117 protein-coding genes, 1 tRNA gene and 2 rRNA genes (2 of these 120 cut by a window edge) are annotated in these 106,173 nt (G+C 66.1%); 61 read left to right on the top strand and 59 right to left on the bottom strand.

Translation table 11 applies throughout. The annotated features are described in order from the left end of the window. The 3 genes from BDW16_RS05695 to BDW16_RS05685 all read left to right on the top strand — a co-directional run. Window positions 1-2,479 (top strand): 23S ribosomal RNA (locus BDW16_RS05695); it begins 314 nt to the left of the window's first position. A gap of 99 nt (window positions 2,480-2,578) precedes the next feature. Further along, window positions 2,579-2,693: ribosomal RNA gene (gene rrf / locus BDW16_RS05690) — 5S ribosomal RNA — on the top strand. Window positions 2,694-2,813: 120 nt separating this feature from the next. Next, window positions 2,814-2,890 (top strand) — tRNA-Met (locus BDW16_RS05685). Window positions 2,891-3,495: 605 nt separating this feature from the next. Here BDW16_RS05685 and BDW16_RS05680 read toward each other — a convergent pair. The 6 genes from BDW16_RS05680 to BDW16_RS05655 all read right to left on the bottom strand — a co-directional run bounded on the left by BDW16_RS05680 (window position 3,496) and on the right by BDW16_RS05655 (window position 9,396). Beyond that, on the bottom strand, window positions 3,496-5,340 hold the full coding sequence (locus BDW16_RS05680) for a methyl-accepting chemotaxis protein (RefSeq protein ID WP_066578757.1): 1,845 nt from the start codon (window positions 5,338-5,340) through the stop codon (window positions 3,496-3,498). A 204-nt stretch (window positions 5,341-5,544) separates the two neighbouring features. After that, window positions 5,545-6,372 carry a flagellin gene (locus tag BDW16_RS05675; RefSeq protein ID WP_066578830.1) on the bottom strand — a complete coding sequence of 276 codons (828 nt, stop codon included), beginning with the start codon at window positions 6,370-6,372 and terminating at the stop codon, window positions 5,545-5,547. A gap of 244 nt (window positions 6,373-6,616) precedes the next feature. Then, the gene (flgH, locus tag BDW16_RS05670) at window positions 6,617-7,375 is read right to left on the bottom strand and encodes a flagellar basal body L-ring protein FlgH (protein WP_066578755.1); all 759 of its coding nucleotides are present in this window, start codon (window positions 7,373-7,375) and stop codon (window positions 6,617-6,619) included. A gap of 14 nt (window positions 7,376-7,389) precedes the next feature. Beyond that, the gene (flgA, locus tag BDW16_RS05665) at window positions 7,390-7,830 is read right to left on the bottom strand and encodes a flagellar basal body P-ring formation chaperone FlgA (RefSeq protein WP_241910305.1); all 441 of its coding nucleotides are present in this window, start codon (window positions 7,828-7,830) and stop codon (window positions 7,390-7,392) included. Between the two features lie 2 nt (window positions 7,831-7,832). Beyond that, window positions 7,833-8,618, bottom strand: coding sequence for a flagellar basal-body rod protein FlgG (gene flgG, locus BDW16_RS05660; RefSeq protein ID WP_066578753.1), 786 nt, complete (start codon window positions 8,616-8,618; stop codon window positions 7,833-7,835). Between the two features lie 34 nt (window positions 8,619-8,652). Then, the gene (locus BDW16_RS05655) at window positions 8,653-9,396 is read right to left on the bottom strand and encodes a flagellar hook-basal body complex protein (RefSeq protein ID WP_066578813.1); all 744 of its coding nucleotides are present in this window, start codon (window positions 9,394-9,396) and stop codon (window positions 8,653-8,655) included. Window positions 9,397-9,543: 147 nt separating this feature from the next. Here BDW16_RS05655 and BDW16_RS05650 point away from each other — a divergent pair, with 147 nt between their 5' ends. The 4 genes from BDW16_RS05650 to BDW16_RS05635 are packed head-to-tail and all read left to right on the top strand — an operon-like array spanning window position 9,544 to window position 12,171. After that, window positions 9,544-10,050 carry a flagellar basal body-associated FliL family protein gene (locus BDW16_RS05650; protein WP_066578804.1) on the top strand — a complete coding sequence of 169 codons (507 nt, stop codon included), beginning with the start codon at window positions 9,544-9,546 and terminating at the stop codon, window positions 10,048-10,050. Beyond that, the gene (fliM, locus tag BDW16_RS05645) at window positions 10,047-11,066 is read left to right on the top strand and encodes a flagellar motor switch protein FliM (protein ID WP_066578743.1); all 1,020 of its coding nucleotides are present in this window, start codon (window positions 10,047-10,049) and stop codon (window positions 11,064-11,066) included. The genes BDW16_RS05650 and fliM overlap by 4 nt, the downstream gene beginning before the upstream one ends. Continuing rightward, the gene (locus tag BDW16_RS05640) at window positions 11,063-11,530 is read left to right on the top strand and encodes a hypothetical protein (protein ID WP_066578740.1); all 468 of its coding nucleotides are present in this window, start codon (window positions 11,063-11,065) and stop codon (window positions 11,528-11,530) included. Before fliM ends, BDW16_RS05640 begins: the two co-directional genes overlap by 4 nt. Then, complete coding sequence (locus BDW16_RS05635) at window positions 11,527-12,171, top strand: MotE family protein (protein ID WP_109790537.1); 645 nt, start codon at window positions 11,527-11,529, stop codon at window positions 12,169-12,171. The genes BDW16_RS05640 and BDW16_RS05635 overlap by 4 nt, the downstream gene beginning before the upstream one ends. 62 nt (window positions 12,172-12,233) lie before the next feature. Here BDW16_RS05635 and BDW16_RS05630 read toward each other — a convergent pair whose 3' ends face one another. Continuing rightward, complete coding sequence (locus BDW16_RS05630) at window positions 12,234-12,629, bottom strand: flagellar basal body-associated FliL family protein (protein ID WP_066578737.1); 396 nt, start codon at window positions 12,627-12,629, stop codon at window positions 12,234-12,236. Between the two features lie 105 nt (window positions 12,630-12,734). On the opposite strand from BDW16_RS05630, the gene BDW16_RS05625 reads away from it, so the two are divergent. Then, on the top strand, window positions 12,735-12,989 hold the full coding sequence (locus BDW16_RS05625) for a hypothetical protein (protein ID WP_066578734.1): 255 nt from the start codon (window positions 12,735-12,737) through the stop codon (window positions 12,987-12,989). Further along, window positions 12,986-14,746: a YbbN family protein gene (locus BDW16_RS05620; RefSeq protein WP_066578725.1), complete on the top strand. Its 1,761-nt coding sequence runs from the start codon at window positions 12,986-12,988 to the stop codon at window positions 14,744-14,746. The genes BDW16_RS05625 and BDW16_RS05620 overlap by 4 nt, the downstream gene beginning before the upstream one ends. A gap of 242 nt (window positions 14,747-14,988) precedes the next feature. Here BDW16_RS05620 and BDW16_RS05615 read toward each other — a convergent pair whose 3' ends face one another. The 3 genes from BDW16_RS05615 to flgE are packed head-to-tail and all read right to left on the bottom strand — an operon-like array spanning window position 14,989 to window position 19,386. Then, a complete protein-coding gene (locus tag BDW16_RS05615) occupies window positions 14,989-15,897 on the bottom strand; it encodes a flagellin (protein WP_066578723.1) in 909 nt (302 codons plus the stop codon). A gap of 30 nt (window positions 15,898-15,927) precedes the next feature. Next, window positions 15,928-18,024 (bottom strand): flagellar hook-associated protein FlgK, encoded by a 2,097-nt coding sequence (locus BDW16_RS05610; RefSeq protein ID WP_066578716.1) that lies wholly within the window; start codon window positions 18,022-18,024, stop codon window positions 15,928-15,930. Between the two features lie 51 nt (window positions 18,025-18,075). After that, complete coding sequence (gene flgE, locus BDW16_RS05605) at window positions 18,076-19,386, bottom strand: flagellar hook protein FlgE (RefSeq protein WP_066578712.1); 1,311 nt, start codon at window positions 19,384-19,386, stop codon at window positions 18,076-18,078. Window positions 19,387-19,560: 174 nt separating this feature from the next. On the opposite strand from flgE, the gene BDW16_RS05600 reads away from it, so the two are divergent. The 6 genes from BDW16_RS05600 (at window position 19,561) to BDW16_RS05575 (ending at window position 25,364) form a co-directional block, all read left to right on the top strand. After that, window positions 19,561-19,962, top strand: a complete 402-nt coding sequence (locus BDW16_RS05600) for a flagellar biosynthesis repressor FlbT (protein ID WP_066578709.1) — start codon at window positions 19,561-19,563, stop codon at window positions 19,960-19,962. Window positions 19,963-19,999: 37 nt separating this feature from the next. Beyond that, window positions 20,000-21,325, top strand: a complete 1,326-nt coding sequence (fliI, locus tag BDW16_RS05595) for a flagellar protein export ATPase FliI (protein WP_066578707.1) — start codon at window positions 20,000-20,002, stop codon at window positions 21,323-21,325. Then, window positions 21,322-21,759, top strand: a complete 438-nt coding sequence (locus tag BDW16_RS05590) for a hypothetical protein (RefSeq protein WP_066578704.1) — start codon at window positions 21,322-21,324, stop codon at window positions 21,757-21,759. Before fliI ends, BDW16_RS05590 begins: the two co-directional genes overlap by 4 nt. Continuing rightward, entirely contained in the window at window positions 21,756-22,745 is a 990-nt protein-coding gene (locus BDW16_RS05585; protein ID WP_066578702.1) for a peptidoglycan-binding protein, read from the top strand. The genes BDW16_RS05590 and BDW16_RS05585 overlap by 4 nt, the downstream gene beginning before the upstream one ends. A 143-nt stretch (window positions 22,746-22,888) precedes the next feature. Further along, a complete protein-coding gene (locus tag BDW16_RS05580) occupies window positions 22,889-23,770 on the top strand; it encodes a sigma factor (protein WP_066578700.1) in 882 nt (293 codons plus the stop codon). Window positions 23,771-23,933: 163 nt separating this feature from the next. Continuing rightward, window positions 23,934-25,364: an alginate export family protein gene (locus tag BDW16_RS05575; protein ID WP_066578698.1), complete on the top strand. Its 1,431-nt coding sequence runs from the start codon at window positions 23,934-23,936 to the stop codon at window positions 25,362-25,364. Window positions 25,365-25,381: 17 nt separating this feature from the next. Here BDW16_RS05575 and BDW16_RS05570 read toward each other — a convergent pair whose 3' ends face one another. The 3 genes from BDW16_RS05570 to flaF all read right to left on the bottom strand — a co-directional run bounded on the left by BDW16_RS05570 (window position 25,382) and on the right by flaF (window position 29,271). Next, complete coding sequence (locus tag BDW16_RS05570) at window positions 25,382-26,002, bottom strand: response regulator transcription factor (RefSeq protein ID WP_066578696.1); 621 nt, start codon at window positions 26,000-26,002, stop codon at window positions 25,382-25,384. Next, window positions 25,999-28,731: a PAS domain-containing sensor histidine kinase gene (locus BDW16_RS05565; protein WP_066578694.1), complete on the bottom strand. Its 2,733-nt coding sequence runs from the start codon at window positions 28,729-28,731 to the stop codon at window positions 25,999-26,001. The genes BDW16_RS05570 and BDW16_RS05565 overlap by 4 nt, the downstream gene beginning before the upstream one ends. Window positions 28,732-28,908: 177 nt before the next feature. Next, on the bottom strand, window positions 28,909-29,271 hold the full coding sequence (gene flaF, locus BDW16_RS05560; protein ID WP_066578693.1) for a flagellar biosynthesis regulator FlaF: 363 nt from the start codon (window positions 29,269-29,271) through the stop codon (window positions 28,909-28,911). Between the two features lie 185 nt (window positions 29,272-29,456). Between flaF and motA the strand changes: the two genes are divergently transcribed. The 13 genes from motA (at window position 29,457) to BDW16_RS05495 (ending at window position 38,799) form a co-directional block, all read left to right on the top strand. Then, complete coding sequence (gene motA / locus BDW16_RS05555) at window positions 29,457-30,341, top strand: flagellar motor stator protein MotA (protein WP_066578692.1); 885 nt, start codon at window positions 29,457-29,459, stop codon at window positions 30,339-30,341. Then, window positions 30,325-30,675, top strand: coding sequence for an STAS domain-containing protein (locus BDW16_RS05550; RefSeq protein WP_066578690.1), 351 nt, complete (start codon window positions 30,325-30,327; stop codon window positions 30,673-30,675). Before motA ends, BDW16_RS05550 begins: the two co-directional genes overlap by 17 nt. Further along, window positions 30,672-31,037, top strand: coding sequence for a response regulator (locus tag BDW16_RS05545; RefSeq protein ID WP_066578684.1), 366 nt, complete (start codon window positions 30,672-30,674; stop codon window positions 31,035-31,037). Before BDW16_RS05550 ends, BDW16_RS05545 begins: the two co-directional genes overlap by 4 nt. Continuing rightward, complete coding sequence (locus tag BDW16_RS05540) at window positions 31,028-33,160, top strand: chemotaxis protein CheA (protein WP_066578681.1); 2,133 nt, start codon at window positions 31,028-31,030, stop codon at window positions 33,158-33,160. The genes BDW16_RS05545 and BDW16_RS05540 overlap by 10 nt, the downstream gene beginning before the upstream one ends. After that, window positions 33,157-33,651, top strand: a complete 495-nt coding sequence (locus BDW16_RS05535) for a chemotaxis protein CheW (RefSeq protein WP_066578679.1) — start codon at window positions 33,157-33,159, stop codon at window positions 33,649-33,651. Before BDW16_RS05540 ends, BDW16_RS05535 begins: the two co-directional genes overlap by 4 nt. Continuing rightward, the gene (locus BDW16_RS05530; protein ID WP_066578677.1) at window positions 33,648-34,541 is read left to right on the top strand and encodes a CheR family methyltransferase; all 894 of its coding nucleotides are present in this window, start codon (window positions 33,648-33,650) and stop codon (window positions 34,539-34,541) included. Before BDW16_RS05535 ends, BDW16_RS05530 begins: the two co-directional genes overlap by 4 nt. Beyond that, window positions 34,538-35,572 carry a protein-glutamate methylesterase/protein-glutamine glutaminase gene (locus tag BDW16_RS05525; protein WP_066578675.1) on the top strand — a complete coding sequence of 345 codons (1,035 nt, stop codon included), beginning with the start codon at window positions 34,538-34,540 and terminating at the stop codon, window positions 35,570-35,572. The genes BDW16_RS05530 and BDW16_RS05525 overlap by 4 nt, the downstream gene beginning before the upstream one ends. Before the next feature lie 15 nt (window positions 35,573-35,587). After that, window positions 35,588-35,977, top strand: a complete 390-nt coding sequence (locus tag BDW16_RS05520; protein WP_066578669.1) for a response regulator — start codon at window positions 35,588-35,590, stop codon at window positions 35,975-35,977. A 4-nt stretch (window positions 35,978-35,981) separates the two neighbouring features. After that, on the top strand, window positions 35,982-36,512 hold the full coding sequence (locus BDW16_RS05515; protein WP_066578665.1) for a chemotaxis protein CheD: 531 nt from the start codon (window positions 35,982-35,984) through the stop codon (window positions 36,510-36,512). Between the two features lie 41 nt (window positions 36,513-36,553). Next, window positions 36,554-36,829 (top strand): hypothetical protein, encoded by a 276-nt coding sequence (locus BDW16_RS05510; RefSeq protein WP_100362713.1) that lies wholly within the window; start codon window positions 36,554-36,556, stop codon window positions 36,827-36,829. 11 nt (window positions 36,830-36,840) lie between these two features. Beyond that, on the top strand, window positions 36,841-37,710 hold the full coding sequence (locus tag BDW16_RS05505; RefSeq protein WP_066578663.1) for a flagellar motor protein MotB: 870 nt from the start codon (window positions 36,841-36,843) through the stop codon (window positions 37,708-37,710). 15 nt (window positions 37,711-37,725) lie between these two features. Next, window positions 37,726-38,151: a hypothetical protein gene (locus BDW16_RS05500; RefSeq protein ID WP_066578661.1), complete on the top strand. Its 426-nt coding sequence runs from the start codon at window positions 37,726-37,728 to the stop codon at window positions 38,149-38,151. A gap of 63 nt (window positions 38,152-38,214) precedes the next feature. Then, complete coding sequence (locus BDW16_RS05495) at window positions 38,215-38,799, top strand: PilZ domain-containing protein (protein WP_066578659.1); 585 nt, start codon at window positions 38,215-38,217, stop codon at window positions 38,797-38,799. 57 nt (window positions 38,800-38,856) lie between these two features. On the opposite strand, the gene fliP is transcribed toward BDW16_RS05495, so the two are convergent. Genes fliP through BDW16_RS05480 form a run of 3 tightly spaced genes read right to left on the bottom strand, consistent with a single transcriptional unit; the run spans window position 38,857 to window position 40,132 of the window. Then, window positions 38,857-39,597 carry a flagellar type III secretion system pore protein FliP gene (gene fliP, locus BDW16_RS05490; RefSeq protein ID WP_066578658.1) on the bottom strand — a complete coding sequence of 247 codons (741 nt, stop codon included), beginning with the start codon at window positions 39,595-39,597 and terminating at the stop codon, window positions 38,857-38,859. Next, entirely contained in the window at window positions 39,590-39,892 is a 303-nt protein-coding gene (locus BDW16_RS05485) for a flagellar biosynthetic protein FliO (protein ID WP_066578655.1), read from the bottom strand. The genes fliP and BDW16_RS05485 overlap by 8 nt, the downstream gene beginning before the upstream one ends. A gap of 6 nt (window positions 39,893-39,898) precedes the next feature. Then, window positions 39,899-40,132 carry a FliM/FliN family flagellar motor switch protein gene (locus BDW16_RS05480; protein WP_066578798.1) on the bottom strand — a complete coding sequence of 78 codons (234 nt, stop codon included), beginning with the start codon at window positions 40,130-40,132 and terminating at the stop codon, window positions 39,899-39,901. Window positions 40,133-40,246: 114 nt separating this feature from the next. Here BDW16_RS05480 and flgC point away from each other — a divergent pair, with 114 nt between their 5' ends. The 8 genes from flgC to BDW16_RS05440 all read left to right on the top strand — a co-directional run bounded on the left by flgC (window position 40,247) and on the right by BDW16_RS05440 (window position 45,010). Continuing rightward, entirely contained in the window at window positions 40,247-40,654 is a 408-nt protein-coding gene (gene flgC / locus BDW16_RS05475; protein ID WP_066578653.1) for a flagellar basal body rod protein FlgC, read from the top strand. A 12-nt stretch (window positions 40,655-40,666) separates the two neighbouring features. Continuing rightward, window positions 40,667-40,993, top strand: coding sequence for a flagellar hook-basal body complex protein FliE (gene fliE, locus BDW16_RS05470; RefSeq protein WP_066578651.1), 327 nt, complete (start codon window positions 40,667-40,669; stop codon window positions 40,991-40,993). 22 nt (window positions 40,994-41,015) lie between these two features. After that, window positions 41,016-41,279: a flagellar biosynthetic protein FliQ gene (locus BDW16_RS05465; RefSeq protein WP_066578648.1), complete on the top strand. Its 264-nt coding sequence runs from the start codon at window positions 41,016-41,018 to the stop codon at window positions 41,277-41,279. A gap of 7 nt (window positions 41,280-41,286) precedes the next feature. Continuing rightward, entirely contained in the window at window positions 41,287-42,042 is a 756-nt protein-coding gene (fliR, locus tag BDW16_RS05460) for a flagellar biosynthetic protein FliR (RefSeq protein WP_066578646.1), read from the top strand. 2 nt (window positions 42,043-42,044) lie between these two features. After that, window positions 42,045-43,121 carry a flagellar biosynthesis protein FlhB gene (flhB, locus tag BDW16_RS05455; RefSeq protein WP_066578645.1) on the top strand — a complete coding sequence of 359 codons (1,077 nt, stop codon included), beginning with the start codon at window positions 42,045-42,047 and terminating at the stop codon, window positions 43,119-43,121. A gap of 62 nt (window positions 43,122-43,183) precedes the next feature. Next, window positions 43,184-44,308: a flagellar basal body P-ring protein FlgI gene (locus tag BDW16_RS05450; protein WP_066578643.1), complete on the top strand. Its 1,125-nt coding sequence runs from the start codon at window positions 43,184-43,186 to the stop codon at window positions 44,306-44,308. Further along, on the top strand, window positions 44,308-44,598 hold the full coding sequence (locus BDW16_RS05445; protein WP_066578640.1) for a rod-binding protein: 291 nt from the start codon (window positions 44,308-44,310) through the stop codon (window positions 44,596-44,598). The genes BDW16_RS05450 and BDW16_RS05445 overlap by 1 nt, the downstream gene beginning before the upstream one ends. Before the next feature lie 13 nt (window positions 44,599-44,611). Beyond that, window positions 44,612-45,010: a flagellar biosynthesis protein FlgN gene (locus tag BDW16_RS05440; protein ID WP_307695173.1), complete on the top strand. Its 399-nt coding sequence runs from the start codon at window positions 44,612-44,614 to the stop codon at window positions 45,008-45,010. A gap of 173 nt (window positions 45,011-45,183) precedes the next feature. Here the strand turns inward: BDW16_RS05440 and BDW16_RS05435 are convergent, their stop codons facing one another. The 4 genes from BDW16_RS05435 to BDW16_RS05420 form a co-directional block, all read right to left on the bottom strand. Beyond that, entirely contained in the window at window positions 45,184-46,515 is a 1,332-nt protein-coding gene (locus BDW16_RS05435; protein ID WP_066578636.1) for a putative bifunctional diguanylate cyclase/phosphodiesterase, read from the bottom strand. A gap of 86 nt (window positions 46,516-46,601) precedes the next feature. After that, window positions 46,602-47,798, bottom strand: a complete 1,197-nt coding sequence (locus tag BDW16_RS05430) for a helix-turn-helix domain-containing protein (RefSeq protein ID WP_066578635.1) — start codon at window positions 47,796-47,798, stop codon at window positions 46,602-46,604. Window positions 47,799-48,227: 429 nt separating this feature from the next. Beyond that, a complete protein-coding gene (locus tag BDW16_RS05425; RefSeq protein WP_066578629.1) occupies window positions 48,228-48,653 on the bottom strand; it encodes a flagellar basal body protein in 426 nt (141 codons plus the stop codon). Window positions 48,654-48,722: 69 nt separating this feature from the next. Continuing rightward, window positions 48,723-51,368: an NHL repeat-containing protein gene (locus tag BDW16_RS05420; RefSeq protein ID WP_100362837.1), complete on the bottom strand. Its 2,646-nt coding sequence runs from the start codon at window positions 51,366-51,368 to the stop codon at window positions 48,723-48,725. A 104-nt stretch (window positions 51,369-51,472) separates the two neighbouring features. On the opposite strand from BDW16_RS05420, the gene BDW16_RS05415 reads away from it, so the two are divergent. The 8 genes from BDW16_RS05415 (at window position 51,473) to BDW16_RS05380 (ending at window position 59,966) form a co-directional block, all read left to right on the top strand. Then, the gene (locus tag BDW16_RS05415; RefSeq protein WP_066578625.1) at window positions 51,473-52,510 is read left to right on the top strand and encodes a flagellar motor switch protein FliG; all 1,038 of its coding nucleotides are present in this window, start codon (window positions 51,473-51,475) and stop codon (window positions 52,508-52,510) included. Window positions 52,511-52,514: 4 nt separating this feature from the next. Further along, on the top strand, window positions 52,515-53,195 hold the full coding sequence (locus tag BDW16_RS05410; protein ID WP_066578624.1) for a FliH/SctL family protein: 681 nt from the start codon (window positions 52,515-52,517) through the stop codon (window positions 53,193-53,195). A 165-nt stretch (window positions 53,196-53,360) separates the two neighbouring features. Next, entirely contained in the window at window positions 53,361-54,917 is a 1,557-nt protein-coding gene (gene fliF / locus BDW16_RS05405; RefSeq protein WP_083954315.1) for a flagellar basal-body MS-ring/collar protein FliF, read from the top strand. A gap of 11 nt (window positions 54,918-54,928) precedes the next feature. Further along, on the top strand, window positions 54,929-55,291 hold the full coding sequence (gene fliN, locus BDW16_RS05400; RefSeq protein ID WP_075151405.1) for a flagellar motor switch protein FliN: 363 nt from the start codon (window positions 54,929-54,931) through the stop codon (window positions 55,289-55,291). Next, window positions 55,291-55,734, top strand: coding sequence for a helix-turn-helix domain-containing protein (locus BDW16_RS21775; RefSeq protein ID WP_066578621.1), 444 nt, complete (start codon window positions 55,291-55,293; stop codon window positions 55,732-55,734). The genes fliN and BDW16_RS21775 overlap by 1 nt, the downstream gene beginning before the upstream one ends. Window positions 55,735-55,752: 18 nt before the next feature. After that, complete coding sequence (flhA, locus tag BDW16_RS05390; protein WP_066578619.1) at window positions 55,753-57,846, top strand: flagellar biosynthesis protein FlhA; 2,094 nt, start codon at window positions 55,753-55,755, stop codon at window positions 57,844-57,846. A 77-nt stretch (window positions 57,847-57,923) separates the two neighbouring features. After that, window positions 57,924-59,294 carry a flagellar hook-length control protein FliK gene (locus BDW16_RS05385; RefSeq protein WP_083954309.1) on the top strand — a complete coding sequence of 457 codons (1,371 nt, stop codon included), beginning with the start codon at window positions 57,924-57,926 and terminating at the stop codon, window positions 59,292-59,294. Between the two features lie 12 nt (window positions 59,295-59,306). Then, window positions 59,307-59,966, top strand: a complete 660-nt coding sequence (locus BDW16_RS05380; RefSeq protein WP_066578611.1) for a flagellar hook assembly protein FlgD — start codon at window positions 59,307-59,309, stop codon at window positions 59,964-59,966. Window positions 59,967-60,005: 39 nt separating this feature from the next. Here BDW16_RS05380 and BDW16_RS05375 read toward each other — a convergent pair whose 3' ends face one another. After that, entirely contained in the window at window positions 60,006-60,305 is a 300-nt protein-coding gene (locus tag BDW16_RS05375; protein WP_066578608.1) for a hypothetical protein, read from the bottom strand. A 307-nt stretch (window positions 60,306-60,612) separates the two neighbouring features. Here BDW16_RS05375 and BDW16_RS05370 point away from each other — a divergent pair, with 307 nt between their 5' ends. After that, a complete protein-coding gene (locus BDW16_RS05370) occupies window positions 60,613-62,046 on the top strand; it encodes a globin-coupled sensor protein (protein WP_066578606.1) in 1,434 nt (477 codons plus the stop codon). A gap of 51 nt (window positions 62,047-62,097) precedes the next feature. Continuing rightward, a complete protein-coding gene (locus BDW16_RS05365) occupies window positions 62,098-63,840 on the top strand; it encodes a hypothetical protein (RefSeq protein ID WP_100362712.1) in 1,743 nt (580 codons plus the stop codon). 598 nt (window positions 63,841-64,438) lie between these two features. On the opposite strand, the gene BDW16_RS05355 is transcribed toward BDW16_RS05365, so the two are convergent. From BDW16_RS05355 to BDW16_RS05290, 15 genes are all read right to left on the bottom strand, one after another. After that, window positions 64,439-65,527: a protein-glutamate methylesterase/protein-glutamine glutaminase gene (locus BDW16_RS05355; protein WP_066578600.1), complete on the bottom strand. Its 1,089-nt coding sequence runs from the start codon at window positions 65,525-65,527 to the stop codon at window positions 64,439-64,441. Next, complete coding sequence (locus BDW16_RS05350) at window positions 65,527-66,384, bottom strand: CheR family methyltransferase (protein WP_066578598.1); 858 nt, start codon at window positions 66,382-66,384, stop codon at window positions 65,527-65,529. The genes BDW16_RS05355 and BDW16_RS05350 overlap by 1 nt, the downstream gene beginning before the upstream one ends. A gap of 78 nt (window positions 66,385-66,462) precedes the next feature. Then, on the bottom strand, window positions 66,463-66,939 hold the full coding sequence (locus BDW16_RS05345) for a chemotaxis protein CheW (protein ID WP_066578595.1): 477 nt from the start codon (window positions 66,937-66,939) through the stop codon (window positions 66,463-66,465). Further along, window positions 66,936-68,735 carry a methyl-accepting chemotaxis protein gene (locus tag BDW16_RS05340; protein WP_066578592.1) on the bottom strand — a complete coding sequence of 600 codons (1,800 nt, stop codon included), beginning with the start codon at window positions 68,733-68,735 and terminating at the stop codon, window positions 66,936-66,938. Before BDW16_RS05340 ends, BDW16_RS05345 begins: the two co-directional genes overlap by 4 nt. A 36-nt stretch (window positions 68,736-68,771) precedes the next feature. Further along, entirely contained in the window at window positions 68,772-69,293 is a 522-nt protein-coding gene (locus BDW16_RS05335) for a chemotaxis protein CheW (protein ID WP_066578590.1), read from the bottom strand. A gap of 3 nt (window positions 69,294-69,296) precedes the next feature. Further along, complete coding sequence (locus tag BDW16_RS05330; protein WP_066578582.1) at window positions 69,297-71,276, bottom strand: chemotaxis protein CheA; 1,980 nt, start codon at window positions 71,274-71,276, stop codon at window positions 69,297-69,299. Beyond that, on the bottom strand, window positions 71,273-71,641 hold the full coding sequence (locus tag BDW16_RS05325; RefSeq protein WP_066578581.1) for a response regulator: 369 nt from the start codon (window positions 71,639-71,641) through the stop codon (window positions 71,273-71,275). The genes BDW16_RS05330 and BDW16_RS05325 overlap by 4 nt, the downstream gene beginning before the upstream one ends. Then, window positions 71,638-71,964 (bottom strand): STAS domain-containing protein, encoded by a 327-nt coding sequence (locus BDW16_RS05320; protein ID WP_066578578.1) that lies wholly within the window; start codon window positions 71,962-71,964, stop codon window positions 71,638-71,640. The genes BDW16_RS05325 and BDW16_RS05320 overlap by 4 nt, the downstream gene beginning before the upstream one ends. A 211-nt stretch (window positions 71,965-72,175) precedes the next feature. Then, a complete protein-coding gene (locus tag BDW16_RS05315; protein ID WP_066578576.1) occupies window positions 72,176-72,814 on the bottom strand; it encodes an SCO family protein in 639 nt (212 codons plus the stop codon). Beyond that, entirely contained in the window at window positions 72,804-73,280 is a 477-nt protein-coding gene (locus tag BDW16_RS05310; RefSeq protein ID WP_198585769.1) for a copper chaperone PCu(A)C, read from the bottom strand. The genes BDW16_RS05315 and BDW16_RS05310 overlap by 11 nt, the downstream gene beginning before the upstream one ends. A gap of 14 nt (window positions 73,281-73,294) precedes the next feature. After that, the gene (locus BDW16_RS05305; protein ID WP_198585768.1) at window positions 73,295-75,439 is read right to left on the bottom strand and encodes a TonB-dependent receptor; all 2,145 of its coding nucleotides are present in this window, start codon (window positions 75,437-75,439) and stop codon (window positions 73,295-73,297) included. Next, a complete protein-coding gene (locus tag BDW16_RS05300) occupies window positions 75,436-76,584 on the bottom strand; it encodes a PepSY-associated TM helix domain-containing protein (protein ID WP_066578574.1) in 1,149 nt (382 codons plus the stop codon). Before BDW16_RS05300 ends, BDW16_RS05305 begins: the two co-directional genes overlap by 4 nt. After that, window positions 76,581-76,739, bottom strand: a complete 159-nt coding sequence (locus BDW16_RS21255; protein ID WP_157081405.1) for a hypothetical protein — start codon at window positions 76,737-76,739, stop codon at window positions 76,581-76,583. The genes BDW16_RS05300 and BDW16_RS21255 overlap by 4 nt, the downstream gene beginning before the upstream one ends. Window positions 76,740-76,852: 113 nt before the next feature. Next, window positions 76,853-77,248 (bottom strand): hypothetical protein, encoded by a 396-nt coding sequence (locus BDW16_RS05295; RefSeq protein WP_066578570.1) that lies wholly within the window; start codon window positions 77,246-77,248, stop codon window positions 76,853-76,855. Between the two features lie 85 nt (window positions 77,249-77,333). Then, a complete protein-coding gene (locus BDW16_RS05290; protein ID WP_066578568.1) occupies window positions 77,334-77,894 on the bottom strand; it encodes a pseudouridine synthase in 561 nt (186 codons plus the stop codon). Between the two features lie 314 nt (window positions 77,895-78,208). Here BDW16_RS05290 and BDW16_RS05285 point away from each other — a divergent pair, with 314 nt between their 5' ends. From BDW16_RS05285 to BDW16_RS05275, 3 genes are read left to right on the top strand one after another with little or no spacing between them, the layout of a single operon-like run. Beyond that, window positions 78,209-79,804 carry a DNA methyltransferase gene (locus BDW16_RS05285; RefSeq protein ID WP_066578566.1) on the top strand — a complete coding sequence of 532 codons (1,596 nt, stop codon included), beginning with the start codon at window positions 78,209-78,211 and terminating at the stop codon, window positions 79,802-79,804. 48 nt (window positions 79,805-79,852) lie between these two features. After that, a complete protein-coding gene (locus BDW16_RS05280; RefSeq protein ID WP_371836700.1) occupies window positions 79,853-80,602 on the top strand; it encodes an NUDIX hydrolase in 750 nt (249 codons plus the stop codon). Then, window positions 80,599-81,324 carry an extensin-like domain-containing protein gene (locus BDW16_RS05275; protein ID WP_066578561.1) on the top strand — a complete coding sequence of 242 codons (726 nt, stop codon included), beginning with the start codon at window positions 80,599-80,601 and terminating at the stop codon, window positions 81,322-81,324. The genes BDW16_RS05280 and BDW16_RS05275 overlap by 4 nt, the downstream gene beginning before the upstream one ends. A gap of 19 nt (window positions 81,325-81,343) precedes the next feature. Here the strand turns inward: BDW16_RS05275 and BDW16_RS05270 are convergent, their stop codons facing one another. Both BDW16_RS05270 and BDW16_RS21040 read right to left on the bottom strand, forming a co-directional pair. Then, window positions 81,344-81,895 carry a hypothetical protein gene (locus tag BDW16_RS05270; protein ID WP_066578558.1) on the bottom strand — a complete coding sequence of 184 codons (552 nt, stop codon included), beginning with the start codon at window positions 81,893-81,895 and terminating at the stop codon, window positions 81,344-81,346. 101 nt (window positions 81,896-81,996) lie between these two features. Next, window positions 81,997-82,191 carry a hypothetical protein gene (locus BDW16_RS21040; protein WP_125958851.1) on the bottom strand — a complete coding sequence of 65 codons (195 nt, stop codon included), beginning with the start codon at window positions 82,189-82,191 and terminating at the stop codon, window positions 81,997-81,999. An 86-nt stretch (window positions 82,192-82,277) separates the two neighbouring features. On the opposite strand from BDW16_RS21040, the gene BDW16_RS05260 reads away from it, so the two are divergent. Continuing rightward, the gene (locus BDW16_RS05260; RefSeq protein WP_066578552.1) at window positions 82,278-82,826 is read left to right on the top strand and encodes a CHAP domain-containing protein; all 549 of its coding nucleotides are present in this window, start codon (window positions 82,278-82,280) and stop codon (window positions 82,824-82,826) included. Between the two features lie 89 nt (window positions 82,827-82,915). Further along, entirely contained in the window at window positions 82,916-83,116 is a 201-nt protein-coding gene (locus BDW16_RS05255) for a dodecin family protein (protein ID WP_066578549.1), read from the top strand. 6 nt (window positions 83,117-83,122) lie between these two features. Here BDW16_RS05255 and msrB read toward each other — a convergent pair whose 3' ends face one another. After that, on the bottom strand, window positions 83,123-83,605 hold the full coding sequence (gene msrB / locus BDW16_RS05250; protein ID WP_066578548.1) for a peptide-methionine (R)-S-oxide reductase MsrB: 483 nt from the start codon (window positions 83,603-83,605) through the stop codon (window positions 83,123-83,125). A 212-nt stretch (window positions 83,606-83,817) separates the two neighbouring features. Here msrB and BDW16_RS05245 point away from each other — a divergent pair, with 212 nt between their 5' ends. Beyond that, a complete protein-coding gene (locus tag BDW16_RS05245) occupies window positions 83,818-84,492 on the top strand; it encodes a hypothetical protein (RefSeq protein WP_100362711.1) in 675 nt (224 codons plus the stop codon). Between the two features lie 10 nt (window positions 84,493-84,502). Here the strand turns inward: BDW16_RS05245 and BDW16_RS05240 are convergent, their stop codons facing one another. The 3 genes from BDW16_RS05240 to BDW16_RS05230 all read right to left on the bottom strand — a co-directional run bounded on the left by BDW16_RS05240 (window position 84,503) and on the right by BDW16_RS05230 (window position 87,977). Continuing rightward, window positions 84,503-85,726, bottom strand: a complete 1,224-nt coding sequence (locus tag BDW16_RS05240) for a cytochrome P450 (protein WP_066578546.1) — start codon at window positions 85,724-85,726, stop codon at window positions 84,503-84,505. 77 nt (window positions 85,727-85,803) lie between these two features. After that, a complete protein-coding gene (locus BDW16_RS05235; protein WP_066578545.1) occupies window positions 85,804-87,033 on the bottom strand; it encodes an ABC transporter permease in 1,230 nt (409 codons plus the stop codon). Beyond that, on the bottom strand, window positions 87,030-87,977 hold the full coding sequence (locus tag BDW16_RS05230; protein WP_066578788.1) for an ABC transporter ATP-binding protein: 948 nt from the start codon (window positions 87,975-87,977) through the stop codon (window positions 87,030-87,032). The genes BDW16_RS05235 and BDW16_RS05230 overlap by 4 nt, the downstream gene beginning before the upstream one ends. Window positions 87,978-88,013: 36 nt before the next feature. Here BDW16_RS05230 and queG point away from each other — a divergent pair, with 36 nt between their 5' ends. Continuing rightward, a complete protein-coding gene (gene queG, locus BDW16_RS05225) occupies window positions 88,014-89,069 on the top strand; it encodes a tRNA epoxyqueuosine(34) reductase QueG (RefSeq protein ID WP_066578542.1) in 1,056 nt (351 codons plus the stop codon). Here the strand turns inward: queG and BDW16_RS05220 are convergent. Beyond that, window positions 89,047-89,421, bottom strand: a complete 375-nt coding sequence (locus BDW16_RS05220) for a hypothetical protein (protein ID WP_066578539.1) — start codon at window positions 89,419-89,421, stop codon at window positions 89,047-89,049. The genes queG and BDW16_RS05220 overlap by 23 nt on opposite strands. Then, window positions 89,418-90,110, bottom strand: coding sequence for an EI24 domain-containing protein (locus BDW16_RS05215; protein WP_307695152.1), 693 nt, complete (start codon window positions 90,108-90,110; stop codon window positions 89,418-89,420). The genes BDW16_RS05220 and BDW16_RS05215 overlap by 4 nt, the downstream gene beginning before the upstream one ends. Window positions 90,111-90,200: 90 nt before the next feature. On the opposite strand from BDW16_RS05215, the gene BDW16_RS05210 reads away from it, so the two are divergent. Both BDW16_RS05210 and BDW16_RS05205 read left to right on the top strand, forming a co-directional pair. Continuing rightward, window positions 90,201-91,199, top strand: a complete 999-nt coding sequence (locus BDW16_RS05210; protein WP_066578534.1) for an adenosine kinase — start codon at window positions 90,201-90,203, stop codon at window positions 91,197-91,199. Between the two features lie 87 nt (window positions 91,200-91,286). After that, complete coding sequence (locus BDW16_RS05205; RefSeq protein WP_066578529.1) at window positions 91,287-92,480, top strand: GNAT family N-acetyltransferase; 1,194 nt, start codon at window positions 91,287-91,289, stop codon at window positions 92,478-92,480. Window positions 92,481-92,562: 82 nt separating this feature from the next. Here the strand turns inward: BDW16_RS05205 and BDW16_RS05200 are convergent, their stop codons facing one another. From BDW16_RS05200 to hisB, 10 genes are all read right to left on the bottom strand, one after another. Continuing rightward, window positions 92,563-94,101 (bottom strand): amino acid permease, encoded by a 1,539-nt coding sequence (locus tag BDW16_RS05200; RefSeq protein WP_066578519.1) that lies wholly within the window; start codon window positions 94,099-94,101, stop codon window positions 92,563-92,565. Between the two features lie 103 nt (window positions 94,102-94,204). Beyond that, window positions 94,205-94,582, bottom strand: coding sequence for a histidine triad nucleotide-binding protein (locus tag BDW16_RS05195; RefSeq protein WP_066578514.1), 378 nt, complete (start codon window positions 94,580-94,582; stop codon window positions 94,205-94,207). Then, window positions 94,572-94,895 (bottom strand): phosphoribosyl-ATP diphosphatase, encoded by a 324-nt coding sequence (locus tag BDW16_RS05190; RefSeq protein WP_066578508.1) that lies wholly within the window; start codon window positions 94,893-94,895, stop codon window positions 94,572-94,574. Before BDW16_RS05190 ends, BDW16_RS05195 begins: the two co-directional genes overlap by 11 nt. A 32-nt stretch (window positions 94,896-94,927) precedes the next feature. Then, window positions 94,928-95,110 carry a hypothetical protein gene (locus tag BDW16_RS05185; RefSeq protein WP_066578505.1) on the bottom strand — a complete coding sequence of 61 codons (183 nt, stop codon included), beginning with the start codon at window positions 95,108-95,110 and terminating at the stop codon, window positions 94,928-94,930. A gap of 41 nt (window positions 95,111-95,151) precedes the next feature. Next, window positions 95,152-95,415 carry a PEP-CTERM sorting domain-containing protein gene (locus BDW16_RS05180; RefSeq protein ID WP_066578501.1) on the bottom strand — a complete coding sequence of 88 codons (264 nt, stop codon included), beginning with the start codon at window positions 95,413-95,415 and terminating at the stop codon, window positions 95,152-95,154. A gap of 123 nt (window positions 95,416-95,538) precedes the next feature. Then, complete coding sequence (gene hisF / locus BDW16_RS05175; protein ID WP_066578495.1) at window positions 95,539-96,306, bottom strand: imidazole glycerol phosphate synthase subunit HisF; 768 nt, start codon at window positions 96,304-96,306, stop codon at window positions 95,539-95,541. Beyond that, window positions 96,303-97,031, bottom strand: a complete 729-nt coding sequence (gene hisA / locus BDW16_RS05170; RefSeq protein ID WP_066578774.1) for a 1-(5-phosphoribosyl)-5-[(5-phosphoribosylamino)methylideneamino]imidazole-4-carboxamide isomerase — start codon at window positions 97,029-97,031, stop codon at window positions 96,303-96,305. The genes hisF and hisA overlap by 4 nt, the downstream gene beginning before the upstream one ends. Beyond that, the gene (gene hisH, locus BDW16_RS05165; protein ID WP_066578493.1) at window positions 97,028-97,627 is read right to left on the bottom strand and encodes an imidazole glycerol phosphate synthase subunit HisH; all 600 of its coding nucleotides are present in this window, start codon (window positions 97,625-97,627) and stop codon (window positions 97,028-97,030) included. The genes hisA and hisH overlap by 4 nt, the downstream gene beginning before the upstream one ends. Next, window positions 97,624-97,908, bottom strand: a complete 285-nt coding sequence (locus BDW16_RS05160) for a YciI family protein (RefSeq protein ID WP_066578490.1) — start codon at window positions 97,906-97,908, stop codon at window positions 97,624-97,626. The genes hisH and BDW16_RS05160 overlap by 4 nt, the downstream gene beginning before the upstream one ends. After that, window positions 97,908-98,495: an imidazoleglycerol-phosphate dehydratase HisB gene (gene hisB / locus BDW16_RS05155; RefSeq protein ID WP_066578762.1), complete on the bottom strand. Its 588-nt coding sequence runs from the start codon at window positions 98,493-98,495 to the stop codon at window positions 97,908-97,910. The genes BDW16_RS05160 and hisB overlap by 1 nt, the downstream gene beginning before the upstream one ends. A 136-nt stretch (window positions 98,496-98,631) precedes the next feature. Here hisB and BDW16_RS05150 point away from each other — a divergent pair, with 136 nt between their 5' ends. After that, a complete protein-coding gene (locus BDW16_RS05150; RefSeq protein WP_066578487.1) occupies window positions 98,632-99,117 on the top strand; it encodes an SspB family protein in 486 nt (161 codons plus the stop codon). Window positions 99,118-99,147: 30 nt separating this feature from the next. Here the strand turns inward: BDW16_RS05150 and BDW16_RS05145 are convergent, their stop codons facing one another. Further along, on the bottom strand, window positions 99,148-99,921 hold the full coding sequence (locus BDW16_RS05145) for an SDR family oxidoreductase (RefSeq protein WP_066578484.1): 774 nt from the start codon (window positions 99,919-99,921) through the stop codon (window positions 99,148-99,150). A gap of 131 nt (window positions 99,922-100,052) precedes the next feature. Between BDW16_RS05145 and BDW16_RS05140 the strand changes: the two genes are divergently transcribed. From BDW16_RS05140 to BDW16_RS05120, 5 genes are all read left to right on the top strand, one after another. Then, window positions 100,053-100,952, top strand: a complete 900-nt coding sequence (locus BDW16_RS05140; protein ID WP_066578475.1) for a LysR family transcriptional regulator — start codon at window positions 100,053-100,055, stop codon at window positions 100,950-100,952. A gap of 57 nt (window positions 100,953-101,009) precedes the next feature. Then, window positions 101,010-102,401, top strand: a complete 1,392-nt coding sequence (gene fumC, locus BDW16_RS05135; RefSeq protein ID WP_066578472.1) for a class II fumarate hydratase — start codon at window positions 101,010-101,012, stop codon at window positions 102,399-102,401. A gap of 88 nt (window positions 102,402-102,489) precedes the next feature. Further along, the gene (locus tag BDW16_RS05130; RefSeq protein WP_066578470.1) at window positions 102,490-102,687 is read left to right on the top strand and encodes a hypothetical protein; all 198 of its coding nucleotides are present in this window, start codon (window positions 102,490-102,492) and stop codon (window positions 102,685-102,687) included. A gap of 44 nt (window positions 102,688-102,731) precedes the next feature. Next, window positions 102,732-103,406 carry a guanylate kinase gene (gene gmk, locus BDW16_RS05125; RefSeq protein WP_066578468.1) on the top strand — a complete coding sequence of 225 codons (675 nt, stop codon included), beginning with the start codon at window positions 102,732-102,734 and terminating at the stop codon, window positions 103,404-103,406. Window positions 103,407-103,432: 26 nt separating this feature from the next. Continuing rightward, window positions 103,433-104,026, top strand: coding sequence for a hypothetical protein (locus tag BDW16_RS05120; RefSeq protein WP_237241307.1), 594 nt, complete (start codon window positions 103,433-103,435; stop codon window positions 104,024-104,026). Window positions 104,027-104,082: 56 nt separating this feature from the next. Here BDW16_RS05120 and BDW16_RS05115 read toward each other — a convergent pair whose 3' ends face one another. The 4 genes in view from BDW16_RS05115 to BDW16_RS05100 are tightly spaced (at most 3 nt apart) and all read right to left on the bottom strand, a layout consistent with a single transcriptional unit that may run on beyond the window. Beyond that, the gene (locus BDW16_RS05115; RefSeq protein WP_066578462.1) at window positions 104,083-104,772 is read right to left on the bottom strand and encodes an ATP12 family chaperone protein; all 690 of its coding nucleotides are present in this window, start codon (window positions 104,770-104,772) and stop codon (window positions 104,083-104,085) included. A 3-nt stretch (window positions 104,773-104,775) separates the two neighbouring features. After that, complete coding sequence (locus BDW16_RS05110) at window positions 104,776-104,997, bottom strand: hypothetical protein (protein ID WP_066578461.1); 222 nt, start codon at window positions 104,995-104,997, stop codon at window positions 104,776-104,778. Then, a complete protein-coding gene (locus BDW16_RS05105; RefSeq protein WP_066578458.1) occupies window positions 104,994-105,653 on the bottom strand; it encodes an HAD-IA family hydrolase in 660 nt (219 codons plus the stop codon). The genes BDW16_RS05110 and BDW16_RS05105 overlap by 4 nt, the downstream gene beginning before the upstream one ends. After that, a protein-coding gene (locus BDW16_RS05100; RefSeq protein ID WP_066578454.1) for an RluA family pseudouridine synthase crosses the window boundary here: on the bottom strand, window positions 105,650-106,173 show its 3' end. Its footprint extends 622 nt past the window's final position; only the last 524 of its 1,146 coding nucleotides appear in the window; the start codon falls outside the window, past its right edge; it ends in the stop codon at window positions 105,650-105,652. Before BDW16_RS05100 ends, BDW16_RS05105 begins: the two co-directional genes overlap by 4 nt.

Raw genomic sequence — 106,173 nt, 5'->3', positions numbered from 1 at the left:
TGCCTTCTTTTCAACTAGCAGAACAGTCTGGAAAGGCTGACCATAGCGGGTGACAGTCCCGTATGCGAAAGTGATGAAGAAGGACTCGAGTAGGGCGGGGCACGTGAAACCCTGTCTGAACATGGGGGGACCACCCTCCAAGCCTAAATACTCGTACATGACCGATAGCGAACTAGTACCGTGAGGGAAAGGTGAAAAGCACCCCGATGAGGGGAGTGAAACAGTACCTGAAACCGAACGCCTACAAGCAGTGGGAGCATCTTTAGGGTGTGACCGCGTACCTCTTGCATAATGGGTCTGTGACTTAGTGTATCAAGCAAGCTTAAGCCGTTAGGTGTAGGCGCAGCGAAAGCGAGTCTGAATAGGGCGACTTAGTTTGATGCATTAGACCCGAAACCCGGCGATCTAGGCATGACCAGGTTGAAGGTGGGGTAACACTCACTGGAGGACCGAACCGTTTAATGTTGAAAAATTATCGGATGAGTTGTGTTTAGGGGTGAAAGGCCAATCAAGCCGGGAAATAGCTGGTTCTCCGCGAAATCTATTGAGGTAGAGCCTTGGACGAATACCCTAGGGGGTAGAGCACTGGATGGTTGCGGGCGGCGCGAGCTGTACCAATACTAACCAAACTCCGAATACCTAGGAGTACTATCCAGGAGACAGACGGCGGGTGCTAAGGTCCGTCGTCAAAAGGGAAACAGCCCTGACCTACAGCTAAGGTCCCCAAGTCATCACTAAGTGGGAAAGCATGTGGGAATCCCAAAACAGCCAGGAGGTTGGCTTAGAAGCAGCCATCCTTTAAAGAAAGCGTAACAGCTCACTGGTCTAAACAAGGGTTCCTGCGGCGAAAATGTAACGGGGCTAAAGTGATGCACCGAAGCTTAGGGTGTGTAGTTTACTACACGCGGTAGCGGAGCGTTCCGTAAGCCTGCGAAGCCGAAGGGTAACCGACGGTGGAGGTATCGGAAGTGCGAATGCAGACATGAGTAGCGATAAAGAGGGTGAGATGCCCTCTCGCCGAAAGACCAAGGGTTCCTGCTTAAAGCTAATCTGAGCAGGGTGAGCCGGCCCCTAAGACGAGCCCGAAGGGGGTAGTCGATGGGAACCACGTTAATATTCGTGGGCCTGGTGGTAGTGACGGATCCCGTGTGTTGTATGTCCTTATCGGATTGGACATGCTTCGAAGGGGTTCCAGGAAATAGCTCCACCGTATAGACCGTACCCGAAACCGACACAGGTGGTCAGGTAGAGTATACCAAGGCGCTTGAGAGAAGTGTCCTGAAGGAACTCGGCAAATTGCCTCCGTACCTTCGGAAGAAGGAGGCCCTGCTTCTGGGCAACCAGTAGCAGGGGGCACAGGCCAGGGGGTAGCGACTGTTTAGCAAAAACACAGGGCTCTGCTAAGTCGGCTTCAAGACGACGTATAGGGCCTGACGCCTGCCCGGTGCCTGAAGGTTAAGTGGAGGGGTGCAAGCTCCGAAACGAAGCCCAGGTAAACGGCGGCCGTAACTATAACGGTCCTAAGGTAGCGAAATTCCTTGTCGGGTAAGTTCCGACCTGCACGAATGGCGTAACGACTTCCCCACTGTCTCCAGGACATGCTCAGCGAAATTGAATTCTCCGTGAAGATGCGGAGTACCCGCGGTTAGACGGAAAGACCCCGTGCACCTTTACTGCAGCTTCAGAGTGGCATTAGGAATTAATTGTGTAGCATAGGTGGGAGGCTTTGAAGCACTGGCGCCAGCTGGTGTGGAGCCTACGGTGAAATACCACCCTGTTGATTTCTGATGTCTAACCTCGAACCGTTATCCGGTTCAGGGACCCTCTGTGGCGGGTAGTTTGACTGGGGCGGTCGCCTCCTAAAGAGTAACGGAGGCGTGCGAAGGTTGGCTCAGATCGGTTGGAAACCGATCGTTAGAGTGCAATGGCATAAGCCAGCCTGACTGCGAGACTGACGAGTCGAGCAGAGACGAAAGTCGGTCATAGTGATCCGGTGGTCCCTCGTGGAAGGGCCATCGCTCAACGGATAAAAGGTACGCCGGGGATAACAGGCTGATGATTCCCAAGAGCTCATATCGACGGAATCGTTTGGCACCTCGATGTCGGCTCATCACATCCTGGGGCTGGAGCAGGTCCCAAGGGTTTGGCTGTTCGCCAATTAAAGTGGTACGTGAGCTGGGTTCAGAACGTCGCGAGACAGTTTGGTCCCTATCTGCCGTGGGCGTCGAAATTTGAGAGGAGTTGACCCTAGTACGAGAGGACCGGGTTGAACATACCTCTGGTGTACCAGTCGTTCTGCCAAGAGCGCAGCTGGGTAGCTATGTATGGACGGGATAACCGCTGAAAGCATCTAAGCGGGAAGCCTCCCTCAAGATAAGATTTCTTAGGACGGTGGTAGACCACCACCTTGATAGACTGGATGTGGAAGCGCGGTAACGTGTGGAGCTAACCAGTACTAATTGTCCTATTCGCGCTTGATGAGTCCCACCATCAATGACAGCTCTGCTGATCATTGAGGTTGATCCTCAAAGCCTTGGTGCACGCATCGATTTGATACCCAATTACACCTGCTTCATTGCTTGGTGACCATAGCGTCAGTGACCCACCCGATCCCATCCCGAACTCGGCCGTGAAACCTGACTGCGCCGATGGTACTATTGCTCAAGCACTGGAAGAGTAGGTCGTCGCCAGGCATTGAAGCCGGTGTAATCGGAAAAACCCATTCACATTGTCAGATACGCAACACGCGTCGCGCTAAACCGGCGCGGCGCGTTTTTGCTTTCAAGGCACCCCACACGGTGCCCATCAGATGGCGCGGGGTGGAGCAGCCCGGTAGCTCGTCAGGCTCATAACCTGAAGGTCGTTGGTTCAAATCCAACCCCCGCAACCATCAACACACACACACAGCCGCCCCACAGGGCGGCTTTTTTGTTGAACACTCCACGTCAACACAACATTGCCACAACATCTCTCGGGCGCAGCGCCGATTGGAATTCGAGCGGTTCGGAACAAGCGGGCCTTGGTGTCATAGACCGACAGCAGCCGCGGATCGCAGCTGCCGAGCGTGGTGGCACGGCACCGCACGCATTGTTGAGTTGGTGGATCTCGTGTGCGCGTGGGAAGGTCGGATCGATCCTGGTGCTGCCGACACGGCAGCCTATCCGGTCGGCGATAGGATGATATCGTTGACGTAGAGCTTGTGGCCGAAAGGGGCGCGCCAGGCGGTATCGAGCCGGGGCGAGAACGGTCGGTCAGTTCGACATCGGTTCGGCGCCGGATGATGTGGCGATAGATCGCGAACCATGAAGATCCCATCGCGTGCAGCATCGCATCGCGCAGGTTCTCGCGATAGTTGATCCCGTCGGTGCCAGCGGTCTCGAACAGCCGGCCGGGGAACCGGACCACCTGAATCAGCAGGCTATCCTGTAGCGGCAACGCCCGGCATGCGGTTGTCCGCAGGCCGGGCGCTCCGTCGGCTTCTCAGGCGTGTTTCGTCTAGAATTCGAGCCAGTCGTCCGCGCCGGAAAGCGTGCTCATCGGCTTGGGCTCGCTGGACAGGGAAGGCGAGAAGCCGACCGGTGCGCTGCGAGCCGGAGCGGGTGCCCGGACCGGCTTATTGCCGATGCTGAACATGGCCGCACGATCGGCGAGGGCAGTGACCTCGCTGCTCAGATTGCGCGCCGCTGCCGAGGTTTCCTCCACCATCGCCGCATTCTGCTGCGTTGCCTGGTCCATCGTGCCGATCGCGGCGCTGATCTGCGTGATGGTCGAGGACTGTGCCTGATTGTCCGACGCGATCTCGCTCAGCAGCGTATGCACCTGCGATACATCGGTCGAGATGTTCTGCAACGCGCCATCGACATTCTGCACGGCCTCTACGGCGGTGCCGATATCGGCCTGGGTCGCGGTCAGCTGTTCACGGGCGCGCTTCGCTTCCTCTTCCGAGCGCATCGCAAGGGCGGAGACGAGGTCGGCGACGACCGCGAAACCACGGCCGGCATCGCCTGCGCGCCCGGCTTCGACCGCTGCGTTCATCGCGAGAACGCGGGTCTGGAACGCGATCTTGTCGAGCCCTTCGATCACGCTGTCGATGCCCTTGGCGCTCTCGCTCACCCGGCCCATTGCCTGCACAGCCTCGTCGGCGATGCTGCGGCCGGAATCGACCACCGCCATGGCGCCGTCGGCACGCCGCACGGTCCGGCCGGCCGCCTCCGCTGTGGCACGCAGGCGATCATCCATCTGGGTGATCGCGGCGGAGGTTTCCTCAAGGCTCGCGGCGTTGCTTTCGGTCCGCCGCGCAAGGTCTTCCGACGCCTGAGCGATCTCGCCCGAGCCGGTGCGGATGGCGACGGCGCTTTCTGCGACCGCTCCGATCAACTCACGCAGTGAATCGAGCGCGGCGTTGAAGTTGGTCTTGAGCTCGCCATAGGCCGGCGGAAACTCCGTGGTGATCGAGCGGCTGAGGTCGCCCTCGGTCATCGCCGACAGGCTGTCGCGCAGCGCGGTCGTGACGACACGCTGCTCAGCGGCTGCGCGCGCATCGGCCTCGGCACGGGCTTCGGCTGTGGCGCGGAAATGCTCGAGCGCGCCGGCGATCTCGCCGATTTCGTCCTGACGGTCGCGATAGGGCACATCGGCCTTGCCGCCTTCGGCCAGCGTCGTGGTGACCGAGGCGATGCGCGACATGGGCAGCGCCACCGAACGGTTGATGATGAACCAGATCGCGACGATGCCGGCGAGGCTTGCGAGCGCGAGGAGGATCGAGAGCGTGATCGCGAGACCGGCGGTTTGCGACCCTTCCTCGGCGGCCTTGCGCGAGCGCTCACGCGACATCTCGATCAGCTTGTTGGTCTGGTCGATAACGGCACGGGAGTGCGTCTTGCCGTCACCCTTGATCAGCGCCATTGCGCCGGCCAGATCCCGGTTGCCGCGCAGCGCGAAGATTTCCCGGTTGGTCCGGTTGAGTTCGGCGACCTTCTGGCGCAGCGAGGTGACCTCGCCTTGGAAGTCCTCCCCCGCGACCTTGCCATAGGCCTCGACCGCCTTGTCGAGCTTCTCGACCCCCTTGTCGAGGCGTTCGCGTAGGCTGGCTTCTTCCTTGGCGTCGATCGCATTGTAATAGCTGTAGATGACGATGCGCATTTCCTTGACGTCGCTCATCACGTCGCTGAGCCCTGACATGCCGGCGAGGCCGCGGGTGACGTGCCGTTGGGTCACCGCGTCCAGTGCGTGCGTCGAATAATAGCCGTTGAACCCGACCACGCAGAGTAGCAGGCCGAGAATGGAGAAGGCGGCAAACAGCTTCTTCGGCAGCCGCCAATTGTCGAGAAATGCGATCATATCCAGTCCATTTTCAGATGGTTGGTCAATCCCGCGACCGGCATGCCCCGGATTCCCGACAGAGTGCCGGAGCGGGTCGGTGGTGCGAGGCTAGGGAGATGCTGCCAACTGCGCCGCCGCAGGAAAAAGGCCGGGATGGCGAACCACCCCGGCCTTACCCGGACGACCGGCCCTTTCAGTGGGGGCGGAAGGGCCGATCGAACCTTAGCGGAACAGCGACAGGATCGTCTGCGGCGCCTGGTTGGCGATCGACAGAGCCTGAACGCCCAACTGCTGCTGGACCTGCAGGGCCTGAAGGTTCGCCGATTCCTTGGCCAGATCCGCATCGACGAGGTTGCCGATGCCGGTCGTGACCACGTCCGACAGCTTGCTGGTGAACTTCAGCTGGCCTTCGATCTTACGCGACGCAGCGCCGAGGTCGCTGAGGCTGGTGTTGACGGCCGTGATGACGGTGTCCAGCGTGCCGACCATCGTCTGAGCGGTCGCCTGGGTGGCGATGCCACCGGTGATCGCGCCATCGACCGCCGTGTCGAACGACTGGTTCGCCACGGCGAGCGTGCTGGTGACGTCCAGGGACTGGAGCGCCGCAACCGTCTTCGTACCGGTGAAGGTGTTGTCGAGCAGGTTGGTGTTGTTGAACTCCGACGACTTGATGATCGTGCCAATCTGGCCCTTCAGCGCCGTGAAGTCCTTGTCGATCGCGGTACGGCTGGCGGCGTCGAGGCCGGCATCCGCAGCTTCATAGGCCTTCGACTTCATCTGGTTCAGAAGGTCGGAGATCTGTTCAGCACCCGCGATCGCGGTGTCAGTGACGCTCTTCGCGTTGTTGAGCGACGAGCTCACCGCGTTCAGGCCACCCAGGTCACCCCGGAGAGACTGAGCCACCGTGTACTTTGCCGAGTCATCCTTGGTCGAGCTGACGGCCAGACCGGTGTTGATGCGGCTCTGCGTGACATCCATCTTCTTGTTGGTCGCGTTCAGGCTCTGGAGAGCTGCCATCGCGCCAGCATTGGTGTTAACCGAAAACGCCATTTTGTTCATTCCTTCTAGAATAGAAAGGCCGACTTCTGCAGCCTGTAGCAGGGGGACGCTGCCACCCGTATGGCCCATGTTCTGCGGGTCATAATCTATTCTAGGAAGTTATTTTCCTGTCCCGTTTTCGGGGCGAATTTTATTTTCCGGACTCAGTCGCGTCCCGGAAAGACGCATCCCGTGCCCGCCTGGGAGCATGGCGGGCACGGGATGGCTGGTGATCCCGCGCATCGGCGCGAGGAGGTCAGAAGGGGAAGAGCGCGTCGTAGATCTGCTGCCCCCAGCGCGCCTGCTGCGCGTCGGTCAGCTGACCGCGCCCGCCATAGCTGATGCGCGCATCGGCGATCTGGCTGTGACGGATGCTGTTGTCGCGGGCGATGTCTTCGGGGCGGATCACGCCGGTGACGACCAGTTCGCGCAGCTCGAAATTGACGCGCACCTCCTGGCGGCCACGGATCATGAGGTTGCCGTTGGGCAGCACGTCCATGATCAAGGCGGCGACCGTCATGTTGATCTGTTCGCTGCGCGAGGTGTTTCCGGCACCCGTCGCGCGCGAATCCGAACTGGTATCGACCAGCTTGGACGGATCGGGATTGCCGGGCAGGATCTTGCCGATCTGGCTTTCAAGGCCGAGCAACGCGGCGATGCCGCCACTCTCGCTGCCTGCACGGGTGCGGGTCGTGGCGTTGTCGACCCGGGCGTTGTCCGCAATGTTGATGCGGATGGTGACGATATCCCCGACGCGCGAGGCGCGCTGGTCGCGGAAGAAGGCACCCGCGCCGGTGCGGAACAGCGAGGCGCCGCCGGGCGCGGTCTCCGCAAGGCTCGCCGAGCCGCCACGGCCCTGCGCCGCAGCATTGCCGATCGAGGGTTCGACGCGGGGCGCGACCGGGGCTTCGGCTTCGCTCATGCGCGGCGGTTTGCCGATTGCCTTGAGTCGCCCGACCGCACCGCAGCCGGACAGCATCGACGCCGCGAGGATGGCGGGAAGAACATATTTCATGGTTGCCGGCTCACTTATGGGGCGATGAGGCGCACCTGGCCTGGCGTGTCGGCCACGGCGTTCAGCGTGCGGTTGGTACTGAGGTTTAGGACGCGGACCACTTCGCCCTTGCCGGCATCGGCGAGGGCGCGGCCGGTGGCGGTGATCCGCAGCCCGTCCGAGATCAGTGCGATGGTCACCGCCTCCCCGCGCCGGACGACGCGCGGCGCCGCGATGTCGGTGGCGCGCACGGGGCTTCCTGCGGCGAGGCGGCGCGTGGCCTCCTGTCCCTCGGCATCGCGGGGCTGGGTGGCCCCGCGCGCGGCGGCCGGCGCAAGCGGGGCGGTGGTGAAGTCCGACGCGCTCAGCATCTCGCCCTTCTCGACCGCGCGGGCGAGGACGGGCGTGTCGGCTGGTGCCGGGGCCGGGGTGAGCGGACCTGTCGCGGCGAGCAGGGCGAGAGCGATCATCGCCATGATCAGCGCAGCTGTGCCGAGGTGGCGAGCATCTCGTCGGCCGCCTTCACGACGCGGCTGTTCATCTCATAGGCGCGCTGGGCGGTGATGAGCGAGGTGATCTCCGACACCGGGTTGACGTTCGAAGCCTCGACGAAGCCCTGGGTCAGGGTCCCGAACGACGGCTCGCCCGGGCTCGCGACGGTGGGCTGCCCGGACGCCGCGGTCTCGAGGAAGAGGTTCGAGCCGATCGCCTCGAGGCCCGCTTCGTTGATGAAGGTCGCCAGTTCGAGCTGGCCGACGGTCTGCAACTCGGTCTGGCCAGCGACCTTCACCTGCACTTCGCCGGTCTTGGAGACGATCACGTCGAGCGCGCCCTGCGGAATGGTGATGTCGGGCTGGACGCGATAGCCGTCGGTCGTCACCAGTTCGCCCTGGTCGGAGAGCTGGAACGAGCCGGCGCGAGTATAACCCAGCTCGCCCGACGGCATCATGATCTGGAAATAACCCGGACCGTCGATCGCCATGTCGTAGCGGTTGCCGGTGTTGGTCATCGCGCCCTGTTCGGTGATGCGATAGACGCCGCCGGTGCGGACGCCCGCACCGATCTGGATGCCCGAGGGTACGCGGGTTCCGTCCGCGCTGGTCGCGGCGCCGGGGCGCGACACCTGCTGGTAGAGCAGGTCCTGGAACTCCGCCCGCTGCCGCTTGAACGCGGTCGTGTTCATGTTGGCGATGTTGTTCGAGATGACATCGACATTGGTCTGTTGGGCCAGCATGCCGGTCGAGGCGATGGAAAGCGTACGCATGGAAGCTCCTTTGCGAAATCAGATGTGAATGAGGTCAGCCGATGCGGCCGAGGCGGTTGATCGCCTGCTTGCGCATGTCGGCCATGTCTTCTGAGAGGCGTCGGCTGGTCTGGTAGGACCGCATGATGTCGACCATGTTGGTCGTCTCCACGATCGGCTCGACGTTGGAGGCCTCGACGCCGCCGCGGCGCAGCTTGGTCTCCGCCGCAGCCATGAAGCGACCGCCCGTGCCCGTCAGCATGCCGTCGCCGCGCACTTCGAGCATGTTCTCGTCGGCAAAGCTGGTGACGGCGAGGCGGCCGACCGGCGCGTCCCCGGCCATCACCGATCCGTCTTCGGAGATGGTGACGTTGCGCATCTGATCGGGCGGCACGTTGATCGCCCGGCCATTCTCGTCGAGAAACCGCTGTCCGCCCGAGGTTGCAAGATCGCCATTGTCGAGGATCTTGATAAAGCCCGCCCGCGTATAGGCGACGGTGCCGTCGGGGTTCTGGACGTTGAGATAGCCCGGCCCTTCGATCATCACGTCGAGCGGGTTGCCGGTGGACTGGAATGCGCCCTGCCGCGTGTCGTGGATCGCGCCATAATCGAGCACGAAGCTGGTCTTGCGCGCGTCCTCGATCTGCGCCTGCTGCACCTGCTCCACATATTCGTGGAACAGCGCCTGCTCGCGCTTGAAACCGACCGTGCTGGCATTGGCCATGTTGTTCGCCGTGATGTCCATCTGCCGGCGCAGCGCCTGCTCGTGGCTCAACAGAACGAAGGATGAAACGTCCATTCCGGGCACCTTGCTGAAAAAGATCGCGATATTCGGCGCTAGGCACAAATTGCCGTGCGTCCCTCCTATAATAGAGGCGTGAACGCCAAAGCGGACGCGGACGGCATCTAATCGATGCGACGGTCCAAGGTTCAAAGGGGAATGAATGTGGCGAGTGACGCGATCATTGACGTGACGCCGATAGAGGTGCGCAAGGACAAGCCGAAGACCCGCACGAAACTGCTGATCGCCGGGAGCGGCGCGGCGCTGCTGCTGGCGGCGGCGGGCGGCGGGACCTGGTGGATGCTGCGCGATACGGGCGGCGGGGATGAGGCCGCGGCGCCGGCCGCCGCATCGGCCGCGACGGATGGTGCATCCTATATCGAAGCGCCGACGCTGACGGTCAATCTGCGCAGCGGCGACGGCCAGGCGCGTTTCCTGAAGCTGCGTTTCATCCTGGTCGCCGCCAACCCGGGCAAGGTGGACAGTATCAAAGAGCGGCTGCCCGTGGTGCTCGATGCGCTGCAGCCGTTCCTGCGCGAACTGCGCCCGGAAGACCTCGCCGGATCGGCTGCGGTGTTCCGCATCAAGGAGGAAATGATGTCGCGTACGACCCAGGCGCTGGGCGCGGGCACGGTGCGTGACGTGCTGATCCAGGATCTGGTGCAGCAATGAGCGACGATTTCGACGATTTCGTCCTTCCCGATCCGCCCAAGATGGCGCCGGGCGAGGGGGACACCTTCGATCAGGCGGGTATCGACGCGCTGTTCGGGTTTCCGGATGCCGCGCAGCAGCAGCCCAAGAGCGGTCTCAAGGCCGTCATCGAATCCAACGTCATCAGCTATGAACGGCTGCCGATGCTGGAGGTGGTGTGCGAACGCATGGTGCGCACCTTCGCGACCTCGATGCGCAACCTCACCTCCGACGCGATCGACGTCACGCTGGAGGAGATCACCTCCACGCGCTTCGGCGAGTTCATGAGCCATGTCGCACTGCCGGCGATGTTCGGCGTGTTCAAGGTGCGCGAATGGGAGAATTTCGGCGTTGTCACCGTCGATTCCGGCCTGATCTATGCCGTGGTCGATGCGCTGCTGGGCGGGCGCCGCGGCAACGCGCCGCTCAAGGTCGAAGGCCGCGCCTTCACCACCATCGAAACCCAGCTGGTCTGGAAGATGGTCGAACTGGCGCTGGAGGAGCTTTCGCGCTCGTTCGAAGCAGTCGAGCCGGTGACGATGGAGTTGGAGCGGATCGAGGCCAGCCCTCGCTTCGCCGCCATCGCGGGCCCGAGCAACATCACTGCGGTGGCCACTTTCCGCGTCGATATGGAAGGGCGCGGGGGCAAGTTCAGCGTGCTGCTGCCCTATGCCACGCTCGAGCCTGTCCGTACCAAGCTGCTCCAGCGCTTCATGGGCGAAAAGCTCGGCCGCGATCGCATTTGGGAAACCCATATGGCGAGCGAACTGATGAGCACCGCCGTGACCGTCGATGTGGTGCTCGGCGAGAAATTGATGCCGCTGCGCGAAGTTACCGGCCTGAAGGTCGGCCAGACCATTTCACTAAACCGCGGCCCCGACGATGCGCTTCAGGTCCAGTGCGGCGGTATGCCGCTGGGCCAGGCGCATATCGGCCAGCGTTCCCAGAATATCGCCATCCGCATGGCGACCGACATCTCGAAAGGATATTCCCGATGACGTTCGTGACTTTCAGCAATGCGCTGGTGATGCTGCTGTGCGTGGCGGTGATCGTGCAGACCCTGCGCGTGAGCAGGAGCATCCGCGATCTGCGCGCGGCCTCGCTGGGCGATAGCGTGACGCAGCTCGAACGTGCGACCGGCCAGGCCCGGGCGGTGCTGGGCGAGCTCAGGGCGCTGCTCGCCAATGAGGCGGTCGCTCAGAGCCGCGGCGCGGCGAACAGCGAAGCGCTGCGCGATGAGCTCGCGGTGATGGTCGGGATCGGCAATTCGGTTGCCGACCGGATCATGGAGGCTGTTGCCGCACAGAATGAAGCCCAGGCGCTGGAAGCCGCCGCGAAGGAGGCGTCCGTGCGCCGCCAGCGCAAGCCGCGTTCGCGCACGGCATCGGGCCGGCGCAAGGCGACGGGCGCGGTGAAGGTCCCGACGGTGACGGCCGCGATGCCGGTGGCGGGGCACGCATGAGAACGCTGAAGCTTCCTGCCTTGCCTTTGCCCAAGGGCAAAGGCGGCGATCTTCTTCTCTACGCGCGCAGGCCATCCACGCTGTTGCTGGGGGCGGCCGGCATCGGCGTGATCGCCAATGCCTGGGCGCTCGCCGCGCCGCTCGCGTCGGACCCGGCGCCGGCAAGCCGCCTCGGCGTGTCGTTGCAGGACAGCATGGCCCAGCGCGACCGCACGCTGGCAGCGGAGAAGCGCAAGCTGGAGATGCGCGAGCAGGCGGCAAAGGCAGGTGAAGCCCGGCTGGCGGCAGAGATGCGCGCGCGCCAGGAGCAGTCGGGCAGCACCGATCCGGCGCAGGGCGCGTCGGTAGAGCCGAACCAGCCCTATGACGACCTTGCCCGCATCTATCAGACGATGAAGCCCGCGCGCGCGGCGCCGATCTTCGAAAAGCTCGATCTGGAGGTGCAGACACAGGTGGCGCGGCGGATGCGCGAACGATCGGCGGCGCTGCTGATGGCGGCGATGAGCCCCAATGCCGCGGCCGAGCTCACGATGTCGCTCGCGGGGCGCAAGGTGATCCAGCGGCCGCAACCGGCGGTCCGTGCGGCGCCGTCCGGACCACGAACTTCACCGGCAGGCGGTCCGCCGACGGCCGGAAAATAGGCGCAAAGGAAAGGCCGCTTCCAATCCCGGAAGCGGCCTTTTTTGCGCGGTGAAAAGCAAGATCAGGCGGCCAGTGCCGAAACCTTGACGATCAGGATGCGCGCGATCGTGCCGTCGACGCCGCGCAGGGCGGGCTCCAGCGTGCCGGCCAGCTTGTGCACATTCACCGGCGTGAACGGCGAAGCGTGAAGCCGGGCGAATTCGATCGCGGCGCCCAGGCCGGCGGCGCGCAGCTCGGGCATCTTGCGCGCAAGGCGCGAAGCCCCCGCTGCGTCCCGCGCCTCGAGCACGATGGAAACGCGTAGCACCCCGTCGATCCGGCCGGCATCGACGATCGGCACGCTGATCTCGCCCAGCGCGACGAAGGGGGCGGTCGGCAGCTCCTGGGCATAGCCGGGTGCGGCGGCGGTGAAGGACGCGGCTGCAACGGCGCTGAGGGGCAGGGCGGAACGGATCATGCGTTACTCCGGATCGGCCGCCGCATCAGAATGTCACGGCCCCTTCGACCGCTCCGGCGTGCTTCTCCTTCTATAATAGAGGGAAATGTCTTGAGGCAGGTGAAGATGAGCAGCGACCAGCGGCCCGGTAAGGTCCGCGTCTTTTCCTCTCGTACGCCGCCGCCCGCTCCGGCGCGGCGTCGCGGCGATCAGGAGCGGGCGACCGGTCCGGCGGCGACGACGGCCGCGTCCTCCCCGCAGGCCGGGGATGCCGCGAGTCCAGGCCGCTCCCTGTTTCTCGCCGTTCCTTTCCTGTTGGGATGCGCGATCGGCGGCGCCGTGATCGCCTGGCTGGGCCTGATCCCGGGAGCCGCCTCGTGAAGCGGGCAATGTTGCTTGCCTCCGCCGCGATGCTGGTGGGTGCGGACCTGCCGCAGCCGGCGCCTGCCAGACCGACGCTCCCTGCGGCGCGTCTGCCGGGCTTTGCCGCCGATCTGGCGCAGCAGCCAGCGATCGAGGGCCCCGGGGCGTGGCGGATCATCGCCCAGGAAGATGCCTGGCGCAGCCTTGCCACGGCGCGGCTGGCGGATCGCCAGCAGGCGCGCTGGGACTATGCGCGCAGCCTGATCGCCCAGGAACGCGGCGCCGAGGCGCTCGGCGTGCTCGATGTGATGCGGCAGGACGATCCCGATCTCGCCATGGTCGATGCCTATCGGCTGGCGCGCGGTGCCGCGCTGATCCAGCTCGGACGGTTCGAGCAGGGATCGGCCGAACTGTCGGCATCCAGCCTCGCCAGCAATGCCGAAGCCTGTATCTGGCGGATGCGCGCATTGTCGCTCGGCGGCTTCGCCGAGCAGGCGCTGCAACAGATCGCTTGCGCGGCGCCTGCCTTTGCCGGGCCGCGCCGAAAGGCCTTCGCGCTCGCGGCGGCGCGCGCGGGGGTCGAGGGCGGGCGACCGGGCGACGCGCTCAAGTGGCTGAACGGCGTGCCTGACCGCGATCCTGCGGCGAACCTCTATCGCGGTCGCGCCGAGTTGGCGCTGGGTCAGCCCGATCAGGCGCGCCTCCGCTTTGCCCGGGTCGAACAGTCGGGCAACATGGCGCTGCGCATGGATGCCCGCCTCAGCCAGATCGAGGCGGAGGTGGCCAACGGATCGGTGACCGCGGAAGTGGCGCTCAAGCGCCTGTCGGCGCTGCGCTATGCGTGGCGCGGCGATGCGATCGAGGAGCGCGCGCTGCGACTGAGCTATCGCCTCAATGCTGGGCGTGACGACATAAGGGGATCGCTGGCTGCGGGCGCGGCGCTGTTCCGCTTCTTCGATGCGGGGCGGCAGGGGGCGGATTTCCTGCCCAGCCTTCAGGCGAAGCTGGCGCAGGCCCTTGATCCCGCCCGGAAATTGCCGCTGGAACAGGCGGCGGGGCTCTACTGGGACTATCGCGACCTTTCACCCAGCGGGGCGGAGGGCGATCTTCTTGTCAGCCGCCTTGCCGAGCGGTTGCAGGCGGCGGGGGTGTACAGCCGCGCCGCGGATCTGCTCGAATACCAGCTGTTCAACCGCGCGGGCGATCTGGCCCGCGGTCCGCTGTCGGCCCGGGTGGCGAGCTTGCATATCCTGGCGGGACGGCCCGACAAGGCGATCGACCTGCTCAAGCGATCGGCAGACCCGAATTATCCCGATGCGATGATCCATGCGCGCAAGCGGATGGAGGCGGTGGCGCTGACCCAGGTCGGGCGCGTATCGGAAGCCTTTGCGGTGCTGCAGGATGTGCCGGATGCGGTGGCGCTGCGGGCGGAGATCCTGTGGAAGCGGCGCGACTGGCTGGGGCTGGTTGCGGAAACGGCGGCAGGACTGCCGCGTGCCGGAGCGCTGAGCGAGGTCGATCAGGCTGTGGTGCTGCGCCACGCGATCTCGCTCGCCATGCTCGGGCGCGAGGATGGGCTGGCAGGGCTTCGAAGCCGTTACCAGGCGAGTTTTCGCGGACTCAAGACCGCGGCGGTGTTCGACATGCTCACCGGGGCGCCCGGCTCCGTCGATCCCGAGACGCTGGCGCGTGCCATGGCCGCGATGCCTGGCGCGAGCCCGGCGGGCGACATCGCCGCGCTGCTCGATCGCGCGCCGGGGAAGATCGGGGGGTAAGGGGAGGCGCGCGCTGCTCCTCGAGGGGCCATGCCATAAGACGGGCGGCCCGGCCTTGCGATCATGTCGCAAGGCCGGGCCGCCCGTTCCTGTAGGTGGGGCGGATGGAGCCGGGTCGTCCAGCGGAGACATCCGACGCGAAAAAAGGGCGCGGCGTGACGCCTGCCCCTGAGCCGGTCCTGGCCGGAAAGGTCATCTGACGCGGCCGGCACCGGGAACGGCCGGCCGCGCCAGTTCAGGCATCAATCCAGAAAGCGCACGAGCGACAGGCTGGAGAGCTGCGAGAAGACCGAATAGGAGGCCTCGAGGATCGTCTGGCGCTGCGAGATATTGAGCGCGACCTGGCCCAGATCGGCGTCCTCGACGGAGCCGATGACGTCGGTGAGGAGGATTTCGCGGTCGTTGGCGCGCGTCTCCATCATCTCGACCTGGTTCTGCTTGCGGCCGTTCTCGGCATTGACCGAGCGCACGCCGACCAGGCCGGCATCGATCTCGTCGAGCGCCTGACGGATCGCGGTCTTCTGCGCGTCGGTCAGCCGTTCGCCGATCGGGCCGGCAGCGGCGAGCGTCTTGAACGCGGGAACCAGACCGGCGCCGACATCGCTCGCGCCGACGCCATATTCGACATCGACACCGTCGCCGACCCGGGCCGATTGGCGGACCCCGTCGTTGACGAAGATGTCGGCAGGCGCCATCGCGGCCAGATCGGCCAGCGTCTCGGGCACCATCGGCAGATCGTTGGTCTGCGACCCGGCGAAGATCGGGATCCCCGACTCGGTCGCGTTGAGCGCCGCGCGCACATCGGCGAAGCTGCCTTCGATCAGATCCTGGATCCCCGGCGAGTTTCCGGTGCCCAGCGCGGTCATCAGTTCCTTGCGCAGGTTCGACACGCTTTCGTCGATCTGCGTAATGTTCGCATCGTAGAGCGAGAGGGTGGTGCCCACCCGGCTGGCCACCGACTGATAGCTTTGCTGCTGCAACAGCATCGAGCGTGCGGACAGGGTCCGAACCGCATCGATGCCGAGGCCTGCATAGTCATGCGCCTTCTTGCCGGTGTTCAACTGAAGCTGGCTGGCGCCCAGACTCTGCTGGGACCGCTGCATCGCCCCGGACAGCGTCCGTTGCAGGGGTATGGTCGCTACGCGTGTCATTGCTCTCAGTCCTTTCCGGCTTTCCGGCCGTTATCTGAGCATCTGGAGGAGGGTGTCGTACATTTCAGACGCGGTGGTCATCGCGCGTGCGGCGGCGGAATAGCTGTTCTGAAGCACCACCATCTGCGCCAGCTCTTCGTCGACATTGACGCCGGAATAATTGTCCCGCCGGCCAACCGCGTCGTCGAAGCGAGCCGCGGCGCCGGCGCGCGTGGTCTCGGCAAGCGAGGCTTCGGTGCCTGCGCCGCCCAGCAGGCGGCTGGCGAAGGTATCGATCGTGGCCTTGCCGTCCTTGCCGAAGTCGAAGCTCTTCGCGAGCTGATCGATGAACGCATTGGCGCCCGACAGGTCGCCGGCGCCGATCGCCTTGGTGTTCACCGCCGCGCCGATCTGAAGCCGGGCGAGCGGAAGGTTGCTGGCCTTTGCCAGAATGTCGGCGCGGACCTCGGCCGTGCCGAGACCGCTGGCAGTTCCGCTGAGGCCCGACAACGCCGAGAAGGACAGGCCGGTGCCGTGGCGGCTGGTGGAATCGGACGGGATCGAGATGGTCGATCCCGCGCTCGCGCCATTGGGCGTGAACTGCACACGACCCTTGGCGTCGAGTGCGAAGCTGCCGTAGCCGCCGAGCGGACTGGCGTTGAGCTCGGTCATCAGGTCGCCGAAGGTCGGGCCTGCCGATCCGGTCATCGTATAGCTGGCGAGCAGCTTGCCCGTCGGGTCGCGCAAGGCGATCTCGCTTGTTTCGCCGGCGCCGAAGCCGTGCGGGTCGGCCGGTTTGAAGCCTGACGGGACCAGCGCGCTGCTGTCCGAACGGATCAGGTTGTTGAGCCCGAAGAACTGCGAGAATCCGGTGCCCCCGCGATCGCTGGGCGTGGCCGGATGCTGCGCGATGGCGATGCCCTGGGCGGGATCGGTCGCCTTGATCGACAGCTTGCCGCCGGCGAAGCTGGCGGTGGCGTTGGGGCCGAGGCCGGCGTTGATTGCGGCCACCGCGTCGTCGACGGTGGCGCCGGCACCGAGCGCGTCGAAGTCGATCTCGACCTTCTGGAGCAGCGTTCCGTCGGCCTTGGCGACGGCGAACACGGCCTTGCCGGTAAAGCCCAGCCGGTCGGTGCCGATCAGGCCATTGGGTTCGCCGGTCAGCGCGTTGGGCGGCGGCACCGTGGTGCCCGCATTGGCGACGGCGTTGAGATTCTGTGCGAGGCCGGTGAAAAGCACGCCGAGCTGTTCGGAGAAACCGGGAAGCGCACGGTCGCGTATGTCCAGCAGACCGCCGAGCTTGCCTCCGATCGCCGCGGAATCGATCCGCTCGCCCGTTGATGCGCCCATCACGCCGTTGTCGGACGCGAACCGGATGTCGATCGGCGGATAGCTGTTCTGCGACGCGCCCGCTCCGGTGAGGTAGCTCAGCTGGCGCAGTCTCTTGTCGAGCAACACTTGGCCCGATGCGCTGTCGATCGTGACGCGCCCGTCGGGCTGCTCGCGGACGGTGACGTCGATGAGGCCGCTCAATTCCTCGAGGGCGCTCATCCGCTGGTCGGCGGCCCCCGAGGAGCTGCGCCCGAGACCATGGAGACGCGCCACTTCGCTGTTGAGGTCATGGATCTGACCGAGCAGCACATTGGCGCGCTGGATCGTGTAGCCGACCTCGGTCTCGACATCGCCGCGCAGGCTCGACACGTCCTTTTCCAGCCGGTGAATCGTGTCGATCGCGTCGGCGACGCTGCCGGTGAACAGCGTCACCGACTGGGTCGAGCCCTGAAGGCTGGTGATCTGCGCCGCCGCGGAGGAGAGCGCGCCGAGACGGGCGGCGAGGCCCGCACTGGAGTCCGGCGCGCCGAGCAGCGACTGAAGCCGGTCGAGATAGGAAGACACCGCCTCCGATCGCCCGGCGGCGCCGCCGCGCTGGTAGACCGCGTTCTCGAGGAACTTGTCGGCAATGCGCGAGGGTTCGCCGATGACAACGCCGGAGACGCGCCCGCCCGATACGCCGGTGCTGAGCGTCACCCGCTCGCGTGCATAGCCCGGCGTGCCGACATTGGCGATGTTGTTGGACACCGACCGCAGCCCCGCCTGCGAGGCGTTGAGGCCCGACATGGCTGAATTGAGAATCTCGTTCAGGGACAAGGCGGCGGGTCCTTCAACTGGCTTTGGGAGACGGGGCGGGCGCGGTCAGGGTCAGCGCTTGAGGTTGCTGACTTCCTGCAGCATGTCGTCGACGGTCGTGATGATCTTCGACGATGCGCTGTAGGCGCGCTGGAACAGGATCATGTTCGAGAATTCCTGCGCCAGATCGACGTTGGAGGCCTCGAGCTTGCCCGCTGCGATCGTTCCCGCACCCAGCGCGCCGGGCTTGTTGATCGCGAAATTGCCCGAATCCTGCGACATCATGTAGGCGTTGCCGCCGATCCGGGTCAGGCCGTCCGGGTTCTGGAAGGTCGCGATCGGCAACTGATAGATCGCGCGCGAGGTGCCGTCCTCGAAGATGGCGCTGACGATGCCGGCGTCCGAAATCTCGACCGAGGCCACCGTGCCCAGCATACCGCCGTCGACCGAGGACGACAGCAGCCCGGATTCGTTGGCGGATTGGGTGAGGCCATCGAGACCGTCGTCGCTGCCCAGGCTGAGGCGGATCGGGGTCGAGCCGGCGCCATTGGTCCAGCCGATATCGAGATTCGCGAACAGGGCGGGATCGGATCCTGCAAGGTCGAGGCTGCCGTCCGGGTTGAACTTGACCTTGCCGCTCGCCAGCAGGCCGGTCGCGACGGGCGCTCCGCCGACGGTCTGGATGTCAGCCGGGTTGCCGGAGATTTCCGCGACCCATTCATTGGCGGCGGTCTTCACGAAATTGAAGGTCAGACGGTGCGACGTGCCCTGCGCGTCATAGACATCGACCGAGCGCGAGAATTGCGGCGAGAGCGCACCCGATGCCATCGATCCGGGCACATAGGCGCCGGTAATCGGCGTGGCGGTCGACTGGAGATTGGCGCGCAGCGCGATCTTGCTGGTCGGCATCGCCGATCCGGTCAGCGCGTTGGGGCGGATCGACTGGAGCGTGTTGAGATTGCCATTGTCGACATAGTTGCCGTCGGCGTCGAGCGGCCACCCCTGCAGGTAGTAGCCCGCCGAATTGCGCAGATAGCCCTGCGAGTCCGGCGTGAAGGAGCCCGCGCGGGTGAACGACACGTCGTCTCCGGTGCCCGAACGGACGACGAAGAAGCCCGAGCCGTCGATACCGATGTCGGTGAGGCTGCTGGAAGCCTGGAGCAGACCCTGCTTGGAGATCAGCGCCTTGGGCGTGGCGCTGACGCCGCCCGCCGAGTAATTGCTGCGCACGCGACCGTCGGTTACGAGCGTCTGGAACTGGGCCGAAACGCCCTTGTAGCCGATGGTGTTCACATTGGTGATATTGTCCGCGACGGTCGCCATTGCGCTCGCCTGGGCTCCGAGACCGGAGACGCCGGCATAAAGAGCGGAATAGAGGCTCATATCATTCTCCCATGCGTGGGCGGCGTGCTCGGCATGCCCGACCCGATTACGGGACTATTGTAGGAGGGATTCCGGCGGCCCCGTTCGAGGGGAGGCGAAAAATACCGTGCCCGGCAAAAGCTGCCGGGTGATTTCATCCTATAATCCCAGCATGGACTTTGTGGGGACAGTCGGATGACGCTTCGTATTTCGCTTCGTAACGGGGAACCGGTGATCGTGAACGGCGCGGTGCTCCGTTCGGTCGGCCGCACCGATCTCATGGTGGAGAACAACGCCACCGTCCTGCGCGGCCGCGACGTGATGAAGCCGGAAGAGGCCGACAGCCCCGCGCGCCAGCTCTATTTCGCCTGCATGATGGCCTATATCGACCAGGGCGACCTCAAGACGCATCAGGACGCGTTGCTCGAGCGGCTGGAACGCCTGATGGCGGCGCTGGAATCGCAGGAGGCCAAGGCCGCGTGCATCCGGTTCGCACAGAAGGTCGCGACCGGGCAATTCTATCCCGCGCTGGCGGATTGCCGCTGGCTGATCGGCTATGAGACCGAGGTTCTGAACCGGGCGGCACTGGCCGCCTGATCTTCCGCATCCACCGATCGTTCCGGGAGAACGTCCGATGACCACATTGGCAGCGGCGGCCGCTGGGCTGCGCCTGCTCAACCCCGATCGCCGTTACGGTCACGTCGTCGCCGTGCGCGGCGCGCTGATCGAGGTGGAGGGGCTGGCGGGCGCCGCGCAGATCGGATCGCGGGTGAAGCTCGATACGCCGTCCGGCCATGTCGAGGCGGAGGTCACCGGGCTCGATCACGGCATCGCCCACTGCATGCCCTTCAGCGAGCCTCAGGGTATCGCATCGGGCACGCGCGCAGATCTGGCGGCCAGCCAGTTCGGCCTGCGCCCGAGCGCGGGCTGGCTCGGCCGGATGGTCGACGGGCTCGGCCGGCCGATCGACGGCAAGGGTGCGATGGTGCCCGGCGCCGACCTGCGACTGATCAAGTCCTCGCCCCCGCCCGCCTCTGCCCGGGCTCGGGTCGGCGAGCGGCTCGGCACCGGGGTCCGCGCGCTCGACCTGTTCGTGCCGCTCTGCCGCGGCCAGCGGCTCGGCCTGTTCGCGGGATCGGGCGTCGGCAAGTCGGTGCTGCTGTCGATGCTGGCGCGTTGGACCGACTGCGACGTCGCGGTGATCGGCCTGATCGGCGAGCGCGGCCGCGAAGTGCAGGAATTCGTGCAGGACGATCTTGGCGATGAGGGGCTTGCCCGCAGCGTCGTGGTGGTCGCGACCTCCGACGAGCCGGCGCTGATGCGGCGGCAGGCGGCGTGGACGACGCTCACCATCGCCGAATATTTCCGCGACCAGGGCCTCAACGTGCTGTGCCTGATGGATTCGGTAACGCGCTTTGCGATGGCGCAGCGCGAGATCGGCCTGGCCAGCGGCGAACCGCCGGCGACCAAGGGCTATACCCCGACCGTCTTCGCCGAGCTGCCGCGCATGCTGGAGCGTGCCGGGCCGGGGCTGCCGGGGCAGGGGAGCATCACCGGGCTGTTCACCGTGCTGGTCGATGGCGACGATCACAACGAGCCGGTGGCGGACGCGGTGCGTGGTATTCTGGACGGGCATGTCGTGATCACCCGCCAGATCGCCGAACGCGGCCGCTATCCCGCGATCGACGTGCTCAAATCGGTATCGCGCACGCTGCCGCATTGCCTGTCGGAAGACGAGAACCGGGTGCGGCTCGCGGCAAGGCGCGAACTGTCCACCTTTCGCGACATGGAGGAGATGGTCCGGCTGGGCGCCTATCGCGCCGGATCGAGCGAAGAGGTCGACCGCGCCGTCGCGCTCGCCCCGCAGATCGAGACGCTGCTGAACCAGGGCAAGCAGGAGCGCGGCTTCGCGCAGCAGAGCTTTGCCGACCTTGCCGCGCTTGTCGGAGACGAAGGATGAAGACCCCCTATGACGCCGCGATCCGTGTCCAGCGGCGCGAGATCGACGCGATGAGCGTGGCGATCAACCTGCAGGTCAACCTGCTCAACCAGATCGATCAGGCGCGGGAGGAGGTTCGGACGAGCATCGTCCGCGAGGCGGATGTGGCCGCGGCGGACCTCAGTATCTCCTCGCACGCCTATATGGAGCGCATCCGCGCCGAGCAGAACCGGCTGACCCGCGACGGCGCTGCGCAGGGCGCGCGGCTCGACCAGCTGCGCAACAAGGCGGCGAGCGCCTATGGCGCGTATCGCGCGATCGAGGTCGCGGCCGAGGGCTTTGTCGCGGATGCGAACCGCCAGAGCGCGAATGCCGAGCAGGCCGGGATCGACGACAGCTCGGCGGTGGCGTTCCTGAAAGCGCGGCGGACCCCACGCGGGAAGAGCGGGCGATGATCGCCGCGACCGGCATGTCCGGACTCGATCCCACGCAGAAGGCGCAGGTCATCTACGCCCATGCGCGCAGCGAGATGGCGGGCCGCCTGTGGCGCGCCGCGCTGGGCAGCGACGATACTGGCGCGAAGACGGTGCTGAACGACAGCAATCTGCCGATGAGCCTCGAATCGCTGCTCTCGCTGCTTGAAGAGCGGACGGGCGAAGCGCCGTCGCGACCGGCGCAGGCGCAGACCGCGTCACCCGTTCCCGGGCGTGAGCCGGCGTCTGCGGAGGCGCCGGTGCGCTGGCAGGGGCAGGGGACGCAGGAGGACCCCGCATCGTCAGGCGGCCCGCGCGGCTATGGTCCCAACGCGGCCTATGTCGGAACGCTTCGGGCAGCCGCCCAGCGCACCGGGCTTCCCGTCGCCGCACTCGCCACGATCGTGCACGCCGAGGCGGCGAAAGGCGCGGACGGGCGCTGGCTGCCCTATTCGCGCAACCCGCGCTCGAGCGCGGCAGGGCTGGGCCAGTTTCTCAGCGGGACATGGCGCGGCGAGGCCGAGCGCGAAGGGACCTGGCTGAACACTGTCGCGCGGCGGCAGGGCTGGCTCAACGAGCGCGGCAAGGTGAGGGGCGAGAACAAGGCGGCGCTGCTCGCGCTGCGCTACGATCCCGACGCCGCGATCCAGGCGACCGCGGACTATGCCAAGGCCAATCTCGATTCGCTTCGCAATGCAGGTGTCTCCTTGGGCGAGGGCGGAAAGTCAGGTGCGCAGGCGCTCGCCCAGGCCGCCTATCTTGGCCACCATCTGGGGCGCGGCGACGCGATCCGCTTTCTCAAGGGCGGGCTGGATCAGGATCGCGCGCGCACGCTGCTCAACGCGCAGATCGGCTCGGTCAACGCCAGCCGCCGGATCGCCGCCAGCGGCTGTGCGACCACAGCGCACCGTGCCTGGCTGCTCGATTATATCGGCCGCAACATCCGCCCTGAGCGCTTCAACGCCTGACCAGGCTCGCCGGCCGCGACACCACGCGAAAAAACGTGATGGTTGAATTATAGGATTAGCGGCTTGTTAACTATTTTAAAGGATAACGTCTCTGTCGAAACGGCGCGCCGGGGGGCGGCGCCGCGACATCGGAAGGACTGAACATGTCGAAGATCACCATCGCGCTGGAAGCCGCCGTCGCTACCGTTAAGGAAAATCTGCCCGCCGAAGGCGAACGTCAGACCGCCCGCCAGCGCGCCGCCATCGACAAGGCCTTCGCCCGCATCCTCACGCTCATCGCGCCGCGCATCCGCCATTTCATCCGGCAGTATGGCCTGGCCGGGCATTGGGACGATGCCGAGCAGGTCTGCTCCATTGCCGTACACCGCGCGATCGAGGCCTATGACCCGGAGAAGGCACAGTTCACCACCTTCGTGAACTGGCAGCTGCGCGGTGAGTTGCAGAGCCTCCGCTTTCGCCTGATGACGGACCAGCGCCCCTCGGCGCGGAAGGTCGAGGCGACCACCGTATCGCTCGACGCGATCAGCATCGGCGAGGACGGCGAAGACATTTCCGCCATCTCGCTGATCGAGGACGAGGAGGCGCTGAGCCGGACCGAAGCTGCGGCCTCGGCCTATCTCGCCGAAGCGGCGACGGCGACGCTGATCGACGGCTATATCGAGCATCTGCGCAACGTTGCGCTCGACCGGATGCGCCGCCAGGCGCGGCCCAAGCGCGCCGCGAAGCGCGCCGCCGCAGAGCAGCGCCAGTCGGTGTGGCGGGCGGAAAATCTGGCCATCGATCCGGCGGCGATGGCCGAACTGGAAATGCGCCTGCTCCACAATCGCGAAGTGGTCGAGCGGCGGCTGTTCGACATCTCGACGCTCGATGCGATCGAGGGAGATACCAGCGTCAACAAGGAGCGTGTACGCCAGATCGCCAAGCGTGCCGCCAAGGCGATGGCCGAACTGGCGGACGTGGACCCGCGCTTCGCCATCATGGCAGAGTATCGCGACGCGGCTCCGGCGCGCCCGACGGTGCATTGATCCGCCGCTCCGGCTCAAAAAATATAGGATAATGACTTTCCGGGCGCCTCACGGCGCCCGTCATTCTGTTGCCGGGATGGGCAGGCTGCAAGATTTCCTCGCCGCGACGCCCTCCGCACGATCCGGCGTTCTATAAGGGATCATCGTTCCTGGAGTTCCCTTCATGCCTCATGTTCCGACCGCCGCGCGCCATCGCAGCGCGCGACGCTTCCTTTCGCTTCCGGCCCCTCGCCGTATCGCGGCCGGCCTGACGGCCGCCGCCTTGTTCTGCGGGCAGAGCGGCGCGGCAATGGCCGGCCAGACGCTGCACGAGGCGCTGGGCGCGCCCGACGAACTGACCATCAAGGGCATGGTCCGGTCGCGGATCGAGGGGATTGACGGCCAGTTCCGGCCCGATGCCGCGGAGAGCGATTTCCTCTGGTCGATCAAGACCACCCTTCTGGTCGACTATGATGGCGGCCCGGTTCGCGTCGGCGGCGAGTTGTGGGATGCCCGCGCTTATGGCCAGGCGAAGACGTCCTCGGCCGGAACCGGCGAAGTCAATGCGCTCGAACTGGTACAGGCCTATGCCGGCGTCGATTTCAGCCTGGGTAGCAAGGTGGGCGGCGCGCTGACGGCTGGCCGGTTCACGATGGACATCGGTTCGCGGCGCCTCGTCGCGCGGCAGACCTTCCGCAACACCAGCAACGCCTTTACCGGCGCGAACCTGATCCTGAATGGCAAGGGGGGCGACCGGCTGACCTTGCTGTGGGCGATGCCGCAGATCCGTCTGCCTGACGATCGCGACGGTATCTTCGACAATCGCGTCAAATGGGACAAGGAAAGCAGTGCGCTGCAGTTCTTCGGCGGCAGCTTCACCAAGGGCGGCGTCTTCGGCGGAACGCTGGAAGTCTATGCCTATGGTCTGCTCGAACGGGATTCGGCGGACCGGCTGACGCGCAATCGCAGGCTGGTGACCCCCGGTCTGCGCGCCTTCCGCAAACCCAAGGCCGGACGGATCGATTATGATCTGGAAGGTGCCTATCAGTTCGGCGAGACCCGCGGATCGACCCGCGCGAACGACCTCGCCGATCTCGATGTCTCGGCCTATCTGGTCCATGCCGAGCTCGGGCGGACCTGGACCGGCGGCTGGCAGCCGCGTGTGGCCGGGCTTTTCGACCTGGCGAGCGGCGACCGGGCCGAGGCGCACAGCTACAACCGTTTCGATACGCTCTTTGGCGCGCGGCGCTTCGATTTCGGGCCGACGGCGATCTATGGCCCGGTCCACCGCTACAACATGATGTCGGGCGGGGTGCGCCTTGAAGCCAAGCCGGGCAAGTCGTCCGACGTGATGCTGACCTACCGCGCGCTCTGGCTCAACTCGCGCACCGACAGTTTCGCGGCGACGGGCGTCCGGGATGCGGCGGGGCGGGCAGGGCGGTTCGCCGGCCATCAGCTCGATGCACGCCTGCGCCATTGGCTGGTGCCGGATCTGGTCCGGATCGATACCGGCCTTGCCTATCTGGCGAAGGGCCGTTTCCTGACCGATGCAGCCAACGCGCCCGCGACCGGGGACACGCGCTATGGCTATGTCGATCTCTATCTGGAGTTCTGAACGGCCGCGGCCGGCGCTCAGCCTTCGGGGTAGAGGCCGGCCGCAAACGCGATGCCGAGCGCTTCGGAGAGGCTGCGGACGTTGAGCTTCTCCATCAGCTTGGCGCGATAGATCTCGATGGTCCGGGGGCTGATCCCCAGATCATGCGCGATCAGCTTGTTCGACCGCCCGTCCATCAGCCCGATCAGGACGTCGCGCTCGCGCAGCGAAAGCGAATTGATCTTCGCGATCGCCTGCGCGCGCCGCGTCACGGCCCGCTGCGCCTGGGTCAGCTGGGAGAAGACCATGTCGATCGCTTCGAACAGGCGCAGGTGGTTGCAGGGCTTTTCGAGGAAATCGAGCGCACCGAGCTTCATCGCCTGAACCGCAAGGCTGACATCGCCTTCGCCCGTGAGCACCACGGTGCCGAAGCGCGCGGTATCGGCGGCAAGCGCCTCGAGCACGCCGAGGCCGCCGGTTCCGGGCATCTGGAGATCGAGCAGCAGGCAGCCCGAGGGCAGGTTCGCCGCCTCTGCCAGAAACGCGTCTCCGGAGGAAAACTCGCGCAGCGCATGATCGGGCAGCACACGCAGCAGGTGGATCAGGGACGTGCGGACGGACGTGTCGTCGTCCACGATGAAGATGTTGCGCACGGTCATCCGGCAGCCCTCAGTTCCACCTCGCGCGGGGCGCGATAGACGGGAAGGGTGAATTCGAACGCGGCGCCGCCCTCAGGCCGGTTGGACAGCGTCACGGTGCCGCCATGCGCCTCGACGATGCGGCGGCAGATGGAAAGGCCAAGCCCCAGCCCGTTGGCGCGAGTGGACATGAAGGTCTCGAACGGCCGGCCGATGATCGAAGTCGGAAAGCCGGGGCCGTTGTCCAGCAGCCGAATCAGGACATGGTCGTCCGACGCTTCGACGGCGGAGATGATGATCTCCGGATTCTTCGTGCCGTCGGCGGCGAAGGTCTCGAGCGAGTTGTTGATGATGTTGACCAGAACCTGCTGGATCTGGATCTTGTCGACCGCCACTTCGCGAGCGGTTGCCACCGGCTGGTAGATCAGATTGACGCCGGCATGCCGCGTTCCCGACCAGGCGAGCTGGAGACCGTCGGCGATCAGCGTGTTGATCGCCAGCGGACGGATATCGAGGTCCCCGCGCGCGACGAAGGCGCGCATCCGGCGGATGATCTCCCCTGCGCGGAGCACTTCCTGATTGGCGAGATCGACCAGCTCGCGGAGCTGCTCTGCCGATCCCCCCATGCCCAGCCGCATGTGCGCGGCGCCGAGGAAGTTGGCGGTGGCGGTCAGCGGCTGATTGAGCTCGTGCGCCAGCCCCGCCCCCATCTCGCCCATCGCGCTGACGCGCGAGGCGTGGAGCAGTTCGCCGTGCAGCTCGTTGAGGCGCGCCTGGGTTGCGATCTGTTCGCGCAGGCTGCGGACGAAGGCGATCGAGATATGCTCGTTGCCGATCGTGGTTTCGCCGACGACCAGTTCCACCGGCATGGCATTGCCCTCGCGGTCGCGGCCGTCCGTCGTCTGCGGCGGGGAGGCTTTGGTCGGGCTGGACTGTCTGGAGACCGCGGAGCGAGGCCCCGTCGCTGCCTTGGCATAGTCGGGGAGTAAGGTTCGGATGTCCCGGCCGGTCACTTCCTCGGCGGCAAAGCCGAACAGCCGCTCGGCTGCTGTCGAGAAGGAGCGGACCTGGCCCGCCTCGTCGATGGTGATCATCGCCTCGGGAACCGTTTCCAGGATGGAGCGAAGCTCGAACTCGCGTGCTTCCAGCATCTCGGTCCGCCGCTCGCGTTCGGTGGCGTCCATGATGATGCCGACCATCGACAGCCCTTCGGCATCGGGCCGGTGGTGGAAGAAGATCGATCCTTCGACGATGACCTGCTGCTCCTCGTCCGCGGTGCAGAGGCGGAATGGACGGCGAAGGCTGCTGTAGCGGGGCACCAGTTCGTTCGACAGGATATCGGTGCCGAACCGGCGGCGGACATGGCTCCGCCATTCTTCCATACCGCCGCTGAACGAGCCGGGCTCGAGGCCGAACAGGCGCTCGGCATGGGGCGACAGTCGCACCTTGTCGTCCGCCTCGGTCCATTCGAAGAGACCCAGTTCGTGGAGGTCGGCGGCAGCGGCGAGCCGCGCCTCGCTCGCCCGCATGGCCTGCTCGGCGCGCTGCCGCTCGGTAATGTCCTTCATCGACAGGACGAGCATCGGATCGATGTCGGCGCGGGGCTGGACGAGCTGCCGCGATTCCAGGATGCGCAGCGGGGTCCCGTCGCGATGCCGCTCGGTGATCTCGGCTTCCTGCGGGCAATCCGGGGTCAGCGGGCGCATCGGGCCGGGAGGCTGCACTGCGCCGGTCAACTCGTGCTTGATCCGTCCGCGCGCTTCGGCGGCGGGCCAGCCATAGAGCTGCTCGCAGCCCTTGGACCAGCGGATGATGCGGCCGTCGATATCGGCAATGGCGATCGGCGCGGAATCGATGGCGACGCTGAACGCCCAGCGGGTCGTGCTTTCGCGCCCGATCCGGATCCATGCCCAGGCGATGAGCGCACAGGAAATCGCGACCTGTGCCGAGGCCTGGATGATCTCGCTCATTTCCTGCGTGACCTGCCCGTTCTTGTAGAGCGAGAGCTGCCAGAGCGCCGAGACGACCGGCAGCATGATGCAAGGTATCAAGATCCATTGCAGCGTCCGGCGCTGCATCCCGCAATGGATGTTGCTGGACCAGGCGACATGCCGCCGCTGGGCGATGATCGCGATCGAAATGGCGATCAGCGTGGTCGCGGTCGGCACCGACATCAACGCCCGCCGGGTCTCCGGCGCAGCAGACGCTATGCCGAGCGGGAGCACCATGCCGGAGATGATCGCGATCGAGAAGCTGAGGCACGCCAGCCCGGTGACCATGCTGCGCACCGCCCCGAGACGGCAGGTGGTGGCGATCGAAGCCAGTGTCAGGAAGAGCATCGACAAGGCCGGCATTACGCCCGGGCGGCCGGGATAGATGCGCGGCTGATGCTCGATGCTGTGCGGCGAGAGAAGCCGGTCGATCGGCCATTGCGCGCCGGTGAGTTCCTGCACGAGTACCATCGCTGCGACGAACAGCGGAATGACCGCGATGATGCGCGCGGCGGCGGCATGCCCGCTCGCTGCGCAGAAGAAGCACGTGGCGAGGCCGATGCAGCCGACTGCGGTCCAGGGCTGCATGAGGATTTCGTCGCGGCCGAAGCTCGCGACGCCGAGATTGTTCGTGAACCAGCCGCCCAGAACGGCGACGCAGATGATGAGGGCAAGGGCGATCAGGGAGGGGACTGCCGGCGTAAGACGGACAGGTATTTTTCCGCCCGCGCTGAGCGGCGGTTGTCTCACGGTATTCATTCCCCCGCTCGTAATGCGTGACACGGCATAGCAGCATGCCGGTCCGGGGCGAATGCGGCGTTTGACCGCGATTGTAAATATTTCCGACGCGTTAAATGTGGAGCGTCGCGGTCGAATAAACCTATATAGTTGAAAACTAGCGGCAAATAAGATGATTACGATACCGTAACCATATTGTCAGACCGCTTCGCGATTTTCGTGCGAAAGTCCCTCGATGATCGCGCGGTTAACTAGGATCAGGTCGTCGATGGACTCGCGCCCCCGCACGACGTCGGACGTATGCCGCTCCACCCACATCGCGATCGAGATAATGCGCGCGCGCAGTTCTTCGGGCAGCTGGTTCTCGGGATCGGCACAGAGCGTCGAGAAGGTGGTCCAGACGCGGCGGTTATGGTGCAGCGCGGGCATCAGTCCGGCGCCCGAGAGGCCTGCGTCCCGGGCCGCGATCAGTTCCGCTGTGACCTGGCTCATCAGGCGATACTCGGTGCCGCGCGGAGTGGCCGCGATTTCCTGCGCGCGGCGATAGGCATTGAGAGACATTGAGCGCTCCGGACATGGGTACCCGTCCATTATAGGATGAACGATCCCTAGGCGGCCGGCACGACTCCAACTTTCGGGATCGGGTGCGTGCCGGCATCAAAAAAACGCCCGAACGCCCGGGAGTGCAGGCGATCGCCCTATAATCAGTCCATCGGCTGCGGCCACCATTCTCACCGGACTGATCCATGCTCAACGCAATCGGCCTCGTCATCATCCTGCTGTGCGTGTTCGGCAGCTTCCTGTTGTCGGGCGGCAACCTTGGCGTCATCCTGCACGCCCTGCCGCACGAAATGCTCGCGATCGCCGGCGCTGCGGTTGGCGCCTTCATCCTCGGCAATTCGCTGGCCACGGTGAAGAAGGCGTGGAAGGGCACGGTGCGCGTGTTCAAGGGCGTACGCTGGACCGAAGCGGATTTCCGAGATCTGCTGGCGCTGCTCTACACGCTGCTGTCGACCTTTCGGAAGGACGGCGCCAACGCCATCGAGAAGCATCTCGACCAGCCCGAAGAAAGCAGCATCTTCAACCGCTACCCCAAGCTGCTCAAGGACCAGGGGCTGATCGAATTCATCTGCGACTATCTGCGGATGATGACGGTCAATTTCGAGGACCCTCACCAGATGGCCGAGGCGATGGAAGGCGATATCGAGCGCCACCATGCCGAGGAACTTCAGCCCCAGCATGCGATCCAGATCATGGCCGACGGCCTGCCCGCGCTGGGCATCGTCGCGGCGGTTCTGGGCGTCATCAAGACGATGAGCTCGATCGATCAGCCGACTGAGGTGCTGGGTGCGATGATCGGCGGCGCGCTGGTCGGGACCTTCCTGGGCGTGTTGCTCGCCTACTGCCTGGTCGGCCCGATCGCGTCGAAGCTGCAACAGATCATCGACGCGGACTTCAAGCCCTATCTGATCGTCAAGACCGCCATCGTCGGTCACGCGCAGGGGCAGCCGACCCAGGTTGCGATCGAACTGGCGCGCCGCATGACTCCGTCCGCCTACGCCCCCTCATTCGCGCAGCTCGAAGCCGCGCTCGACGATGTGAAGGATCAGCTCAATGCCAAGCCTGCCTGATTCAGCCGAGCTGGATGCGGCCGCCCTCGATTCCCCTGACTCGGATCGCGCCCTGATCCTGCCGCCGCACGGAACCACGGTGACCGCCGAGGACCTGCGCGTCCGCATGGTACTGGCGAGCGATTTCGACGGCGCGATGGAAGTCGATGCCGGCGCGGTGGAAAGCGTCGGTCAGGCGGTCCTGCAACTGCTCGTCGCCGCTCGGGCGGAAGCGGAAGCGCAGGGCCAGACCTTCGTCATCCGCAATCCCAGCCCTGCCTTTGTCGATCGCGTGACTGCCTGCGGGCTGGCCCCGGCCATCGGCCTTTCTGTGAAAGAGGACCATCTTTCGTGAGCAAACTGATCCTGACCGTCGATGATAGCGCGTCGATGCGGATGCTGCTGAAGGCATCGCTGACCGCGCAGGGCTTTCGCATCGAAAGCGCCGATGACGGCGTGCATGGGCTGGAGCGGATGCACGAGGTCAAGCCCGACCTGCTCATCACCGACATCAACATGCCCCGCATGGACGGGTTCGAGCTGATCGAGGCGGTGCGCGCGGTTCCCGAATTCCGCGGGACGCCGATCCTGGTGCTGTCGACCGAATTCTCGGACGACAAGAAGACCCGGGCCCGTGAAGCCGGCGCCACCGGCTGGATCACCAAGCCGTTCGAGGCGACCAAGCTGGGGGCGGCAATCCGCCGCGTGTGTCCGTGAGCGGCGGCGACGAACTGGACGAGATCCAGGCGATCTTCTTCGAGGAATGCGTCGAGGGGCTCGCGACTGCCGAGGCAGGGCTGTCCGCCATGGCATCGGGCGACACGTCGGCTGACGTGATCGCGGGGGTGTTCCGCGCGGTCCATTCGATCAAGGGCGGCTCCGGCGCGTTCGGCCACGGCGCCCTGCAGGCTTTCTCGCACCGGTTCGAGAATGTGCTGGACGAGGTGCGGGCCGGGCATATCGTCGCCAGTGCCGACGTCACGCGCATCATGCTCAACGCCTTCGACATCCTCTCGGACCATGTCGCGGCGGCGCAGGGGGCCCGGGATCTGCCCGACGACGCGGCGATGCTGGAACAGCTGGAGGCCGTGCTGGCGAGCAAGGGCGCACCTGCTGCGGCTGCGGCAAGCGCACCGGCGCCCGCGGCGGAGGAGGATGACTTCGGCTTCACCCCGGTGATGGCAGTCGTCGAGGAATTCGATCCCTTCGGCTTCGAACCGGTGACGGTCGATCTCGAGGATCTGGGCGCTCCCGAGCCGCTGGGCTGGACGGTGCGCTTTGGCCCGTCGCGCGCGGCGATGGCCAATGGCGGCGAGCCGATGCTGGTGATCCGCGAGCTGGAGGAGATGGGCGGCGCCGTCGCGCATGTCGATACCAGCCGCCTGCCCGGTCTGCGCGACCTCGATCCCGAGGACGGGTATCTGGTGTGGACGGTCAGTCTGCCTGCGACGGTCGAGGAACAGGCAATCCGCGATTGCTTCGACTTCGTCGCGCCGGATTCGCTGATCGAGATCGAGCGGGACGAAGTTGCCGCGGCCGAACCCGCGGCGGTCGAACTGCCCGTCGTCACGCCGGTGAAGGCGGAACCGGAACGCCCTGCGCTGACGCTGGTGGCGGACAATGCCCCCTCCGGCGGGGCCGAAAAGCCCAAGGCCGACGCGCCCGCGCAGACCATTCGCGTCGATCTGGGCAAGCTCGATCAGCTGCTCAATCTGGTCGGCGAGCTGGTGATCCGCGGGTCGATCCTCTCGGATCGCCTGTCGCCCGCCGATCAGGAGCGCGTCGAGCTGCCCGAACTGTCGCGCCTGACGCGGCAGATCCAGGACAATGTCATGTCGCTGCGTGCCCAGCCGATCCGCCAGGCCTTTTCCCGCGTCCCGCGCATGCTGCGCGACCTGATGGCCGAGACGGGCAAGCAGGTGACGCTCGAAACCACCGGCGAGATGACCGAGGTGGACAAGGGCGTGATCGAGAAGATCGGCGACCCGCTGACCCACATGATCCGCAACGCGGTCGATCACGGGATCGAGAGCGCCGAGGAGCGCATCGCCGCCGGCAAGCCTGCGGGCGGCACGATCCGCCTCTCCGCCGAGCAGAAGGGCGCGCGCATCGTCGTGCGCGTCGCCGACGACGGGCGCGGCATCAACCGCGAGCGGGTGCGCGCCAAGGCGATCGAGCGCGGCATCATCGCGGCGGACGCGCAACTGTCCGACGAGGAGATCGACGGTCTGATCTGCGCGCCCGGCTTCTCGACGGCGGAGAGCATCTCCAACATTTCGGGCCGCGGGGTCGGCATGGATGTGGTGCGCTCGAACGTCGAGGCGCTTGGCGGCCGTCTGGAAATCCATTCGGTGCCGGGGCAGGGGACGACCTTCACCATGGCGCTGCCGCTGACGCTGGCGATCCTCGACGGCATGATCGTGCGGCTGGGCAAGCAGCGCTTCGTGCTGCCGCTCGGCAATGTCGTCGAGACGGTGCAGCCAGCGCCCGGACAGGTGCGCGCGACCTCGCCGCATTCGGAGGTGATCGAACTGCGCGGCAATTATCTGCCCGTAAGGCGAATAGGCGACATGTTCGGCCTGCCCTGCGGCAGCGACCCCGAGGAGTGCCTGGTCATCATCGTGGAGAGCGAAGTGGCCGGCCATGTCGGGCTGATGGTCGACACGATCGACAACCGGCGCGAGGTCGTCATCAAGAGCCTCGAGGACAATCTCCACCCGATCCGCGGACTGGGCGGCGCCACCGTGCTCGGCGACGGCTCGATCGCCCTCATCCTCGACATCGACGCGCTGGTCGTTCCGGCCGGCTCCAAATTCGCCCTGAAAGGAATGGCGGCATGAGCAAGACGCTGGAAACCGAAGTCAACGAACGCAAGATCGTCACCTTCACCCTCGCCAACCAGATGTTCGGCATCGACATGCGCGCGCTGATCGAGATCCGCGAATGGGAAGAGCCGACGCCGCTGCCCGGCGTGCCGAGCTACCTCAAGGGCGTGACCAATCTGCGCGGCTCGGTCGTGCCGGTGGTGGGCCTTGCCGAACGGCTGGGCTGGACGCCGAGCGTGCTTCATTCGCGCTCCTGCATTCTCGTCGTCTCGATCGGCGAGCGGCAGGCGGGTTTTCTGGTCGATGAGGTCGCCGACATCGTCGCCATCGACGGCACCGAGGTGCAACCGGCGCCCGATGTCGAGGTGAGCGAGCAGAGCGCGATCGCGGGCCTGGTCCGCATCGAACGCCGCACTGCGGATGCCGGGGAGGCGGAGACCATGGTCCTTCTGCTCGACCTCGATGCGCTGAGCCTCACGCGTCAGGTGATGGAACTCGCCGCGTGAAGCAGGCCCTCGCCTCCCATGGCGATGCGCGCGGGCCCGTGTCGCCACTCACCGCATCGGGTGAGCTGACCACGGCCCAGTTCCGCGAGATCGCCGCGATCATGCAGCAGGACGCGCGCATCCACCTGGTGGAGGCGAAGATGACCCTGGTCCATTCGCGTCTCAGCCGCCGGCTGCGCGAACACGGGCTGACGCGCTTCGCCGACTATCTCGCGCTGGTGCGCGGCGATGCGAAGGAGCGTGCGGCGATGGTGGTCGCGCTGACCACCAACCACACCCACTTCTTCCGCGAGAACCATCATTTCGACGATCTGCGCGATCGGGTGTTGCCTGTCCTTCAGGGCCGGGCGCGGGCGGGGCACAAGCTGCGTATCTGGTCGGCGGGCTGTTCGAGCGGCGAGGAAGTCTATTCGATCGCGATGACGCTTGCCGGTGAAAGCGGGTCGAGCGCCGCGTGGCTGAAGCAGGGCGATGTGCGGCTTCTGGCGACCGACATCGCGCCCCATGTCGTGCAGGCGGTGAGCGAGGCGCGCTATACGTCGAGCATCGTCGAGCCGATCCCTGCCGCCTATCGCCGCCAGTGGCTGCGCCAGGAAGGCGCGGACAGCCATGTCGTGGCGGAGGCGCTGCGATCGCTGGTGACGGCGCGCGTGCTGAACCTGTTCCAGCCCTGGCCGATGCGCCAGGCCTATGACGTGATCTTCTGCCGCAACGTCATGATCTATTTCGACGACAAGGCGAAGGCGGAGCTGGAGGCGCGCTTCGTCGAGATGCTCGCGCCCGGCGGCACGCTCTATATCGGCCATTCGGAGCGGCTGATCGGCCCCGCGGCGGCGGCGATGACCCCCGCCGGCCAGACCATCTATGTGAAGGAGGGAGGCGCGCGATGAGCGAGGCGATCCCTTCCGCGCCGACGCGCGTCCTGATCGTGGACGACAGCCCGAGCATGCGCGCGATGCTGTCCCGGCTGCTCGCCAGCGATCCGCTGATCGAGGTGGTCGGCACCGCGCCCGAGCCCCATGCGGCGCGCGAGATGATCAAGACGCTGAACCCCGATGTGGTGACGCTGGACATCGAGATGCCGGGGATGGACGGGCTGTCCTTCCTCGAGAAGATCATGCGGTTGCGGCCGATGCCGGTCGTCATGTGCTCGACGCTGACGGCGCGAGGCGCCGAAGCGACGATTGAGGCGCTTCGCCTTGGCGCGGTCGACTGCATCGCCAAGCCTTCGGGCAATGCGCAGGAGATGGCGCAGAACGGCGCGCTGCTGCGCAAGATGGTGAAGGCCGCCGCACGATCGTCGGTCCGCCGCGCGCCCGCGCCGCCCGTGCAGCTCGCTGCAGGGGCCAGGCTTCGCGACGTGGTCATCGCGATCGGCGCCTCCACCGGCGGCGTCGAGGCGCTGTTCGCGCTGGTTGCGGCGCTTCCGCCCGATTGCCCGCCGGTGCTGGTCGTCCAGCATATGCCCGCCGCCTTCACCAACGGTTTCGCCGTCCGCATGGACCGCGACAGCCGCGTCAAGGTGGTCGAGGCGGAGCACGGCATGACCCTGCAACGCGGCACAGTCTACATCGCGCCGGGCGGGGAGCGGCACATGGAGCTCGTCGGCGGCAGCAGCGGCACCATCCGCCTGCTGCCGGGCGAGCCGGTGACGGGGCATCGCCCCTCGGTGGACGTGCTGTTCCGATCGATCGCGCCGCTGGGGTCGCGCGGGGTGGGAGTGATCCTGACCGGGATGGGAAGTGACGGCGCCGTGGGGCTTCGCGCGATGCGCGACGCCGGTGCCCGCACGCTCGGCCAGAGCCGCGAGAGCTGTGTCGTCTACGGAATGCCGCGCGCCGCGATGGAAGCGGGCGGGGTGGAAGCGGAAGTTAGTTTGTCGGCCATGCCCGAGGCGATCCTCGGCCTGTGCCGGCTTTAATCTGGGGAATGGGTGATGCCGGCAGCGTCCGCAATCAAGGTAATGGTGGTCGATGACCAGACGAGCATGCGCGCGATGATCCGCCGCACGCTCCAGGATCTGGGATTCAAGGATATCCGCGACAAGGCCGGCCCGGTCGAGGCACTTGCCGCGATCAAGGCCGATCGCGTCCACCTGATCATCTCGGACTATAACATGCCCGACATGGACGGGCTGCAGTTTCTGGAGACGGTGCGTGCCGACCCGGTGATCGGCAAGACGGTGTTCATCATGCTCACCGGCTCGGCCGACAAGGAGGTCGTGCAGAAGGCAGCGGCGCTGGGCGTCAACAACTATGTCGTGAAGCCCTTCGCCCCGGCTGCGCTCAAGGAGAAGATCGAGCGCGTCTTCGGCGAGCTGTCCTGATCCCATGCGCCGCCGGTCCATCGTTCAGGGCGAATATCATGTCGCGTCGGAAACGGGCTTCGTCATTGCGACGCTGCTCGGCTCCTGCGTCGCGGTCTGCCTGCGCGATCCGGTCGCGCGGGTGGGCGGCATGAACCATTTCCTGCTGGGCGAACCGGGTGCGGACGTGCCCGTCGGGCCGGCCGACATGCAACGTTACGGCGTCCATGCGATGGAGCTGCTCATCAACGCGATGATGCAGCGGGGCGCGCAGCGAACCCGGCTGCGGGGGCATCTCTACGGCGGCGCGAACATCGTCGCGGGGCTTGGCGGCATCGGCAGCAGCAATGCGGCCTTCGCGCGCAACTTCATGCAGACCGAGGGGATTGCCGTCGATCGCTGCGAACTGGGTGGGGTCCGGGCGCGCAAGGTGGAGTTCATGCCGTTCGAGGGCCGGGTCCGATCGACATTGGTGGCCGAAATGCCGCCGGTGCCGGCCCGCCCGCGCAAGCCTGCCCCGGTGCTGGCCGTGGCAGGGGATGTCGAGCTTTTCTGATGGATGCCGCAATGAAGACAATGGGCTTAGTGACGAGCGAAATGAGCCGGCCCCAGGCGGCATTGTTCGCGGCCGTCGCTCAGGAAATGCGCGTGGCGCGCGGGTTGCTGGAGGAGCTGGCGGCGGTGCTCATCGCCGACGAGCGGTTCGTCGCCGAGTATCTGGACGAGCTTCAGGCCTTCGACCTGATCGTCCAGCATGTGGATGAGAGCGCGACCCTGCTCGAGCGGATCGCGCGCGGACACGCCACTGCCGATGCGATCGACGGCGTCCGGCTGACGGCGATCCAGCAGCGCCTGCGCGCGGCGCTGGCCTGAAGGGAAGAGCTATGGCGACGAACAACGGCGGTGACGCTCCGGCGATCATCATTCGCAAGGTCAGGAAACGGCATCACGCTGCCCCGCATGGCGGGGCGTGGAAGGTTGCCTATGCCGATTTCGTGACGGCGATGATGGCGTTCTTCATGCTGCTCTGGCTGCTGGCGAATCCCAACAAGGCGCAGCTGAAGGGGCTGGCGGACTATTTCTCGCCAGTCTCGTCCAAGGAATCGCCTGCATCGACGATGACCCAGCTGCCCGGCGCCCAGCCGGGGCTTGGCGGGCATGCGCGCCATGCGCAGGCGGCGGACCGGGAGCCGGTGGGCCAGCCGTCTGCCGAAGCCGGGGTCAAGGGTGCGGCGCGCGGCGGCACGGCGCAGGTCCCCGAGGCGGCGCTGCGCGTGTTGGCGGAGGAAATGCGCCTGTCGATCGAACCGCCGGTCGCGGCCGCGGACGGCAAGCGCAGCGTCAATATCGAGCGGAGTCGCGAAGGCCTTCGCATCCATCTGGTCGACACTGCCAATCGTTCGATGTTCCGCGGGAGTACCGCACAGCTCAACGATTTTGCGCGCGAGATGCTGGCACGGGTCGCGCGCAGACTGGCGGGAACCAAGGCTCAGGTCGCGATCGAGGGGCATACCGACAGCACAGGCGGGCAGAGCGATGCCAACTGGCTGCTCTCTGCCCAGCGGGCACTCGCCGCGCGATCCGCGATGGTCGCGGCCGGCCTCACCCCCGATCGTTTCGGCGAAGTCGTCGCCAAGGCGGGGACGGAGCCGGTCTATCCCGATCGCCCGGACCTGCCGGAAAACCGCCGCATCACCCTTGTCGTGCTGGCCGAGCCATCGGCCTTGCCGCGCGATGCCAGCTTCAAATTCTGATCGGGGGACGGGAGAATGAAGAAACTGCTGGGTGGGATGCTGGCCCTGATTCTGGGTGCCGGCGTGGGTGGCGGGAGTGCCTGGGGAATCGGGATGGTGCGCCAGAACGTCGGCGCTGCAGGCTCGGTCAGAACCGAATTCGTCGAGACGGGCGCGATGATGGCTCCGCTGGTGTTTCCGGATGGCCGCCTGTCGGGTTATGTATCGTTCCAGGTACAGCTCGAAGTACCGCAAGGAGAGGGGGAGGCTGTGAAGGCGAAGCTGCCGCTGCTGCTGAACGCGGTCAATCTGCGCACCTATCGCACGCCGATGGCGAGCGGACGCGACGGCCTGATCCCCGGCCTCGACGCGTTCCGGCGTGTCGTCATGGATGCGGCGCGCGAAACCTACGGTCCGGACACGGTGCGACGCGCGGTCGTCACCCAAGCCTCGCCGGCCTGAGCGGAGGCGCGCATGTCACCGGCCGGACGGTCCCGCAACCCGCCAGGGGGCGCCGAACCGCGCATGCGGGGGGCCGCCCCGCGCGAGGCGCGCGTCACTACCATCTTCCTGATCGGCAAGCTGCTGAGCAGGCACGGCGAGACGCTGTGCCGCATCCGCAACCTGTCGAGCGGCGGGCTGATGGCGGAAACGCATGTCCCGCTTGCCGTGGGCGATCTGGTGCAGATCGAGCTGAAGGTCGGCGACCGGCTGCCCGGAAGCGTTCGCTGGACGCATGCCGGGCGGATGGGGGTCGCCTTCGACGCTCCGGTGGAAGTCGGCGCGCTCCTCGCCCGTGCGGCGATACGAACGGTCGAGCAGAAACTGGTCCGCGCGCCGCGATTTGCGGTGGATTGCCCGATCGAACTCGGCGTCGAGGGCCGGCGCCGCGCCGGACGCCTCGTCAATCTCTCGCAGGGCGGCGCGCGACTGAACGCGGATTTCGAGCCCGAGAAGGGGCAGCTCGTGGCGCTCGCCATTCCCGGCCTTCCCGAACGGCAGGCAAGCGTGCGCTGGATCGGCGACGGGGCGCTGGGGCTGGGCTTTGCCGAACCGCTGGCGTTCGAGGAGCTTGGCGTCTGGCTGGCCGAGCGATGTCAGCAGGCATGAAGAAGGGCCCCGCGCTGCGTACCGCCGGGGCCCTTGCAAGCGATCGGGGTTTGGCTGCTACCCCGGCGCGCCGAAGCTCTTGACCAGCGATCCTGCGATCAGCGCCCATCCGTCGACGAGCACGAAGAAGATGATCTTCATCGGCAGGGATATGGTCGCGGGCGGCAGCATCATCATGCCCATCGCCATCAGCACCGCGGCCACGGCCAGATCGATGACCAGGAAGGGGAGGAGCAGCAGGAAGCCGATCTCGAACGCGCGACGCAGTTCGGAGATCATGAAGGCGGGCATCAGCGTCGTCATCGGCAGTTCCGCGCGACTGGGCGCGGGCTTGCCGGAAAGCTGCACGAACAGCCCGACATCCTCGTCGCGGACATGCTTCAGCATGAAGCTGTGGAACGGTTTGCTCGCCCGTTCCAGCGCCTGAGTCTCGGTGATCTTCCCTTCGTTATACGGCACCATCGCGCCCTTCCACGCGGCGTCGAAGGTCGGCGCCATGACGAAGAAGGAGAGGAACAGCGCCAGGCTGATCACCACCGGATTGGGCGGTACCCCCGGCACGCCGAGGCCCGAGCGCAGCAGCGAGAGCGCGACGACGATGCGGGTGAAGGAAGTGATGGTCATCAGGATGCCGGGCGCGAGGCTCAGCACCGTCAGCATCAGGACGAGCTGGATCGCCAGGCCCGATGTCGATCCGTCTCCGCCGCCGGGCAGCACGCTCTGGGCCAGTGCCGGCTCGGGAAACATCAGCATCAGCGCGGCGGCGATCCCGCCGCCGATCAGCAAGCGCCTACGCATTCGTCTTGCCCCCCTTGGGCGCGTTGGCGGCTTCGAGGATCAGCAGGCCTTCCGGTGCGATCAGCAGCATGTGTTCGCGCCCGTCTTTGCGGATCAGCGCGACCGAGCGGCGCGGGTCCAGCGCCAGCCGCTCGACCAGCTCCATGCGGCGCGCGGTTCCCTGGGCGGCAAAGCCGGACAGCCATTTCTGCGGCAGGCGGATCTCGTAGCGGCGTACCACCCACAGGCCGCCGGCGAGCAGGCCGAGCACCACGCCCAGTGCGCCGATCATGCGCAGCAGTGACAGGATATCCATGGCGGATCAGGTCGTGCGCTGGATGACGCGGGTGATCTCCAGCGACATATATTCGCCGTCGACCAGGATCTTGCCTTCGGCCACCAGCTCGTTGTTCACATAGACGCGCGTGGGGTCGTTATGGCCGCTGTCGAGCGGGATCATCGCGCCGCGGCTCATCTTCAGCACCTGGCGGATCGGAAGATCGGTGGAACCGAGCACGATCGACAGATCAATGGGAATACCTTCAAGGACCGACATCATTGGTCTCCTTTCAGGTTCGTTATAGGAATTAATTTATAGGAACCGGCCGGGGCCCGGCAAAATTTGCCTATAAGAGACCTGTCTGCCTCACGCAGTCAGGAGCATGAACGAATGGATCTGGATTCATCCATCGGCGTGTCGGCTTCAGGCCTTCGCGCCCAGTCATTGCGGATGCGGGTGATCGCCGAAAATCTGGCGAACTCGGATTCCGTCGCGACCCGGCCGGGGGGCGATCCCTATCGCCGGCGCGTCGCCACCTTCAAGAGCGAGGTGGACCGCGCCACGGGTGCCACGCGCGTTTCGGTCAGATCGATCGAAGGCGACAAGAGCCAGTTCCAGCGCGTCTACGAGCCGGGTAACCCGGCCGCCGACGCGACCGGCTATGTCCAGCGCCCCAACGTCAACAGCCTCATCGAAACCGCCGACATGAAGGCGGCGCAGCGCAGCTACGAGGCCAATCTCAACGCCATCGAATCCGCGCGCGGCATGACCATGCGAACGATCGACCTCCTCAAGTAAAAGGAAAATATCATGGCAATCGGAACCCTCGACGCGGCGGCCGCCTATGGCCGCTCGCTCAAGACTCTTGCGCCCGTCGCGCGCGAAACCGTCGTCGCACCGGTCCCCGGCGAGGGCGCCGGCGGCAGCTTCGGATCGATGGTCCAGAACCTGGTCAGCGACGCCGCCGGATCGCTGCGTGCTGCCGAAGCGGAAAGCGCCAAGCAGGTGGCGGGGAAGGGCGACATGATCGACGTCGTCACCGCGATCGGCTCGGCCGAAATGGCGCTCGACACGGTTGTTGCGGTCCGCGATCGCGTGGTCAGCGCCTATTCCGAAATCATGCGGATGCAGATCTAGTCCGGAAAGGGGAGGGCGCGCCATGAACGCCGTCGATGCCATTGAAATCGCGCGTGCAGCGCTGATGCTGGTGCTGACCATTGCCGGGCCGATGCTCATCGCGGCCCTCATCGTCGGCGTCGTCATCGGCTTGCTGCAGGCGTTGACGCAGGTGCAGGAAATGACGCTGACCTTCGTGCCCAAGATCGTGGTGCTGGGGGTGGTGCTGTTGCTCAGCCTGCCGATGATCGGTCATTCGATGACGGTGTTCATGGACCGCATCAGCGACGCCATCATCCACGGCTGACAGCGGCATGGACGCACTTCCCATCGATGCGGCAACCTTTCTGATCCTGTTCGCGCGGGTGGGGGCGGTACTGATGCTGCTCCCGGCCTTTTCGGAGGATTCGGTGCCGATGCAGACGCGGCTGCTGATCGCAGTCGGCTTCTCGATCGGCCTTTACGGGTTGCTCAGCCCGAAGATCGCGCCGCTTGCGGTGTCGCAGGCGGCGCTGCCGATGATCGTGATCGCCGAAATGCTGGTCGGCATCGCCATGGGCATGATCGTGAAGATGCTGTTCAGCGCAGCCGCCATGGCCGGCGCCATCGCCAGCATGCAGATCGGGCTTGCCTCGGCGCTGGTGATGGACCCTGCGCAAGGCGGCCAGGCGCCGCTGCTCACGCGCCTGATCGGGATCGCCGCGCTGATCGTCTGCATGGCCGCCGGCGTCCACCATCTCTGGATCGCCTCCATTGCGCAAAGCTATACGCTGTTCCCGGTCGGCGGGCTGCCGCCGGCACAGGATTTCGCGATGCTTGCGGTGCGCGTGCTCGGGCAGGCGACTGCGCTGGGCGTCAGCCTTGCCGCGCCGTTCCTGATCTATGGCGCGATCTTCAATCTCGGCCTTGGTCTCGCTGCGCGCGTCGCGCCCGCGATCCAGGTCTTCTTCATCACCCAGCCGCTCAACCTGATGCTGGGCCTGTCGCTGCTCGCGATCGTCCTCGGCACGATGCTGACCGGCTTCGCCACCGCGATGGGCGATTTCATGCAGAACGGCTGGAGCTTCTGACCATGGCTGAAGCCGACAAGGACAAGCGCACGCACGCCCCGACGCAGAAGCGGCTGGAAGACGCCCGCAAGAAGGGCGAAGTCGCGATGGCGCCGGAGATGCGCCACGCGACGATGATGATCGGCGCGGTCGTCGTCATCGGCTGGACCGGGCTGTCGGCGCTGTCGGGCATCGGTAATGTGATCACGCGCCTGTGGGGTGGCGCCGACGATTTTCACCTCGACAGCCATGGCGCCCGCGACCTCACCGCCGCGATCCTGGGCGATGTCGCGCTCAGCCTCGCCCCGGTCATGGGCGTGCTGCTCGCCTGCGCGCTCGCGACCCTGTTCCTGCAGGGACGGGCGACGCTCAGCTGGTCGCGCGTCGCGCCCAAATGGTCGAAGCTCAATCCCGCATCCGGGCTGAAGCGGCTGTTCGGTACGCGCGCGCTGGTCGAGTTCGCCAAGACGCTTGCCAAGGTCATCGCCATTTCTGTGGTGGTCTATCTGGTGCTGCGGCCGCGCTTCGGTGGGCTCGATCAGCTGGTCGGCTATACCCCGGGCGCAGTCGGCATGGCCGCCGGCCGTATGGCGTTCGAGGCGATCCGTGCGGTCGCCCTGCTGGTGGCGCTGCTGGCGATCGCCGATTTCATCTATCAGAACCGCGCCTTCATCAAGCGCATGCGGATGACCTTCCAGGAGCTGAAGGACGAGCATAAGCAGAGCGAGGGCGATCCCAAGATCAAGGGCAAGATCCGCCAGATCCAGATGCAGCGCGCGCGCAAGCGGATGATGGCCGCAGTTCCGGAAGCCAGCGTGATCATCACCAACCCGACCCATTATGCGGTCGCGCTCAAATATGATCATGGCGCGATGGCTGCGCCGGTGGTTGTGGCCAAGGGCGTCGATGCCGTCGCACTGCGCATCCGCGAAGTGGCGAAAGGGGCGGACGTGCCCATCGTCGAGGCGCCTCCGCTCGCCCGCGCGCTTTACGCCGCGGTGGAAATCGACCGGCCCATTCCCATCGAGCACTACGCCGCGGTCGCCGAGATCATCGGCTATGTGATGCGGCTCGCCCGGCAGGGACGCCAGTCAGCCTAGGCACGCGATTTGCCAGCGCCCCAAAGCCCGTTTTCCTTCTCCTCCATCCTATAAGGATTAAGATGAAGACCTTCACGAGATCGCCGATCCTGACGCTGGCCGCGTTGCTGGCGGCGCTGGCGCCGGTCCCGGCGCTGGCGCGTCCCGGCCCGCGCATCAAGGACATTGTCGATGTCCAGAACGTCCGGCCCAACCAGCTGGTCGGCTATGGCCTGGTGGTCGGCCTGCAGGGAACCGGGGACCGGATCCGCAACATTCCGTTCACCGAAGAGACGTTGCAGGCGATGCTGGAGCGCATGGGGGTCAATGTCCGCGGCGCGCAGATGCTGACCCAGAATGTCGCCGCCGTGTCGGTGACGGCGACCATGCCGCCCTTCGCTCGGGCCGGATCGACCATCGACGTACAGGTCTCCGCGCTGGGCGATGCCACCAGTCTGCAGGGCGGGACGCTGCTCGTCTCCTCGCTCCGCGCGCTCGACGGCGAGATCTACGCCGTGGCGCAGGGGCCGGTTGCCGTGTCGGGATTCAAGGCACAGGGTGCCGCCGCGCGTCTCAGCCGTGGCGTCACCACCACCGCGCGGATTGCCGGCGGCGCGATCATCGAGCGCGAGGTGCCGTTCGTGCTCAAGTCCGCAACCAGCCTCAAGCTCGCGCTCAAGAACCCCGATTTCACCACGGCGGACCGGATCGCCGGGACGATCAACCGCCAGATTCCCGGCGCTGCCGAGGTGCTCGATCCGGCCACCGTCGAGGTTCGGACCCCGCAGTCGTTCGCAGGATCGGTGATCGACCTCGTCACTCGCATCGAGAATATGCCGGTAGAGGTCGATCAGCCCGCACGGATCGTCATCAACGAAGCCGCCGGCACGGTCGTCATGGGCGCCGATGTTCGCATCAGCCCCGTCGCCATTGCGCAGGGCGGTCTCACGATCAGCGTCACGGAAACCCCGGTCGCCTCGCAGCCCGGCCCCTTCTCGCGATCGGGCGAGACGGTGACGCTGCCGCGTACCCAGATCACCGCGAACGACGGCAACGGCGCGTCGTTGGCGATGCTCAACGGCGGGGCGTCGCTCCAGTCGCTGGTGTCGGGTCTGAATGCACTGGGCGTCAGCCCGCGCGATCTGATCACCATCCTTCAGGCCTTGAAGGGCGCGGGCGCGCTCCAGGCCGAAATCGCGGTGCAGTAATGCCGGATCCGATCACGCCTGCGGTGCCGGCGATGCCGCGCACCAACACCGCCGCCGCCAAGGTCGCGCGCGATTTCGAAGGCGTCTTTGCCGGGCAGGTCGCCAAGATCATGATGGAATCGGTCGAGATGGATGGCGATTTCAACGGCGGCGCGGGGGAAGAGATGTTCCGCGGCATCCTGGCCGAACAGATCGGCAGCCGGATCGCGCAGGGGCGCGGTCTGGGCATCGCATCGATCGTCGAGGCGCAGATTGTCCGGTTGCAGGGAGGGCAGGGCGATGCCCAATGAGATGATCGATATCATGACCTCGCTCACGCTCCTGATGAATGAGGAGGCCGAGCGCCTGCGCGGCCGGGAGCGCGCGCTGGATCTGGCGGAACTCGCGGCCGCCAAGGCCCGGCTGGTCGCGCGGCTCGAGGAGATTCTGGCCCGGCGCAACCGGCACCAGCCGCAATGGACGGATGAAATGGACGAGGAGACGCGTACGCGCCTGACCGAATGCCTCGCCGAGTTGCGCAGTGCGTCGGCGGCCAATGCCAGCATCCTCGAGCGCCAGATCGACCTGTCGATGGAGATGATGTCGGCGATCGCCAATGAAGCACGGCGTCTGGCCGGCAACCGCGCCTACACCTATGGTGCGAGCGGCGACCTGGCCAGGATGGACCTGGCAACGCCGATTTCGTTCAATACCCAATATTGACCGGCAGGCGGTGCTCGCGCCGCGAGCCGAAAGGAAAGGGCGCGGTTACGGCCGCGCCCTTTCCTGTGCCCGGTTCTGCCGGACTCTCGGTGGGCGCGATGCTATGCGGCTGCGCGAGCGAAGCGCTGCTCTCCGGATGCCGAGTTCGGGGCGTCAAACGCCCGCGGCTATCGTCAGATCGACAGCGCTTCGCCCGGATCGGCGAGCCCGAGCGCGATGGTCCGTGTCGCCCCGGCAGGCGCCGGGCGGCCGAACAGATAGCCCTGGCCATAAGCGCAATCCAATCCGCGCAGGAAGCTGGCCTGCTCATGCGTGCCGATGCCTTCGGCGGTCACCGGCATGGACAGGCTCCGGCCGAGATCGACCACCGCTTTCACCAGCTTGCGGCCGGCTTCGCGATCGAGCGACTGGATCAGGGTCCGGTCGATCTTCAGGTGATCGATCTCGAGATTGCAGAGGCGGCTGAGGCTGGCATAGCCGGTGCCGAAATCATCCAGCGCGACCCTGACCCCGGTGTTGCGCAGCGAATGAATGGTCTCCCGCGCACTCGCCAGATTGTGGATCAACGCGCTTTCGGTGATCTCCACGATCAGCCGCCCGGGCGCGAGCCCGGACGCGAACAGGATCTGCAGCAGCGTGACGGCGTTCTCGGGATCGCAGAGCTGCGACGGTGACATGTTGATCGAGACCGTGAAATGCGGCGGCCAGTCGCGCGCATCGCGGCAGGCCTGGCGGGTCAGGATGAACAGCAGTTCGCGATCCAGCCCCATCTCGTCGGCAATGGGCAGGAAGCGATCGGGCCCCACAAGGCCTTGCCGCGGATGATGCCATCGCGCGAGCGCCTCGAAACCCGTCGGCGCACTGCTGCCAAGCGTCACGATCGGTTGATAATAGGGGGCGATCTCGCCCCGCATCATGCTGGAACGAAGGTCGTTCTCAAGCTCGGCGCGATTGCCGATGTCGATGAACATGTCGGGGTGAAACCGGCGGAAGGTATCGCCGCCGGATTCGCGCGCATGAGACAGCGCGATCGAGGCCGCGTGCAGGAGGTCGTCGGCGGACGGTGCGTTGGCATCCTCGATCACAAGACCGATGGATGCGGTCAGGTAGATGACGTGCTGGCCGATATGGATCGGTTCGCCGATGATCTGCTGCAAGCGCCCGGCAAAGGCGATGGCGGTATCGTCCTCGGCCGAAAATGGCAGAAGGCAGGCGAATTCGTCGGCGGCGAGATGGACCGCGAGCATTCCTTCGAGGCGTCTCAACCGCTCGTGCAGCACGATGTCCAGCACCGCGTCGCCCTTGGCAGGACCGCATAGGTCGTTGACCAGCTTGAACCGGTCCAGGTTGATGAGCATCAACGCGAGCCGGTCTGCCGGCCGCATCGTGCCACGGATGCCGGAGACCGCCTGCTGCAGGCGCTGACGCGGCGACACCCCGGTCAGGCTGCTTCCGGCCAGCGCGGCGGAGGAATGTGGCCTGGGTCCCGCGACAGACTTGATCATGCTGGAAATGGACATTGGGCCGATCGATCACCTTCACCCTCCATCATAGAGGGAAGAAGGCGATCGGCGCGGTCCCGGCGGCGATCTTATTCGAACTGGGCGGACAGGACCGTCGCGACTTCCTCGGGAGCGACATCGTCGATTGCGATCTCCCTGTCGGGATGTTCGCTATAACCCAGCATGCGGCCCTGCCGGTCGAAGGTGACGGACAGCAGGCGCAGACCTTCCTGTTCGCGGATCACTGCCAGGCCGCCGGCGGAGGGAAACCGGTCCGGATCGACGACGATGACCGAACGGCCGGGCAGGCCGGACCCCAGGGTCGGCCGGCAGATCCTCAGGCCATAGGCGCGCGGACCGGCGCTGCGCGGCGCTTCCACCTGCTCGCCCGTGGGTATGCGGGCGACGAGGCCGTCGTTCAGCGGGGCGCCGAACACGGGCAGCAGGCGGACGGTGGCGCTTTCCGAGGCATGGATGGTGTCCAGCACGCCGTCTGCGGGCGCCGCGCCGCTGCCGATCAGGAACGGCTTCGCTTGCACGGGCTGGGTTGCCTTGCCACGCTGCCGCGGCGAGGCGGGCTCTTCCTGCCCGAGTGCTTCGCGAAGCGCCTGCACCTTGGCGCGCGTCTTGCCGATCCGCGTCTCCGGATTGGCCACCAGCGGCAGGAACGCGTCCAGTTCCTGCCTTGCATGGGCTTCGGCGAGATAGGATTCCAGTTCTGCGGCACCGGCGACCCCGAGGAGGCGGAGCAGCGCCTGCTGGATGTCGGCGTTCCACCGGTCGAACGGCTTGTAGGCGTTTTCGATGCGCGAGAGGATCACCGGCGCGATGCCGTAATCCACCTCGAGCGCTGTGATAGTCAGCGTATCGTCGGCAGCGCGCCGTGCGCGCAGGGCCGCGGCGAGCATGACCGCGACGGTATCGGCCTTCAGGTCAACGCTATCCGGTGCCTGAAACTCCGCCGCCCACGCCGCGATGTCGAAGGCCGGATCGTCGATATCCACGAGCAGGAGCGCCGGATCGACGTTCAGCGCCGCGCCGATCGCCCGAAGTTCGTCGGCGCGGGCGAATATCTCTCCGCGTTCGATCTTCGACAGGCGAATATAGGTTATCGACCCGATCAGCTGCGCGAGCTGAAGCAGGGAGCCGATGTTGTTTTTTCTCCTATATTCCCGAATGTTGTTCGGAAAGATGAACGCGCGCAGCGTGTCGATGCCGGAGATCGGTTTCAAAATCGCCTTCGCCCTGTTCTTTTTCGTATCGGAGCGGCGATTGCTCTTAATCATGGCGCCCTCTGTCTTAGCAATAGACTCAGAAATTGTCATCCACTCCTTTGGCGGCACGATCTTCGTGGTTCATGACAAGGTTGGGGATTTGAATTCGGGATCGCCTCGATATGTTTATCATGGCTTTTCGATAAAGGATGTCGAGGCGTTCTGTACTCATTCTGGCTAATCCGGCGAAACGCGCCTATAAGTCGGTTGTTCCCGGAAATTCGACGGCATTTTCGTTATTTTCCACCGTTTGCTGCTATTTCCGGTGCCGCGAAGGGGGCGTCGCCGCCTATCCTTGAATGCGGCGTCACCCCCACCGCCTTCCTCCTATCAAGCGTGCATGTCCGGAGGCTGAACGGGCAGCAGATACGCATGGACGGACCCGCAGCCGCTTGGTCGGCTGCGGGTCCGTCAGCGTCGCGTGCAGATGGTCGGAAAGGGTCAGCCTCGCCCGATCGCGGTTTTCAACAGGCTGACCTGTTTGCGATAGAGGTTGGTCATGGCAGCGAAGTCCGACTGGACCTTGCCCATCTTGAGCAACTGGTCTTCCAGCGTGACGTTGTTGCCGTCGGGTTTTGTCTCGCTGATGTCGCCGTCGAGCATCACCCCGCCGCCACCTTGGGGCGGACGGGCCCCGAGAGCGGACATGCCTGCCGACAATTGCACCTGGGGACGGCGGATGTTCGACTTCCCGCTGCCGCCGCCATAGACCTCGACCAGCGACGAGAAGTCGGGCGCCGCGACGGTGCGGGCCTTGAAACCGGGCGTTTCGCCGTTGGCGATATTCTCTGCGATCACCCGCTGGCGATGCGACAGGTTCTTCATCGACTGGCCGATGCCGGCGAGCAGGGAGGGCGTGGAGGTCATGGTTTTGGATATTCCTTGGGCGAGATGGGGCGGCGCGGCATGGACAGCGCGATCGGCCGGCAGGGCGGGTTATCCGCCCATCCGGCTCAACGCGGCCTGATATTGGGCGAGCCGGGCCTGCTGATAGGCCGAGCCGCCGCCGGTGACCGTCCCGTTGACCTGGGCTTCCTTGGCCGAATCCCAGTAGAGCGATCGATAGGCGCTCTGCGTCATCGATGCTGAGGCCTTGATTCTGGCGAGGGCGGCGCTGGCGGACTTCGCATCGGTCAGCGTCAGCGTGTCGCTGAGGTTCAGGTTGTAGATGCCACCGGGCGTGACCTTCGGCGCGTCCTTGGGCTTGGGTGCGGCCGCGACCAGGCGGATGGGCGCCATGCCGAGCTTGGCGAGCGCGTCGCTGCCCTTGGGCCCGGCGATCAGCTCGATATCGTGACCGGTCTTGGCATCGATCCGCAGCACCTGATCGTCATTGACCTTCGCCGAGATCGCCGTGCCTTTTGTACCGGCGATGCGCTGGATCTTCTTTGCCAGCGTTGCGATCGTCTCGTCCTTGCCGATGGTGATGGTGCGCACTGCGCCACCATCGACCCGCATGCTGAACTTGTCCCCTTCCTTCAACGTGGTCTGGGAGGAGAGGGTGGCCGAAACGCTCTGGTTGAGCGTTCCCCGGCCGAGGCCGAGCGCGCCGAGCGCGGTCGCGCCCCCGGCTGCCGCGGCAATCTTCACCGGTTCGACGCTATGCGTGGTCAGCCCCCATTGCTGCACGTCCTGGACCGCGCCGGTGGCGGTATCGATCCGGGCGACGAAGCCATCCACCTTGCCGCTCCGCGTGCCTTCCAGCGCACCATTGGTCCGGCCGCCGACATAGAGCGCACCGTTCATATAGGTGGCGCTGTCGGCCTGCTCGTCGCTGGCCGTACCGACATAGCTGGTGCTGGCGGAGGAGAGGTCGGAGGCGATGCGGGTGACGAAGGCATCGCGTCCGCCGCTCATCCCATTGGCCTGTGCGCCACTGACAGCGACGTTTGCCGCGCCTACGACCGCGATCTCCCCGCTGTCCGATACCGCGATGGCACGGGCATCGACTGCGCCAAGGGCGACCGAGCCGAGATCGGTCGACAGCGCCTGCGCATCGATCCGCATCAGCGTGGCGTTCGCGCCTTGCTTGGTCAGGGCCAGCAGCTCGCCTGAACCGTCAATGGCGAGTGCGGTGATCGCGTCGGGACCGCCGCTGTCGAGCGTCCGCCTTTCCTGGATCTTTCCGGTCGCGTTCAGCTTCACGATGACCGCGTCGCCGCCCCCGGTGGAGGCCCGGCCGGCGACATAGAGGCTGCCATCGTCGCCCACCGCCACGGCGGCTGCGCTTTCGTTGCCGACCTGCCGGATCGACGTGGCAAAGCTCTGCGTGCCGCTGGCGGTGAACCGTGCGATCAGCATGTCGGTCTGGCTGTCGTCGCCGCCGTTGAACGCACCGCTCACCGTGCCCGCGACGACGATGTCGCCATTGGCCGCGATGGTCACCGCAGCGCCTTCGCCCGTACCTGCCGCGCCCAGGCTGCGTTGCCACATCACCTTGCCCTCGCTGTCGACCTTAGTGAGGAAGAGGTCGTTGGCGCCGTCGGACAGCGAACTGCCGAGATCGCCTGCGGTGGTGCCGACGACATAGCTGAAGCCCTGTGCGTCGCTCGCGATGGCGCGGGCCGTGGTGCCGGCATAGACGACGGGCTTTTCGGCCACCTTGCCGTCCTTGGCATTGGCGGCGGCCGCCGCCTGTGCCTGCGCCGTCGCCTTGCTGTTGATCGCGTTGATTGTGCTCAGCCGCTGCGCCTCCAGCGCATTGGCGGGGTCGTCGACGCGGAAGACCTGCGCGGAAACCGGTCCGTTCGTCGCGGTCCTTCCACTCACCACCATCAGCGCATCGGCGGAATTGACCTGATCGATCGACACCTTCTCGATGCCGGCCGCGGTGAAGCTAAGCCCCCAGGTGTCGCCGGTCTTCTCGACTGCGAAGCGCGACTGCCAGCCCGCCGATCCCATCGCGCCATTAAGCGCGGCAGCAACCGAATCCAGCGTCGGCGGCTGGGGCGTTGCCGACAGATCGACCGTAATCGTCTGCGTCGTCGTCCCGCGGCCAAGGGTGAGTTTGAAAACCTCATTGCCGCTCAACCCCGCGACCGCCGCGGCGCGCGTCTTGTTGACGCCTTCGCCAAAGGTCTTGCCGAGAGTGTTGGCTACGTCGATCCCCACGCTCTGGCTGCGCCGCGTGCTCATGCCGAAGTTCAGCGTGAGCTGATCGGTTTCCGCCTGGCCGAGATAGGCCTGGAGCTCGCTCAACCCTTTGGCGAACACCTTCTGCAGCGCGGCGCGCTCGGTATCGGACGTCGTCTTCTTGGCTGCGCTCTCTGCAAGGATGCGCAGGGTATCGAGCGCCTTGTAGGTCGTGAACGCCGCCTGGACGTCGGGAAGGTCGCCGAGCGAGGGGCTGCCCTTGGTATCGATGATCGTGGACAGGCGCTTGATCGCTGCGATCTGCGTGCTGACGGGCGCCTTGCTGGGCTCGGCCTGCCAGGGCGGTGTGGTCGCGGGCGTAGTGAAGGCCTTTTTGGCCTTGATCACCGCGGGCGTGAGCGACGCGCTCGCGTAGTAGGACGAAAACACGCCGCCCGATCCGCCCAGCAGGGAAAGGCCGGTCAGGCCGCGGAATATATTTGTCGTCAAGCGAACCTCCATCGCCGGAAGCTGCCGGCACTCTCCTATAAGATAGAGGAATGCAGCCCCGATCCGGTCCGCCGGCGGGGCAATATTTTGGGGAATATGCGCAGATGACGATGATGACGGCGCCGATCGGCGAGCCGCCCGAACTCAAGAAATATTCGGGGCTCCAACGCGCCGCGGCGCTGATGCTGGCGCTGGGACGCGAGCATGGCGGGCCGATCTGGGAACAGCTTTCGGTCGAAGAGGTGAAGGAACTGTCGTCGGCGATCGCGCAGCTCGGCCGTGTGCCCTCGGTCGTGGTGGAGCATCTGCTGGTGCAATTCTCCGGCGAGGTATCGAGCATGGCGTCGCTTCACGGGTCCTTCGAGACCGCGGAGCGGCTGCTGGACGGGATCCTGCCTGCGGATCGGGTAAAGGAGATCATGGAGGATATCCGCGGCCCGTCCGGCCGGACGATGTGGGACAAGCTGTCCAATGTCAGCGAGGCGGTGCTGGCCGGCTATCTCAAGAACGAATATCCCCAGACCGTCGCTGTCATCCTGCACAAGTTGCGCTCCGACCATGCCGCGCGCGTGCTGGCGGAGCTGCCGCGCGACTTGGCGACCGACGTCGTCATGCGGATGCTGAAGATGGACACGGTGCAGAAGGATGTGATCCAGCAGGTCGAGCATACGCTGAAGAGCGAGTTCATGACGAACCTGTCGCGCGCGCAGCGCCGCGATCCGCACGAGACGATGGCGGAGCTGTTCAACGCGCTCGACCGCTCGACCGAGGAAGCGATGCTGAGCGCCCTCGACGATCGCGCGCCGGAATCGGCCGAACGCATCCGTGCGCTGATGTTCACCTTCGAGGATCTGGCGAACCTGCTGCCGGCCGCGATCCAGATCATCGTGCGCAACAGCAACAAACGCGAACTGGCGCTGGCGTTGAAGGGCGCGCCGGAGGAGATGAAACAGATCTTCTATCGCGCGATGACCGAGCGTGCCGCGAAGCTGATGCGCGACGACATGGCCGCGATGGGGCCGGTGCGCGCGCGCGAGTGCGAAGAAGCACAAGCTGCGCTGGTCCGTCTTGCCAAGTCGCTTGGAGATCGTGGAGAAATCATGCTCGTCGATCCCAAGAGCGACGATGCGATGATCTACTGACGCCATGATGGAGGCGGCAATTTCGATTAAGCCCTTTGGCTTCGACCGTGTGTTCCGCTTCGGCTCGGCGCCGGAGGAGGAGCCGCTTCCGGTTGCGGCGGGCGAGCTGCATGCGCAGATCGCGGCGCTTCAGGAACGCATCGAGGAGATGCGCCGGAATGAGGAGGCCGCGCTGCTCAAGGCGCGGGCCGACGGCATCGCGCAGGGACTGGCGCAGGCACGCGGCGAGCGGGCGGAAGCGATGCTGTCCGCGACCGACGCGCTCCACGCCGCGCTCGACGATCTGAGCGGGCGCTGGTCGGAGGAAAGCGATCGCATCGCGCAGGAAGCTGCCGAGGTGGCACTGTCCGCGGCGGAAATGATCGCAGGGCACGCGATCCGGCAGGAGCCTGCGCGCGCGATCGACGAGGCGCTGGGCCGGGCGCTGCGTCAGGTCACACGCGGAACGGCCCTGCTGATCCGCGTCCATCCCGACAGTCTGGAGGATGTCGAGCGACTGGTCGCCGAGCGCCGCGCCGAGGAACGGCGGGCGCTCGATATCAGCATCGTCGCCGACGAGGCGATCGCGCCGCACGACGCGCATGTCGGCTGGGCCGAAGGCGGTCTGATCATCGACGCTGCCGCGCGCCGCGCCGCGGTGCTGCGCGAGCTCGGTAACCTGATCGAGCGCGGCGGGAACGCGTAAACTTTTCCTGCATCCGGCAAGAGTTGCCTAGTCGCTCCTCCTATAATGAATGGGGGACGGCCAGGGGGGTCGCCCACTCTCTCAAGCAGAGAAGAAGAGGCTGCCTTGAACCTGAACGCCTTTCGGAATTTCATCGAGCAGATCGGCGCGCGTCGCGCCCTGCTGATGGCGGGCGTCGCCGCCGCCCTGTTGGTCGGCATCGGCTATCTCGCCCTGCGAAGCCCGGCGAGCGAGATGGGCTTTCTGTATACGGACCTCGAGCCCGCCGCCGCGCAGGCGATCAGCGAAAAGCTGAGGGGGCAGGGCGTCCCGTTCCAGCTTTCGGCCGACGGTACGTCGGTGATGGCGCCGGTGGACAAGCTGCCCGAGCTGCGCATGGCGATGGCTGGCGAGCAGCTGGGCGGCAAGATCGGCTATGAGGTGCTCGACGCCGAACAGCCCTTCGGCATGTCGGCATCGCGGGCCAAGCTCAACGAAACCCGTGCGGTCGAGGGCGAACTCGCCCGCTCGATCGAGAGCCTGGAGCGCGTCAGCAAGGCGCGCGTCCACCTTGTCATGCCCGAACGTGCCATGTTCGAGACCGAACGGCGCAAGGCAACGGCATCGGTGACGGTCAAGACGACCGGCCGCCTTCCCGGGGAGTCTGTGCAGGCGATCCGCCACCTGGTCGCCGCCGCCGTGCCCGAGCTGTCGCCCGAGAGCGTCTCGGTCGTCGATCAGTCGGGTGCACTGCTGGCGCGGGCCGGGGAAAGCGGCAGCGCCGGGTCGTCCGAGATCGACGAGCGCCAGAGCGCGGTCGAGACCAAGCTGCGCTCGGAGATCGAGGGCATGCTGGCGCCGATCGTCGGCACCGGCAAGGTCCGCGCCGAGGTCGCCGCCGTGCTTGAACGCGATCAGGTGCGCGAGGAAGCCGAGACCTTCGATCCCGACACCCAGGTCGTCGCGCGTCAGGTCACGGTCGAATCCAATGACCAGAATGATGAGAACGCCGCAGGCGCAGAGGGCGTGACGGTGGGCGCGCAGCTCCCCGACAATCAGGCCGCGATCAACGGCACGGGCGGCGAAACCCGCCGATCGGCTCGCAACGAGACGTCGGAGGACGTCACCTATCAGAACAGCCGGACCCAGAAGGTCAGCGTCCGATCGCCCGGCAAGGTCTCGCGCCTTACCGTCGCGGTGATGGTCGATGGCGGACCCAAGGGGCTTCCGCAGGCCGAGATCCAGCGGCTCCAGCGCCTCGTCGAAAATGCGGTCGGCTTCGACGCCGAACGGGGCGACAGCGTGGTGGTCGAGAATATGAGCTTTGCCGCGCCGGGCGAGCTGGAAGGCGCGGAGGGCGGCCTGCCCTTCGGCCTGACCGTCGCCAACCTGCTCGACCTCGCCAAATATGCGCTGATCGGCGGCGTGGTGCTGTTCGCCATCCGGATGCTGCGCCCCAAGGCGGGCCCAGCCGCGGCGGAAGCCGAGCCGGCCGAGCACCTGCTGACCCCGCGCAACGATGAGATGGCGGCGCTGGCCCAGCGCGCGGCCGATGGCGACGAGGACGCGATGCGCGAGCTGGAAGAACGCCGCGCCGGCGATGTGCCGCTGCTCGATGAAGAGATCGCGCTCGCCCAGATCGACGGACGGATCAAGGTCTCCGCGCTCAAGCGCATCGGCGAAGCCATCGCCGCAGGACCCGCGGAATCGGCGTCGGTGATCCGCCAGTGGATGAATGCATGAAAGGGGAAGCAATGAGTGAAGATACCGAACCCCGGCAGCTGACGCCGGCCCATCTGACCGACGGTGCCGACGGCGATGTGGAGATGAATGCCGACCCCAATTGGTCACCCCGTCCTAGCGCCCCGCCGGTGCCGGACGACCTTCATGCCGTGTTCGACGTGCCGGTGAAGGTGCAGGCGATCCTTGGCCGCGCGCGGATGGATATCGGCGAGCTGTTGCGGTTGAAGCCCGGAATGGTGGTCGAGCTCGACCGCCGGGTCGGCGAGCCGGTCGACATCTTCGTCAACAACCGCCTGATCGCCCGCGGCGAGGTCGTCCTGATCGACAGCGCGCTGGGCATCACCCTTACCGAAATCGTGCGACAGGAGCGATAATGCCCGCACTGGAACAGGATCCGACCCGCCTGATGCTGGTCGGCGATCTCAACAAGGCGATGGGCCTGGCGGTCGAGATGGTGCGCGGGTCCGCCGCGAGCATCGCGATCGGCACGGCGGATCACCAGGCGCTGGAGAACTGGCGCCGCACCGTCAGCGAGCTGGTCGTGGTGGACGTCGCCATCAACCTGCCCGACGTGATCGCCCGGCTGCGCGGCGAACGCGGGCCGGATCAGCCGATGACGGCCGCGGTCGAGGATCTGGTCGGCCGCACCGTCGACGAGGTCGAGCGGGCGCTGATCCTTCAGACGCTCGATCGCTGCCACGGCAACCGCACCATGGCGGCCGCGATGCTCGGCATCTCGGTGCGGACGATCCGCAACAAGCTGCGCACCTTCGTGGCTCAGGACTTCGCCCGCCCGCCCGGCGCGCTGCCCCACTAACCGCAACGGAACCCGTCCATGAACGTGCAACTCCCCGCGAAGGTCAGCGAAACGCTCGCGCGTCTCGGCCCTGGCCGCGACCTGGCGCTGGCGCTGGGCGTGACCGGCATCATCGCGATGCTGATCCTGCCCATGCCTGGCTGGCTGCTCGATCTGGGGCTGGCGCTGTCGATCACCGCGTCGGTGCTGATCCTGATGACCGCGCTGTTCATCGACAAACCGCTCCAGCTGTCGAGCTTTCCGACGATCCTGCTGATCGTCACCATGTTGCGGCTGGGCCTCAACCTCGCCTCGACGCGGCTGATCCTGGGGCATGGGCATGAAGGCCATCACGCCGCGGGCGGGGTGATCGCGGCGTTCGGCGAGTTCCTGATGGGCGGCGAGACGGTGATCGGCCTCACCATCTTCGCGATCCTGATCGTCATCAACTTCGTCGTTATCACCAAGGGCGCGGGCCGCATCGCCGAAGTCGGCGCGCGGTTCAGCCTCGACGCGATGCCCGGCAAGCAGATGGCGATCGACGCGGATCTCAACGCCGGCACGATCACCGAAGCGCAGGCGAAGGAGCGTCGCGCCGAGGTGGAGGCGGAGAGCGGCTTCTACGGCGCGATGGACGGTGCGTCGAAGTTCGTGAAGGGCGATGCGATCGCGACGCTTCTGATCACCGCGATCAACATCGTCGTCGGCCTGATCATCGGCGTCGCCATCCATGGCGTGCCCTTCGGCGAGGCGTTCGAAACCTATACGATCCTGACCGTGGGCGAGGGGCTGGTCAGCCAGATCCCGGCGCTGGTCGTCTCGATCGCCGCGGGCCTGCTGGTGTCCAAGGGCGGCATCGCGGGCAAGACCGGCGCGGCGCTCGGCGAGCAGCTGGGCCGCTATCCCAAGGCGTTCGGCGTCGTTGCGGCGCTGATGCTCGCGCTGGCGCTGATGCCCGGTCTGCCCTTTGCCCCCTTCGCGCTGTTCGGCGGCATCTGCGGCTGGCTGGCGTGGAGCATGAGCAAGAAGGCGGAGGCCGCCGCGGTTGAGCAACGCCTCGCGCAGATCGTGGCGCAGCAGGAGACCGAGCAGGTCGAGGAACCGATTTCCCATACCCTGGCCATTGATGCGCTGCGGATCGAGCTGGGCTACGGCCTGCTGCCGATGATCAACGACGCCAGCGCCGAACCGCGGCTGGACGATCAGGTGCGCGCGCTGCGGCGCCAGATGGCGATCGATTTCGGTTTCGTCCTGCCGTCGGTGCGCATCCTCGACAACATGGCGCTCCAGCCCAACGAATATGTCGTCTACGTCAAGGAGACCGAAATCGCGCGCGGCGAGCTGCGCATCGGCAAGCTGCTCGTCATCAACGCGGGCGGCGAGGAGACGGGCATCCGCGGGGAACCGACCAAGGAGCCGGTGTTCCAGCTCCCGGCTTTGTGGATCGACCGCGACATGCGCGAGGAAGCAGGGTTCCGCGGCCTCACCGTGGTCGATTGCGGCACGGTCGTCACCACGCACCTGACCGAGATCGTGAAGGACAATATCGCCGACCTGCTCTCCTATGCCGAGACGCAGAAGCTGCTCAACGAGGTCCATCGGGACGCGGAAAAGCTGATCGCCGACCTGATCCCGGCCAAGATCTCCATCTCCGGCGTCCAGCGCGTGCTGCAGAACCTGCTGGCGGAGGGCGTCTCGATCCGCGACATTCCGACCATTCTCGAGGGGATCGCCGAGGCGACGGCGATGACGGGCAGCCTGACGCAGGTGACCGAACATGTCCGCGCCCGCCTGTCGCGCCAGATCTCCGCACAGCAGACCTTCGAAGGGACGATCCCGGTGGTGACCCTGGGCAGCCAGTGGGACGAAGCCTTTGCCGAGAGCATCGTGGGGCAGGGGGAGGAGCGTCACCTCGCCATGGCGCCGTCGAACCTCCAGGCGTTCATCGGTGCGGTGCGCGAGACCTATGACCGGTTCGCCAGCCAAGGCGAGATCCCCTGTCTGCTGACAAGCCCGCCGCTGCGCCCCTTCGTCCGCTCGATCATCGAGCGGGTCCGCCCGGCCACGGTCGTGCTGTCGCAGAACGAGGTCCACCCCCGTGCGCGCCTGCGCAGCCTGGGAATGATCGGCTGACGCGACCGCGGGACCGCCAACTCCTCTATAAATAGCATGACGGGTGCGTTCGCCGCCCGCCCAACGATCGAGAGCCCATGACAGCATCAGCGATCCTCTCTGCACCGGCGCCATTGACGGGCGCCGCCAATCCGCCGCCCGCGGAAGCCGGAACCGTCCTGCCCGCGGCAGCCGCCGCCTTCGGCGCGCTGGTCGATGCCACGACCGCCCCGTCCGCGCAGCCGAGCGCTGCTACGGCGCGGATCGACCCGTCGGTTACGCCCGCGACGGCGCCCGGCGCGATCGCGCCTGCCGGTATCGAGCCGGTTGGGATGCCCGTTACGAACGAGCTGCTGCCGGCGCCGATGCCGGAAGTGGCCGGCGGCCAGCCACCGCTTCCGCCGGCGAGCGGGGCCGAAGGCCAGCCCGCCGCACCGGTTCCGGGCAAGCCGTCCGTGCATGCGGATGAATCTGTTCCTGATGTGGAAGCGAAACCTGTCGAACCGGGGCAGCCCGTGATCGTGCAGCCTCAGCCGCCCGCTCAGCATCAGCCCGCTGTCATCGCCGGCACGCCGACGGAACCGGTTCCGCCGATCAAGGAAGAGACCGCAGATCCGGCTGCAAGCGAAGGCGAGGGGGGCGAGGTCGCCGCGCAGCCAGCTACAACCGCGCTGCAAACCCCGGTCCCGTCGACCGGTGCGGCGCAGCCAGCTGCGCAGGCGGCTCCGGCGGCTTCCGCAAAAGTCGAGGCGGATGCGTCCGAAGCGGTTCCGGAGGTCAGGCGGCCGAAAGCGGTCGAACAGGCGCATGCCGCGGCGAACACGCCGATGTCCGGCGGCAAGGAAATGCCGGCAGCCGATGCGGCCCGCCCCGTGGCGCAGAGTGCGGCCGTTGCCACTACGGACGTGCCTGCAACCGCCGACCAGCCCGATACAGGGCTGCCGTCGCCGCTGCTGACCCAGACGATGGCGCCGGTAACCGGCCGCCCCGCCGCCATGCCCTATCCGGCGGTCGCGCCGGCATCTCCGCAGGCGCCCGTCGTTGCGGCTCAGCCCGGCCGCATGGGCGCCGATATCGGGGTCGAAATCGCCAAGGCCGCCAATGGGGATCGCGAAGATCTGCTGATCCGGCTCGATCCGCGCGACATGGGGCGCATCAATGTCCGCCTGTCCTTCGACAGCGACGGCGTGCTGCGCGCGGTGATGTCCGCCGACAGCCCTGCCGCGCTCGACATGCTGCGGCGGGAAAGCGGCGATCTCAACCGGGCGCTGGCCGATGCGGGCATCCGCTCGGACGCCCAGTCGCTGCGCTTCGATGCGCGATCGAGCGATCAGGGGCAGGGCGGCAATCAGAGCGGACAGCGCGGGCAGCAGGGCTCGCAGGGTTCCACGGGCGACGGCTCAGCCGACCTCGCCGACGTGCAGTACCGGCCGCTGCGATCCAGCGGTCAGGTCGACCTCATGGCATAAGGACGAGGCAGGATGACGACGATCAACGCAAATGCCGGCGCGAACGGCACGAACAATTCCGGATCGCCGCTGGCGGGGCTGTCCAAGGACTATACGATGTTCCTGAAGCTGCTGACGACCCAGATGCAGCATCAGGATCCGCTCGATCCGATGGACACCTCCGAATACACGCAGCAGCTGGTGCAATATTCGCAGGTCGAGCAGTCGATCCAGCAGACCGGCGCGCTGAAGGATATCCTGTCGCAGCTCGGCGCCCAGCAGATGTCGCAGGCATCGAGCTTCATCGGGCGCGAGGCGCGCTTCGATTCCGCCGTCGCCGGCCTCGGCACCGATCCGGCGAAATGGACCTATCATGTGAACGGGACGCCCACCGCGATCACCGCGACGATCACCGATGCATCGGGCAAGGTCGTGAACACGGTGACGCTCGATCCGAAGGCGCAGGGCCGGTTCGAATGGGACGGCAAGAAGAGCGACGGCACGCGCGCGCCGGACGGCGCCTATACGCTGGCGGTCAAGGCAACCACGGCGAACGGCGATAAGCTGGAGACCACGATCAATTCGGTGGCCAAGGTCACCGATGTCGTCGCCAGCGGGGGTGAGATCATGCTGGGCGTCAACGGCATCCGCATGCCGCTCTACGGGCTGGTCGCGGTTTCGGCCGGCACGTGATCGACCCGGGCCGGTCCGGATGCCGGATCGGCCCGCGGTCTAGCCGTCGTCGTAGCGCACCGGCGCGACTTCGGTGCCGATCGACACGTTCGTCATGGTGCAGCCGGCGATCCTGGCGGGAAGCGCCAGCGCCATCAGGCAATCGGCGATCGACGGATCTTCCTCGGGGCCGATCAGTTCGGCGATGTCATCGATCGAAGCATCGATATGGCTTCCGCAATGCCTGGCTGCAGCCCGCCACAAGGTGGCCGGGCATTCGACCCGCAGTTTCAGTCTGAACTCGAACTCTAATACCGGCACATCTGCCGCGACGACGGTGGTTTCCAGCCCATCGAACATCTTTGCACACGCTCTCGATCTTGATTCCCGCCCCCCCAAGGGCGCGCGATTGACAGATAGTAGAGACCGTCCCCCGAACCCTCGGTCCACGTTGCGTCATGTTGTATGACCTTCCAACTAAGGGCTTCTCCTTATTTGCGTCGGCGAAACCTGGCCTTTCGGCCACCTTCGCCCGCGCGTCATGAAGCCGGGCGGATGCGGTGGAAGATAAACGGCGCCGCAAGACCGGAAATGCGGTTCCCATCCTATCATAACAACATGCGGTTTTCGGTGGGGGCCGGGTGTTCGACCGCAATGAGGACGAAAGATGAGTGTCACCGACATTGAAGCGCGGCTCCGGTTCTTCGAGCTGAACGAGAGGCAGCGCGACGCGCTTCGGGCGGCGCGCCCGATCGTCGAGCGCAGCATCGGCCCGGCCCTGGACCGCTTCTATGCGCGTGCGCGATCCACCCCTGAAACTGCGCGCTTCTTTCGCGACGATGCGCATGTCGCGTCGGCACATGCCGCGCAGACCCGTCACTGGATGCACCTGATCAACGGCAGGTTCGACGCCGACTATTATAGCAGCGTCAGGCGGATTGGCGCGGTTCACGCGCGGATCGGTCTGGAGCCGCGCTGGTATATCGGCGCGTACAGCCTGGTCCTGGAGGATATCGTCCGCGCCGTCGACCGCGCGTCGCCGCCGTGGCGGCGGCTGCCCGGCCTGCGTGCCGGGCGGGGCGAGATGATCGCGGCACTGACCAAGGCGGCGCTGCTCGACATGGAATTGTCCATCTCAACCTATTTCGACGAAGCGGCGGCCGAGCGGAACCGGGCGATCGCGACGCTGGACGACGCATTGGCGCGGCTGGCGGACGGCGATCTCGCGGAGGATATCGCTGGCCTGCCATCCGCCTTCGCCTCGCTCGAGCGGTCGTACAATGCGACGCTTGCCAATCTGCGTGCGACGATCGGGTCGGTGGTGAGCGCTTCCGGCGCGATCAAGGGCGGATCGCACGACATCGCCGCAGCGTCGGAAAGCCTGGCGCGCCGCATGGAGAGCAACGCCGCGGCGCTCGAGCAGACCGCCGCCGCGCTCGGCCAGGTCGAGGCACGCGTCAGGACGACCGCCTCGGGTGCGCGCGAAACGCTCACCATCGCGGACGAGGCGCGCGTGGCGATGGAGCAGGGCAAGACCGGCGCGAGCGACGCCGTGCAGACGATGCAGGTGGTGCATGAGAGCGCGCGCGGCATCGACACGGTGATCGAGGGGGTCGACAAGATCGCATTCCAGACGCGCGTGCTGGCGATGAACGCCGCTGTCGAGGCCGGACGGGCCGGTGAGGCGGGGCGCGGCTTTGCCGTGGTCGCCGATCTGGTTCGTGCGCTCGCCATGCGTGCCGAGGAGGAGGCCCGCAAGGCGCGCGAGGGCCTGTCCGCCACCCAGTCGGAGATCGAGCTTGCCGTCGGCGCCGTGAGCCGGGTCGACGATGCGCTGAACGGCGTGGCGACGAAGTTCGAGCGTGTTCACGCGCTCATCGCGCAGATGTCGGACGACAATTCGGCGCAATCGAGTGCGATTTCGGAGATCAACACGGTCGTGGGGACGATGGATCAGGCGACGCAGCAGAATGCGTCGATGATCGAACAGAACAGCGTGTCGGCCCGGTCGCTGCATGACGACGCCACCCGGCTGGCCACTCAGGCGGGCCGGTTCCAGGTCAGCCATGCTGTACCAGCAAGGGTGTCCGCGGGCCGCTGAGGCCGCGGGACGGGCGCGATCAACCGGCAAACAGCCAGACAGGAGATTTTGGTGCAGGTTTCGACGGCGGCACGCGCGATGCAGGGCGATCCATCGCCGCTTGCGATCATCGGGACGGAACTGGCGGGACTGGCGGCCAGCCTCGACGCGCGCTTCGTCAGCGCCGGGACGGCCCTGGCGCGCGCCTATGAGATCGTCGAGCGGCTGGTTTCCTCGCTCGAAGGCGTGAGCAACGCGATGAATCGCCAGGCGGCGCTGGCAGCGATCGAAACGATGCGCCTGACCGCCGATCGCCTGACCGGCCTGCCGATGGAGCAGGGGCGGCGCCAGCAGAGCCTCGATGCGATTCAGCTGTCCAGCGACGAGTTGTTCCAGCATCTCAAGCAGATCCGGCGGACCCTGTCCTTCCTTCATATCTGCGGTCTCAACATCAAGGTGGCGGCGGCCGGGGCGGATGGGTTTGCGAGCTTTGCCGATCACATGGTCGCCAAGCTGGAGCAGGCCGAGCGGCAGGTCGATGAATTCGAAACCGAGATCTCCCAGCTGGGGCAGAGCATCGGCGACATGGCGGCCGCCGACCGGCTGCTCGGTCGCGAGTGCGCGGCGGTCATCCCCCGCATACCCCAGAAGCTCGCCGCCGATGCGCTGACGCTGCAGGAACTGCAGGACAGCAGCGCCGCGCTGGCGGAGCGGATCGCGAATCTTGCGCGGGACATTCGCGGCAAGGTTGCGGTGGCGCTGGGGGCGCTGCAGATCGGCGACATCACGCGCCAGCGGCTCGAACACATCTCGGAGAGCATCGAACTGCTGGGCGTGCATGTCGCAGCGCCCGGCATCGAACCACAGACCTGCCGGCATCTGGTGGACCATGTCACCGCGCTGGCCGCTGCGCAGGCCGCCGACACCGTGGCGGATTTCCTGCGCGAATCCCGCACGCTTGCCGGAAGCCTGCAGGGCATTGCGCCGGATGCCGCACGGCTCGCGGAAATGCGGCAGGGCGGCGGGAGCGGCGGCGACATCCAGCAGGTGCTGCAGCGGCTGGAGCAGGATATCGGCGGGGTGGCGAACGTCACGCGGCAGCTCTGCGCGGCGGAGGCGGACAGCGCGAAGCTGGGTCGCGCCACCTCGCGCGCGGCCGACAGCCTGTTCGACCGGCTCAAGGCGGTGAACCGCATCCAGAAGGATGTCGAGCAGATGGCCTGGAACACCGCACTGCAATGCCGGGGGCTCGGTGCCGACGGGCGCGGGCTCGCGGTGATCTCGGAGGAGATCCAGTCCTTCTCCCGGCGGCTGGCCGGGATCTGGGAGATGGTGTCCCAGAGCTTCGACCGGATCGACAGTGCGGCGCGGATGATCGGCGATACGCAAACGGGCGAAGCACCGCCCGATACCAACGCGATGCTGCTCCAGTCGCTGGCGGCGATCCGGGACGGCGGCGTCCGCATGGCGGAGAGCCTGTCGGGCGTCGATCAGGATGCGATGCAGATCGGCGCGATGCTCCATGACACGAGCGGCGACATCGGTGGCGATGCCGATATCGGTCCGGCGCTGACTCAGGCGGTGGATGGGCTGGCGGATCTGGCACGGGCGGTCGAGATCGAGCCCGATGCGGAGATGGCCGAACCGGCGCAGCAGGCGCTGTCGGCGCTGATGGATCAGATCGCCGCGCGCTACACCATGGCGCGGGAACGGGAGATCCACCGGACCTTCCGGCCCGCGGGCGCGAATGACGATCTTCCCGCGCCGGCGGCCGCGGAGGATGACGACGACCTGTTCGACGACGGGCTGTTCTGAACGAGAAGGGTGCCGGATGGCCCCTGTCGACACGGACGCGGATCGGCGTTCAGTCGGTGCGGCGGTTATCGACCCCATTGCGGACATTGGGCAGGCCCGCCACAAATGTGATCTAGGCATTCGAGAAAAAGCGTCTAACGGCGCATAGGGTTCAGATATGAAGTTGCCCCGGTGGTACACGTATATGTGCGCAATCTGGGCGATTGCAGCTCCTTCGTTCTGGTGGCTTGCCACGGGGTTGGGCGGACTCCCGTTCTTTTCGCTGCCGGAACTTGCAGGCCCATCTAGCGGAGCGGGGTGGCAGATCGGGCTGGCCGTGCAGATTATGGTCTTCGCGCTGCTGCTGGCTCCAATTACGGCATTGCCTTTCGTGTTTTGGAACCGTGATCGGTATTGAGTGATATGGCCTCGGATATGGCAGCTTCCCACCCAATAGCCGTCCCGCTTGCAATGTTGGAATTGGTTTGCTTGCATCGATTGGCCGCTTGGCGGACGCTCTTTGATTCTGTCGATATCCTCGGCCCAATGCAGCGCCCGACAAAGGCGACGAAGTTGACAGAATGAATCGCGTTTCCCGTAACTTTGTCAACTTCCCGGCCTAGCGATCGGCCGCCTGGAGCAACGCGCGGGCGATGGTCTGGAGCGGCGCGACATGCTCGGCCGCCCCGCGCGCGATCGCTTCCTTGGGCATGCCGAACACGATCGAGCTGGCTTCGTCCTGTGCGATGGTTCGCGCACCCGCCTCGCGCATCTCGAGCAGGCCGCGCGCGCCGTCGTCGCCCATGCCGGTCATGATGATCCCGACGGCGTTGGAACCGGCGTTGCGCGCGGCCGAGCGGAACAGCACGTCGACCGAGGGGCGGTGTCGCGACACGAGCGGCCCGTCGCGTACGGAGACATGATAGCGTGCGCCCTGCCGCTCCAGCATGGTGTGCTTGCCGCCCGGCGCGATCAGGACATGGCCGCGCAGCACCGGATCGCCGTTGCTTGCTTCCTTGACCGCCACTTCGCACAGGCCGTCGAGACGGCGCGCGAAGGCCTTGGTGAAATGCTCGGGCATATGCTGGACGATGACGATGCCCGGCGCGTTGGCAGGCAGTGCCTCCAGCACCTCGCGCAGCGCCTCCGTCCCGCCGGTCGATGCGCCCATGCACACGACCATCTCGGTGGTGCGGCTCATGGCGCGCCCGCTGGGCGGCGGGAGAACGGCGTCCGCGGTCAGCTTCTTTTCCGGCTCTCGGCCGGTGGCGGGGCGGGGCGGGCGCTTTCCGCCGACGCGCGCGCCGGCCGCGGCCTTCACTGTCTCGCGAATCTGGAAATGCTGCTCGATCAGGTGATCGGCGACGCCGATACGGGGCTTGAGGATGATATCGACGGCGCCGGCCTCCAGCGCCTGGAGCAAAGTCTCCGATCCCTCCTCGGTCAGTGACGAGCACATGACGACCGGGACCGGGCATTGCGACATCAGTTTGCGCAGGAAGGTGATGCCGTCCATCCGCGGCATTTCGACATCCAGCGTGATGACGTCGGGGACTTCGTCCTGGATGTAGCGTGCGGCGCTGAACGGATCGGATGCGGCGGCGATCACCTCGATCTGCGGATCTTCTTGCAGGATCGCGGTCATCGTCTGGCGTACGCTGGCGCTGTCGTCGATGACCAGCACGCGGATGCGCTTGTTGCCGGTCATCAGTTGCTCCGCTGGAAGACGGTATTGGCGACCTGCGTCAGCGGCAGATCGAACCCCGTGATCGATTCCGAATGGCCGAGAAAGAGATAGCCGTTGGGCGTCAGCTTCTCCGCAAGCCGCGCGACGACGGCGCGCTGGGTCGGCTTGTCGAAATAGATGAGGACGTTGCGGCAGAAGATCAGATGCATCGGGCTGCCGATCGGATAGCGATCGTCCATCAGGTTGAGCCGGGCGAAGCCGATCGCGCTCCGCAGTTCTGGCGCGATCCGCACATCGCGCCGCTTCGGATCGACCGGGCGCAGCACGTAGCGGCGGGCCAACGGGTCCGGCACAGGGTCGAGCTGGTCGGCCGGGTAGATGCCGCGGCGGGCGGTTTCCAGCACCTCGGTGTCGAGGTCGGTGGCGAGGATGCCGTAGGACAGGCCATCGCTGCGCGCGGCGAAATCGTCGAGCATCATCGCCATCGTATAGGCTTCGGGACCGGTCGAGCAGGCCGAGCTCCAGGCCCGGATCGTGCGGACTCCGGCGTCGCGAAGCGCGGGCAGGGCCGTGTGCTCGAGAAAGTCGAAATGGGCGGGCTCGCGAAAGAAATCGGTCTTGTTCGTGGTCACCGCGTTGATGAGGTGCAGCGCCTCGTCCGCCAGATGTCCCTCGTCGAACAGCCAGCTGCAGTAGCTTTCGAGATCCTCGGCTCCGGTGGCGCGTACCCGGCGGCGCAGGCGCCCTTCCAGCATGGTCAGCTTGCCCGCGGGCATCTTGATTCCGGCATAGTCATGGATGAACCCGGCCAGCCGCGCGAAATCGCGCTTGCTCAGATGATCGCTCGAAACGGTCTTGCTGGCGGCGGCAACGGGCATGGAAGCTCCATGAAGGGCGTATGGTGACTGGAAAAGCGGGGCCCGGCGGCCGATGCGGCCGCCGGGCAGAAGGATGCTTCAGGCCGCAGCCGCGGCGAGCACCGGTGACGCTTCGTTGGCGAAGATCGCGTTCACATCGACCAGGACGACGAAGCCGTCCTGCCGCCGGACCACCCCGGCGATGTAGTCGGAGGGCCAGTCCGCACCGATATCGGGTGCACCCTCGATCTCACCGGACCGGAAGCTGCTGACCTCGATCACTCGATCGACCACCAGTCCCAGCAGCAGCGTCCGGTCGGCGAGCGGCACCTCGATCACCAGGATGCGGGTGGCGGAGGTGGCATCCGCGCGTGGCAGACCCAGCCGGAGCCGGAAGTCGATCGTGGTGACGCCCTGTCCGCGCAGGTCGGTAAGACCCAGCAGATAGTCGGGGCCGCCGGGGATGCGGAAGGTCTCGCGATAGTCGAGGATCTCCTTTACGAACGCCACCGGCACGGCGAAGACTTCCGCCCCCAGGCCGAAGGTGACGGCCTGGATTTCCTCGACCGCGCTCATGCCGCCTGCGCTCCGAACTCGGCGTCGTCCGCATCCGGACCGCCTTGGTTGAGGTCGAGCGCAAAGCCGGCGACACGCGCCTTCTGATCGGCGATCGAGTTGGGCCTGGCTTTGGCCTTGACCGCGGTGGCGCGCGGTGCAGCCGGGCGTGCGGCCGGTGCCGGCGCCTGGCGACGCGCCTTGCCCTGATCGTCGATGCGGAAATAGGCGATGCTGCTCTGCAGTTCCTCGGCCTGGGCGGCGAGCTCTTCCGAAGTGGTCGAGATCTGTTCCGACGCGCCCGCATTCTGCTGGGTGACCTTGTCGAGCTGCTGGATCGCCTCGTTGATCTGCGACGCGCCGACATCCTGCTCGCGGCAGGCCGCGCTGATTTCGGACACCAGTTCGGCGGTCCGGCGGATGTCGGGCACCAGCTTGGTCAGCATCTCGCCCGCTTCGCTCGCCGCCTTCACGGTATCGGCAGACACCGCGCCGATCTCGGCAGCCGCGGTCTGGCTGCGCTCGGCGAGCTTGCGGACTTCCGACGCGACGACGGCAAAGCCCTTGCCATGCTCGCCCGCACGGGCGGCCTCGACCGCGGCGTTGAGCGCGAGCAGATCGGTCTGGCGCGCAATTTCCTGCACGATGCCGATCTTCTCCGCGATGGTGCGCATCGCGCCCACGGCACGGTCCACGGCGACACCGCTGGCTTCGGCGTCCCTGGACGACTGGCGCGCGATCTTCTCGGTCTGCGCCGCATTGTCGGCATTCTGTTTGATGTTGGCGGCCATCTGCTCCATCGACGCCGAGGCTTCCTCGGCCGCCGCGGCCTGCTCGGTCGCACCCTGCGAGACCTGTTCGCTGTTGGCCGACAGTTCCTGGCTGCCTGCGGAGACATTCTCCGCAGCCGCGCCGGCGTCGCCGACGACGCCCCGCAGACGATCGATCATCCGCACCAGGGCATGGCCGAGTACATCCTTGTCGGACAGCGGCTTGTGCGTGACGGTCAGGTCGCCATCGGCAATCCTGTCGGCGAGGCCCGCGCTGACGCGCAGATTGGCGGTCATCGCGTTCACGGTATCAACCAGATCCTTGATCTCGTCATTGGTGGTGATCTTCACGTCCTGATCGAGATCGCCGATCGCGACCGCGCTGACGACGGTGCCGATATTCCGCAGACCGCGCGACACGATCATCGAGATCCAGAACGCGCCGGCGACGGCGACCAGCAGCGCGATCGCGGACACCGTGAAGAGCAGCATGCGCGAATCGCTGTAGAGCTTGTTAGTTTCGTCATCGACTTGCTTCATTGCGGCTTCGGAACCCGCGATCAGCTTGGCCGTGCTCTCCTCCATCAGAGTGTTGAGGCGGCTCGAGTCGGTGAACGAGATCTTACGGGCGGCCTCAACGTCGCCGGCCGAGGCCAGCGCACGGACCCGCTCGTTGATCGGGCGATAGGTGGTGAAATCCTGGCGCAGCTTGCTCCAGTTCGCCTTGGTTTGCTCGGGCGCGGTGCGCTCGGCCTCCGTGATCAGCTCATCGATCTGCTTCAGCGCAGTGGCGGTTTCCGCGTTGAACTCGGCCAGCTTCGCCGGATCGGTGTTCATCGTCATGTTCCGCTCCATACGAAGCAGAGTGCCGAGTTGGCTGGTAACGGTCAGCGCCATTTCCTGCCGCTTGACCGGGCCGGAGATGAGGTCGGTGATCGCGGTGTTCAGCGTCGACATCTTCGTGATTCCGATCACGCTGACGACAAGCAACATGACGGCGACGACAGTGAAGGTCGCCCCCAGCTTCATTTTTATGGTGGCACGCATCCTGATCAATCCTTGCAGGTGGGTCGGAGAAGACCGTCAGTGAACGAGGGTGAGATGCGGTTCGGCAGGCCGTGCCGGCGCATCGAGCGAACGGAAAATGGCGGGAAGATCCGGGATGAGGACGACGCCCTCGTCCCGGCGTACCAACTCGCGCAGATAGTCGCGCCGCCAGCGCATGCCGACGAGCGGCGGCTGTTCGCTGGCGCTGCGGTGCAGCGTGGTCACTTCATGCACCCTGTCGGTGCGAACGCCGAGCTGGATGCTCTCGCCGTTCAGATCGGTTTCGATGACGACGATCCGGCTGTCGACCGTGGCTTCGGCCGTAGCCATGCCGAAGGCGAGGCGCAGATCGGCGACGGGAATGATCCGGCCGCGGAAATTGACCACGCTGCCGACCAGCGGCAGAGCCCCGGGCACCGGGGTTTCGGGCAGGAGATCGATGATCTCCCGCACCAGAAAGGCTTCGAGCGCCAGCGTTTCGCCCTGAAGATCGAAAGTCAGCACTTCAAGCTGGCCCTGATCGTCCCAAGGCGTCGATGTGGTGATATGATCGGTCATGGTTCAGCCAGCGGCGCGAAGCCGCTCCTCCTGGTTGCGGCCGATGTCGACGAGCTGGGCCACATCGAGGATCAGCGCGATCCCGCCGTCCCCGAGGATTGTGGCGCCGGCAAAGGTCGTCACATTGTGGTGCAGCGCCGACATCGACTTGATCACCGTCTGGTGGCTGCCGATGATCTGATCGACGACCAGCCCGACCCGCTCGGTCCCGGTGGCGATGACGACGATCTTCTGGAACGCGTCGGGCCGGGTGCCGCAGGCGAACATCTCGCGCAGGCGCAGGAAGGGGACGAGACTGTCGCGCAGCGTGATGAAGCTGCGGCCGCGGGTCCGCAGATCCTCTTCTAGCGGTAGCTCGAGGCATTCCTCGACCGCGGCGAGCGGGATGACATAGCGGCCCGTGCCGACCCGGACGAGCAGCCCGTCGATGATCGCCAGCGTGAGCGGGATGCGCAAAGTGATGGTCGAGCCCTTGCCGGGCGTGCTGGCGACGTCGATCGCGCCGCGCAGGCTTTCGATGGTGCGTTTGACGACGTCCATGCCGACGCCGCGGCCCGAGAGGTTGGTGACCTGAGCGGCGGTCGAGAAGCCGGGATGGAAGATCATCTGGAGCAGGTCCTGGTCCGCCAGCAGCTGTCCGGGCTGGATCAGCCCCTGAGCTTCGGCCTTGGCCCGCACCCGATCGCGATCGATGCCGCGACCATCGTCCTGGATGGTGATCACAACCTCGCCGCCGGCCTGATGCGCCGAGAGGCGCACGGTGCCGGTCGAGTCCTTGCCCGCGGCGGCGCGCTGATCGGGCGTCTCGAGTCCATGGTCGCAGGCGTTGCGGATCAGGTGAACCATCGGGTCGGCGAGCCGTTCGATTACGGTCTTGTCGACTTCGGTAGCTTCGCCCTCGGTCAGCAGCTCGATCGATTTCCCGGTCTCGCGCGACAGGTCGTGGATAAGGCGGCGGAACCGGTTGAACAGCGATGCGACCGGGACCATGCGCAGCACCATCATCGTGTCGCGCAATTCACCTGCCAGCCGCTCGATCTCTTCCGAGACCGATCGCAGGACCATGTCATGGCCGCTGCCCTGGGCGAGCTGCGACAGGCGGCTCTGGGCGATGACCAGCTCGCCGACCCGGTCCATGAGTTCGTCGAGTCGCTCGGCCGGGACACGGACGCTTTCGTCCGCCTTGGCGGCTGCGGTGGCCCGGGCGGACGGCGATCCGGCCTCTGCGGTGGCCGCCGGAGGCGCTGGTGTCCCGGCGGGTGCTTCGTCCGTCTGGACGTCGAGCGGTTCGCAGGACAGCTCCATGTCGTCCATCACGAAAATGAAGACGTCCTCGATCGCGCTCATCGGCACGTCGCCGCGCAGTTCGACTTCCCAGCCGACATGGTTCTCGGCGGGCGCAAGATCGGCCAGCGGCGGAATCCGGTCGGTCAGCGCGCGCACGGCGCAGTCGCCGAGGTCGCGCAGTTCGTCGAGCAGCATCAGCGGGTTGGTGCCGTTCGCCATCGCATCGGCGGGCAGGCGGAACCGTAGTCGCCAGCCGCTCTTGCTGGTGGGGCCGTCGCCGGCGGCGGCCTGCTCGATCGGCGCGGCGATGGAATCGGGGACGCCGCCCGCTGCATCGATCGCTGCCTGGAGCCGCGAGAGGATCGCATCGCCCGTGGCCTGATCCTGATCGCCGTCGATCAGCAGGCGCATATGGTCGCGCGCAGAGAGGATGACGGCAACCAGTTCCTGCGTCGCGGGGGCGAGCCCCTTGCGCACGCGATCGAAGGCGGTTTCGCAATGATGGGTGAAGGTCGCCAACGCGTCGAAGCCGAACATCGCGCCCGAGCCCTTGAGCGTGTGCAGGCCGCGGAACACCTCATCGACGAGCTCGCGGTCGTCGAGCCGTCCGGTCAGGTCGAGCAGGCCGTGCTCGATCTGGTCGAGCAGGTCGCCTGCCTCGACGCGGAAGGCGGCGATGGGATCCTGGCCGCTCACCGGCCCAGAACCTTGCGCGCGACGCGGATCAACTGATCGGGGACAAAGGGCTTGACCAGCCAGCCGGTGGCGCCGGCGGCTTTTGCCTGTGCCTTCATCGCATCGTCGGACTCGGTCGTCAGGAAGATGATCGGCGTACCGCAATAGGCGGGCAGCTTGCGCATCTCGCGGATCATGGTCAGCCCGTCCATGTTGGGCATGTTGAGGTCGGTAACCACCAGGTCGAACTGGCTGCCTCCGGCCTTCTGCAGTCCCTCGACGCCGTCGCCGGCCTCGGTCACGGCATAGCCCGCGCCGGTCAGCGCGATGCGGATCGCCATGCGCAGGCTCGGCGAGTCATCGACGGTCAGGATCGATGCGGTCATTGCGGCAATTCTCCATGGAACCAGAAATCGATATCGGCGGGGTTGGTGGTGAAGCCGGCGCGCCGGAGCAGCGTTGCGATCGGGGCACCCGCGGTCGCCGGGCCGGCGAGCTTCAGCGAGCCGCCGACGCTGTCCATCTGGTAACGGGCGGCATAGACGACCTGGACGAAGCTGAGATCGGCTTCGGTCACGCCGCCGATGTCTAGCAGGATGCTGGAATGCGAACCGCAGGCGTCCCGCAGGTCCGACCGGAACGCCGCGACGGTCCGTACCGTGACGGAGGGCGGCGCGCTCACGCGAAAATCGGGTGCACCATCAATCATCGTCACGATCCCCCAGTCCGGTAGCGAAGCTTCACTCCGCCATTATAGGAGGGGGCGACGGCGCCCCGGTCGGGGGCGGGACTTTTCTCTCGGCACGGGCGGCGCGACCCCGGCCGCGCAAAGTCCTGGCTATATTGCGAGCCTGTCGCAATAAGATGCTTTGAGGCGCGATGAGACCGGCTACATGGGGTGGCGCCGGTCTCCTGGCGGTTCAGATCAGCCGTTTGAGTTTGTCGAGCGCAACCGTCTGGCTTTCCTTGTGGTCGATGGTCGCGACGAACTGGCCGTCCTTGTCCATCAGGAACACCGATGCGGTGTGGTCGACCGTATAGTCGCCGCCCTCGACCGGTACCTTGGCGTAATAGACTTTGAAGGCCTTCACGATGCGCGCGATCTGCGCGTCCGAGCCGGTCAGACCGATGATCGGCGTGTTGAACAGCGTCACATAGCTGCCGATGTCCTTCGGCTTGTCATACTGCGGATCGACCGAGACGAAGACGATGTTGAACTTGTCGCCGTCCGGCCCAAGCTGCTTGCGCAGCGCGGCCATCCGGCTGAGCGTGGTCGGGCAGACGTCGGGGCAGCGCGTGAAGCCGAAGAAGATCGCATAGGGCTTGCCGCGCAGCGTCTGGTCGGTGACGGTCTTGCCGTTCTGGTCGATCATGTCGAATGCGCCGCCAAAGGCTGAGGCATAGCCCTTCTCGGCGGCGGTGGGTGCAGTGCTACGCTGCTGGAACCACAGCACGCCGCTGACGACGGCGGCGATCGCGACAACCCCCCACAGCAACAGGCGGATGCGGCGGAGGGCTGAGGGTTTCGGCGTTTCGCTCTGCGGCGTCTCAATGGTCATGGCCGGCTCCCGTTCCGTAGGTGATCGCTTCGACCTTGAGCTGAACGGTCACCGTACCGGCCTTCTCGAAGCGCAAGGTCAGCGGCACCATCGTGCCGAGCTTGAGCGGCTTCTTGAGGCCGATCAGCATGATGTGATGGCTGCCCGGCTTGAGCTCGAGCTTGCCGCCGGCGGGGATGGAGAGGCCATTGGGTAGCGGACGCATCCGCATCACTCCGCCCGCCATCGACATGGTGTGGATCTCGACCCTGGCAGAGGCGGGCGAGCTGCCACCGATCAGGCGATCGGCCTGCTTCCCGGTGTTGCTGACCGTCATGAACCCGCCGCCATTGGCCTGTCCCGGGGCGGTCTGACGTGTCCAGGGATGAGCGATCGACAGGGTGCCGCGCTTGAAATCATGCGCGGCGATCGGGGTGGCGAGCATGAGCGCGAGCACCCCCGCCGCAATGGGCTTGAACATCTGCATCTTCTCTTCTCCTTCTAGAACCGGCGGGTGAGCGACAGCTCGACGCTGCGTGGCGCGCCGACGAAGACGAGGCCGGAGGCGTAGCCCGACCAGTCGGCATAGAATTCGTCCGTGAGGTTGCGGCCCCGCAGCGTCAGCGTGCCGAGCTTCGTGCGCCATGCGATCGCGGCGTCGAACGTAGTGAACGCATTGACCTTCACGGTGTTGGCGTTTGATGTGAAGAAGCCGCCATTGTGCCGGATCGAACCGGTCAGCGTCACCGGCAGCATCTTGGGCGCATAGGTAACGACGAGATCGGCCAGCCGTTCGGGCACGTTGGGCGGGCGGTTGCCCGACCGGTCGGCGCCGCCGGCTTCGATCAGCTCGCCATATTCGGCGTCGAGCAAGGTTCCGCTGACCCCAATGTTGAGTTCGTCAGTGGCGGGCAGGTTGAGCGACAGCTCGACACCGCGCGAGCGAAGGTTGCCACCCTGGACGACCACCGCCGGGTTCGCCGGATCGCGCGTCAATATGTCGTCCTGGCGGATGTTGAACAGCGACGCGGTCAGCTCGACCCCGCTGCCGGTGAGCGAGGTCTTGATCCCCGCCTCGTAGGAATAACCGGTGGTGAGGTCGAAGCTGGCGTTGGCGGCGCTGAGGAACAGCAGCCCGCTCACTGGGGTGACGGCATAGCTGTATTGCGCGAAGACCTGGGTCTTGGGCGTCAGGCTGTAGACGGTGCCGATCCGCCACGAGACCGGATCATAGCTTTGGCCATAGGTCTGCGCGGCACCACTGGTGGCGTTGACGACGCGCCGGTCGAGCTTGACGTGATCGTAGCGCAGGCCGCCCGCGACCAGCCAGTCGGGCGTCAGGTTGAGCGCATTCTCAACGAACAAGGCGTAGGAATCGACATCGGCGGTGACGTCCTGACGCGTGCCGAAATTGGCGGGGGTATCCTGCGGGAAGGTGCCACGGACCGGCTTGAACGGATCGGCGGACGGGGCGGCCCCGAAGCGGCGTTTGGTGAAGAAACTGGTGCCGCCGAACTCGACGCCGGCGGCGAAGCGATTGCGCATCCCTGCGATTTCCCCGTCAAAACCAAGGTGAAGCCGCTGGCTCCAATATTGATGGTCGTGGGTGATCAGCGAGGTCGAGCGGTCGATCAGCCCGGTTGCCGCATTGAACGTATATTCGTCCGCGTCGCGCCAGATTCGGTTCGACGTGTACCAGCTCGTGTCACTTACCAGCTTGAGCGAGTCCGACACCACATATTCGCCGCGGGCGCGAAGCCACAGCGTGTCAGACCCCACATCGCCGTCGAGGACGTCGAAATTGAGGCGCCGCATCGCCTTGTCGAGCACCAGGCCCGCACTGCCCGACACCGCGCCGGACGGATCGCGCGCGACCGCGCGGGACACGACCGGCGTGCCGAAATAGGCGCTCGAGAACCGGTCCTCGAAATAGTCGGCCGATACGGTCAGCGAGAAGCGGTCGCTGGGTCGGAACAGCAGCGAGACAGAGGCGGCGAACGTCCGGCTATCCGTGTCGTCGACCCATCCCGACGAGCGCGACCAGGAAAGGTCGCCGCGCACCGCCGCGGTCGGGCCGAGCGGCAGGTTGACGTCGCCCGCAAGCCGGGCGGTGTCGAAGCTGCCATAGCTGGCCAGCACTTCGCCGCTGGCGCCGTCGAGCTTGGGACGGCGGGGGACGAAGTTGATCGCGCCGGCCAGTGCGCCTTCGCCCGACGTGACCGAGGCTGGGCCCTTGATCACCTCGATCCGCTCGAACATCCATGCATCCCAGTTGCGGATGCCGACGTCCGAATTGGCCATGCGAACGCCGTCATAGAGATAGTTCACCGCGCGATGGAAGCCGCGCATCGACACCGATCCGATCGAGCCGGGGAGGTTGCCCGACGCGACACCGGGTGCGGCGTTCAGCGCCTCGATCGCGGTCCGCACACCCTGATTCTGGAAATCGGCCTGGGTTAGGACATCAACGATGGCGGGGGTTTCGCGGTTGGTGAGCCCGAGGCGCCCGGCGACGTCGGGCTGCTCCTCCAGCTGGCGCTGGCCGGTGACGATGACGGTTCCGGCGTCGCCGCGGGCGGACTCGTCCTGGGCGAAGGCAGGTGTTGCCGCGAGGGTTGCGGCGATGGCGAAAAGTGAAGTCTTCACGAAATGCTCCCTGAGGATGTTCTTGATTGTGTACGGAGATGCGGCGCGCGCCGACGCCGCAGCCAGTGGAGAAGGCCGGTCCCGAAAAGCACGGCCGGGATGAGACCGAGCAGGGCCGCCACGATGCGGGCAGGCGTGCCGCCGACCGACCCGTCGTGCAGCGTGCGGATCCATGCCGAGACGGTCGTTCCGGCGTTGCCCCGGCGAATGTCGTGCACTGCGAGGACGCGGCCCGAATACTGATCGACGAAAACGAAGCTGCCCGGGAAGCGCGCGTGCGGATCGCCCGGCACCTGCGCGCGGATGCGGAACGGCTTGTCCCCGGCGGGCGGTACATCTGTGAAGGCGAGCCGCGCATCGGGCAGGGCGCGGTGCGCCGCCGTCAGCGCTTCGGCCACTGAAATCTGTCGGGCCGTGCTGGCGATCGAACGCGGTGCCGGTACCGGATCGGGTGTGGCGATCATGGTGCCGATCACCTGAGTCTTCACACCCGGCAGCGCGAGCAGCACGCCGGTGCCGACGAGCACGAGCAGCAGGGCCGAACTCCACAGCCCGAAATGCTTGTGCAGGTCGCGCAGGCGGCGGATCGGCGCGGCTTTCCGCTTGAACGCGAGCGCCTTGCGCCAGCTGCCGCGCGGCCACCAGGCGGCGATGCCGGAGATGAGCAGCACCAGCATCGCGACGCCGGACCAGCCCACGATCTGCCGCCCCGTCTCACCTGCGAGCAGGTGCATGTGCAGTTCGTAGAGCCAGCTCATCACATAGCCGCCCCAGGGTTCGGTGCGGAGAATCCGGTTCCCGTCGGGCGAGAACCAGACCATCTCGCGTTCGGCGTGATGGCCATGATGTTCCGATGCCGGATAGTAGCGCGCGGGGATTGCACCGCCTTCGCCGGTCGCCTCGAACGACCAGTCCCCGGCAGGCCAGCGCTGGCGCGCGGTTGCCAGCGCGCGATCCCAGACTGGCGATGACCAGCCTGGGACCGAGCCCCGGGCTTCGCCGATTGCATTGCGGTTCAGCGCGGCGTCGATCTCGACATAGAAGACGAGCGCCGAGCCGGTCAGACCGAGCAGGACGAACAGCAGCCCCAGGCTCACCCCGAGCCACAGATGGACGCGGCGGATCAGGATACGCGCGCGACTCATCGAACTGCGCGTCCGGCCGCCGCGCGTGCGGCGGGATGGAGTGTCGCATCGCCGATCTGGGCGGCGATGCAGAGCAGGATCAACAGCCAGGCCGACCGGCGGACCCGGCGCAGCACAGGCGTCAGGGCGGCACGGCCGCCCGTTGCAACCAACATGTCGGAACCTCGTCTGCCGGCGCCGGCCGCATGCGGCACGACGCGCGCACAGGGTGCCGGGCACCCAGAGCGATCAGGTGGCGAACGATCTCAGACGGTTCGCCGCGCGGCCTTCAGGCGTGCGCGGGTGGTGCGTGCGCGGGCGGTGGAGGCGCGGCGAGGCGATGGACCGTGAATTCGGCGATCGCGGGATCGGCGCGCACCCCATGCACGGCAAGGCCGAAAGCGGCGAGGGGGGCTGAGGCCGATGCGACCAGCCCGCTGCCAAGGCCGGTGGCGAACGTACAATCGGAAGTCCCGCTGCCATGCGGCTCGGGCGCATCGTCGTCCCCGGTCGGCAGAAACGCCTTGGTTTCGCCCAATCCGGTACAGACCGAAATGACGATGCCCTTTGGCGCCGCGGTCGGCATGAAGCCGGTCGGGATCGCGACACGAATCGCGAGCACGAGCGCGAACAGCACCAAAAGGATGCTGCGTCCGCCTCGCGACTCTCTGATCCAGCCGGCCATGCGGTGCCTCTAGCCGCCTCGCTCCCGCTTGTCATGGGGGCGTATTGTCCTAGGCCAGCCGGATTTTCTTTCCCGCTCGATCCTGTCAGCCGCTGGGGATCAATCCCGTTTCCCGCCAGGCGCCGGGCGCGACGCCGTCGAGCGTCCACTCGCCGATACGCCAGCGCACCAGCCGCAACGTCGGATGGCCGATCGCGGCGGTCATGCGCCGCACCTGGCGATTGCGGCCTTCGCGGATTGTCAGACTCAGCCAGCAATCAGGGACGGTCTTGCGGAAACGTACCGGTGGGTCGCGCGGCCAGAGCTCCGGCGGATCGATCCGCTCGATCTCGGCGGGAAGCGTCGCGCCATCCTTGAGCCGTACGCCGCGGCGCAGCGCATCCAATGCCGCCTTGTCCGGCTCGCCCTCGACCTGAACCAGATAGGTTTTCGGCGTCTTGAACCGCGGGTCGGAGATCCGCGCCTGCAGCCGTCCGTCATCGGTGAGCAGCAACAGCCCTTCGCTGTCGAGATCGAGCCGGCCCGCGGGATAGACGCCCGGAAGATCGATGAAGTCCGACAGGGTCGGGCGCGGTGTCGGGTTGCGCGAGTCGGTGAACTGGCAGAGCACGCCATAGGGTTTGTTGAACAGGATCAGCCGCGCCATGCGGAGGCCTTAGCGGCAATGCGGACGCTCGTCGTCCTTGTTGAGGGCGGGCGGGTTGAGTTCGCTGGAAGACGAGTCCGTAGCGGATCAAGTACCTTCATTCGTAATCATTTGATATTTAATGGATTTATTGAAGGTCGTGCGGGCGGCGAGCCGGGCGATGCCAAAACCGATCAGTCGGCGCCAGGGAACCGCGCAGCGCGGCGGTAGAGCCATGGCCTTCGCCAATGGCTCCGGAACGGATGCACATCCACTCACGTTCCCGAAATGATCGTCTAGCGTTCCAGCGCGGCGTGATGCCGTGGGAACGGAAGATGCGGCTCGCGAATCATCTCTTCTACGGCGACAATCTCGACGTGCTCCGCACCCATTTTGCGGATGAGAGCGTCGATCTCATCTATCTCGATCCGCCGTTCAATTCGAACGCCAACTACAACATCCTGTTCCGGTCGCCGACCGGGGCGGAGGCGGATGCGCAGGTCGAGGCGTTCGAGGACAGCTGGCACTGGAACGACAGTGCCGAGGACGCCTTCGATCAGGCGATGCAGAGCGGGTGCACGCGGGCATTCGACCTGCTCAACGCGATGCGTGCGTTCCTCGGCGAGAACGACATGATGGCGTATCTCGCGATGATGGCGATCCGGCTGATCGAACTGCACCGGGTGCTCAAGCCGACGGGCAGCCTCTATCTTCACTGCGACCCGACCGCGAGCCACTACCTCAAGCTGCTCGCCGACGGCGTGTTCGGCGCCGAGCGGTTCCGCAACGAGATCACATGGAAACGCACCTCGGCGCACAGCGACGGCGGACGATACGGGCGCAACACCGACATCGTCCTCTTCTATTCGAAAGGTACGAAGCCGGTCTGGAACCCGCAATTCGCGCCCTATGACCGCGACTATGAGGCGCGTTTCCGCAACCGCGACCCCGACGGTCGGCTGTGGATGGACGACAACCTCACCGCCAAGGGACTGTCGGGCGGCGGCTATCACTATGCGTATAAGGGGGTTCATTCCTATTGGCGGATGCCGGTCGAGACGATGGAGCGGCTCGATCGCGAAGGGCGGCTGCATTTCACGCGGAGCGGGGGGATCCGCCTGAAACGCTATCTGGACGAGGCGCGCGGGGTACCGGTGCAGGCGCTGTGGAACGATATCCCCGCGATCAACTCGCAGGCGCAGGAGCGGCTGGGCTATCCGACGCAAAAGCCGATCGCCTTGCTGGAGCGGATCATCGCTGCTTCCTCCAACGAGGGCGATCTTGTGCTCGACCCGTTCTGCGGGTGCGGGACAGCGGTGCACGCTGCGCAGAAGCTCGGGCGGCGCTGGGCGGGGATCGACGTGACGCACCTTGCCATCAGCCTGATCGAGCGGCGGATGAAGGCGGCGTTTCCCGGGATCGCGCTGAATGTGGAAGGCACGCCGCGCGACCGTGCCTCGGCCGAGGATCTGGCGCGGCGCGACCCGTACCAGTTCCAGTGGTGGGCAGTGTCGATGATCGATGCGGTGCCTTTCGCTGAACGGAAGAAGGGGCCGGATGGCGGGATCGACGGCATCATCTACTTCAAGCCCGAGCGGCAGCGCACGGCCAAGGCACTGGTCTCGGTCAAGGGCGGCGAGCATGTCGGGGTGAAGGTCGTGCGCGATCTGCATTCGGTGATGGAACGTGAGAAAGCGCCGATCGGAGTGATCGTCAGCCGCTCACCGCCCTCGGGGCCGATGCTGCGCGAGGCGGCGGCGGTGGGGCGGTTCCATTCGGAGGCGACCGGACGAAGCTATGCGCGGATGCAGATCCTGACCGTTGACGAACTGTTCCATGGACGGCGGCCGGACATTCCTCTGGTCGATTCCACTGCAGCCTTCCGCAGCGCGCCACGTGAAGCGGGGAGCGGGCAGGGGCGCTTGCTTTAGTTCAACTTCTTTCCATTCGCTGCGAGGGTCCGTACACCCGCGGCGATGATGGGTACCCCTTCCCAGCCGATCCCTGCCGCGACATTGGTCGTGATGCGCGAACGCGAAAGCGGCGCTCCCGAATTGCTGATCGTCGAGCGATCGGCGGCGATGCGCTTTGCGGGCGGCGCGTTGGTGTTTCCGGGCGGCCGGGTCGATCCGGGGGACGTTGCGCTGGCCGCGCTGCACGATGGCGATGGCGAGGATCTGGCCGCGCGTATTGCAGCCATCCGCGAGACGATCGAGGAAGCTGGCCTCGCAATCGGGGTGAGCGGGCTGGCCGACAACGAAGCGGCGCGCACGGCACTTTATGGCGGTGTGCCGGTGGGAGAGGTGCTTGCCGGCCTCGACCTCGATCTCGACGCGCTGGTGCCGTTCGCACGATGGCTGCCCCCCGGGGATGTTTCGCACAAGGTGTTCGACACGCGCTTCTATCTGGCGCGGCTGCCCGAAGGGGCGTGGAATGTCGCGAGCGTCGATGGCAATGAGAATGTCCGGCTGTTCTGGGCGACGGCACTAGAGGTGCTGGATATGGCGGACCGCGGAGAGGCGCGGATCATCTATCCGACGCGGCGCAACCTTGAGCGGCTGGCGCAGTTCGGAAGCTTCGCCGAAGCGGTGGCAGATGCGCGCGCACACAGGATCGAGGCAATCACGCCCTGGATCGAAACCCGCGACGGCGAGGAGCGGCTTTGCATTCCCGAGGGGCTCGGCTATCCGGTGACCTCGCAGCCGGTCAAGGCGGCGTCCCGGGCATGAAGCTGCTGCGCAACATGAGCGCGTCGATCGTGCTGGCCGCTGTGGCGCTGACCTTGGTGCTGCTGCTCTATGCGATGGTGCGCGACCGGCCGCAGGACCTTCCCTGGACCGAGCTTGACCTGCGCCAGCCGGTCGGGCTGTTCACCGGGCGCAAGCTCGCTGCGCTGACCGACGATTTTCCCGCCTGCCGAAAGGCGCTGGACAAAGCGGGGGTACGCTACACCGCGCTTGCGCCGCTGAGCGAGGCGAATGGGCAATGCGGCTATGAGGATGTGGTACGGTTCAGGCTGGGCGGAACGCGGCGGATCGGCCTAGCGCCTTCAGATCTCGGCATGTCCTGTCCGGTCGCGGCGGCTTTGACGGCGTGGGAGTGGGAAGTCGTCCAGCCTGCGGCCCAACGCCATTTCGGGCAGAAGGTTGCCGAGATCGAGCATTTCGGCAGCTACAATTGCCGGCGCATGTACAATCGTGAAGGCGCGAGCTGGAGCGAGCATGCGACAGCCGACGCGGTGGACATCGCGGTGTTCCGGCTGGCCGACGGTACGCGCATCACCTTGGTGGGCGACTGGGAAGGGAAGGGGTCGAAGGCGCGGTTCCTGCGCGACGTGCGGGACGGCGCGTGCGGCGTATTCTCGACCGTATTGTCGCCTGACTACAACGCGGCGCACCGTGACCATTTCCACCTCGATCAGGCGAAACGGATGTGGCGGGTCTGCCGTTAGGGCGGACCCGCCAGGGATTTCAACCCGGCATCGGCTCCGTGCCGACCTTCTCCACCCATTGCGGGAAGAAGGCGGGCTGGCGGTTCGACCATCCCGACGCGGTCGCGGCTGCTTCGCTGATCGACTGGAGCAGCTTGCGGCGCAGGTCCGGATGGAGGTGAGGAAGCGCTGCAGCCGCGCAGAAGGCGGCGGGCAGCCACGGCCGCACCTCAGCGCCGATCAGTCGCTCGTAGAGGAAACGATAGGCCGAAAAGCTGGTGAGCCGCCCCTGGCTCAAATCGAAGGCGGAAACGGTGACGAGCGGGGCCATGAACGGCTCCATTGCATCGAGCCCGCTGTCGTCAGGAATCAGCGCACGGATTTCGGGGAGGCGGTCGTACATATGCGCCTGGGCACGGATGCTGGCGGCTTCGACCACGTCGCGGGACCAGCGCTCCATCGCATCGGTACGATCGAGGCCGATGTCGAGCGCGCGGCGGATATAACGCTGCGTCGCTGCGGCAAAGCCCGCGAACTCCTTCATCTCGGCCAGCGTCATCGCGCCTTCGGCCGGCTTACTTCGTGCGCTCATTCTCCTTCACTCCCACCCACTCTGCTCCTTCACAGCGGATGATACCCCAAGTTGGTTAACGTTAACCTTAACCCCGCGTCGTCCGCCGTTCAGGTAGAGAATCACAGAAGGTTGTGCGTAGCAACATGGCTTGCGATGAACCGAAGTCCCGGAATGGAAACGATCGCGGGGCGCGGCTTTCGGGCAACAAATCGGGGCGGCAGCGTAACGACCGGCTGTTCACAGGGAATCTCGACCCGAATTCGCCCGTCGAAGCTGAACAGAATGTCAGTCATCGCCGCGACGAAACGATTCATCGGATATCGGCGGCGGCAGTCTAGGATCGACGGAACCGATCTGCCACCAACCCTTCAACGAGATTCGGGGTCTGAAGGGGGCCAGCATGACAGCCAAGGTTATCGCAGCGCGATTCGCGCTGATGGCAGCGCTTTGCCTGGCGACGATTGCTCCTGCCAACGCGCAGTTCTGGCAGTGCGCTCCCTATGCCCGCATGATTTCCGGCGTTCAGATCTTCGGCAATGCGCATACCTGGTGGAGCCAGGCCGAGGGCCGGTACGAGCGCGGCAACGAGCCGGCGGTCGGTTCGGTGATGTCTTTCGCCTCGACACAGCGCATGCGCCTTGGCCATGTCGCGATGGTGTCGAAGGTGCTGAACGAGCGCGAAGTGCTGCTGACGCATGCCAACTGGTCGCGCCGCGGCGGCGTCGAGAAGAATGTGATTGCGGTGGACGTGTCCGAAAAGGGCGACTGGAGTCGCGTCAAGGTGTGGTTCGCGTCGAACGGTGGCCTCGGCACCTCGACCTACCCGGTCAACGGCTTCATCTACGCCGGCAAGGCGCCGAAGCCGGATCGCGACGAAGACTCGTTCGGCGTGACGATTGCCGCAATCGATCTCGAGAAGTTCGGGATCACCACCTCGCTTCAGAAGTAAGGCGCCGCGGGCCTCGGTCTCTTTGCCGTTATCCCGGCCTGGGCTATTCTGACCCGGCGGGAAGGCGATCAAAGCGACGGGAGCAAGCCATGGCGGTTGCAAAAGTCATCGAGGTCATTTCGAGCTCGACCGAGAGCATCGAGCACGCGATCCGCGACGGAGTCGCGAAATGCGGCGAGACCGTCGACAATATCGAAAGCGTCTGGGTCAAGGACACAAAGGGCGTCGTCCGCGACAACGAGGTCGTCGAATGGCGGGTGATCCTTGCGGTGACCTTCGTGGTCCGCTGACCAGAGTCAGGCCGGTTTGAAGGCCAGCGCCAGACCGTTCATGCAGTAGCGCTTGCCGGTCGGGGGCGGGCCGTCGTCGAAGACATGGCCGAGATGCCCGCCGCAGCGGCGGCAGATCACTTCGGTACGCGGTACGCCGATGGCATAATCGGTGCGCGTCCGGATCGCATCCTTGAGGGGGGCGTAGAAGCTCGGCCAGCCGGTGCGGCTGTCATACTTGGTCCGCGAACTGTAGAGCGGCAGTCCGCAGCCGGCACAGGCGAAGATGCCGGCGCGCTTCTCCTTGTCGAGCGGGCTGGAGAAGGGGCGTTCGGTCGCCGCCTGTCGCAGGACGCGATACTGCGCTGGAGTGAGCCGCTTGCGCCATTCGGCATCGCTGAGGGTGAATTCGAACCGCTGCGCCGCTTGCGATTCGGGCGAGGAGCAGCCGATGGTGACGGCGATGCCGCTGGTGCCGATCACGGTAAGCAGGTGGCGGCGGGTGAGCATGGCGGCATCCTTTTCGCGGCTTCGGGAGGAGCTACGCGAGAATGTGGGGTGCGGATGCACCGGAGGCAAAGGGTATGGCGATCTTTGGCAATGACCGCGTTGGGATGACGGGGGGCGGCATTGGGTGTTGACCAGTATAGCGGCACGCCCGGTCCGGCGACCGAGATTGCCGGGCCTGCCCGATCCTGTAGAGATGCGCGGGAGGTGAGGCGATGAACCACATGGCCCGGAAGAGCAAGGCGCCCGGTGCCATCGGCCTGCGCCGGTTCGTGAGCCCCGAGCAGCAATTCGACTGGCTTGAAGGCGGACTCGATCTGTTCGATTCTGGTGCGCGTTCGGAGGAGCTGGAACAGCGTTTCAAATACGCCGCCCGGTTCGAGAAGCTCCGGCGGCGGCCGCAGGCAGAAGTCGTCCTGGATATCCTCGGCCGTTATGGCCGCGCATGCATCCCGTTGCCGCGCCGGACCGAGCGCGACTATTGGTCGGTCTCATGCCTGCCCTCGACCTCGGACAAGCCGCTCGTCCGCGTCAACGCCAGCTGGATGGAGCTGTTCACCCTCTATGCCGATGGTGAGGATGTCCGCGCACGCTTCATTCTGCACCTTTCGGATTTCACCCGCGACGGTTCACCAATGCAGGATCAGCTGGACCGCGATTTTCTCGACAGCTGCACCGCGACCCCCGGGGACATCGGCTGGTTCATCCCGCGCGGCGCGGACATGTTCGGGATCAAGGTCCGCGGTGGCGGGGCGATCCGAGAGTTCATGTCATGCCCTCGCGCACTGCGCGCGATCCGCAGGTTCAACCTGACGCACATGAACCGGGGCCGGAACGCCTATCAGGCGAGCCATAGCTACAGCGTGGCCGACCATATGCTGGAAGCCTGAGCGGCGCCCGTCAGTAGCGCGAAAGCTCGACCGGCATCGCCTTGTAGCCATGTACGAAGCAGGCCGAGACGCGCTCGGGCTCTGCGACGACGTTCGGGCGCAGGCGGCGCTTGGCCATCTCTTCCATCAGCACGCCGATCTGAAGCTCCGCCAGCCGCGCGCCGACGCAGCGGTGGATGCCATGGCCGAAGGCGAGGTGACGGCGGGCGTTGGCGCGATCGACGATGATGTCGTCGGGGCGCTCGAACACGCTCTCGTCGCGATTTGCAGAGAGATACCAGAGGACGAGCTTGTCACCCTCGGCGATCTTCTGCCCCATCAGTTCGGTATCCTGGGTCGCAGTGCGGCGCATATGGGCGAGCGGGGTCTGCCAGCGGATGATCTCCTGCGTGGCATTGGGAATCAGCTCCGGGTTCGCTTCCAGCTTCGCGCGCTCTTCCGGGAATTGCTCGAGCGCCCAGGCATAGGCGCTCATCGAGTTGCGGGTGGTGTCGTTACCGCCCACGATCAGGAGGATGAGGTTGCCGAGGAACTCCATCTGATCCATCTCCGCCATCGCGTCGGAATGGATCATCATCGAGATGAGGTCGGGCGTGGGGTCCTTGCCGACCTTGGAGTTCCACAGCGCCCCGAATTCCGCAGCGCACTGGAACAGGATGTTGCGGCGCTCCTCCTTGCGGACGGGATCCTTGGCGATCTCGATATCGCCGGCCCAGTCCGACCAGTAGGTCAGCTTGCGGCGCTCCTCCCAAGGGAAATCGAACAGTAGCGCCAGCATCTGGGTCGTGAGCTCGATCGAGACGCGGTCGACCCAGTCGAACGTCTCCCCGACCGGCAGCGAATCGAGGATTTCCGCAGTGCGGTGGCGAATATCGCCCGTCATCCGCACCATCTCGCTCGGCGTGAAGGCGGGGGCGACCGTACGGCGCTGGCCGGTATGTTTGGGCCGGTCCATCGCGATGAACATCGGCATCTTGATGTCTTCGGGCATCAGGTCCGCGACGGTGATGCCGCCGGCCTGCGACGAGTAGAGATCGGGCAGCGATTCGACCTCGACGATCGGCTTGTAGGACGAGATCGACCAATAGGGGCCGAAGGCGCTGTCATTGCAGCGATAGACCGGAGCCTCGGCGCGCAGGCGCCGGAAGGGCTCGTGCCACTGGTCGTCGCGATAGAGTTCGGGCCGGGTGACGTCGAGCGGATCGACCGCGGGCTCGGCGGCTAGGGTGGCCATGGTGCTACTCTCCCGGACATTGTTTTCCGGAAGAGTGGCCTAACTTACAGGATTGTCAATAGTGCTGCGGCGAGCCGTCAGGAGGCCGTCTTCTTTCGCAACCGCAGCCCGGGACTGCCCGATTGGAGCACGCCGCGGCGGAACAGGCGCGCGGCGATCGTGACGGTGATCGCGACCCACAGGATCTGCCAGCCGAGCGCAAGCGCATGCGGCCACAGATCGGGTGCATTGGCGGCGCGAGCGACCATTGCAAAAGGCGAGCTGAAGGGGAAGGCCGCAGCCGCGGTCGCGAGCCCGCTGTCGGGGCTGAGCGCAGTCGCGGAGGCAAGGCCCCACATCGCGACCTGAAAGATGGTGATCGGGAGCGACATCATCTGCAGCTCGCGCTGGGTGGAGGCCTGCGCACCGAGCCCGAGGAACACCGCGCCGAGCAGCATGTAGGAGGTGACGAAATAGGCGAAGAACAGCAGCCCGAACATCGGCAGGCCCACCGCCGGGCCGACATCGATGAAGGCCGTCGCGAGTTTGACCGGAAGGAGGGAGCCGACATTGACAACCACCGTCCCCCAAAAGCCGAGGAACAGCAGCGCGACGCCGAACATGCCGACCAATTTGCCGAAGAAGACGCTTTCGAGCGGAACTGCGGCAGCGAGGACCTCGATTACCTTGTTCGAACGTTCCTCGGCCATGGTGCCGACGACTTGGCCGGCAAGCAGCAGGCTGATCATGAACAGGGCGGTCGTTGCGAAGAACGCCGCTTGACCCTGTCCGCCGGCGGATGCGCCGGGGCGGGTGACGATGATCTTGGTCGCCTCGCTGAGCGGCGCAGCGGTGCCCGCGCGCTGGGCGCGCAGCACCTGATCGGCAAGTGCGGCCAGATAGGCGGCAGAGCGCCCGCCGTTGACGCTGTGCAGGATCTGCGGCTTGTCGAGCGGGCCGTACATCACCGCATAGGTATCGCTCTCCTTGCGCTCGAACATCGCGCGGCCCTGCGCCTCGGGGTTGGGGCCGGGCGTTTCGACGATCAGCCGGGGCGGCTGTTCGAGCGAGCGAAACATGGCGCGCAACTGGCGATCTGCGGCAATCGCGGAGCGCGCTTGATCGCCCCCGGCAAGCAGGACGATGCGTGCCTTGTCGTCACCGCTCTTGCTGATCGATGCTGCACCGACCCCGCCGATCGCGCCGAAACCGACCATCATCAGCGGCGCGAACAGGAAGAGCAGGAAGGTCGGGGTGAACACCGTCGCCACGAAATCGCGGCGGGCGATGGTCAGCGTCTGCCGGATCAGGCGGGCAAGGCTGCTCATGCCCGCGCCTCCGCTTCCAGTGCCTCGGCTTCCGCGAGCGCTTTCGCGCCGACGATGCGGACGAACACGTCGTGCAGGCTGGGCCGCTCGATCGACAGGCCGGATATGCCGTAGCCGGCATCGATCAGCTTCACCAAAATGCCCTCGATTCCCTCGTCGGGCAAAGTGAAGCGCCATCCATCCCCTTCGGGCAAGGCATCCGCGGGAAGCAGCGCGCGGATGCCGTCATCGGGGTGGTGCGGGACATAATGCGCCTTGAACGGGAGGGTGGCGCGCGCATCGGCGACGGTGCCTTCGAAGCGGACCTTGCCGCCCGCGATGATCGCGAGGCGATCGCACAGCCGCTCGGCATGCGCCATGACATGGGTGGAAAAGAGGATCGTCGCCCCCCGATCGCGTTCGGCCAGGATCAGTTTCTCGAGCCGTTCCTGATTGACCGGATCGAGACCGGAGAACGGCTCGTCGAGCACCAGCAGGTCGGGCTGGTGGACGACCGAGCCGAGCAGCTGGACGAGCTGGGCCATGCCCTTGGACAGCTTGCGGATCTTCTGGTCGGTGGCGTGGCCAAGGCCGGCGGCTTCCATCAGGGCCACCGCGCGGGTGCGTCCGGTCCGCCAATCGAGCCCGCGCAGCGCACCCATGAAGGCGATCGCCTGGGTCGTCTTCATCGACGGATAGAGGCCGCGTTCCTCGGGCAAGTAGCCGACATGGTCGCTTACCTCGCGCGGGCGGTCGTTGCCCAGCAACGTGCGGCAGCCCTCGTCCGGCTCGATGATGCCGAGCAGCATGCGCAGCGTCGTGGTCTTGCCCGCGCCATTGGGGCCGAGCACGCCGAAGATCATGCCCTTCGGCACCGCGATGTCGACACCATCCACCACCCGGCGGTTGCCGAAGCGCTTCACCAGCCCGGTGGCGCTGACCGCCAGTTCGCTACTCAACAAAATTCCCCTCGCTAGCAGGAGCCGTGGTAGCGGGGGGTGATGCAGCAAGGCAAGTCACTGGAAGGCCGAATCCGCGACAAGGCGGCGGAGCTGGGCTTTGCGGCGTGCGGTTTCGCGCGTGCCGACGCGGCGCCGCTCGCGGGCAGGCGGCTGCACGAATGGCTGGCCGAGGGGCGGCACGGCGACATGATCTGGATGGCCGAGCGCGCGCATCACCGCGAGAGTCCGCGGGGGTTGTGGCCCGAGGTCAGGAGCGTGATCTCGCTCGGCATGAGCTATTCGCCCGCGAACGATCCGCTGGCACTGGCCGATGTGCCGGATCGGGCGCGCATCTCGGTCTATGCGCAGGGCGCCGATTATCACGATGTGATGAAGAAGACGCTGAAGGCGCTGGGCCGCTGGCTCGCGCAGGAGGCGGGATGCGACCTCAAAGTGTTCGTCGATACCGCGCCGGTGATGGAAAAGCCGCTGGCCGAGGCGGCGGGGCTGGGCTGGCAGGGAAAGCACACCAACCTGGTCAGTCGCTACCATGGCAGCTGGCTGTTCCTTGGGGCGATCTACACGACGCTGGAGCTGGAACCCGACGGCCGGAGCGGCGGTGGGTGCGGATCGTGCGATGCCTGCCAGACGGCGTGCCCGACCGACGCGTTTCCCGCGCCTTATCGGCTCGATGCGCGCCGCTGCATTTCGTACCTCACGATCGAGTTGAAAGGGCCGATCCCGGAGGAGTTTCGCGAGGGGATCGGCAATCGCATCTATGGCTGCGACGATTGCCTTGCAGTGTGCCCGTGGAACAAGTTCGCAGCCGCGGCGGCGGCGAACCTGTCCTTTGCGCCGCGCGCGGAGCTGACCGCGCCCGAGCTGCGCGATCTGCTCGCGCTGGACGATGCGGGTTTCCGGCAGGTCTTTTCCGGATCGCCGATCAAGCGGATCGGGCGTGACCGGATGATGCGCAACTGCCTGATCGCGGCAGGAAACAGCGGCGATGCGGCGCTGCTGCCCGCGGTTGAGGCGCTGCGCGACGATCCCGATCCGGTTGTGGCCGAGGCAGCGGACTGGGCGCAGGCGCGCCTTACTTCCCGCGGTTCGCCCTGAGCGCGGCGGCGCAGCTCGACTGGTCGATCGGCTTGCCGTCGCGCTGGCGGGTCTCGGCAAAGGTTACCGTGGCGTCGCCGCGACCCGATTTGGGGGGGTAGAGATAGGCGTCGAGAACGCAGATTGGCCCGCCGAACTGGAGCTTGCGTGCGCTACCCTCGCTGATGTCGAGCTGGGGGCGGCCGAACTGGCCGATCAGTGCGTTGGCGCTCGCGCCCATCACCGTGGTGAGTGCCGCCATGCCGGGCTGGGGCACCGGGATCGGTGCGGCACGGACGACCGGGGGCGGCTTGCCGCCACCCCCGCATCCGGCGAGCAGGAGGAGCAATGCGGCGGGGGCGATCAACTTCAAGGGGCGGTCCTCCGGTGGAACAGGTGCGTTGCCATCGCCGCGCCGAGGACGGGCGCGACGAAATTGACGAACGGCACGAAAAACAACGCGGTGCCGGCTGCACCCAGCGTGAACCGCGATAGCCGCGTCACGCCGCGCCAGCGGGCAAGATCGTCGTCGGGCAGGTGTCTGACCGCGACCATGTCGCCCAGATCGCGCCCGAGCAGCCAGCTATTGACGAGGAAAAAGGCGAGCGCAGTGCCGACTCCGGTGACGAGCAGGACGATGTAAAGGGGCACGAGCACGAGATTGACCAGCAGCGCGCGGACCGCAGACCGCATGCCCATAGCGAGCGAGCGCGCGAAGCTGAGGTCACGGGAGGCGGCGAAACGTGCGGGGTAGTGTTTCGCTTCGACCGCGTGGACCACTTCGTCGGCGAAGACCCCGATCACCGCGACAGCGATCGCGCGGAACAACAGCCAACCGCCAAGCAGCCCGATCAGCAACGCGACCGCGGAGGCAGCGGCGGCCGTGGTCTCGCTTCCCTCGAAATAATGCCGGACGAGCGCATCGGTCCCGAACCAGAGTGCGCTGCCGAGCGCAGCGAAGATCGCCAGCGTCAGCAGCATCGATTTCAGGAATACGGTGAGGATCCGCTTATCGCCGAGCTGGCGGACCGAGAGAAGAAAGGCATCGAGCATCGCGAGCATGGATGGGCCGGGCGTGCGTCCCAAGTCAACGCAGTTGCGTGAAGTCGCCGTGTCCACTAGGCGCGCGAAAACCTTTCTCCGGAGATCAAAGTGACCGCACCCGTCCATGACGTCGTCGCCATCGGCAATGCCATCGTCGATGTTCTTGCCTCTGCCGAGGACAGCTTCATTGAAGAGATCGGCGTCGCCAAGGGCTCGATGCAGCTGATCTTCTCGGCAGAGGATGCGGATGCGCTGTACGATCGCATGGGGCCGGGGCGCGAGATTTCGGGCGGGTCTGCGGGCAATACCGTCGCCGGCATGGCGGCGCTGGGCAGCCGCTGCGCGTTCATCGGGCAGGTCGCCGACGATCAACTCGGTGCGGTCTTCGCGCATGATCTGCGCGCCACCGGCGTCGATTTCGACACGGAAGTGCGTCCGGGATCGCCGTCGACCGCGCGCTGCCTGATCTTCGTGACGCCCGACGGGCAGCGCACGATGAACACCTTCCTCGGCGCGTCGCAGTTCCTGCCCGAAAAGGCGCTGGACCGCGATCTGATCGCTGGCGGTGCGATCCTGTATCTCGAAGGCTATCTGTGGGATCCCGAAGAACCGCGCCAGGCGATGCGAGCCGCGATCGATATCGCGCGCGGTGCGGGCCGGAAGGTCGCGTTCACACTGTCGGACGTGTTCTGCATCAACCGTCACGGTGGCGATTTCCGCATTCTGATCGGTGATGGGCTGATCGATATCCTGTTCGCGAACGAGAACGAGCTGCTGGCGCTTGCCGAGGTCGAGGACTTCGAAGCAGCGGTAGCCAAGATCGCGGCTCAGGTGCCGGTGCTGGTGGTGACGCGCAGCGAGAAGGGCGCGATCGCCATCTCCAACGGCACCCGTGCCGAAGTGCCCGCCGAGCCGATCGAGAAGGTGGTGGACACGACCGGCGCGGGCGACCTGTTCGCTGCGGGCTTCCTGCATGGGCAGGCCCAGGGCTGGACTCTCGATAAGTCGCTGAAGCTGGGCGCAGTGTGCGCGGCGGAGATCATCAGCCACTATGGTGCGCGGCCTGAGGTGGACCTCAAGGCACTGGCGGCGGCAAAGCTGGGCTGATCCCTGCGGCCCCGTTGAAAATCCGGGCCGCCGCTTACCTTATGTCAGCGATTTGACCTTACCCCGTGCGCGAGCATGGGAGCGGGGATGCAGCAGGCGCAAACATCGGAACGGGCGATCGAGCCGGCGATCGTCGTCGGGCTGCACGACGGCGTTCCGGCGCTGATGGATGCTTTGGCAGACCGCGCGGATCCCCATAACCGCTTTCTGCGGGCAGCCTGGTACCGGATGGCGGCGGGTGAGGGCATCGCGACCGTTGCTGCGATCCGGGTCGATGGTACGCCGGTCGCGGCGCTGCCCACCGCGCCGCTCGGCCCTGCCCTGATCGGCGCACGCAGCGTTCCGGGCAGCTATTGGCCGTTCCGATCGGTTCCGCTCGATCCCGATACATCCGATGAAGAATTGACGGCATTTCTTGCCGACCGGGCGAGCATATCGGCGCTTGGCCCGGCGTGGCGGATCGGGCCGATCTATGCCAGCGACCCTGCAACGGCGCGGATCAAGCGTGCGGCCGGCGTGGCGGGGTGGACGGTGCTGACACGCAAGCTTGGCCGCACGTTCCTGTTCGACGCGCGCGACGAAGCCTGGCCTCGGCGATCGACGCGCCGCCGCCTGGCCAATTACGAACGCCAGCTGGCGCAGCTGGGTGCCGTGACGATACGGCATGTGAGCGGCGCGGACTGGAGCGCGGCCGTGCTCGACGATCTGGCCGCAATCGAAGCAGCTAGCTGGGTGGGGACCGGGACCGACGGCACCGGTGCCAAGTTTCTGACCGATGCCAAGCGCGCCGGGTGGCTGGCGGCCGTGATGGATCCGGTGCTGGCGCAGGCGTTGTCGGCGACGATACTGTCGGTTGGCGGCAAGCCTGCGGCCTTCTCGTTCGATCTGCAGTCCGGGACGATGCAATATGGCATCGCCAGCAGTTATGACGCGCAATTCGCCGCCTTCCGGCCCGGCAAGATCGTGACGGCCTATCAGTTGGATGCTGCCCGCAGGGCCGGAATCGAGACGATCGACCTGGGTGCCGGCGATTCGGGATACAAGCGTGAGATGGGGGCCGTGGCAGGCCCGGAAATCCTCGATCTGCTGATTGTGCGCAATCGGCCTGCGGCGTCGCTGCTGGGGCTGCGCTGGGGAGCGGAATCCGAAATCGCCCGCGAAGCCTATCTGGCGGCATCGAAGTTGCGCGACACTGGCCGGGATCGCGGAGATCGGGGACGGATCGAGGCATTGCTGGCGCTGGGCGCGCTTGCCGCGGCGGCGCTGACCTTCGCGGAATAGACCGGAACCGGATTGAAGGCAGGAACGAAGAAGGGGCCGGGAGATTGCTCCCCCGGCCCCTCTTTCTTGCGTACTCTGAGGCTCAGTGCGTGCCGGGAACCGGCGGGTCGAGCTCCTGATATGCTTCGTGCTCAGGCGTCTCGACGATGCCGCGGCCGACATGGCTCTTGCGGCGGCTATAGCCGAAATAGACCAGCAGCCCGAGCGCCGCCCAGCCGACGAACATCATCTTGGTGTCGTGGCCGAGGCTGTAGAACAGATAGGCGCAGCCCAGGATCGCGATCGGCGCCGTGATGATGATCAGCGGCGTGCGGAACGGGCGCTTGCGGTCCGGATCGGTACGGCGAAGCACCAGCACCGCGATAGACACCGCAGCAAAGGCGAACAACGTGCCCGAGTTGGAGATGTCGGCGAGCTTGCCCACCGGGAAGAAGGCCGCGAACAGCGCCACGAACACGCCCGTCAGGATGGTGATGACGTGCGGGGTGTGGAACTTCGGATGGACCTTCGAGAAGACCGCGGGCAGCAGGCCGTCGCGGCTCATCACGAAGAAGATTCGGGTCTGGCCGAACATCATCATCAGGATGACCGAAGGCAGGGCGAGACCGGCGGCGAGGCCGATCAGGTTGCCGATCTGCGGCCAGCCGATTTCACGCAGCGTCCAGGCGAGCGCTTCCTTCGAGCAGACGACGGCTTCCTTGCCGGTTGCAGCAGCCGTCTCGACGCAAGCCTTGGTCAGCTCGGTGCTGCCCGGAGGCAGGGCCGCGCCATCAGGCCCGAGAATCGGCTGAGCGCCGACGCTGCCGATCACGCCGGCGGCGACGAGCAGGTAGAAGATGGTGCAGATGGCGAGCGAGCCGATCAGGCCGATCGGCATGTTGCGCTGAGGGTTCTTGGTTTCTTCGGCAGCGGTCGAGACCGCGTCGAAGCCGACATATGCGAAGAAGATCGAGGCGGCAGCGGCCGAAACACCGGCGAAGCCGAGCGGCGAGAAGGGCTCGAAATTCTGCATGTTCATCACCGGAATCGCGAGGATGATGAACAGCGACAGCGCGGAAACCTTGACCAGAACCAGAACCGAATTGACAAATGCGCTCTCCTTGGTGCCGATCACCAGGAGCCAGGTGACGAGACCGGCGATGAGCATCGCGGGCAGGTTGATGATGCCGCCGTCATAGGGGCCGCGCACCAGCGCGTCGGGTATGTCGAGCGCGAAGGCGTTCTCGATCAATCCGACGACATAGCCTGACCATCCGACGGACACCGCGCCTGCGGCCACCGCATATTCGAGGATCAGCGCCCAGCCGACCATCCAGGCGATCAGCTCGCCCATCACGGCGTAGCTATAGGTGTAGGCGGAGCCGGAGACGGGCACCATTGCCGCCATTTCGGCATAGCAGAGCGCTGCGACTGCGCAGACCACGCCGGCGATCACGAACGACAGCATCATGCCGGGGCCGGCCTTCTGCGCCGCTTCGGCGGTGAGAACGAAAATGCCGGTGCCGATCACCGCGCCGATGCCGAGCATGGTGAGCTGGAACGCTCCCAGCGAACGGTGGAGCGATTTCTTTTCGGCGGTGGCTAGGATGGCGTCGAGTGGTTTTACGCGCCCGAATATCATGCAACTTCCCCCAATGCGGCTCGGTTCTTGCCTTGTCGCCGCTGATACGAAAGCCGGGACCCTAGCCGCAAAATGGGATGGTGCAATCCCCCAAGTGCGCAGCTTATCGCGTGAGCATTGGCCCCAGCGTCTTGCCGGCGAAGATATGGATATGGAGGTGGGGTACCTCCTGCCCGCCATTGGCGCCGACATTGGCAAGCAGGCGATAGCCGGGCTCTACCGCTCCGGCTTGGCGTGCGACGATCCCGACGGCACGGACAAAACCAGCGATTTCAGCGTCCGAAGCGCGTGCGGAGAAGTCGTCCCATGACACATAGGCGCCCGTCGGGATCACCAGCAAATGCGTGGGAGCGAGCGGGTTGATGTCATGGAATGCGATCGCGTACGCATCCTCATAGACTCGCTTCGACGGGATTTCGCCGCGGAGGATCTTGGCGAAAATGTTCTGGTCGTCATAGGGCTGGGTCGCGTCAATCGGCATGTCGGCTGGCCTTTTCATCGATTCCGGAGATGCCTTCGCGACGAGCGAGTTCGGCGCGGACGTCGTCGAGCGAAAGCCCGGTGTCCGCGAGCAGGACGAGGAGATGGAAGATCAGATCGGCCGCCTCGCCGGTCAGCCCGTCGCGATCGTCCTGCACCGCCGCGATCGCGGCCTCGACCGCTTCCTCGCCCAGCTTCTGCGCGATCTTGGCGCGGCCTTTGGCGGTCAGTTTGGCGACATAGGAGGTCGCGGGATCGCCGGTACGGCGCTCGCGGATCACGGCTTCGAGCGTGTCGAGAATATCGGCGGCCATGGAGAGGGCAGTCCCCTAGCGGCGTGCCGCTGTCAATCCTTGGGCTTGCGCTTGCGGCGGCGCATCGCGCGCTGGGCGAGCCAGATGCCTCCTGCGGCCATGGCAGCGAGCGCGAGGTCCGAGAGCTCAGGCATCGTACGGCGCGTCACGCCCCCGCCATCCGCGGCGAGCGCGGGCATCACGGTGAGCAGCAGGAGGGGCAGGGCGCGGATCATGCGGCGAGCATAAATCCGCCTCCCTGCGAAAAAGTGAAGCCCTAATCCTGTTTGCGGCGGCTGCGGCGGATCAGTGCGGCGCCGGCGATGCCGAGCGCGAACAGGCCGAGTGCGGCAGGCTCGGGGATCGAGGCGGGGCTGCCACCCGACGAACTCGAAGGTGCGCCGCCGGACGAGCTAGACGTGCCGCCGCTCGACGATCCTTCGGGTGTCGAGGGTGGCGGGGTATCCATCGCAAATACAGGCGCGGCAGGCAGCGCCGCGGCCGCGGCGATCGCCGCAAGACAGACGTTGAATCGCGTCACAGAGACTCTCCTTCCCATTTGTGGGAGGGAAGGACAGCAAGAAAGCTGCCAGAAGCGCCGATGTGCCGGATTCAGCGCGAGTCCCTGGTTAATCGCCACGGCATGAAGATGGTAATTGTAAAGTTAACCGACGCTACGGACCGGGATTCCCGCTGCGGCGAGCGCGGCATGCGCGCCGACAATGCTGGCCTCGCCGAAATGGAAGATCGAGGCGGCGAGGACTGCGCTGGCATGGCCGTCGCGGATGCCGGCCACGAGATGGTCGAGATTGCCGACCCCGCCCGAGGCGACCACGGGTACGCGCACCCGATCGGCGATGGTGCGGATCAGATCGAGGTCATAGCCGTCGCGGGTGCCGTCGCGGTCCATCGAGGTGAGCAGCAGCTCGCCCGCGCCCAGCTTTGCGAGGTGGAGCGCATGTTCGACCGCGTCGATCCCGGTCGGCTTGCGGCCGCCATGGGTAAATACCTCCCAGCGCCCATCCGCCACCCGGCGCGCATCGACCGAGGCGACGATGCACTGGCTGCCGAAACGCTCGGCGATCTCGCTCACCACCTCGGGTCGCGTGACCGCTGCTGAGTTGACCGCCACCTTGTCCGCGCCGGCAAGCAGGAGCGCGCGTGCGTCCTCGGCACTGCGCACGCCGCCGCCGACGGTGAGGGGCATGAAGCACACCTCGGCGGTGCGGCGCACCACATCGATGATCGTGCCCCGCGCCTCGTGGCTGGCGGTGATGTCGAGGAAGCAGAGCTCGTCGGCGCCCGCGGCGTCATACGCACGGGCCTGCTCGACCGGGTCGCCCGCGTCGCGCAGGTTCACGAAGTTCACGCCCTTGACGACGCGGCCATTGGCGACGTCGAGACAGGGGATGACGCGCGCGCGGACGGTCATTGTGCGACTTTGGCCGCGGCCTTCAGCGCCTCGGCGAGGTCGAGGCGGCCATCGTACAGTGCGCGGCCGGTGATGACGCCTTCGATCCCGGGCTTGCCGGCCAGCGCGTGGATGTCGGAGATGTCCGCCACCCCGCCGCTGGCGATCACCGGGATCGAGACTTCGGCAGCGAGCGCCGCGGTCGCCTCGACATTACAGCCTTTCAGCAGGCCGTCGCGGCCGACATCGGTGAACAGGAGCGCGGCGACGCCGGCATCCTCGAACCGGTGACCGAGTTCGGCGATCGAGACGGTCGAGACGTCGGCCCAGCCCTTGGTCGCGACGAAACCGTCGCGCGCATCGACCGCGACGACGATCTGGCCGGGATGCGCGGCGGCGGCCTCACGCACGAAATCCGGGTCCTCGAGTGCGGCAGTGCCGATCACGACGCGGCTGACGCCCATATCGATCCAGCGCTCGACCGAGGCGCGGTTGCGGATGCCGCCGCCGAGCTGAACCTTGCCCGGAAAGCGCGCGAGGATCGCGGCGACCGCGCCGCCATTGATCGATTCGCCGGCGAATGCGGCATCAAGATCGACGACGTGGAGGTGAGTCGCGCCCGCCTTTGCAAAGGCTTCGGCCTGCGCTGCGGGGTTCTCGCCGTAGACGGTGGCGCGGGTCATATCCCCTTCGGCCAGACGGACGACCTGACCGGCCTTGAGGTCGATGGCGGGGAAGACGATCACGGGTTCCACCTCAGAAAGCGTTCGAGCAATGCCAAGCCATAGCGCTGGCTCTTTTCGGGGTGGAACTGCACCCCGGCGAAATTGTCGCGGCCGATCGCGGCGGTGACCTGGCCGCCATGTTCGGTCGTGGCGAGCACCGCCTCGCCACTATAGGCGAAGCTGTGCAGGAAATAGGCCTCGCCCGGCTCGATCAGCGGGTGGGGGACGATCGGAACGACATCGTTCCAGCCCATATGGGGGATACGGACATTGCTGGCGGGCAACTCGCGGACGGCACCGCCAAGCCAGCCCAGGCCCTGGTGCGTGCCCAGTTCCTCACCGGTCTTCGCCAGCAGCTGCATACCGACGCAGACGCCAAGAAAGGGGGCGGCATCCGTGAGCACACGCTGGTCGAGCGCTTCGACCATGCCGGGAATCGCGCGAAGCCCCGAGGCACAGGCGCCGAATGCGCCGACACCGGGCAGGACGATGCGATCCGCCTTCAGCACGGCATCGGGATCGGCGGTGACAGCGACGTCCGCGGCTCCCGCCGCCTTGAGCGCATTGTGGACCGAGTGGAGATTGCCCGCGCCGTAATCGATCAGCGCAATGCTCACTGGCCGAGCGCCTCCAGCCCCGGCGCCAGGATCGAGGGAGCAACCTCGATGAATTCATAGTCGGCCGCGCCCTCGGTCGCGAAGGGATCGGTGGCGCACCACGTCTTCACATCGTCGAGCGTGCCCCGCACCAGCAGCATGCCGCCGGTCACCGGCACCTTGCGCCCGGCGAGCAGGAGGCGGCCATCTGCAAGCCCCTGTTTCAGCCAATCGACATGCGCGGGGCGGAGCGCATCGATCGTCTCGATCGGCACCCTGTAGCTCAGCAGCACCGCGATCATCAGAGCGTGCCCTTGGTTGAGGGAATCGCGTCCGCCTTGCGGGGGTCGATTTCCACCGCCTGGCGCAGCGCGCGGGCGAGGCCCTTGAACGCGGCTTCGGCGATATGATGGTTGTTGGTGCCGTAGAGTGTCTCGATGTGCAGCGTCACGCCCGCGGTCTGCGCGAAGCTGTGGAACCAGTGCTCGAACATCTCGGTATCCATCTCGCCGAGCCGCTTCTGGCTGAACTGCGTCTTCCAGACGAGATAGGGACGGCCCGAAATGTCGATCGCGACGCGGGTCAGCGTTTCGTCCATGGGCGAGAGGGCGTCGGCGTAGCGGCGGATGCCGCGCTTGTCGCCCAGCGCCTTGGCCACCGCTTCGCCGATCGCGAGCCCGGTATCCTCGACCGTATGGTGCTGGTCGATATGCAAATCGCCCACCGTCTTCACCTCGAGATCGATCAGCGAGTGGCGTGAGAGCTGCTCGAGCATGTGGTCGAAGAAACCGATCCCGGTGGAGATCGCATAGCTGCCGGTGCCGTCGAGGTTCACGGTCACATCGACCGCGGTCTCGCTGGTCTTTCGGCTGATCGTCGCGGTGCGCATGGCCGCTCCATAGCGCCGTCCCATCGCCATGCAATGATGGCGGAGCTATGCCATGCCCCCAATTGATCTTCGTCTAACCGTTCTTGGCCAGCAGGCCATCTTGACCGGTGCGGCGAGGCCTGTAGGCAATGGACCCATGACCGGTAACGTGCCCGACAGCCTGATTCCCTATGACGAGATCGTGCAGGAGGCCCTGCGCGCAGTGGTCGGCCGCGTGCTCGATCAGGTCGCGGCCACGGGCGCACTGCCCGGGACGCACCATTTCTACATCACCTTCAAGACCCGTGCCCCGGGCGTCGATATCCCCGACCGGCTGCTCGAGCGGTTCCCGGACGAGATGACGATCGTGCTGCAGCACCGATTCTGGGACCTGAAGGTCGATGACGAGCGATTCTCGGTCGGTCTGAGCTTCAACCAGATCCCGTCGATGCTGGTGATTCCGTTTGCGGCGATCACCGGATTCCACGATCCCGCCGTCAATTTCGAGCTGCGTTTCCAGGCGGCCGAGGACCCCGACGGTCCCGAGCCGCATGACGAGGCCGAGAATGACGGCCCGCCCTTGGCGACCCCGGTCGAGGATGGATCGAACGTCGTCGCGGTGGACTTCAAGCGCAAGAAATAGGCTGGCGCGCGCGGCGCCAGCCCTGACGCGTCACTTGGTGGTGTAGCCGCCATTGACCAGGATGGTCTGCCCGGTCATCCACCAGCCGTCGCTGACCAGGAACCGGATCCACGGCACGATATCCTCGATATGTGTGAGGCCGGTCGGCGTGAAGGGTGACAGCGCCGCCGCCGTCTTGTGATAGGCCACCGCCTCAGGTCCTTCGGCGGGATAGAAGAAGGGCGTGTCCATCGGACCCGGCCCTATCGCCGTCACCGAAATGCCGCGCTCGCCGAATTCCTTGGATGCGGCGCGCGTGAAGTGCTCGACCGGCGCCTTGGTGCCCGCATAGCTGGCATAGAAGGGGGTGTAGGCGCCGAGCAGCGAAGTTACCAGGGTGCACACCTTGCCATTGTCTGCGACATGTCGGCCCGCTTCCTTGAGGAAGAAGAAAGCGGCCTTGGCGTTGACCGCGCTCATCGCGTCATATTCGGCCTCGCCGATCTCGACGATCGGCTTCTTGAGCACCTTGCCGACCGTGTTGATCGCGATGTCGGGCCGGCCGATCGCGTTGACCGTGTGAGCGAAGAGCTTCTCCATTGCGCCCGCGCTGGTGAGATCGGCCTGAATGGCGATCGCTTCGGCTCCCGCCGCGCGAATCGCCGCGACGGTCTCGGCCGCCGCGTCGGCGGTCGCAGCGCTGTTGTAGTGGATCGCCACCGCCTTCGCTCCGTGTGCGGCGAGATCGCGGGCGATCAGCCCGCCCAGATTCTTCGCGCCGCCCGCGATGAGGACCGTCTTTCCGCTGATACCGTGATCGGCCATGCGTTCGTCTCCCGATAGTTCCGCGACGCCGGTGCGGCGTGCGGTGAGTGCTCAACCTCGCGCAGGTAACTGTTCGTAAAAAGACGATCATTCTGGAATGACATGTCGTGATTTCTGGATAATCTGCAGCCATGGATCAGGTGACGCTCTTCCGCGTGTTCCTGCGCGTGGCTGAAAGCGCGAGCTTCACGCGCGCAGCCGACACGCTCGGCATGCCGCGTTCGTCGGTTTCCGCCGCGGTCCGCGAGCTGGAGGCGCGGGTGGGCGCGCGGCTGCTCCACCGCACGACGCGCAATGTCCGGATGACGCAGGAGGGACGCATTTTCCATGCGCATTGCACCCGCCTGGTCGCCGAAATGGAGGCGATGGAGGGGCTGTTCCGTCCGCAGGACAGCCCGCATGGCCGGTTGACGGTCGATGTGCCGGGCAGGCTGGGGCGCCTGATCGTCGCACCGGCGCTGCCGCACTTCCTCGACCGCTATCCGGGGATCGATCTCGTGCTCGGCGTGACCGACCGCGCGGTCAACCTGGTCGAGGACAATGTCGATTGCGCATTGCGGGTCGGCCCGTTGGCGGATTCAGCGATGGTGGCGCGGCGGGTCGGCGAACTGCGCTTCATCAATGTCGCCAGCCCGGCCTATCTCGCCCGCTTCGGAACCCCGCAATCGCCTGCCGATCTCACCGGACATCAGGGGGTGCTGTTCGCCTCGCCGACGACGGGGCGGGTCGAGGACTGGGAGTGGGAGGAAGGGGGGACATTGCGCCGGCTGGCAATCCCCGGTCGCGTGACGGTGAACAGTGCGGAGGCGCAGATCGCCTGTTGTCTTGCTGGTCTCGGGCTGATCCAGATTCCGGCCTATGATGTCCGCGCATATCTCGCGGCGGGCGAACTCGCGGAAGTGATGCCTGGCCATGTCGCTGCGCCTCTGCCGGTGACGCTGCTTCATCCCGACCGGCACCATGTTCCCGCACGGTTGCGCGTGTTCATGGACTGGATGACCGCGTTGCTGCGCGCCGAGGTGGTCGACTGAGCGCTTGCCGACGCGCGGTTTCTCCCTAGATCGGCGGCGACCACAGATGGAGGCGATGTGACCCAGACCCGCACCGAAACCGATTCGATTGGCGCGATCGAGGTACCCGCGGACGCCTATTGGGGGGCGCAGACGCAGCGAAGCATCGAGAATTTCCCGTTCGGGCTGACAGAGCGGATGCCGATCGGCATCGTTCGCGCCCAGGCGATCGTGAAGCAGGCAGCGGCGCGGGTGAACGCGAAGCATGGCCTGAAGCCCGAGATCGTCGCGGCGATCGAAGACGCGGCGCAGGCGATCGTGTCGGGGGAGCTCGACGATCAGTTTCCACTGGTGATCTGGCAGACCGGATCGGGCACCCAGACCAACATGAACGTGAACGAGGTGATCGCCGGCTTTGCCAACGAGAAGTTGGCGGGGACGCGCGGCGGCAAGACGCCGGTCCACCCCAACGATCATGTCAATATGAGCCAGTCGTCCAACGACAGCTTCCCCACCGCGCTGCACGTCGCGACGGTGCTGGCGACGCGCGACGCGCTGCTGCCGGCGTTGGGGCAATTGACCGCTTCGCTCGCCGCCAAGGCAGAAGCCTGGGACCATATCGTCAAGATCGGCCGTACCCACACCCAGGACGCGACCCCGCTGACGCTTGGGCAGGAATTCTCGGGCTATGCTGCGCAGCTGGTGAGCTGCCGCGCGCGGATCGAGGGTGCGCTCAACGGTAGTATCCGCAAGCTCGCGATCGGCGGCACCGCAGTGGGCACCGGGCTCAACGCGCCCGAGGGCTGGGCCGAGGACATGACGGCGGCGATCAGCGATATCACCGGGACGGAATTCCAGAACGCGCCGAACAAGTTCGAGCAGTTGGCGGCTAAGGACGGGCTCGTCTTCTTCTCGGGCGCGCTCAACACCCTCGCGGTTGCGCTCAACAAGATCGCCAATGATATCCGCTTCCTGGGGTCGGGGCCGCGCTCGGGGCTGGGCGAGCTGTCGCTGCCCGCGAACGAGCCTGGCAGCTCGATCATGCCGGGCAAGGTAAACCCGACCCAGGCCGAGTCGCTGACGATGGTCGCCGCGCAGGTGATCGGGAACAACCAGGCGGTCACCGTCGGCGGGATGCAGGGGCATTTCGAGCTCAACGTGTTCATGCCGCTGATCGGTGCGAACGTGCTGCGATCGATCCATCTGCTGTCCGTGGGGATGACGAGCTTTGCCGAACGCTGTGTCGACGGGATCGAGGCGAATGAGCGGCAGATCGCCGATCTGGTCGGGCGTTCGCTGATGCTCGTCACCGCGCTGGCGCCTGAGATCGGTTACGACAACGCCGCCAAGATCGCCAAGGTCGCGCATGCCGAAGGGCTGACCCTGCGCGAGGCTGGGTTGAAGCTGGGGCTGGTCGACGAGGCGACGTTCGACCGGCTGGTGCGGCCCGAGACGATGGTGGGGCGCTAGGGGCCGGACCCCAGGAGTCACCCGCCGTTCATGGAACCGCCGCGACAACCTGCCGTTGAAGGATCGGACCTAGGCAAGAGGAGCCAATATGATCGGACGGGTTATCGGTGCGCTGGTGGGGCGTGAGATCGACCGGCGCGACGGCAGCGGCGGCGCAAAGGGGGCCGCGATCGGCTTCCTTGCGGCGGGCGCGCTGAAGCGGATGGGACCGCTCGGCCTGGCTCTGGGCGGTGCCTATGTCGCCAAGAAGGCCTATGACCGGCACAAGGCGGGGCGTGGGAAGTAACGCCGCCGCTTGACGCATGCGCCATGCCCGCGCCAAAGGCGCGCATGGCGCATCGCGATTCCAAGTTTGAATTTGACCGCAGGGGCGTATTGTTCGTCCTCTCCTCGCCCTCCGGCGCGGGGAAATCGACCATCGCGCGCAAGCTGCTGGAGGTCGAACCCGGCATGGGCGTCTCCGTCTCCGCCACCACGCGTCCCATGCGCGAGGGCGAGCAGGACGGCCGAGAATATCATTTCGTGAGCACCGAAGAATTCAAGGCGCGCGCGGCGAACCATGAATTCCTCGAATGGGCGCACGTCTTCAACTATCGCTACGGCACGCCGCGCGCGCCGGTGAAGAAGATGCTGGCCGAGGGCCAGGATGTGCTGTTCGATGTCGATTGGCAGGGCGCACAGCAACTGTTCCAGCTCGAAGGCGGCGACGTCGTGCGCGTGTTCATCGTGCCGCCTTCGCTCACCGAGCTTGAGAAGCGGCTGCGCGACCGCAACACAGACAGCGAGGAAGTGATCCAGTATCGGATGAAGCGCGCCGAGCGCGAACTCTCCCACTGGGACGGCTATGACTATGTCGTGGTCAATGACGACCTGAATGCCTGTTTCGAGAAGGTCCACACGATCCTTCAGGCCGAACGCGAGAAACGCTCGCGCAAGCCCGGGTTGATCGGCTTCATCCGCGAGCGGCAGGAAGAAGCGGTCGCCATGGGGCTGACGACGCGCTAACCTTCTTGCCTGACAAGGGGAGACGCATGATGCCGAGAGCTGTACTGGGCGGCCTGCTGGGCGGGATCGCCATGTGGATCATAGGCTTCATCTTCTGGGGCACGCCGCTCAAATATCTGGCGCTGACCCAGACCAGCGATGCCGCGAGCGCGACGATCCAGGCGACACTGGCACAGCAGCTGGCGGCGACAGGCACCGGAGCCTATCCGATTCCCTGGCCCGACACCCCGACCGGAACGCAGCTTTACGGGCAAGGGCCGGTGGCGATGGTGCTGTTCAACAACAGCGGCTTTGCGGCGCTGGATACCAGCGCACTGATCAGCGGGCTGATCCTGGGCATCGTCTGTTCGATCCTGCTGGCGTTCGCATTGGCGCGGGTGACGGCGGGATGGAGCTTTGGCGGGCGGCTGACGGTCGTCGGCCTCTTCGCGCTGGCGATCACGACCTATGCCCAGCTCGGTCAGCCGATCTTCAACCATGCCCCCTGGGGCTATTTCGTCTATCTGTGGATCAGCGAGATCGCCGGGTGGCTGGCGGCGGGCGCGGCGATCGCGTGGATGCTGCCCAAGCCAGTGGTCGTGGCGCCGGTGGTGGAGCCGGTGGACCCTCCAACGGTCTGAACCCTCCCAGCCGTCACCTTGGCCTTGTGCTGGGGTGACGGCTGGGTAGCCGATCCCTAAAGCAGCGACAGGAAGCGTGCGCCCGCGTCGAAATCGGCCCGCCGCGTAGCGCGGGCCTTACGGGCGAGATCGTCCTCCCCCCAATGCTCGGCTTGCCAGTCCTCATCGAGATTGGCGGCGGACCAGATATCCTCGGGCGTTGCCGCGCCTTCGAGCAGCGCGAGCGCGGCAATCAGCGATCCGGTGACGGTGACCAAGGGGGAGAGCGCGGCGAGTTGGAAGGGCGAGAGGGCAGCGACCGCATCGGCGAGCTTTGCGACCGTCTCGGGCGACTGGGCGCGGTGCATCACGCCGGTGGTGGTGACCGGATCGATCCCATAGCGGGTGCGCGCCCAGTCGAGCAGCGGATCCCATGCCGCCTGCTGGCGCAGCTGAAGCTCGAGCGGATGATCGGCGCGATAGCAGAGCAGATCGCTCTCGCCGTACTTGGCCAAGCCCGCGGCGAAGGCGGCCGTATCCGGCGCGATCCGATCGATCGCGGCGTTGCTGAGGCCGGTGAGCGGCATCGCGCGCGGATCGATCGTCTCGCCGACATTGCGCCATTCGTCGGCCACTGCCTTGGCCAAGGCGGGCGAGGGCAGCGTCAACGGCACGCGGCCAGGCGTGCGGACAGGCTTGCCGTCGAGATGGATGTCGTGACCGTCCGGCACCGCTACGGCGTCGGCGTCCTTCCAGAAACGCTTCATGAGTTACGGATCCGGGGTAGGTGGCGTGCGCCAGCGACGCGCCAGAAAGCGGGGGACGACCGCGATGCAGTAGAGACCGGCGAGCAGGATCGCGCCGCCGAGCAGGCGCATCCACATCGAATCCGCCTTGCCCAGAATGACGAGGCCGAACACCGCGCCGGCGACGGCGACGATCTGGGTCATCACCATCACAAAATAGCGGTTGCGGGCGGGATCCTCGGTCATAACGCCTCCAGCATCGCCGGAAGGTCGCGCGCGGTGTCAGAGACGCGGTGCGCGCCGGCAGCCGTCAATTCATGGGGTTCGTGATAGCCCCATGCAACCCCCACGGCATGCGTTCCCGCGTTGATCGCCATGGCGATGTCGAAGCTGGTGTCGCCGATCATCGCGGTGGTGTGCGGCGCGGCGCCCGCCTCGGCGATCGCCAGCTCCAGCATCGAGGGATGCGGCTTGGAAGGATGGCGATCGGCGGTCTGGAGCGTGACGAATCGCCTGGTGAGCCCATGGTGTTCGAGGATAAGCGCAAGGCCGCGATCGGACTTGCCGGTGGCGACGCCGAGCAGCCAGCCGGCTTCGTCGAGTGCGTCGATCGCCTCGACGATACCGTCGAACAGCGGTTCGGGATCGAGCGCGCGGTCGGTGCGCATCGCATGGAAGGCGCGCTTATAGTCCTCGGCCATCAGTTCGTGCTGGCGCGCCTCCGCCTCGGGCAGCAGCGCCGCGATGGCAGGGACGAGGCTGAGGCCGACGATGCGGCGGATCGAGTCACGGCCCGGCGGTTCGAGCCGGTGCTGGGCGAAGCATGCTTCCATCGCACGGCAGATATTGGCTTGCGAATCGACGAGCGTGCCGTCGCAGTCGAACACGGCGAGGCGGTTCATTTCTTCTTCGGCTTTGCGGGCTTCGCTAGTTTTCCGGACTTCTCGGCCTTTTCCCCTCGGCCGCGCCGTTCGCCGCGGCGTTCCTTGCGATAGGTTTTGGCGTGCGCCTTGGCCTTCGCCTTTTCCTGCTCGCGGGACATCGGCGCCCTCTCGTCCGGCGGCATGTTGTCGCCGCGCTCGATGTCGAAGCCCAATTGGGTAAGCGTTTCGGCGAAGTGGGTGGGCAGATCCGCCGTCACGTCGAGCTTGCCGCCATCGGGATGATCGATGCGGATACGCCGCGAATGAAGGTGCATCTTGCGCGAGATGCTGCCCGACAGGAACGCCTCGGCTAGCCCGTACTTGCCGTCGCCGACGATCGGATGGCCGATCGCGGCCATGTGGACACGCAGCTGGTGCGTGCGCCCGGTATGCGGCTGAAGCTCGACCCAGGCGGCGCGGTTGCCGGCGCGATCGATCACGCGATAGCGGGTGCGCGCGGGCTGGCCCTCTTCCTCGTCCACCTGCATCTTCTCGCCGC

The organism is Sphingomonas koreensis (assembly GCF_002797435.1).
In the GTDB taxonomy this organism is placed as follows: Bacteria; Pseudomonadota; Alphaproteobacteria; order Sphingomonadales; family Sphingomonadaceae; genus Sphingomonas; species Sphingomonas koreensis.
The sequence above is the reverse complement of the archived record's forward strand: the minus strand, read 5'-3'. Positions and strand labels throughout refer to the sequence as shown.

Bases quoted from the DNA above. Each gene is read 5' to 3' on its own strand.
- fliR (WP_066578646.1), top strand. From the start codon at position 41,287: ATGGACGCACTTCCCATCGATGCGGCAACCTTTCTGATCCTGTTCGCG.
- flgC (WP_066578653.1), top strand. From the start codon at position 40,247: ATGGATCTGGATTCATCCATCGGCGTGTCGGCTTCAGGCCTTCGCGCC.
- BDW16_RS05500 (WP_066578661.1), top strand. From the start codon at position 37,726: ATGAAGAAACTGCTGGGTGGGATGCTGGCCCTGATTCTGGGTGCCGGC.
- BDW16_RS05205 (WP_066578529.1), top strand. From the start codon at position 91,287: ATGCAGCAGGCGCAAACATCGGAACGGGCGATCGAGCCGGCGATCGTC.
- BDW16_RS05105 (WP_066578458.1), bottom strand. From the start codon at position 105,653: ATGAACCGCCTCGCCGTGTTCGACTGCGACGGCACGCTCGTCGATTCG.
- BDW16_RS05255 (WP_066578549.1), top strand. From the start codon at position 82,916: ATGGCGGTTGCAAAAGTCATCGAGGTCATTTCGAGCTCGACCGAGAGC.
- BDW16_RS05315 (WP_066578576.1), bottom strand. From the start codon at position 72,814: ATGACCATTGAGACGCCGCAGAGCGAAACGCCGAAACCCTCAGCCCTC.
- hisB (WP_066578762.1), bottom strand. From the start codon at position 98,495: ATGCGCACCGCGACGATCAGCCGAAAGACCAGCGAGACCGCGGTCGAT.
- fliN (WP_075151405.1), top strand. From the start codon at position 54,929: ATGAGTGAAGATACCGAACCCCGGCAGCTGACGCCGGCCCATCTGACC.
- BDW16_RS05515 (WP_066578665.1), top strand. From the start codon at position 35,982: ATGCGCCGCCGGTCCATCGTTCAGGGCGAATATCATGTCGCGTCGGAA.
- fliI (WP_066578707.1), top strand. From the start codon at position 20,000: ATGACCACATTGGCAGCGGCGGCCGCTGGGCTGCGCCTGCTCAACCCC.
- fliF (WP_083954315.1), top strand. From the start codon at position 53,361: ATGGCGGGCGTCGCCGCCGCCCTGTTGGTCGGCATCGGCTATCTCGCC.
- BDW16_RS05585 (WP_066578702.1), top strand. From the start codon at position 21,756: ATGATCGCCGCGACCGGCATGTCCGGACTCGATCCCACGCAGAAGGCG.
- BDW16_RS05325 (WP_066578581.1), bottom strand. From the start codon at position 71,641: ATGACCGCATCGATCCTGACCGTCGATGACTCGCCGAGCCTGCGCATG.
- BDW16_RS21255 (WP_157081405.1), bottom strand. From the start codon at position 76,739: ATGTTGGTTGCAACGGGCGGCCGTGCCGCCCTGACGCCTGTGCTGCGC.
- BDW16_RS05580 (WP_066578700.1), top strand. From the start codon at position 22,889: ATGTCGAAGATCACCATCGCGCTGGAAGCCGCCGTCGCTACCGTTAAG.
- BDW16_RS05435 (WP_066578636.1), bottom strand. From the start codon at position 46,515: ATGATCAAGTCTGTCGCGGGACCCAGGCCACATTCCTCCGCCGCGCTG.
- BDW16_RS05285 (WP_066578566.1), top strand. From the start codon at position 78,209: ATGCGGCTCGCGAATCATCTCTTCTACGGCGACAATCTCGACGTGCTC.
- BDW16_RS05145 (WP_066578484.1), bottom strand. From the start codon at position 99,921: ATGGCCGATCACGGTATCAGCGGAAAGACGGTCCTCATCGCGGGCGGC.
- BDW16_RS05245 (WP_100362711.1), top strand. From the start codon at position 83,818: ATGAACCACATGGCCCGGAAGAGCAAGGCGCCCGGTGCCATCGGCCTG.
- fliE (WP_066578651.1), top strand. From the start codon at position 40,667: ATGGCAATCGGAACCCTCGACGCGGCGGCCGCCTATGGCCGCTCGCTC.
- BDW16_RS05505 (WP_066578663.1), top strand. From the start codon at position 36,841: ATGGCGACGAACAACGGCGGTGACGCTCCGGCGATCATCATTCGCAAG.
- BDW16_RS05310 (WP_198585769.1), bottom strand. From the start codon at position 73,280: ATGCAGATGTTCAAGCCCATTGCGGCGGGGGTGCTCGCGCTCATGCTC.
- BDW16_RS05575 (WP_066578698.1), top strand. From the start codon at position 23,934: ATGCCTCATGTTCCGACCGCCGCGCGCCATCGCAGCGCGCGACGCTTC.
- BDW16_RS05370 (WP_066578606.1), top strand. From the start codon at position 60,613: ATGAGTGTCACCGACATTGAAGCGCGGCTCCGGTTCTTCGAGCTGAAC.
- BDW16_RS05600 (WP_066578709.1), top strand. From the start codon at position 19,561: ATGACGCTTCGTATTTCGCTTCGTAACGGGGAACCGGTGATCGTGAAC.
- BDW16_RS21040 (WP_125958851.1), bottom strand. From the start codon at position 82,191: ATGAATCGTTTCGTCGCGGCGATGACTGACATTCTGTTCAGCTTCGAC.
- BDW16_RS05140 (WP_066578475.1), top strand. From the start codon at position 100,053: ATGGATCAGGTGACGCTCTTCCGCGTGTTCCTGCGCGTGGCTGAAAGC.
- flgH (WP_066578755.1), bottom strand. From the start codon at position 7,375: ATGAAATATGTTCTTCCCGCCATCCTCGCGGCGTCGATGCTGTCCGGC.
- BDW16_RS05160 (WP_066578490.1), bottom strand. From the start codon at position 97,908: ATGATCGCGGTGCTGCTGAGCTACAGGGTGCCGATCGAGACGATCGAT.
- BDW16_RS05300 (WP_066578574.1), bottom strand. From the start codon at position 76,584: ATGAGTCGCGCGCGTATCCTGATCCGCCGCGTCCATCTGTGGCTCGGG.
- BDW16_RS05680 (WP_066578757.1), bottom strand. From the start codon at position 5,340: ATGATCGCATTTCTCGACAATTGGCGGCTGCCGAAGAAGCTGTTTGCC.
- BDW16_RS05355 (WP_066578600.1), bottom strand. From the start codon at position 65,527: ATGACCGGCAACAAGCGCATCCGCGTGCTGGTCATCGACGACAGCGCC.
- flgA (WP_241910305.1), bottom strand. From the start codon at position 7,830: ATGGCGATGATCGCTCTCGCCCTGCTCGCCGCGACAGGTCCGCTCACC.
- flgG (WP_066578753.1), bottom strand. From the start codon at position 8,618: ATGCGTACGCTTTCCATCGCCTCGACCGGCATGCTGGCCCAACAGACC.
- fliM (WP_066578743.1), top strand. From the start codon at position 10,047: ATGAGCGACGATTTCGACGATTTCGTCCTTCCCGATCCGCCCAAGATG.
- fliP (WP_066578658.1), bottom strand. From the start codon at position 39,597: ATGCGTAGGCGCTTGCTGATCGGCGGCGGGATCGCCGCCGCGCTGATG.
- flaF (WP_066578693.1), bottom strand. From the start codon at position 29,271: ATGTCTCTCAATGCCTATCGCCGCGCGCAGGAAATCGCGGCCACTCCG.
- BDW16_RS05375 (WP_066578608.1), bottom strand. From the start codon at position 60,305: ATGTTCGATGGGCTGGAAACCACCGTCGTCGCGGCAGATGTGCCGGTA.
- BDW16_RS05260 (WP_066578552.1), top strand. From the start codon at position 82,278: ATGACAGCCAAGGTTATCGCAGCGCGATTCGCGCTGATGGCAGCGCTT.
- BDW16_RS05275 (WP_066578561.1), top strand. From the start codon at position 80,599: ATGAAGCTGCTGCGCAACATGAGCGCGTCGATCGTGCTGGCCGCTGTG.
- BDW16_RS05525 (WP_066578675.1), top strand. From the start codon at position 34,538: ATGAGCGAGGCGATCCCTTCCGCGCCGACGCGCGTCCTGATCGTGGAC.
- BDW16_RS05535 (WP_066578679.1), top strand. From the start codon at position 33,157: ATGAGCAAGACGCTGGAAACCGAAGTCAACGAACGCAAGATCGTCACC.
- BDW16_RS05240 (WP_066578546.1), bottom strand. From the start codon at position 85,726: ATGGCCACCCTAGCCGCCGAGCCCGCGGTCGATCCGCTCGACGTCACC.
- BDW16_RS05565 (WP_066578694.1), bottom strand. From the start codon at position 28,731: ATGAATACCGTGAGACAACCGCCGCTCAGCGCGGGCGGAAAAATACCT.
- BDW16_RS05480 (WP_066578798.1), bottom strand. From the start codon at position 40,132: ATGTCGGTCCTTGAAGGTATTCCCATTGATCTGTCGATCGTGCTCGGT.
- BDW16_RS05335 (WP_066578590.1), bottom strand. From the start codon at position 69,293: ATGACCGATCATATCACCACATCGACGCCTTGGGACGATCAGGGCCAG.
- BDW16_RS05495 (WP_066578659.1), top strand. From the start codon at position 38,215: ATGCGGGGGGCCGCCCCGCGCGAGGCGCGCGTCACTACCATCTTCCTG.
- BDW16_RS05215 (WP_307695152.1), bottom strand. From the start codon at position 90,110: ATGCTCGCGATGCTCGATGCCTTTCTTCTCTCGGTCCGCCAGCTCGGC.
- BDW16_RS05270 (WP_066578558.1), bottom strand. From the start codon at position 81,895: ATGAGCGCACGAAGTAAGCCGGCCGAAGGCGCGATGACGCTGGCCGAG.
- BDW16_RS05465 (WP_066578648.1), top strand. From the start codon at position 41,016: ATGAACGCCGTCGATGCCATTGAAATCGCGCGTGCAGCGCTGATGCTG.
- BDW16_RS05440 (WP_307695173.1), top strand. From the start codon at position 44,612: ATGACCTCGCTCACGCTCCTGATGAATGAGGAGGCCGAGCGCCTGCGC.
- BDW16_RS05340 (WP_066578592.1), bottom strand. From the start codon at position 68,735: ATGCGTGCCACCATAAAAATGAAGCTGGGGGCGACCTTCACTGTCGTC.
- BDW16_RS05425 (WP_066578629.1), bottom strand. From the start codon at position 48,653: ATGACCTCCACGCCCTCCCTGCTCGCCGGCATCGGCCAGTCGATGAAG.
- BDW16_RS05625 (WP_066578734.1), top strand. From the start codon at position 12,735: ATGAGCAGCGACCAGCGGCCCGGTAAGGTCCGCGTCTTTTCCTCTCGT.
- BDW16_RS05415 (WP_066578625.1), top strand. From the start codon at position 51,473: ATGACGATGATGACGGCGCCGATCGGCGAGCCGCCCGAACTCAAGAAA.
- BDW16_RS05430 (WP_066578635.1), bottom strand. From the start codon at position 47,798: ATGATTAAGAGCAATCGCCGCTCCGATACGAAAAAGAACAGGGCGAAG.
- BDW16_RS05110 (WP_066578461.1), bottom strand. From the start codon at position 104,997: ATGACCGAGGATCCCGCCCGCAACCGCTATTTTGTGATGGTGATGACC.
- hisF (WP_066578495.1), bottom strand. From the start codon at position 96,306: ATGACCGTCCGCGCGCGCGTCATCCCCTGTCTCGACGTCGCCAATGGC.
- BDW16_RS05385 (WP_083954309.1), top strand. From the start codon at position 57,924: ATGACAGCATCAGCGATCCTCTCTGCACCGGCGCCATTGACGGGCGCC.
- flgE (WP_066578712.1), bottom strand. From the start codon at position 19,386: ATGAGCCTCTATTCCGCTCTTTATGCCGGCGTCTCCGGTCTCGGAGCC.
- BDW16_RS05190 (WP_066578508.1), bottom strand. From the start codon at position 94,895: ATGGCCGCCGATATTCTCGACACGCTCGAAGCCGTGATCCGCGAGCGC.
- BDW16_RS05380 (WP_066578611.1), top strand. From the start codon at position 59,307: ATGACGACGATCAACGCAAATGCCGGCGCGAACGGCACGAACAATTCC.
- gmk (WP_066578468.1), top strand. From the start codon at position 102,732: ATGGCGCATCGCGATTCCAAGTTTGAATTTGACCGCAGGGGCGTATTG.
- BDW16_RS05550 (WP_066578690.1), top strand. From the start codon at position 30,325: ATGCCAAGCCTGCCTGATTCAGCCGAGCTGGATGCGGCCGCCCTCGAT.
- msrB (WP_066578548.1), bottom strand. From the start codon at position 83,605: ATGCTCACCCGCCGCCACCTGCTTACCGTGATCGGCACCAGCGGCATC.
- BDW16_RS05120 (WP_237241307.1), top strand. From the start codon at position 103,433: ATGATGCCGAGAGCTGTACTGGGCGGCCTGCTGGGCGGGATCGCCATG.
- BDW16_RS05615 (WP_066578723.1), bottom strand. From the start codon at position 15,897: ATGACACGCGTAGCGACCATACCCCTGCAACGGACGCTGTCCGGGGCG.
- BDW16_RS05295 (WP_066578570.1), bottom strand. From the start codon at position 77,248: ATGGCCGGCTGGATCAGAGAGTCGCGAGGCGGACGCAGCATCCTTTTG.
- BDW16_RS05590 (WP_066578704.1), top strand. From the start codon at position 21,322: ATGAAGACCCCCTATGACGCCGCGATCCGTGTCCAGCGGCGCGAGATC.
- BDW16_RS05200 (WP_066578519.1), bottom strand. From the start codon at position 94,101: ATGATATTCGGGCGCGTAAAACCACTCGACGCCATCCTAGCCACCGCC.
- BDW16_RS05280 (WP_371836700.1), top strand. From the start codon at position 79,853: ATGGGTACCCCTTCCCAGCCGATCCCTGCCGCGACATTGGTCGTGATG.
- BDW16_RS05450 (WP_066578643.1), top strand. From the start codon at position 43,184: ATGAAGACCTTCACGAGATCGCCGATCCTGACGCTGGCCGCGTTGCTG.
- BDW16_RS05320 (WP_066578578.1), bottom strand. From the start codon at position 71,964: ATGATTGATGGTGCACCCGATTTTCGCGTGAGCGCGCCGCCCTCCGTC.
- BDW16_RS05185 (WP_066578505.1), bottom strand. From the start codon at position 95,110: ATGATCCGCGCCCTGCCCCTCCTGCTGCTCACCGTGATGCCCGCGCTC.
- BDW16_RS05410 (WP_066578624.1), top strand. From the start codon at position 52,515: ATGATGGAGGCGGCAATTTCGATTAAGCCCTTTGGCTTCGACCGTGTG.
- BDW16_RS05115 (WP_066578462.1), bottom strand. From the start codon at position 104,772: ATGAAGCGTTTCTGGAAGGACGCCGACGCCGTAGCGGTGCCGGACGGT.
- BDW16_RS05510 (WP_100362713.1), top strand. From the start codon at position 36,554: ATGAGCCGGCCCCAGGCGGCATTGTTCGCGGCCGTCGCTCAGGAAATG.
- BDW16_RS21775 (WP_066578621.1), top strand. From the start codon at position 55,291: ATGCCCGCACTGGAACAGGATCCGACCCGCCTGATGCTGGTCGGCGAT.
- BDW16_RS05655 (WP_066578813.1), bottom strand. From the start codon at position 9,396: ATGGACGTTTCATCCTTCGTTCTGTTGAGCCACGAGCAGGCGCTGCGC.
- queG (WP_066578542.1), top strand. From the start codon at position 88,014: ATGCAGCAAGGCAAGTCACTGGAAGGCCGAATCCGCGACAAGGCGGCG.
- BDW16_RS05640 (WP_066578740.1), top strand. From the start codon at position 11,063: ATGACGTTCGTGACTTTCAGCAATGCGCTGGTGATGCTGCTGTGCGTG.
- BDW16_RS05520 (WP_066578669.1), top strand. From the start codon at position 35,588: ATGCCGGCAGCGTCCGCAATCAAGGTAATGGTGGTCGATGACCAGACG.
- BDW16_RS05235 (WP_066578545.1), bottom strand. From the start codon at position 87,033: ATGAGCAGCCTTGCCCGCCTGATCCGGCAGACGCTGACCATCGCCCGC.
- BDW16_RS05150 (WP_066578487.1), top strand. From the start codon at position 98,632: ATGACCGGTAACGTGCCCGACAGCCTGATTCCCTATGACGAGATCGTG.
- flhB (WP_066578645.1), top strand. From the start codon at position 42,045: ATGGCTGAAGCCGACAAGGACAAGCGCACGCACGCCCCGACGCAGAAG.
- BDW16_RS05630 (WP_066578737.1), bottom strand. From the start codon at position 12,629: ATGATCCGTTCCGCCCTGCCCCTCAGCGCCGTTGCAGCCGCGTCCTTC.
- BDW16_RS05345 (WP_066578595.1), bottom strand. From the start codon at position 66,939: ATGAGCGCGGTCGAGGAAATCCAGGCCGTCACCTTCGGCCTGGGGGCG.
- BDW16_RS05445 (WP_066578640.1), top strand. From the start codon at position 44,308: ATGCCGGATCCGATCACGCCTGCGGTGCCGGCGATGCCGCGCACCAAC.
- BDW16_RS05130 (WP_066578470.1), top strand. From the start codon at position 102,490: ATGATCGGACGGGTTATCGGTGCGCTGGTGGGGCGTGAGATCGACCGG.
- BDW16_RS05485 (WP_066578655.1), bottom strand. From the start codon at position 39,892: ATGGATATCCTGTCACTGCTGCGCATGATCGGCGCACTGGGCGTGGTG.
- BDW16_RS05350 (WP_066578598.1), bottom strand. From the start codon at position 66,384: ATGCCCGTTGCCGCCGCCAGCAAGACCGTTTCGAGCGATCATCTGAGC.
- BDW16_RS05195 (WP_066578514.1), bottom strand. From the start codon at position 94,582: ATGCCGATTGACGCGACCCAGCCCTATGACGACCAGAACATTTTCGCC.
- BDW16_RS05570 (WP_066578696.1), bottom strand. From the start codon at position 26,002: ATGACCGTGCGCAACATCTTCATCGTGGACGACGACACGTCCGTCCGC.
- BDW16_RS05675 (WP_066578830.1), bottom strand. From the start codon at position 6,372: ATGGCGTTTTCGGTTAACACCAATGCTGGCGCGATGGCAGCTCTCCAG.
- flhA (WP_066578619.1), top strand. From the start codon at position 55,753: ATGAACGTGCAACTCCCCGCGAAGGTCAGCGAAACGCTCGCGCGTCTC.
- BDW16_RS05290 (WP_066578568.1), bottom strand. From the start codon at position 77,894: ATGGCGCGGCTGATCCTGTTCAACAAACCCTATGGCGTGCTCTGCCAG.
- BDW16_RS05635 (WP_109790537.1), top strand. From the start codon at position 11,527: ATGAGAACGCTGAAGCTTCCTGCCTTGCCTTTGCCCAAGGGCAAAGGC.
- motA (WP_066578692.1), top strand. From the start codon at position 29,457: ATGCTCAACGCAATCGGCCTCGTCATCATCCTGCTGTGCGTGTTCGGC.